This window comes from Streptomyces sp. NPDC029138 (assembly GCF_055564375.1).
Genome location: NZ_JBVHWM010000029.1, coordinates 1 through 102,462, shown reverse-complemented (window position 1 = coordinate 102,462; position 102,462 = coordinate 1). Strand labels below are relative to the sequence as shown.

The 102,462-nt window shown below is 69.6% G+C and carries 85 protein-coding genes and 16 pseudogenes; 54 read left to right on the top strand and 47 right to left on the bottom strand.

The annotated features are described in order from the left end of the window. The first annotated feature begins 139 nt into the window (after nucleotides 1–139). Nucleotides 140–1,015 carry an IS5 family transposase gene (locus ACZ4WH_RS22905; protein ID WP_468183194.1) on the top strand — a complete coding sequence of 292 codons (876 nt, stop codon included), beginning with the start codon at nucleotides 140–142 and terminating at the stop codon, nucleotides 1,013–1,015. Here the strand turns inward: ACZ4WH_RS22905 and ACZ4WH_RS22900 are convergent. Beyond that, nucleotides 970–1,539, bottom strand: a complete 570-nt coding sequence (locus ACZ4WH_RS22900; protein ID WP_468183192.1) for a hypothetical protein — start codon at nucleotides 1,537–1,539, stop codon at nucleotides 970–972. The two genes, ACZ4WH_RS22905 and ACZ4WH_RS22900, sit on opposite strands and share 46 nt — an antisense overlap. A gap of 359 nt (nucleotides 1,540–1,898) precedes the next feature. On the opposite strand from ACZ4WH_RS22900, the pseudogene ACZ4WH_RS22895 reads away from it, so the two are divergent. Beyond that, nucleotides 1,899–3,166 (top strand): annotated as a pseudogene (locus tag ACZ4WH_RS22895) (transposase). Between the two features lie 222 nt (nucleotides 3,167–3,388). Here the strand turns inward: ACZ4WH_RS22895 and ACZ4WH_RS22890 are convergent. Next, the gene (locus ACZ4WH_RS22890) at nucleotides 3,389–4,006 is read right to left on the bottom strand and encodes a CGNR zinc finger domain-containing protein (RefSeq protein WP_468183190.1); all 618 of its coding nucleotides are present in this window, start codon (nucleotides 4,004–4,006) and stop codon (nucleotides 3,389–3,391) included. A 173-nt stretch (nucleotides 4,007–4,179) separates the two neighbouring features. On the opposite strand from ACZ4WH_RS22890, the gene ACZ4WH_RS22885 reads away from it, so the two are divergent. From ACZ4WH_RS22885 to ACZ4WH_RS22875, 3 genes and pseudogenes are all read left to right on the top strand, one after another. After that, nucleotides 4,180–4,920 (top strand): metallophosphoesterase, encoded by a 741-nt coding sequence (locus ACZ4WH_RS22885; RefSeq protein WP_468183188.1) that lies wholly within the window; start codon nucleotides 4,180–4,182, stop codon nucleotides 4,918–4,920. Between the two features lie 28 nt (nucleotides 4,921–4,948). Further along, nucleotides 4,949–5,572: a LysE family translocator gene (locus ACZ4WH_RS22880; protein WP_468183186.1), complete on the top strand. Its 624-nt coding sequence runs from the start codon at nucleotides 4,949–4,951 to the stop codon at nucleotides 5,570–5,572. Between the two features lie 74 nt (nucleotides 5,573–5,646). Then, nucleotides 5,647–5,955, top strand: a pseudogene (locus tag ACZ4WH_RS22875) (recombinase family protein); the annotation flags it as partial. Between the two features lie 222 nt (nucleotides 5,956–6,177). On the opposite strand, the gene ACZ4WH_RS22870 reads toward ACZ4WH_RS22875, so the two are convergent. Then, nucleotides 6,178–10,050, bottom strand: coding sequence for a WD40 repeat domain-containing protein (locus ACZ4WH_RS22870; RefSeq protein ID WP_468183184.1), 3,873 nt, complete (start codon nucleotides 10,048–10,050; stop codon nucleotides 6,178–6,180). Nucleotides 10,051–10,666: 616 nt separating this feature from the next. Between ACZ4WH_RS22870 and ACZ4WH_RS22865 the strand changes: the two genes are divergently transcribed. From ACZ4WH_RS22865 to ACZ4WH_RS22855, 3 genes and pseudogenes are all read left to right on the top strand, one after another. Beyond that, nucleotides 10,667–11,209, top strand: a complete 543-nt coding sequence (locus tag ACZ4WH_RS22865; protein WP_468183182.1) for a hypothetical protein — start codon at nucleotides 10,667–10,669, stop codon at nucleotides 11,207–11,209. A 497-nt stretch (nucleotides 11,210–11,706) separates the two neighbouring features. Further along, nucleotides 11,707–12,128: pseudogene (locus ACZ4WH_RS22860) on the top strand (CobW C-terminal domain-containing protein); the annotation flags it as partial. 457 nt (nucleotides 12,129–12,585) lie between these two features. Continuing rightward, nucleotides 12,586–12,783: a hypothetical protein gene (locus tag ACZ4WH_RS22855; RefSeq protein WP_468183181.1), complete on the top strand. Its 198-nt coding sequence runs from the start codon at nucleotides 12,586–12,588 to the stop codon at nucleotides 12,781–12,783. Nucleotides 12,784–12,999: 216 nt separating this feature from the next. On the opposite strand, the gene ACZ4WH_RS22850 is transcribed toward ACZ4WH_RS22855, so the two are convergent. From ACZ4WH_RS22850 to ACZ4WH_RS22830, 5 genes are all read right to left on the bottom strand, one after another. Beyond that, complete coding sequence (locus ACZ4WH_RS22850; protein ID WP_468183179.1) at nucleotides 13,000–14,253, bottom strand: L,D-transpeptidase; 1,254 nt, start codon at nucleotides 14,251–14,253, stop codon at nucleotides 13,000–13,002. 495 nt (nucleotides 14,254–14,748) lie between these two features. After that, on the bottom strand, nucleotides 14,749–15,648 hold the full coding sequence (locus ACZ4WH_RS22845) for an NADP-dependent oxidoreductase (RefSeq protein WP_468183177.1): 900 nt from the start codon (nucleotides 15,646–15,648) through the stop codon (nucleotides 14,749–14,751). Between the two features lie 665 nt (nucleotides 15,649–16,313). After that, nucleotides 16,314–17,141 carry an ABC transporter ATP-binding protein gene (locus tag ACZ4WH_RS22840; RefSeq protein WP_468183175.1) on the bottom strand — a complete coding sequence of 276 codons (828 nt, stop codon included), beginning with the start codon at nucleotides 17,139–17,141 and terminating at the stop codon, nucleotides 16,314–16,316. A gap of 201 nt (nucleotides 17,142–17,342) precedes the next feature. Beyond that, complete coding sequence (locus tag ACZ4WH_RS22835; protein WP_468183173.1) at nucleotides 17,343–20,264, bottom strand: M48 family metalloprotease; 2,922 nt, start codon at nucleotides 20,262–20,264, stop codon at nucleotides 17,343–17,345. After that, nucleotides 20,261–20,947 (bottom strand): hypothetical protein, encoded by a 687-nt coding sequence (locus tag ACZ4WH_RS22830; RefSeq protein WP_468183172.1) that lies wholly within the window; start codon nucleotides 20,945–20,947, stop codon nucleotides 20,261–20,263. The genes ACZ4WH_RS22835 and ACZ4WH_RS22830 overlap by 4 nt, the downstream gene beginning before the upstream one ends. A 313-nt stretch (nucleotides 20,948–21,260) precedes the next feature. On the opposite strand from ACZ4WH_RS22830, the gene ACZ4WH_RS22825 reads away from it, so the two are divergent. Next, nucleotides 21,261–21,620: a hypothetical protein gene (locus tag ACZ4WH_RS22825; protein WP_468183171.1), complete on the top strand. Its 360-nt coding sequence runs from the start codon at nucleotides 21,261–21,263 to the stop codon at nucleotides 21,618–21,620. Nucleotides 21,621–21,641: 21 nt separating this feature from the next. On the opposite strand, the gene ACZ4WH_RS22820 is transcribed toward ACZ4WH_RS22825, so the two are convergent. Then, the gene (locus ACZ4WH_RS22820; RefSeq protein WP_468183170.1) at nucleotides 21,642–22,097 is read right to left on the bottom strand and encodes a DUF5958 family protein; all 456 of its coding nucleotides are present in this window, start codon (nucleotides 22,095–22,097) and stop codon (nucleotides 21,642–21,644) included. A 354-nt stretch (nucleotides 22,098–22,451) separates the two neighbouring features. On the opposite strand from ACZ4WH_RS22820, the gene ACZ4WH_RS22815 reads away from it, so the two are divergent. Then, the gene (locus ACZ4WH_RS22815; RefSeq protein ID WP_468183168.1) at nucleotides 22,452–22,991 is read left to right on the top strand and encodes a hypothetical protein; all 540 of its coding nucleotides are present in this window, start codon (nucleotides 22,452–22,454) and stop codon (nucleotides 22,989–22,991) included. Nucleotides 22,992–23,224: 233 nt separating this feature from the next. Next, complete coding sequence (locus ACZ4WH_RS22810; RefSeq protein WP_468183166.1) at nucleotides 23,225–23,749, top strand: SCO4402 family protein; 525 nt, start codon at nucleotides 23,225–23,227, stop codon at nucleotides 23,747–23,749. Nucleotides 23,750–23,991: 242 nt separating this feature from the next. Here the strand turns inward: ACZ4WH_RS22810 and ACZ4WH_RS22805 are convergent, their stop codons facing one another. Further along, the gene (locus tag ACZ4WH_RS22805) at nucleotides 23,992–24,285 is read right to left on the bottom strand and encodes a hypothetical protein (protein ID WP_468183164.1); all 294 of its coding nucleotides are present in this window, start codon (nucleotides 24,283–24,285) and stop codon (nucleotides 23,992–23,994) included. Between the two features lie 48 nt (nucleotides 24,286–24,333). On the opposite strand from ACZ4WH_RS22805, the pseudogene ACZ4WH_RS22800 reads away from it, so the two are divergent. After that, nucleotides 24,334–25,104, top strand: a pseudogene (locus tag ACZ4WH_RS22800) (transposase). A gap of 202 nt (nucleotides 25,105–25,306) precedes the next feature. Here the strand turns inward: ACZ4WH_RS22800 and ACZ4WH_RS22795 are convergent. Next, a pseudogene (locus ACZ4WH_RS22795) lies at nucleotides 25,307–25,937 on the bottom strand (zinc-binding dehydrogenase); the annotation flags it as partial. A gap of 634 nt (nucleotides 25,938–26,571) precedes the next feature. Further along, a complete protein-coding gene (locus tag ACZ4WH_RS22790) occupies nucleotides 26,572–27,759 on the bottom strand; it encodes an MFS transporter (RefSeq protein ID WP_468183162.1) in 1,188 nt (395 codons plus the stop codon). An 89-nt stretch (nucleotides 27,760–27,848) separates the two neighbouring features. Between ACZ4WH_RS22790 and ACZ4WH_RS22785 the strand changes: the two genes are divergently transcribed. Beyond that, nucleotides 27,849–28,610 carry a DeoR/GlpR family DNA-binding transcription regulator gene (locus tag ACZ4WH_RS22785; protein WP_468183202.1) on the top strand — a complete coding sequence of 254 codons (762 nt, stop codon included), beginning with the start codon at nucleotides 27,849–27,851 and terminating at the stop codon, nucleotides 28,608–28,610. Between the two features lie 137 nt (nucleotides 28,611–28,747). Here ACZ4WH_RS22785 and ACZ4WH_RS22780 read toward each other — a convergent pair whose 3' ends face one another. Continuing rightward, on the bottom strand, nucleotides 28,748–29,401 hold the full coding sequence (locus tag ACZ4WH_RS22780; RefSeq protein WP_468183160.1) for an NAD(P)H-binding protein: 654 nt from the start codon (nucleotides 29,399–29,401) through the stop codon (nucleotides 28,748–28,750). Nucleotides 29,402–29,622: 221 nt separating this feature from the next. Here ACZ4WH_RS22780 and ACZ4WH_RS22775 point away from each other — a divergent pair. Next, nucleotides 29,623–30,404: pseudogene (locus ACZ4WH_RS22775) on the top strand (IS5 family transposase); the annotation flags it as partial. Here the strand turns inward: ACZ4WH_RS22775 and ACZ4WH_RS22770 are convergent. The 3 genes and pseudogenes from ACZ4WH_RS22770 to ACZ4WH_RS22760 form a co-directional block, all read right to left on the bottom strand. Further along, nucleotides 30,404–31,060 (bottom strand): class I SAM-dependent methyltransferase, encoded by a 657-nt coding sequence (locus tag ACZ4WH_RS22770; RefSeq protein WP_468183158.1) that lies wholly within the window; start codon nucleotides 31,058–31,060, stop codon nucleotides 30,404–30,406. The pseudogene ACZ4WH_RS22775 and the gene ACZ4WH_RS22770 sit on opposite strands and share 1 nt — an antisense overlap. 221 nt (nucleotides 31,061–31,281) lie before the next feature. After that, nucleotides 31,282–31,671, bottom strand: coding sequence for a DNA/RNA non-specific endonuclease (locus ACZ4WH_RS22765; protein WP_468183156.1), 390 nt, complete (start codon nucleotides 31,669–31,671; stop codon nucleotides 31,282–31,284). 74 nt (nucleotides 31,672–31,745) lie between these two features. Next, nucleotides 31,746–32,050: pseudogene (locus ACZ4WH_RS22760) on the bottom strand (RHS repeat-associated core domain-containing protein); the annotation flags it as partial. Between the two features lie 402 nt (nucleotides 32,051–32,452). On the opposite strand from ACZ4WH_RS22760, the gene ACZ4WH_RS22755 reads away from it, so the two are divergent. The 4 genes from ACZ4WH_RS22755 (at nucleotide 32,453) to ACZ4WH_RS22740 (ending at nucleotide 37,270) form a co-directional block, all read left to right on the top strand. Then, nucleotides 32,453–33,160 (top strand): TetR/AcrR family transcriptional regulator, encoded by a 708-nt coding sequence (locus tag ACZ4WH_RS22755; RefSeq protein WP_468183154.1) that lies wholly within the window; start codon nucleotides 32,453–32,455, stop codon nucleotides 33,158–33,160. Continuing rightward, entirely contained in the window at nucleotides 33,157–33,912 is a 756-nt protein-coding gene (locus ACZ4WH_RS22750; protein WP_468183152.1) for an SDR family NAD(P)-dependent oxidoreductase, read from the top strand. The genes ACZ4WH_RS22755 and ACZ4WH_RS22750 overlap by 4 nt, the downstream gene beginning before the upstream one ends. A gap of 150 nt (nucleotides 33,913–34,062) precedes the next feature. Further along, nucleotides 34,063–34,941: an ABC transporter substrate-binding protein gene (locus tag ACZ4WH_RS22745; protein ID WP_468183150.1), complete on the top strand. Its 879-nt coding sequence runs from the start codon at nucleotides 34,063–34,065 to the stop codon at nucleotides 34,939–34,941. Nucleotides 34,942–35,761: 820 nt separating this feature from the next. Further along, nucleotides 35,762–37,270, top strand: a complete 1,509-nt coding sequence (locus tag ACZ4WH_RS22740) for a CoA-acylating methylmalonate-semialdehyde dehydrogenase (RefSeq protein WP_468183148.1) — start codon at nucleotides 35,762–35,764, stop codon at nucleotides 37,268–37,270. Between the two features lie 346 nt (nucleotides 37,271–37,616). On the opposite strand, the gene ACZ4WH_RS22735 is transcribed toward ACZ4WH_RS22740, so the two are convergent. Then, nucleotides 37,617–37,886 (bottom strand): hypothetical protein, encoded by a 270-nt coding sequence (locus ACZ4WH_RS22735; RefSeq protein WP_468183146.1) that lies wholly within the window; start codon nucleotides 37,884–37,886, stop codon nucleotides 37,617–37,619. 263 nt (nucleotides 37,887–38,149) lie between these two features. Beyond that, a complete protein-coding gene (locus tag ACZ4WH_RS22730; RefSeq protein ID WP_468183144.1) occupies nucleotides 38,150–38,254 on the bottom strand; it encodes a DUF397 domain-containing protein in 105 nt (34 codons plus the stop codon). A gap of 353 nt (nucleotides 38,255–38,607) precedes the next feature. Between ACZ4WH_RS22730 and ACZ4WH_RS22725 the strand changes: the two genes are divergently transcribed. Further along, nucleotides 38,608–39,162, top strand: coding sequence for a GNAT family N-acetyltransferase (locus ACZ4WH_RS22725; RefSeq protein ID WP_468183142.1), 555 nt, complete (start codon nucleotides 38,608–38,610; stop codon nucleotides 39,160–39,162). Between the two features lie 26 nt (nucleotides 39,163–39,188). Here ACZ4WH_RS22725 and ACZ4WH_RS22720 read toward each other — a convergent pair whose 3' ends face one another. Then, nucleotides 39,189–40,235, bottom strand: coding sequence for a cytochrome P450 (locus tag ACZ4WH_RS22720; protein ID WP_468183140.1), 1,047 nt, complete (start codon nucleotides 40,233–40,235; stop codon nucleotides 39,189–39,191). Between the two features lie 1,036 nt (nucleotides 40,236–41,271). Next, nucleotides 41,272–41,482, bottom strand: a pseudogene (locus ACZ4WH_RS22715) (telomere-associated protein Tap); the annotation flags it as partial. Between the two features lie 341 nt (nucleotides 41,483–41,823). On the opposite strand from ACZ4WH_RS22715, the gene ACZ4WH_RS22710 reads away from it, so the two are divergent. The 3 genes and pseudogenes from ACZ4WH_RS22710 (at nucleotide 41,824) to ACZ4WH_RS22700 (ending at nucleotide 45,337) form a co-directional block, all read left to right on the top strand. Continuing rightward, nucleotides 41,824–43,059 (top strand): epoxide hydrolase family protein, encoded by a 1,236-nt coding sequence (locus tag ACZ4WH_RS22710; RefSeq protein ID WP_468183138.1) that lies wholly within the window; start codon nucleotides 41,824–41,826, stop codon nucleotides 43,057–43,059. Between the two features lie 519 nt (nucleotides 43,060–43,578). After that, a pseudogene (locus ACZ4WH_RS22705) lies at nucleotides 43,579–43,772 on the top strand (transposase); the annotation flags it as partial. A gap of 146 nt (nucleotides 43,773–43,918) precedes the next feature. Continuing rightward, the gene (locus tag ACZ4WH_RS22700; protein WP_468183136.1) at nucleotides 43,919–45,337 is read left to right on the top strand and encodes an FG-GAP-like repeat-containing protein; all 1,419 of its coding nucleotides are present in this window, start codon (nucleotides 43,919–43,921) and stop codon (nucleotides 45,335–45,337) included. 983 nt (nucleotides 45,338–46,320) lie between these two features. On the opposite strand, the gene ACZ4WH_RS22695 is transcribed toward ACZ4WH_RS22700, so the two are convergent. After that, entirely contained in the window at nucleotides 46,321–46,899 is a 579-nt protein-coding gene (locus tag ACZ4WH_RS22695; RefSeq protein WP_468183134.1) for a TetR/AcrR family transcriptional regulator, read from the bottom strand. 90 nt (nucleotides 46,900–46,989) lie between these two features. Here ACZ4WH_RS22695 and ACZ4WH_RS22690 point away from each other — a divergent pair, with 90 nt between their 5' ends. From ACZ4WH_RS22690 to ACZ4WH_RS22675, 4 genes and pseudogenes are all read left to right on the top strand, one after another. Beyond that, complete coding sequence (locus ACZ4WH_RS22690) at nucleotides 46,990–47,436, top strand: anthrone oxygenase family protein (RefSeq protein ID WP_468183132.1); 447 nt, start codon at nucleotides 46,990–46,992, stop codon at nucleotides 47,434–47,436. Between the two features lie 331 nt (nucleotides 47,437–47,767). Further along, the gene (locus tag ACZ4WH_RS22685) at nucleotides 47,768–48,193 is read left to right on the top strand and encodes a DUF4267 domain-containing protein (protein WP_468183130.1); all 426 of its coding nucleotides are present in this window, start codon (nucleotides 47,768–47,770) and stop codon (nucleotides 48,191–48,193) included. A 72-nt stretch (nucleotides 48,194–48,265) separates the two neighbouring features. Then, nucleotides 48,266–48,705, top strand: a pseudogene (locus ACZ4WH_RS22680) (transposase); the annotation flags it as partial. A gap of 110 nt (nucleotides 48,706–48,815) precedes the next feature. Then, nucleotides 48,816–49,388: an AMIN-like domain-containing (lipo)protein gene (locus tag ACZ4WH_RS22675; protein ID WP_468183128.1), complete on the top strand. Its 573-nt coding sequence runs from the start codon at nucleotides 48,816–48,818 to the stop codon at nucleotides 49,386–49,388. A gap of 288 nt (nucleotides 49,389–49,676) precedes the next feature. Here ACZ4WH_RS22675 and ACZ4WH_RS22670 read toward each other — a convergent pair whose 3' ends face one another. Next, entirely contained in the window at nucleotides 49,677–49,853 is a 177-nt protein-coding gene (locus ACZ4WH_RS22670; RefSeq protein ID WP_468183126.1) for a hypothetical protein, read from the bottom strand. Nucleotides 49,854–50,139: 286 nt separating this feature from the next. Here ACZ4WH_RS22670 and ACZ4WH_RS22665 point away from each other — a divergent pair, with 286 nt between their 5' ends. The 4 genes and pseudogenes from ACZ4WH_RS22665 (at nucleotide 50,140) to ACZ4WH_RS22650 (ending at nucleotide 53,346) form a co-directional block, all read left to right on the top strand. Continuing rightward, nucleotides 50,140–50,694 carry a GNAT family N-acetyltransferase gene (locus ACZ4WH_RS22665; protein WP_468183124.1) on the top strand — a complete coding sequence of 185 codons (555 nt, stop codon included), beginning with the start codon at nucleotides 50,140–50,142 and terminating at the stop codon, nucleotides 50,692–50,694. Nucleotides 50,695–50,971: 277 nt separating this feature from the next. Beyond that, nucleotides 50,972–51,324 (top strand): annotated as a pseudogene (locus ACZ4WH_RS22660) (MMPL family transporter); the annotation flags it as partial. Nucleotides 51,325–51,331: 7 nt separating this feature from the next. Beyond that, nucleotides 51,332–52,657 (top strand): sensor histidine kinase, encoded by a 1,326-nt coding sequence (locus ACZ4WH_RS22655; protein WP_468183122.1) that lies wholly within the window; start codon nucleotides 51,332–51,334, stop codon nucleotides 52,655–52,657. Further along, entirely contained in the window at nucleotides 52,654–53,346 is a 693-nt protein-coding gene (locus ACZ4WH_RS22650; protein WP_468183120.1) for a response regulator transcription factor, read from the top strand. Before ACZ4WH_RS22655 ends, ACZ4WH_RS22650 begins: the two co-directional genes overlap by 4 nt. A gap of 471 nt (nucleotides 53,347–53,817) precedes the next feature. Here ACZ4WH_RS22650 and ACZ4WH_RS22645 read toward each other — a convergent pair whose 3' ends face one another. The 5 genes and pseudogenes from ACZ4WH_RS22645 to ACZ4WH_RS22625 all read right to left on the bottom strand — a co-directional run bounded on the left by ACZ4WH_RS22645 (nucleotide 53,818) and on the right by ACZ4WH_RS22625 (nucleotide 58,991). Next, complete coding sequence (locus tag ACZ4WH_RS22645; protein ID WP_468183118.1) at nucleotides 53,818–55,041, bottom strand: FAD-dependent monooxygenase; 1,224 nt, start codon at nucleotides 55,039–55,041, stop codon at nucleotides 53,818–53,820. Next, nucleotides 55,038–56,435, bottom strand: a complete 1,398-nt coding sequence (locus tag ACZ4WH_RS22640) for an MFS transporter (protein WP_468183200.1) — start codon at nucleotides 56,433–56,435, stop codon at nucleotides 55,038–55,040. The genes ACZ4WH_RS22645 and ACZ4WH_RS22640 overlap by 4 nt, the downstream gene beginning before the upstream one ends. A 17-nt stretch (nucleotides 56,436–56,452) precedes the next feature. Continuing rightward, nucleotides 56,453–56,635 (bottom strand): annotated as a pseudogene (locus ACZ4WH_RS22635) (hypothetical protein); the annotation flags it as partial. A gap of 945 nt (nucleotides 56,636–57,580) precedes the next feature. Further along, a complete protein-coding gene (locus tag ACZ4WH_RS22630) occupies nucleotides 57,581–58,036 on the bottom strand; it encodes a diguanylate cyclase domain-containing protein (protein ID WP_468183116.1) in 456 nt (151 codons plus the stop codon). Nucleotides 58,037–58,244: 208 nt separating this feature from the next. Then, nucleotides 58,245–58,991: a helix-turn-helix transcriptional regulator gene (locus tag ACZ4WH_RS22625; protein ID WP_468183114.1), complete on the bottom strand. Its 747-nt coding sequence runs from the start codon at nucleotides 58,989–58,991 to the stop codon at nucleotides 58,245–58,247. Nucleotides 58,992–59,112: 121 nt separating this feature from the next. On the opposite strand from ACZ4WH_RS22625, the gene ACZ4WH_RS22620 reads away from it, so the two are divergent. The 6 genes from ACZ4WH_RS22620 to ACZ4WH_RS22595 all read left to right on the top strand — a co-directional run bounded on the left by ACZ4WH_RS22620 (nucleotide 59,113) and on the right by ACZ4WH_RS22595 (nucleotide 63,159). Then, the gene (locus tag ACZ4WH_RS22620; RefSeq protein ID WP_468183112.1) at nucleotides 59,113–59,661 is read left to right on the top strand and encodes a DUF2231 domain-containing protein; all 549 of its coding nucleotides are present in this window, start codon (nucleotides 59,113–59,115) and stop codon (nucleotides 59,659–59,661) included. A 78-nt stretch (nucleotides 59,662–59,739) separates the two neighbouring features. Continuing rightward, a complete protein-coding gene (locus ACZ4WH_RS22615) occupies nucleotides 59,740–60,195 on the top strand; it encodes a hypothetical protein (RefSeq protein ID WP_468183110.1) in 456 nt (151 codons plus the stop codon). A gap of 1 nt (nucleotide 60,196) precedes the next feature. Beyond that, entirely contained in the window at nucleotides 60,197–60,853 is a 657-nt protein-coding gene (gene folE / locus ACZ4WH_RS22610) for a GTP cyclohydrolase I FolE (protein WP_468183108.1), read from the top strand. 49 nt (nucleotides 60,854–60,902) lie between these two features. After that, nucleotides 60,903–61,259, top strand: coding sequence for an ArsC/Spx/MgsR family protein (locus tag ACZ4WH_RS22605; protein WP_468183106.1), 357 nt, complete (start codon nucleotides 60,903–60,905; stop codon nucleotides 61,257–61,259). 313 nt (nucleotides 61,260–61,572) lie between these two features. Continuing rightward, nucleotides 61,573–61,893 carry a hypothetical protein gene (locus ACZ4WH_RS22600; protein WP_468183104.1) on the top strand — a complete coding sequence of 107 codons (321 nt, stop codon included), beginning with the start codon at nucleotides 61,573–61,575 and terminating at the stop codon, nucleotides 61,891–61,893. Nucleotides 61,894–62,412: 519 nt separating this feature from the next. After that, nucleotides 62,413–63,159 carry a phosphotransferase family protein gene (locus tag ACZ4WH_RS22595; protein ID WP_468183102.1) on the top strand — a complete coding sequence of 249 codons (747 nt, stop codon included), beginning with the start codon at nucleotides 62,413–62,415 and terminating at the stop codon, nucleotides 63,157–63,159. A gap of 82 nt (nucleotides 63,160–63,241) precedes the next feature. On the opposite strand, the gene ACZ4WH_RS22590 is transcribed toward ACZ4WH_RS22595, so the two are convergent. Both ACZ4WH_RS22590 and ACZ4WH_RS22585 read right to left on the bottom strand, forming a co-directional pair. Next, nucleotides 63,242–64,037 (bottom strand): IS5 family transposase gene (locus tag ACZ4WH_RS22590; protein ID WP_468183198.1). Its coding sequence is split into 2 segments (ribosomal slippage): nucleotides 63,242–63,841 and nucleotides 63,843–64,037, totalling 795 coding nucleotides; the frame shifts between segments, so codons are not numbered across the junction. A 140-nt stretch (nucleotides 64,038–64,177) separates the two neighbouring features. Beyond that, nucleotides 64,178–64,588 (bottom strand): Imm10 family immunity protein, encoded by a 411-nt coding sequence (locus tag ACZ4WH_RS22585; RefSeq protein ID WP_468183100.1) that lies wholly within the window; start codon nucleotides 64,586–64,588, stop codon nucleotides 64,178–64,180. A 134-nt stretch (nucleotides 64,589–64,722) separates the two neighbouring features. On the opposite strand from ACZ4WH_RS22585, the gene ACZ4WH_RS22580 reads away from it, so the two are divergent. Together ACZ4WH_RS22580 and ACZ4WH_RS22575 are read left to right on the top strand one after the other, a co-directional pair. Beyond that, on the top strand, nucleotides 64,723–65,430 hold the full coding sequence (locus ACZ4WH_RS22580) for a hypothetical protein (protein WP_468183098.1): 708 nt from the start codon (nucleotides 64,723–64,725) through the stop codon (nucleotides 65,428–65,430). 595 nt (nucleotides 65,431–66,025) lie between these two features. Continuing rightward, complete coding sequence (locus ACZ4WH_RS22575) at nucleotides 66,026–66,694, top strand: class I SAM-dependent DNA methyltransferase (protein ID WP_468183096.1); 669 nt, start codon at nucleotides 66,026–66,028, stop codon at nucleotides 66,692–66,694. 222 nt (nucleotides 66,695–66,916) lie between these two features. On the opposite strand, the pseudogene ACZ4WH_RS22570 reads toward ACZ4WH_RS22575, so the two are convergent. Continuing rightward, nucleotides 66,917–67,804, bottom strand: a pseudogene (locus ACZ4WH_RS22570) (MFS transporter); the annotation flags it as partial. Nucleotides 67,805–68,044: 240 nt separating this feature from the next. On the opposite strand from ACZ4WH_RS22570, the gene ACZ4WH_RS22565 reads away from it, so the two are divergent. Further along, nucleotides 68,045–69,496 carry an amidase gene (locus tag ACZ4WH_RS22565; protein ID WP_468183196.1) on the top strand — a complete coding sequence of 484 codons (1,452 nt, stop codon included), beginning with the start codon at nucleotides 68,045–68,047 and terminating at the stop codon, nucleotides 69,494–69,496. A gap of 212 nt (nucleotides 69,497–69,708) precedes the next feature. On the opposite strand, the pseudogene ACZ4WH_RS22560 reads toward ACZ4WH_RS22565, so the two are convergent. Continuing rightward, nucleotides 69,709–69,921: pseudogene (locus ACZ4WH_RS22560) on the bottom strand (dienelactone hydrolase family protein); the annotation flags it as partial. 116 nt (nucleotides 69,922–70,037) lie between these two features. After that, on the bottom strand, nucleotides 70,038–70,679 hold the full coding sequence (locus ACZ4WH_RS22555; protein WP_468183094.1) for a carbonic anhydrase: 642 nt from the start codon (nucleotides 70,677–70,679) through the stop codon (nucleotides 70,038–70,040). 1,084 nt (nucleotides 70,680–71,763) lie between these two features. Here ACZ4WH_RS22555 and ACZ4WH_RS22550 point away from each other — a divergent pair. After that, entirely contained in the window at nucleotides 71,764–72,252 is a 489-nt protein-coding gene (locus ACZ4WH_RS22550; RefSeq protein ID WP_468183092.1) for a hypothetical protein, read from the top strand. A 65-nt stretch (nucleotides 72,253–72,317) separates the two neighbouring features. Then, entirely contained in the window at nucleotides 72,318–72,869 is a 552-nt protein-coding gene (locus tag ACZ4WH_RS22545) for a YciI family protein (protein WP_468183090.1), read from the top strand. Between the two features lie 138 nt (nucleotides 72,870–73,007). Here ACZ4WH_RS22545 and ACZ4WH_RS22540 read toward each other — a convergent pair whose 3' ends face one another. The 4 genes from ACZ4WH_RS22540 to ACZ4WH_RS22525 form a co-directional block, all read right to left on the bottom strand. Continuing rightward, a complete protein-coding gene (locus tag ACZ4WH_RS22540; RefSeq protein ID WP_468183088.1) occupies nucleotides 73,008–73,811 on the bottom strand; it encodes a tetratricopeptide repeat protein in 804 nt (267 codons plus the stop codon). 740 nt (nucleotides 73,812–74,551) lie between these two features. Then, nucleotides 74,552–74,674: a hypothetical protein gene (locus ACZ4WH_RS22535; RefSeq protein WP_468183086.1), complete on the bottom strand. Its 123-nt coding sequence runs from the start codon at nucleotides 74,672–74,674 to the stop codon at nucleotides 74,552–74,554. A gap of 98 nt (nucleotides 74,675–74,772) precedes the next feature. Beyond that, the gene (locus ACZ4WH_RS22530) at nucleotides 74,773–76,077 is read right to left on the bottom strand and encodes an MFS transporter (protein WP_468183084.1); all 1,305 of its coding nucleotides are present in this window, start codon (nucleotides 76,075–76,077) and stop codon (nucleotides 74,773–74,775) included. 25 nt (nucleotides 76,078–76,102) lie between these two features. Further along, nucleotides 76,103–76,348: a hypothetical protein gene (locus ACZ4WH_RS22525; RefSeq protein WP_468183082.1), complete on the bottom strand. Its 246-nt coding sequence runs from the start codon at nucleotides 76,346–76,348 to the stop codon at nucleotides 76,103–76,105. A 135-nt stretch (nucleotides 76,349–76,483) separates the two neighbouring features. On the opposite strand from ACZ4WH_RS22525, the gene ACZ4WH_RS22520 reads away from it, so the two are divergent. Beyond that, nucleotides 76,484–77,458 carry a GlxA family transcriptional regulator gene (locus ACZ4WH_RS22520; protein WP_468183080.1) on the top strand — a complete coding sequence of 325 codons (975 nt, stop codon included), beginning with the start codon at nucleotides 76,484–76,486 and terminating at the stop codon, nucleotides 77,456–77,458. Nucleotides 77,459–77,600: 142 nt separating this feature from the next. Here the strand turns inward: ACZ4WH_RS22520 and ACZ4WH_RS22515 are convergent, their stop codons facing one another. From ACZ4WH_RS22515 to ACZ4WH_RS22475, 9 genes are all read right to left on the bottom strand, one after another. Beyond that, entirely contained in the window at nucleotides 77,601–78,767 is a 1,167-nt protein-coding gene (locus tag ACZ4WH_RS22515) for an epoxide hydrolase family protein (RefSeq protein WP_468183077.1), read from the bottom strand. 373 nt (nucleotides 78,768–79,140) lie between these two features. Continuing rightward, the gene (locus ACZ4WH_RS22510; RefSeq protein WP_468183075.1) at nucleotides 79,141–79,755 is read right to left on the bottom strand and encodes a TetR/AcrR family transcriptional regulator; all 615 of its coding nucleotides are present in this window, start codon (nucleotides 79,753–79,755) and stop codon (nucleotides 79,141–79,143) included. 98 nt (nucleotides 79,756–79,853) lie between these two features. Then, nucleotides 79,854–80,747: an SAM-dependent methyltransferase gene (locus ACZ4WH_RS22505; protein ID WP_468183073.1), complete on the bottom strand. Its 894-nt coding sequence runs from the start codon at nucleotides 80,745–80,747 to the stop codon at nucleotides 79,854–79,856. After that, complete coding sequence (locus ACZ4WH_RS22500; RefSeq protein WP_468183071.1) at nucleotides 80,726–81,379, bottom strand: cysteine hydrolase family protein; 654 nt, start codon at nucleotides 81,377–81,379, stop codon at nucleotides 80,726–80,728. Before ACZ4WH_RS22500 ends, ACZ4WH_RS22505 begins: the two co-directional genes overlap by 22 nt. Next, on the bottom strand, nucleotides 81,376–82,509 hold the full coding sequence (locus ACZ4WH_RS22495) for an isocitrate/isopropylmalate family dehydrogenase (protein ID WP_468183069.1): 1,134 nt from the start codon (nucleotides 82,507–82,509) through the stop codon (nucleotides 81,376–81,378). Before ACZ4WH_RS22495 ends, ACZ4WH_RS22500 begins: the two co-directional genes overlap by 4 nt. Further along, the gene (locus ACZ4WH_RS22490) at nucleotides 82,506–83,042 is read right to left on the bottom strand and encodes an EF-hand domain-containing protein (RefSeq protein ID WP_468183067.1); all 537 of its coding nucleotides are present in this window, start codon (nucleotides 83,040–83,042) and stop codon (nucleotides 82,506–82,508) included. Before ACZ4WH_RS22490 ends, ACZ4WH_RS22495 begins: the two co-directional genes overlap by 4 nt. Nucleotides 83,043–83,282: 240 nt before the next feature. Then, a complete protein-coding gene (locus ACZ4WH_RS22485) occupies nucleotides 83,283–83,906 on the bottom strand; it encodes a histidine phosphatase family protein (RefSeq protein ID WP_468183065.1) in 624 nt (207 codons plus the stop codon). 185 nt (nucleotides 83,907–84,091) lie between these two features. Then, nucleotides 84,092–84,619 carry a GNAT family N-acetyltransferase gene (locus tag ACZ4WH_RS22480; protein WP_468183063.1) on the bottom strand — a complete coding sequence of 176 codons (528 nt, stop codon included), beginning with the start codon at nucleotides 84,617–84,619 and terminating at the stop codon, nucleotides 84,092–84,094. A gap of 178 nt (nucleotides 84,620–84,797) precedes the next feature. After that, on the bottom strand, nucleotides 84,798–84,965 hold the full coding sequence (locus ACZ4WH_RS22475; protein WP_468183061.1) for a hypothetical protein: 168 nt from the start codon (nucleotides 84,963–84,965) through the stop codon (nucleotides 84,798–84,800). Nucleotides 84,966–85,018: 53 nt separating this feature from the next. Between ACZ4WH_RS22475 and ACZ4WH_RS22470 the strand changes: the two genes are divergently transcribed. After that, entirely contained in the window at nucleotides 85,019–85,339 is a 321-nt protein-coding gene (locus ACZ4WH_RS22470; protein WP_468183059.1) for a LysR substrate-binding domain-containing protein, read from the top strand. Nucleotides 85,340–85,372: 33 nt separating this feature from the next. Here ACZ4WH_RS22470 and ACZ4WH_RS22465 read toward each other — a convergent pair whose 3' ends face one another. Beyond that, nucleotides 85,373–86,371 (bottom strand): LacI family DNA-binding transcriptional regulator, encoded by a 999-nt coding sequence (locus ACZ4WH_RS22465; RefSeq protein ID WP_468183057.1) that lies wholly within the window; start codon nucleotides 86,369–86,371, stop codon nucleotides 85,373–85,375. 264 nt (nucleotides 86,372–86,635) lie between these two features. Here ACZ4WH_RS22465 and ACZ4WH_RS22460 point away from each other — a divergent pair, with 264 nt between their 5' ends. The 9 genes from ACZ4WH_RS22460 (at nucleotide 86,636) to ACZ4WH_RS22420 (ending at nucleotide 100,595) form a co-directional block, all read left to right on the top strand. Continuing rightward, entirely contained in the window at nucleotides 86,636–87,970 is a 1,335-nt protein-coding gene (locus ACZ4WH_RS22460; protein ID WP_468183055.1) for an ABC transporter substrate-binding protein, read from the top strand. Between the two features lie 7 nt (nucleotides 87,971–87,977). Continuing rightward, the gene (locus ACZ4WH_RS22455; protein WP_468183053.1) at nucleotides 87,978–88,925 is read left to right on the top strand and encodes a carbohydrate ABC transporter permease; all 948 of its coding nucleotides are present in this window, start codon (nucleotides 87,978–87,980) and stop codon (nucleotides 88,923–88,925) included. Next, a complete protein-coding gene (locus ACZ4WH_RS22450; protein ID WP_468183051.1) occupies nucleotides 88,922–89,779 on the top strand; it encodes a carbohydrate ABC transporter permease in 858 nt (285 codons plus the stop codon). The genes ACZ4WH_RS22455 and ACZ4WH_RS22450 overlap by 4 nt, the downstream gene beginning before the upstream one ends. Nucleotides 89,780–89,813: 34 nt before the next feature. Next, the gene (locus ACZ4WH_RS22445) at nucleotides 89,814–92,540 is read left to right on the top strand and encodes a glycoside hydrolase family 38 N-terminal domain-containing protein (RefSeq protein ID WP_468183049.1); all 2,727 of its coding nucleotides are present in this window, start codon (nucleotides 89,814–89,816) and stop codon (nucleotides 92,538–92,540) included. 65 nt (nucleotides 92,541–92,605) lie between these two features. Further along, nucleotides 92,606–95,605 carry a glycoside hydrolase family 2 TIM barrel-domain containing protein gene (locus ACZ4WH_RS22440; RefSeq protein ID WP_468183047.1) on the top strand — a complete coding sequence of 1,000 codons (3,000 nt, stop codon included), beginning with the start codon at nucleotides 92,606–92,608 and terminating at the stop codon, nucleotides 95,603–95,605. A 536-nt stretch (nucleotides 95,606–96,141) separates the two neighbouring features. After that, complete coding sequence (locus tag ACZ4WH_RS22435) at nucleotides 96,142–97,242, top strand: PP2C family protein-serine/threonine phosphatase (protein WP_468183045.1); 1,101 nt, start codon at nucleotides 96,142–96,144, stop codon at nucleotides 97,240–97,242. A 67-nt stretch (nucleotides 97,243–97,309) separates the two neighbouring features. Continuing rightward, on the top strand, nucleotides 97,310–98,887 hold the full coding sequence (locus ACZ4WH_RS22430) for a SpoIIE family protein phosphatase (RefSeq protein ID WP_468183043.1): 1,578 nt from the start codon (nucleotides 97,310–97,312) through the stop codon (nucleotides 98,885–98,887). Beyond that, nucleotides 98,826–99,803 (top strand): AraC family transcriptional regulator, encoded by a 978-nt coding sequence (locus ACZ4WH_RS22425; protein ID WP_468183041.1) that lies wholly within the window; start codon nucleotides 98,826–98,828, stop codon nucleotides 99,801–99,803. The genes ACZ4WH_RS22430 and ACZ4WH_RS22425 overlap by 62 nt, the downstream gene beginning before the upstream one ends. A 96-nt stretch (nucleotides 99,804–99,899) precedes the next feature. Continuing rightward, nucleotides 99,900–100,595, top strand: a complete 696-nt coding sequence (locus ACZ4WH_RS22420) for a hemerythrin domain-containing protein (RefSeq protein ID WP_468183039.1) — start codon at nucleotides 99,900–99,902, stop codon at nucleotides 100,593–100,595. A gap of 52 nt (nucleotides 100,596–100,647) precedes the next feature. Here the strand turns inward: ACZ4WH_RS22420 and ACZ4WH_RS22415 are convergent, their stop codons facing one another. After that, entirely contained in the window at nucleotides 100,648–101,082 is a 435-nt protein-coding gene (locus ACZ4WH_RS22415; RefSeq protein WP_468183037.1) for a hypothetical protein, read from the bottom strand. A gap of 236 nt (nucleotides 101,083–101,318) precedes the next feature. Here ACZ4WH_RS22415 and ACZ4WH_RS22410 point away from each other — a divergent pair. Both ACZ4WH_RS22410 and ACZ4WH_RS22405 read left to right on the top strand, forming a co-directional pair. Further along, nucleotides 101,319–101,547: pseudogene (locus ACZ4WH_RS22410) on the top strand (VOC family protein); the annotation flags it as partial. Nucleotides 101,548–101,827: 280 nt separating this feature from the next. Further along, nucleotides 101,828–102,364, top strand: a pseudogene (locus ACZ4WH_RS22405) (LLM class flavin-dependent oxidoreductase); the annotation flags it as partial. Nucleotides 102,365–102,462: the final 98 nt, after the last annotated feature.

The window sequence follows — 102,462 nt, the reverse complement described above, 5'->3', positions numbered from 1 at the left end:
TGCAGACTTCGCAATCCACACCGAACCCGGAAGGCCCTCACCCGTTCAAGCACCCAGCGCGTGTGTCACCAACGTCCCGAGACAGCACACCTAGGCCGTGTATCGAAAGTGGATCTTGAGCCGTGAATGATCACGGTTCATGGGTCGGGGAGATCTCACGGATGAACAGTGGGCGGTGTTGGAGCCCTTGTTGCCAAAGGGAGCGAAGGCGGGGCGGCCGCCCGTCTGGTCCCGGCGGCAGCTGATCGACGGCATACGATTTCGGATCCGGACCGGTGTGCCGTGGCCGGACGTGCCCGTCGAGTACGGGCCGTGGGGCCGGATCTACGACCTGTTCCGCCGATGGCAGCGGGACGGCAGCTGGCAGCGGATCCTTACCAGGCTCCAGTCCCTGGCCGACGCGGAGGGTGCGATCACGTGGGACCTTAGCGTCGACTCCACCGTGTGCCGCGCCCATCAGCATGCGGCCGGTGCCCGCAAGCAGGGTGACCGGCAGAAGGAACCACCGGGCGGTGTCTTCACCGAGCCCGGAGATCACGGACTGGGACGCTCGCGCGGCGGGTTCACCACCAAGCTGCACCTGGCCGTGGAGCAAGGCCAGAAGCCCATGTCGATCGTGATCACGGCCGGGCAGCGCGGGGACTCGCCGCAGTTCGAACCGGTACTGGAGAAAGTCCGCGTGCCTCGCACCGGACCGGGCCGGCCACGCGTCCGCCCCGATCGGGTCCGCGCGGACAAGGCGTACGCCTCCCGCAAGAACCGCGCCTACCTGCGCCACCGCAGAATCCGCTGCACCATCCCGGACAAGGCTGACCAGGCGCGCAACCGCCAGAAGCTCGGCTCCCGCGGCGGCCGGCCGCCACATTTCGGCCCTGTCGACTACCGCGAGCGCCACGCGGTCGAGTGCGGGATCAACCGCCTCAAGAGGCACCGCGCCGTCGCCTCGCGATACGACAAGCTCGCGGTCCGCTACGAGGCGACCGTCCTCGTCGCTGCCATCAACGAGTGGCTGTGACCCTCGGCGGTGCGATCCACGTTCCACGTCTCCGGCAGATCACTGCCGCAGAAGACGCAGACGAAGTCGTCCTCGCGCACGATGTTGTGCTCCTGGCAGTCGGGGCACCGCCGGAACACCACCTCGTGGGTGAAGCCGGAGGGCCGCCCGAGCCCTACATGGTCCAGAGCACGAGCGACTGCCGACCAGGAGGTGACGTCCGGGCAGTACCCGGTGGACTGGTTGCTGACCTCGCTCACCGCCCACCGGTCCGCCTCACGCACGAAGCCGATCTCGCCGGCACTCAGAACCATGGCTCCGCCGGCACAGACCACGTGCTCGCTTCGCCGCGGCGCCAGCCGAAGCGCACCGTCCGTACCGACCACGAAGGTGAACGGTTCGGCCAGTTCCGCCGCCGATCGCTCAGCGATCCAGTCGCCGAACTCAGCTGCCGAGCTGATCCGGCACCCGCCGCTGCCAGGCCGGACCGCAGTCTTCAGCTCGACCGGTCCGCCATATCGGTAACTCCGCCCCCGCGCACTCACGTGAGCCAACCTAGAGCACTTCCGACACACGCTCTAGGAGGGCACCAACAATCACGTGAACTGATATCATAAGGTTCGATTGTCAGCGCCATCAACATCACCGCGCAGTCCATGGCTGATGTGGCGGCCGAGATGAAGAATGCGCAGCCCAACTCCTCCCGCCGCAGCCTGCGCGCCGAAGCCGATCAGATCCAGCAACTGAACTGGGAGCGCACTGGCTGGATCAGGTGTGCCGACTGCGCGCCTTGGTCCGGACGCAGATGCTGGAGTCGCGGCCGTAGTTCCATTCCACGTGGATCACGCCGGCGTTCGTCTCGTGCGCGAGCAGACACGCGGTGCGGGACCACTCGGCCGACGCGATGGGGAGTCCTCGACCTGCTGGACGCGCTGAAGAGGACGCCGACTTCCTCTCCGGCTTCTCCGTCGCCCCGTACGAGCGCATCGACCGGGCCACACTCCAGCGCCGCCTGCTGCTCGCGCTGTTCGCCCTGGGCACCAACATGGGCATCCGCTCGATCGTCGCGACCGGCGAGCATGGCGAGAGTGGAGCCGCTCTGCGCCATATCCGGCAGCACTTCATCACCGTCGACAACCTCCGCGCCGCCGTCACCCGACTGGTCAACGCAACCTTCTCCGCCCGCGACACCGCGTGGTGGGGCCGGGGCAACGCGTGTGCCTCGGACTCGAAGAAGTTCGGGTCCTGGTCCAGCAACTTCATGACCGAGTACCACGCACGCTACGGCGGCAGCGGCGTGGTGATCCACTGGCACGTGGAGCGGAAGAACGTCTGCATCTACTCGCAACTGAAGTCCTGTTCGTCGTCCGAGGTCGCGGCGATGATCGAGGGACTGCTGCGGCATTGCACGGACGCGAGATCGAGTCGAACTACGTCGACACATACGGCGCGAGCGTGGTCGGGTTCGCCTTCGCCGAGCTGCTCAACTTCCGCCTGCTGCCCCGGTTGAAGAACATCGGCAGCATCCTCCTGTACCGCCCGGACGACGACCCGCCCGGCTGGCCGGCGCTCGGCGCCTCCCTGACCCGGGCCATCAAGTGGGATCTGATCGAGCAGCAGTACGACCAGATGCTCGAGTACGCCACCGCCCTGCGCCTGGGCACCGCGGAGGCCGAGCAGGTACTACGGCGCTTCACCCGCGGTGGCCCCAAGCACCCCACCTACGCCGCGCTCGAAGAACTCGGCCGCGCCGTACGCACGATCTTCGCGTGTGACTACCTCGCCAGCCCGGACCTGCGCCGCGAGATCCACGGCGGGCTCCAGGTCGTGGAGAACTGGAACAGCGCCAACACCGTGCTGCACTACGGTAACGACGGCGCGCCGACCGGCTCGGACAAGGAGCACGCCGAGACCTCGATGCTCGCCCTGCACCTGCTCCAGTCGAGTCTCGTCCACATCAACACCCTGCTGCTTCAGCAGGTCCTCACCGAACCGGCCTGGACGAAGAAGCTCTCGGATGAGGACCGGCGCGGGCTGACCGCCTTGTTCTGGTCGAACATCAACCCGTACGGAACGTTCAGTCTGGAGATGGACAAGCGCCTCGACCTTGGACTGACGACCGCAGTCCCTCGCCCCCGTTCTGCCGGATCCTTCACAGCACCTCGAAACTGAATGGGTCAGTACCGCGGAGCAACGTTCCCCGGTCATGGCGTCGCCAGGTCAGTGGCTGAGGGCCGGGCCGTGAGATGTCGTTGACTGGGTGGCTGACGGACAGGACAGCGGCGAACTCGGCGCGGATGCGGTCGACGGCCGTGGGGAACGCCTTGTCCCCCACGGCGGGAGGGATCCATGGCGCGGCCGCGTCGGCACGGCCCTGGGGTTTCCCCCCAGCGATCAGGGCGGGGCAGAACCGCCATCAACTGCTGTGCGCTGACGCCTGTAGTGGCGAGCTGCCCGGGCGCGGTTTCCGCATGACGGCTTGCACCACTCCTGCCGCCCGTGGCTCTTGACGAAGTAGCGCACGCACCGGGGCGCGGTGCAGGATCGCAACCGCGTGCACTGCGGGCCGCTGAGAAAGTCGATGGCGGCTCGGGCCAGGGCCGCGACAAGCCGAACGTCCGGATCGCTTTCCGCAGACAGCAGTCGGGCGGTAGGGACTCCTTCGACGGGCCAGTCGATCTGCGGGGCGACCAGTTCCCGCGCGGCAGCCGTGTTGAGGTGGGCCATTGCCTGGTCGGCAGTCATCAGGCGATGGGCGTCCGCCGGACTGGGGGGAGCGGGACTGACCACTCGGGCGAACAAGGCCCGGACTGCCTGCCGAAGCTCGACGATCGCGAGCCTGAGGTTTTCATCCGCCGCGAGTTCTCCAGCCGGAATGTGGTCGGCCAGCAGATCCCCCTGCTCTTGGATCCAGTGCGTTGTTCCCTGGACCGTGGCGAGGTCATCGGCGACGCCGCCATCTCCGTCGTGGCGAATCGTGCTCGCCAGTTCCAATGCCAGCCAGCGCTCCACAAGGCATCCCCTTCCATCTCGGTGCCCGGTCGTCAGCCACTTGATCACGTCCCTACGCACACCCTAAGGTCTCTAACGGAAAACAGAGAACTTCCGTTAGAGACTGGAGCGGGTGGAGACACCTGCCCTGGCACAGGACGGCGGCTGAGCCCGCCATTGGAGGCGGCTGCGGAATGACGCTGCTTGCACAAATCAGCGACCTGCACCTGGACGGCAGCGAGAGGGCAACCCGACGCGCCACCCGCGTCATGGACTACTTGCGAGCCCTGCCTCACCCGGTTGACGCGCTCCTGGTCACCGGGGACATCGCCGATCACGGCGAGGAGGCCGAGTACGAGGAAGCAGCTCAGATCCTGACCGCCCCTTTCCCCGTGCTCACTTGCCCCGGAAACCACGACGCGCGACCGGCCTACCGCAAGGCCCTGCTCGGAGAGGCACCCGACCACGGCCCCATCAATCAGGCCCACCACATCGCCGGCACCACCATCCTGATGTGCGACTCCACCATCCCGGGCCGCGACGAGGGACGCCTCGACGCCCAAACACTCGCCTGGATCGACACCACCCTCACCGCGCTGCCGCAGGACACCGCGGCACTGATCGCCTTCCACCAGCCGCCGGTCGAACTCCATCACCCCCTGCCCGACTCCGGCATGCTGGAAGAGCCCGGACAGCTGGCCGACTTGCTCGACGCGCACCCGCAGGTCGCCGCCGTCCTCACGGGCCACGCCCACACCGCGGCCGCCTCGACCTTCGCCGGGCGTCCGCTGATCGTCGGACCGGCCATCACCTGGACCCTGCGCATGCCCTGGGAGGGTGCCACGGCCGCAGACCGCGACCAGCCGCCCGGCCTTGCGTTCCACATCCTGTCCGACGACCGGCGCCTGACCACCCACTACCGCGTCGTGCTCTGATCCCCCGCTCGCACGATCCGGAGGCATCGTGGTCCATCCCTACGCTGTCGCGGGGTTCCTGGTGGCGGTCCTTCCCCTGATCGCCACCCCCGGAGCCAGCCTGGCCCTGCTGATCCAACACGTCACCGACAGCGGCCGGCGTCAGGCTCTTCCTGTCATCCTCGGCACAGTCACCGGCCTGTACACCCACGCCACCCTCGCCATAGCCGGCCTGTCAGCCCTGGTCATGCACTCCAGCCTGGCCTTTACCGCCGTCAAGCTCATCGGTGCCGTCTACCTCATCGGCCTAGGCATATGGACATGGCGTTCCGCCGCACCGAACGCGGCACCCGTCCCCTACCGCCAACGCCTGCCGAAGGGGTCGGACTCTGTCTACGCCCAAGCGTTGCTCGCCAACGTCCTCAACCCGAAGGCGGCAGCTATCTACTTGACTCTGGTCCCCCAGTTCATCGCACCCCACCAGCCCTTCGGCGGCCAGATCCTCACCTTGGCCACCGCCCACGCGCTGCTGATCGCACTCTGGCTCGCCGCCTGGACCTTCCTCATCCTGCGTGCCTCACACGCCCTTCACAAACCCCGCTTCAAGCAAACTGCCGCCAAGGCCACGTCAGCGGTCCTCATCACCCTCGGCATCCGGAGCGCCGTGACGTAGGCCGAGAGCCACCTCCTGAGTGTCGGCAAACGACCGTATGCCGACACTCGACCCCGTGATCACGATTCCGACACCTGCTCATCGGCTACGCGCGGGTCTCGACCGCCGACCAGAACCCCGACCACCAGGTCGACGCACTGCTGCGAGCCGGCGTCGACCGCGACCACATCCACGTCGACACCGCGAGCGGCGCGAAGGCCTCCCGCCCAAAGCTCGACCTCGTCATGCAGCCGCTACGCGAGGGCGACACGCTGAAGGTCACCCGGCTCGACCGGCTCTAACGCTCCGTGCTGCACCTGGTGACCCTCGGCGCCGAGCTGCGCGAGCGCAGCATCGGGCTGCACGTCATCGAGCAGGGCATCGACACCGCCACCATGGAGGGGAGGGCAATGTTCGGGATGCTGTCCGTACTCGCCGAGCTCCAGCGCGAGCTGATCGTGGCTGCACGTGATCGACCCGCGCGTCAGTGGCCTGGCCGCTCGGCCGGTGGAGCGGCTCAGCCGAGACACTCACCCGGCCTGTCGGCGAAGCAACAATGCACCAGTCCAGCGGCCGCCCCTTCCACCAACAAGCCCCACTCCGAACGTCCACGCTTCCTGCTGTGCTCAGCAGCTGTGCTGGTATGCGACGCCGTTGACGTAGGCCGCCCACTCCGCTCGGGTCAGTCCGGCTCCCACCTGCCCGCACAGATGGGTGACCGTTCGACCGGGTGTCAGCTCGTAGGCCAGCAAGGGGACGTGTTCACTCGCCGCGTGCAGGTTCCCACCGTCCGCGGAGAAGGTGAGGGCCTTGATGGCCCCAGCGTTCACGTGCAGGGTTCCCCCGACGGGTTTGCGGGAGGTCACGTCCCATAGCCGGACGGTTCCGTCCTCCGCGCCCACGGCCAGGACCGTACCGTCGTGTGAGAAGACGAGAGCGGACACCCCCGCTGTCGATCCATTTCCGTTCGCGTCGGCGGGCTCGGTCGGATCGGGGGCGGCGGTGAGGTCACCCAGGCGGTGGGCCGCGGTTCCGTCCCACAGCGTGACTCCTCCCGCCTCGTCACCGGCCGCGAGGTGGCCCCCGGTCGGATCCTGGGCCACGACGGTGGTTCGATCCGACGTGAGCGTGTGGTTGGTACGGCGTTTGGACGGCAAGCGCACCACATTGCCCTCGGAGGTGGCCAGCAGTCGGCCGTCGGGACTGAGGGACAGGCTTCCCGCGACGCCTGGAAGCCTGGCGATCCTGGCCGCGCGGCGCCAATCCCACAACTCCGTGTGATCGTAGGACAGGGAGGCGAACACTGTGTGCCCGTCCGGTGTTACCGCGAGGCCGTCGACTGTGTCCGCGTCCTCGCCGGTGCCAGGGAGGCGGAGTACTGGGTGCCGGGTCATGTCGCGGCTGTCCAGTACGGCTAGCGTCGTGGCCGCCTCCTCGTCCCCACCTCCGCCCGAATACGCGAAAGTCCGGTTGTCCGGACCGAAGGCGAGAACGTCCCCGCAGTTTGCCCCGCTGTCGTTGACCTGGGAGAAATCGGGGTCCAGGAGGCAGGGGGCGGTCGACAGTGGGACGGCCGTGCTGTGGCCCGTGGGTACGTCCAGCAGTGTCAGGCGGTGCGTGCCGCCGGCCTGTCGCGCTGTGGCCAGCCGTGTGCCGTCAGGGCTGAAGGCAGCGGCCGTTGTGGAGTCGGCGTGCCAGCTTCTGTCGTCGGCGTGGCCCAGGGACACCGACCAGACCGTGGTGTCGGAGGAACCGCTGGTGTAGCGAAGGACTCCGTCGGCCCGGTCGAACCGCACCATACCCGGTGACGACTGGTGCGGCAGCGTGGAACCCAGCACTGGCGCCGTGGGGTGATCCGCCCGCCACAGCAGGACATCACGGTCGTCGGTGGTGGCGAAGAGCCGGCCGTCGGTGCTGAAGTCGATCTCCCGCACCCCCTCGTGGGCGAAGGTGCCCATTGCCCGGCCGGAGGCTACGTTCCACATCGCCAGTCCGTCATCGGTGGTGAGCAGCAGGGCACGGCCGCCCGGGGCGAAGGCGGCTGTGGGACACCCATGGTCCGAGGACGTCGTCTCCCATCGTCCGGGCAGCCGCCGTCGCCGACCGGCGACCTGCCACACCTGAACTCCGCCGTCCGGGCGGCACACCGCCACCAAGCGGTCGTCGGGGCTGATCGCGAGGATGCTGCGGGAGTTGACCTTGACGAAGGCGTGCGAGTCACCGGTCCCTTGGAAGACTTCCGCGAGACCCGGGTCGTCGGTCCATGCGGCGCCCGGGCACGTGTCGAAGAGCACCGTCCGTCGGTGCGTGTCCCACAGTTGAGCCGGGCGGAGCGGCGTGTGACCGAATTCCAGTGAACCGGTCTCCTTGCACTCCGACCTGGCGGTCGCCAACAGCGTCCTGCCGCTCTCACCGAAGGCGACCTCCTGCGGCGGTCCAGGTGTGCGCAGCACCGGGCTGTCCGGCAGTCCCGTCGCGGTGCTGTACAGCTGGATGCCCGATTTGGTCGATACTGCCAGCCTTTTTCCGTCCGGCGACAGGGCGAACGCCGGATTGTCCTGGGCACGGACCGTGAACCGGCTCAGCCGGTGGTGGCTGCGCACATCCCACCGTTCGGCCCGACCGTCCCGCAGCGTCACCAGCGTGCGCCCGTCCTCGCTGAGGTCGGCTAGTGCCGAGGCGGAGTCGGGAACGCGGAAGGCGTCCCGCGGAAGCTGGGCTGCGGCTGCCAGCAATGCCGAGCGGGTCTCCGGGAGATCCGCGATCTTCCAGGCGGCCACACTGAGTTTCATCGCCGTGGCCGGGTCGGACAGCCGCAACGTGTCGGCCACCGCGGCAAGACGCCGAGCTTCGGTCCGTACCCGTTCGGCGTCTGCCGCCCTGCTCTGCTGCCAGCCGAGCAGCCCGGCCAGCACGGCCAGGACGGCCAGGACCGAGACGGAAGCCAGCAGCCAGCGCAGCCGCCGAGCCGAACGGAGCGTGGCACGCTGCTCACGTTCGCGGGCTTCCAGCCCGGCGGCCAGAAAGGACCTCTCCAAGGCGGTGAAGTCGGCTCGTCCGCCGGGCTCGGCGAAGGCTTCCTCCGCGGCGGCCAGTCGCGTACCCCGGTACAACGCTCCCGGGTCGCGGCCCAGGTCGTTCCATACCTGTGCGTCTTCGGTCAGGCGGCGGTGCAGGCGGAGCCTGGACCGTTCGCTGTCGATCCAGGCGTGCAGCCTCGGCCAGGCCGTGATGAGCGCCTCATGAGCGAGGTCGACGGTGTCATCGTCCAGAGTCAGCAGACGCGCGCGGGTCAGGCTGTCGAGAACGGCGGCCATCTCTGCCGCAGAGGTGAAGTCCAGCTCCTCGCGACGAACGGGGCGGCGAGTGTCCGGCGTCCCGTCACCGGGTGTGACCAGGCGAAGCAGCACGGCCCGGGTGAGTTCGGCCTGGGCAGGGCTCATGCCGGCGTAGACGCCCTCGGCCGTACGGGCGATCGCACCCCGCAGGCCGCCGGCTGCCTCGTACGCGGCCTCCGTGAGCGCGCGGCCCTTACGGCGGTGCCAGGTCTCCAGGAGGGCGTGCGACATCAGCGGCAGGGCGCCGGGCTCCCCCTCGACCTCATCGAGAATCCGGGCGGTCAGAGACCGCTCCACGATCAGCCCACCGGCCTGGGCAGGTCTGATTACTGCCTCACGCAGCTCGTCGCGGCTCATGGGGCCCACCAGGACGCTGCCGTCCTGCAGCATGGCGGTCAGCTCGGCGTGTTCGGCGCAGCGGCCCAGGAAGTCGGCACGCACGGCGATGACGACACGCAGCCGGCTGGCGGGATCAGCAGCGGCAAGCAGGCGGCCGACGAACTGATCGCGTTCCACAGGGTCACGGCAAAGGGTGTAGAGCTCTTCGAACTGGTCGACGATCAGCCACGTGTCCCCGTCGCCGTCCGCGGGTGTCAGACGCTGCGCGTGGCTGCGCAGCGGGTGCTCGCCGGGAGTGAGGACCCGCAGCGCCGCCGGTAACGCACGGGCTGGTCCCGGGGTTCGCAGGCGGGGAATGAGGCCGGCCCGCAGCAGGGAGGACTTACCGCTTCCCGACGGCCCGAACACCGCGGTGAACCGGCGGGCGGCGGCGAGTTCGAGCAGGCGGTCTGTGAGCTGGTCACGGCCGAAGAACAAGTCGGCGTCGCCGGGTTCGAAGCGGGCCAGTCCCCGGTAGGGCGCCTCGGTGTCCTCATCGGCGCGCGGCTCGGCAGCGGCTTCGGCGGCCGTATCACGCCACCGCGTCTCCCACTGCTCCGGATCACCGCCGCACGCTCGGACATAGGCCAGCACCACGGGCAGCGTCGGCAGCCGGTCCCCCGCAGCCGCCTGCGACAGGGTGCTCGCCCCCTGCTCCGTGCGCTGCGCCATCACACGGTAGGTGGGACTTCCGGCCTCCGACCGCAACTTGCGCAACTCGGCGGCGAATCGCGCCACCGGCCCCGCGGTCGGGTCGACCGGGTTCTCCCGACGCCCCGCCATCGACAGCTCCCCTCCCCCGGTCCCGCCTCCCCCGTGGACGCGGCGCTGTGGCCCGAGAAGCTACGCGCACCTCCGGCACAAGGGCAAACCACAGACACCGTCTTCGGTCAGCGCCCCGCTCCCTGCCCAGAGCGCGCAGCGGCCATTGATCAGACCGGCGTGACCGGCTGCCCAATCAATCCCATGGGCGGAAACGTCGAGGTCACACGGCACGGACGGGCTGTCCGGCCGACAGAGTGGAAGGGAATCGGGAGAAGAACGTGTACAAGCGGATCGGGCTTGCCGGCGCCGCACTGTCCACGGCGCAGGTCATACCGCCGGCATCCCGTCTCAGGCCGGCGTCGAGTCAGCAGCGTCCTCAGTCCTTCACCGGACTCGGCTGCACAGGTCGGCGTCTGCGCGAGCGGACACGTCGACGTCGAACACACGCACTTCGGACAAGGTCTCCGCACGCATCTGCCTGCACCGCGGGGGCGTGCCCATCCGCCTGAAGGGTCTCCCACCGCAACCCGTGGTGGGGATGAAGCCCTTCATCTGTCCGTGATTGTTCTCCAGATCGAAGAAAGGCCAGAAGACAATGAGAAAGCAGCAACCACACTTGAGCACAAGGCCGTTGTTGGTCTTGCTCTCGCTCGTCACCGCGATCCTGACGTTCCTCTCGGTGCCGACGGGCGCCCAGGCACTCACTGCGGGCGGCTCCGCGACGCGGCCCACCCTCGCAGGACGCTTGGCATCGGACGCCATCACGCACGAGCAGGCATCGGCCACAGCGAAGGCCGGCGCAACCTCCGCGCGCTACTACGTCGGGTGCTACGCCCACGCCACCAAGCCGTTCACCGTGACCCATAGCAGCAGGAACATCTACGCGGAGGGCAAGCTGACCTCCTGCTTCGGATCACCGGACAGCTGTCACCTGGGAGTGGACCTGGAACAGTACAACGGGCGTACCCACCGTTGGCGCGTCGTGGCCCACAACGGAGGGTCCTGGAAACGCTGCAAGATCGGTAAGCCCGTCCAGGCGGTCTACCGGAACTGCCACCACGACAATTCCACCCGGTGGTACTACCGGTCGTCCATCTACCTCGTCGTGGAGAAGAACGGACGGTACGGGAACATGGGGCACACCTACAGCAAGGGGAACCTGTTCTGGTGCTCCTGACGAAATCGACGTGACCGGGCACCGCGGCAGGCCCCGTTGAACCGGTCAACCAACCAAGTGCGCTGGACTGCTCGAGGCAGTCCAGCGCACTTCATGTAGGCCAGGGGGTTGGTGGGCAGGGCGCAGGACCGCCAGTATTTCGACGTACGGCGAGGGCGGCGCCCCAGCAGGTGTCCAGTATGTAGGCGTTGTGGCGGTCAGAGGTGGTCCGAAGTGCGGCGAACCGCCGTCGCAGGCGCGGCCCGACGACTTGGTGCACATCTTCGAGACGTTCCGCCTCGTACGCCGCACCGGGCGCATTCTTGACGTGCTCGACGCCCCTGCACCGCAACCGCCTCGCCCTGCGCATCCACGACGGCGCGTCTGCGCGAGGGAACTCACCACCCGCCAGCCGCGCACCGGAGAGCTGCTGTCCGTCGCGCAGTTCCTGGTGCAGGCCCTCGCCGCCGCTGAACTCCGGCGGCGCCCTGGCCGGCCAGTACGGCCACCGCTGTGCCGTTCGCACGGCCGTCGCCGACCTCATGCCCGAGCGCGAGGAGGAGTACGGGATCTCCTCGACCGTCCTCCGCTCCGAGGTGCCCTTCCATCCCGGCCGGCTGTGGACGTTTGTGACCGAGGAACTCGACAGCGGCGCGTACGGGCAGATCCTGTGCTCCAAGGGGTTCTTCACCCTCGCCAGCCGCCCGCGGGTGACGGCCTGTGGTCGCAGGCCGGATCGGTCGCACGCTTCGAGGCTTCCGGCGCCCACGACACCGATAATCCCGACGGTCAGGAACTGGTCTTCGTCGGCACACACCTGCACTCGGAACTCCTCCACGCGGCACTGACCGACTGCGTCATGGCCGACGGCGAGCCTCTGCCGCCCGTCACCCCGTTCCCCGCCTTGGACTACGGCATCGACGACACCTGCGAGGACTAGCCCGCGGAATTCGCTGCGGGCGTCTGAGACTCCGGGTCGGGCGGCGGACGCAGCCACGGCGCCGGCCGGCCCGGTAGACCGTCATGGGCGAGGATCGACGCGCCGGGAACCCCGAATACCGGCACGGCTGTCACGCTGACAGGTTCCTCCGGGCCGAGGCCCTGCCGACGCACAGCGTGCTGCGCGTCCGTGGTGCCGCATGGCGCAGCGAGTGACGTGAGTGATCAGGAGCCGCGGAGGGCCGGGGCGGGGCTCGACGACGTCGTACGCCTCTCGGCCTCTGCACCCACCCCCGTCGCCGCCTGGAGCCGCACGACTGGTGGGTGGGCGGACTGCTGAGGCCCTGACGCTCTGGCCGGCGCGTGGCTGGCCCCGTTTGCTCTTCTGCAGGGAAGTTCCCAGCCCGGCCTTGGCCCATCCTGCCTTCTGCCGCGCATCGCATGCACAACTCGGCCACTTGGTCGAAGAGTTGGTCGTTCTACGGCCCGCCCAGCGCGACTCGGAGCTTCGTGAGCGGCGTGGTGCCGAGCAGCAGCGGAAGGCCGGTGCCGGCCCGAAGCACGACCTGGTCTTCAGCGACCGCCTGCTCGTCACCCTGGTCCATCTACGCACCAGGCTCCCGCACGCCGCGCTCGCCGCGCTCGCGGCACTGTAGCGGCACCGCCACTCCACGATTTCAGCCGATCTGATCAGCCGGTCCGTTGCTCCATGCCGCTCACCGAACCCGGCGTACCCGTCTCCGCACACCAGGTGCGGGTCCCCGGCCGAGGGCTGTTCGAGCGTCCTGACGCCGCAGGCGGTGGCCGATATGGTGCCCGGCCACCGCCTGGCGGAAGGGATGCGGTTCGGCTGACTGGAGAGTGGCGTAGTGTCAGGTGGTCGGGCTGCCCGCGACCCACTCCCTCCACGGCATGTTCCAGTCACTGAGGCCGTTGTCCGGGGCCAACCTGGTCTTGTCCTCGGAGTTCTTGACGACCACGACGTCGCCGATCATCGACTGGTCGAAGAACCACGCGGCGGGCTGTCTGCCGTCGCCGCTGCCCCTGCCGTCCTCCAGGCCCACGCAACCGTGGCTGGTGTTCACCTTGCCGAAGACCGAGTCGGCAGCCCAGTAGTTGCCGTGGATGAACGTGCCCGAGTCGGTCAGGCGCATGGCGTGCGGTACGGCCTTGATGTCGTACGAGGGCTTGCCGTCCTTCTCTGTGAGGCCGACGCTCGCACCGTTCATATGAACATGCCCGAACTTCTCGGAGATCACCATCTGACCGTTGTACGTCGGGTGCTCGTGGCTGCCGGACGAGATCGGGATGGTCTTGATGATCTTGCCATCCCGTACGACGGTCATCTGCCTGGTCTTGGCATCGACGGTACTGATCTGGCTCCGGCCGATCTTGAACGTGACCGTCTTCCGGATGCCGTGGCGGTTGAGCGCGACGGCGACGGTGGAGCCGGGCTTCCAGTAGTGCTCGGGGCGGAAGTCCAAGCGGTGGGCGTTGAGCCAGTGGCCGACGACCTGCTGGCCACTGCTGGAGCTGACCTGGATCTGCGACTCCACGGCGGCCTTGTCGCTGATCGCCTTGTCGAAGTTGACCGCCACTGGCATGCCCACGCCGACGGTCGAGCCGTCCTCGGGGGAGACGTGCCCGATGAAGTCATTGGCCGGGGAGACCGTGGTGATCGTGGCGTTACCGGTGGCGGAGCGGCCCTTGGCGTCCTCGGCCTCTGCCGCGATCTGATACTTGGTGGCACGCTCCAGCCGGCCGTCCGGCTTCCAGGAAGTGCCGTCCGCGGACAGAGTGCCCGGGACCTCGGCACCGGTCGCGACGGCGGTCATGGTCACCTTGGTGAGCTTGCCCTTGCTGACGATCACACTGATCGGGCCGTTGATCCCGACGTTGTAGGCGCCCTGCCCGTCCGTGATCTCTATTCGGGCGTCGGAAGCTTCCTGGGTACCTGCCTGATTTGCCCGCGCCTGCGGTTTCGGGTGGTTCCCGGCGTCGTTGCCGCTGGGGGCAGCGTTGCTTGTACCGCCGAGGGCCGTGACTGCGAGTACGCCGCCGAGTACGCCGGTCGTAGCCAACAGCCCGGTGCGACTTGTGAACAGCGTGATCAAGCGCTTCTCCATGTCACTGGTCTTTGCATCCCTACGCTGATCACCGAAGGAGTGCAACCAGCCATGGCACCATTTATAGGCATCCCTTTGTTCAAAAATGGGCAAATTGTGGTGAAGGCCACGCATTGTTCAGCGCGTCGCCGAGATCGCGGACCTGGAGCTGGGCCCGGATCCCATGGAGGGTCCCCCTTCTCGTACAAGCGGGTCAAGATCGTCGATCGCGGCGGTCGGCGCCAGGCCTTAGGTGAGTTCCCCTGTAACGCGGCGGCTGGTCCCGATCAGGACACTTACGTCGTCACGCTCGAGGTGGCGACGACGCGCTTGCCCGCCGCCCGTGCGTCGGTCAGGACGTCGTGCACCAGCCGGGGCGCCAGGCCCTGGCCGGTGCATTACTCGGCGACCTCGGTGCGGGACGCACCTCCCGATCCAGGACCCCCGCCGAGGCCTTCTCAATCGCGCCTGGGGGGCACCGTGGCCAGCATCGGGATCGGGCGGTGCCCGGTCGGGTCATGCTCGGGTGAGCACGATCTTCTTACCACCGGCCCGTCCGGTAACCACCCGGGCGAACGCAGCCGGTCCCTCGCTCAGCGGCAGGGGTTGTGGTGCGAGTTTCAAGGCTCCCGCGGCGGCCTGCTCCGCCAGCTGGACAAGCTGCGCGGCGTTGGGTTCGACATACAGATCCCAACTCGTGATGCCTCGCTCCTCCGGAGGCGCGTCCGAGGTCAGGGAGCACAGTCGGCCGCCATCCCGCACCAAAGGCAGGGCGGCGTCCGCCGTGCCGGTGGCGATGGTGAGAGCGGCGTCGAACCCACCGCGTACCTTGGCCGACCAGTTCGGGTCGTGGTAGTCGACGACCTCCATCGCTCCCAGACCGAGCAGGCGCTCTGCGGCGGCAGCAGACGCGGTCGCAGTCACCTCGATGCCCTTGGCCGCGGCGAGCTGGATGGCCAGGGCTCCGGTGGCCCCGCCTCCGTTGGTGATCAGGAGCCGCTGTCCTCGGCTGAGGTCCAGCTTCTCCAGGGCCTGCAACGCGGTGAGCCCGTTGACCGGCAGCGCCGCCGCGTGCACGGCGTCCAGCCCGGGTGGGCAGGCTGCCGTGTGATCCGCGTTGATCAGAACGCGTTCGGCCCAGAAGCCGCTTCCCCCGGGCAGCGGGGCCTCGTGTGCGACCACCCGGTCGCCTACGGCAAACCCGGTAACACCCGCGCCGACGGCCAGCACCTTGCCCGCGCCCTCCACTCCCAGCGCCGCCGGGGGGCGCAGCCCCACGTCCCAGCCAGCGCCGTTGAGCAGTTCGTCCCACGGGCCGACCCCGGCCGCCTCAACCGCCACCAGGATCTGACCGGGCCCGGGAGATGGCGGTTCGGGCACCTCCAGCAGGGCGACTTCCTTCTCGGCCCCGGACACTCCGCACGCCTTCACAGCAGATCTTTGTCCTCTCACTCAGTCCGGCCGACCGGGAGGTAAGGGCCGGAAACCCAAAGCAGGCACCAGTGTTGACCTCGGGACCCCTGCCAGAGGTCGCTCGTGGTCTCAGCCGCATTGGTGTCGAGCCTATGCAGCGAGCAGCCCGGACATATGGTCCATCTGAAGCGTGTCTGACTGGGCCAATCGTGAAACAGATCTGCACCGGGCCTTGGCCGCGGCGTACGTCATCGCGGATTTGGGAGCGGGCCGCCGCCAGAGCGCTGTACGGCGGCCCGCCGGATACGTTTCGAGCAGCTCTGGAATTCGACCGGCTCAGAACCGGAACTCTGTTTGCGATACGTGCGTGAAATCCGCGCGCAGGCCAGCGGCGCGGGTTCCGCACGGGCGACGCTTCCGAGACGAGCTGACCCGGGAACGGACCGAACACGAGCAGAAGCCCGCACGTTCTGGCTCCCCGACCGCCCCCACTCCCATCGCAGAAGCAGGCGGGGGTGGACGGGGCTGGCGGCCGTCCTCCCGCCGGCGTCCGTCACGCTGCTGGACCTCGAACCGGTGTGCGGGCGGGCACCGTGCATCGGGGGGACCTACCGGCCCGCTGCACAGGAGAGCACCCTTGGCCACGGTCCGGTCGTACGCGAGGCCGCTCAGCCCCGTGGTGCGGAGTAGGCCCACCAGCGGCCCTCGTGGTGGTTCACCGCGATGGGCCGTCCGAAGCAGGCGGTCAGCCGGGGCCCGGTCAGCACCTCCGTCACCGGCCCCCGGGCCAGGATCCGCCCCTCGTGCAGCAGCAGGGCGTGGCTGACGGCGGGGAACAGCTCCTCCAGATGATGGGTGACCGTGACGGTCGCCAGCCGCGGCCGCCCCTCGGCCAGCCCGTGCATCGTCTCGACGAGATCCTCGCGGGAGGGCAGGTCCAGCGCGTTGAACGGCTCGTCGAGCAGCAGCAGGGCCGGCTCGGCCATCAGCGCCCGGGCGATCAGGATGCGCGCCCGCTGTCCGCCCGAGCAGACCCCGTACGGCCGGTCCGCCAGTTCCTTGATGTCCAGTTCGGCCAGGAGTTCGTGGGCCCGCTGCCGCACCTCGTCGTCGTACGTCTTCCACAGCGGCTGCACCGTGCCCGTGTGGCCGGTGAGCACCACCGTGTGCGCGGTCAGGTCCTGCGGGACTCGCTGGGCCGACGTGACGTGCCCGATACGGGCGCGCAGCTCGCGCACGTCGATCCGGCCGAGCCGGCCGCCCAGCACCTCCACGGTGCCGGTGGTCGGGTGCATGAGCGCGCCGAGCAGCCGCAGCAGGGTGGTCTTGCCCGCGCCGTTGGCGCCGAGGAGCGCCCAGTGCTCGCCGGGCCGGACCGTCCAGTCGACGCCGTCGAGGATCACCTGGTCGGTGGTGAACCGGCGTACGCTCACGTCCTGGAGTGCCACGACGGCCCCGAGCTGCTCGGGCTCCCGTTCCGTCGTCCTCTCGGCCATGTCCCGGACTCCCTTCGACGCGCACCGGTCCCTCGTCCCGGCCGGGGTCTCAGACGTTAGATGCATCCGCCACCTTGTCGTCGGAGTGTCCGGTTGGTGGACGGGGAAGCGGAGGCGCGTGGCCTGGGCGGCGCGGGGTGGAACTGCGCGAGGTCGGCGTCCGGTGCCGCCTGCGACCGCCTCGACGGCCGCCGGGGCCGGTCACCGGCCCGGATGGCGGTCGGCCTCCGCGGTCACTTCGCGAAGGAAGCCGCTCAGCCGCTCGGAGAGAGTGAGGACGTCGTTCATGCTGCTGATGAAGAGGTCACGCTTGCCCTCGTCGATGGCCTGTCGGCAGTTCGTGCCGATCAGCCGGCCCTGTGCCGGCAGCGTCGGCCGCTGCCGGGCCACGTCAGGATCGGGCACGGGGAAGTACGCACCGAGCCGCTGGGCGGCCGTCCGCAGGCCCAGGCAGTGCGGGCGTATGACGCGGGCCGCATAGCCGCGGTCGGTGAAGGCCCTGTCGTCCTGGAGGGCCGTCATGATGTGCAGGACTTCACCGGTCATCTTGACCAGCAGCTCTCTCCCCCCGAGACGCATCCAGGCGTCCGTCTGGAGGGCGAGCACCTCCTCGGAGGGCCTGGTGTTCTGTGCCGGGACCAGGTTCTGGCGGGTCAGTGAAGTACGCGCGCCGGAGTGTCCGCCGGTGCCCACGGGGAGGCTCGCCGCGGTGATCAGGGTGAGCGCCGTCAGGCAGACGGCCGCCACAGCCGCCTTGCGGGCCAGGGGGCGGGTGCGGCCTCCGGCCCGCGCGGGACGAAGGCGCGTGCGCCGGCCGCGGTCACCGGCGTCCGGGCGCGGCCCGCGCGGTAACCGCCGTACCGCCGTGGCGACCACGGCCGTGAAGACGGAAACGAACAGCGCCAGTCCCAGCACGAGCGGCAGCAGCAGCTCGGTCAACGGCCAGGCGCCGCCCGGCAACCAGGCGCAGGTGGTGCCCAGTGTGGCCAGGGCGCTCACGCAGCCGTCGGCCGACAGCAGCAGGAAGGCGGCGGTGACACCGGCGAGTCCCGCCGTCCCGGCGGCGACGGCCGCGGCCGGCACCGGGAGCCGGGGTGTCACTGAGCCGGTCACCGCCGCCGTGGCCACAACCACTCCGGCAAGCACCACGAACAGCCAGGCCACCACCAGCAGGGCCTGCTGTCCCAGCGGCTGCCCGGCCGGTGGCCGCACGGCGTGGATCCGGGCCAGCACCACCACGACCCCCAGCCAGGCGCCGCCGGCCCCGAGGACCGCGGCCACGGCGAGGCGCCGGAACGACGGCAGCCGCCCGGCCCGCCAGACGTCGCCCTCCACCGGCGGCAGCGCACGGACCGCCCACGCCGGTGCGTTGTTCGCCGCCCCGCTCCCCCACGCCAGCAGGGGCAGCACCCACAGGGCCGTCACCGCCCACAGCAAGGGGTCCTGCTTCCACGGCAGGACCATCGACAGCACCACCGCGATCACCGTGAGCGTGCTCGCGCCGAGCGCGGGGCCGGGCAGGTCGTGCTGGAGTGCCGCGCGGACCGCGGACTCCGAGAACGGCCAGCCGGCCGCGAAGAGCCTGCCGCTGCTCTGCCACCAGTCGTAGGTCAGGGCGAAGGCGACCAGGGTGGCCGTGAGACCCGCCGCGAACGCCGGCCGCAGGCGGCTTCCCCGCCAGCAGCGCAGTGCGAGGTCGGCGAACTGCGCCGTCCAGCAGGTGACGACGACGCTGATCACGACGAGCAGTGCGAACACCTCCGGGTGTCTGGGCAGCACCCGCCACCCGGAGACACCGCCGGTCAGCACCTCCCCGAGGACGAGTCCCGCCCCCAGCCACCACCCGGCGCGCAGTCCCGAGGGCGCTCGAACGCCCGTCAGCACGGCCCGGGCCGCCGCACGCCACAGGTTCACGGCGACCGTCGTCGCGATCAGACCGGCGACCGTGGCAGCCGCCAGACGCACCACCCACCCGGCTCCGAAGCCGTAGAGCTGTCCGGCGCAGATCGAAGCGGTCGCGCCCGTGAGGAACAGGGTGAGCGCGGAGGAGTGGAACAGTTCCTCCGCGTCGGCGAGCGCCCGTCTGCGCCGATCCCAGCCGGGATGACTCCGCCACGCGACGGCCAGAGCCCGCGCGGCACGGCCGAGCCTGCCACGGTCCGGGACCGCGGACTCGGTCACGCCGCCCCAGCCCGCCGGGTCGGCCCCCCACCTGATGGCGTCGGCGTCGGCGTACAGCTCGCGGGTGCGCAGGATGTCGGCGCGCGTCAGGAAGACGAGGGCGATGAGCACCGCCGTGGACACCACGTCGCGCGAGGTGGCCACCAGCGACGGAGGACCGAAGACCGCCGAGGACAGGGCGTCGCGCAGGGCCAGCACCGCCCAGACCAGGTAACCCGGGAGGACGGCGAGCAGGAAGACACGCCACAGGGCTACCGTCGCGTAGGTGATGTCGACGTCCCGGTTGTGGATGTGCGCCAGCTCGTGCAGGACCACGGCGCGGAACCGCCGCGCGTCGCTGTCACGGATGGCGACGAGGCCGCCGTGCAGGCAGACGACGTGGCGGCGCCACCGTCCGAAGACCACGGCGCTCGCCGTACGTGCCGCGGGCGACACGACGAAGCGCGGCCGCCGCGAGAGGCCGGCGACGCCGACGAATTCGTCGAGAACGGCGCCCAACTCGCCGTGCGGGTCGATCACTTCGACCGGCACGAGCCTGCGGCTGCGCTGCTTCCACCTGGGCAGCGTCCAGTAGAGGACGCCGGCGGCCAGCACGAGTGCCATGACGGCGGCCGGCACCGGCCAGGGGGAGGCGTGCGGGACGAAGCGGTCCACACATGCGCGGAACGCCTTGTCGGACCGCAGCGTGGCCAGGCTCGCACCCAGGAAATCGGCCCGCGGATCGGATCCGGAGGCCAGGGCGCAGCCCGCGGCCATGTTGCGGGGATCGGTCAGCGAATGGAAGACGGCCGACGCCACGGTGGCGCTGCTCGTCACGAAGAGGGAGATGAGCAGGAGGAACCGCGGTCCGGTACCGGCGCCGAGGAGGCGTTCGTCCATGCGCCCGGGAAGGGGTGACGGTGCCGTGTCCGTGTCCTTCTCCGTGTCGGGGTCGGGGCTCATGCGCGGCCGCCCCGATCAGCCCGGCCCCTTGCGCGGCCGGCCGAGGGACCGTCGTTCGCGGGGGTGGCCCGGTGTGGGGCGCCATAGTCCGGTGCCGGCTCGGCGCCGTCGTCGGGTTCCGGTTCGGTGTCGTCGTTCAGTTCCGGCTCGACGTCGTCGTCCGGTTGCGGCTCGGCGCCGTCGTCGGGTTCCGGCTCGGCTTCGTCGTCCGGTTCCGATTCGGTGCCGTCGTCCGGCCGAGGCTCGGCGGGTAGTACGAGCCGGGCCACGACCCGTTCGGCGAGTGCCTCGGCCGCCTCGCGCTCCAGCCCGCTCTCCACGGCGAGCTGGGCCACCCGCGACCGTACGACTTCCAGTTGCTCGGGTGTCAGTGGCGGGCGCAGGCGGGACTGTGCAGGGTGTGCCGGGCGGCGCCTGATCCGGCGCAGCCACGGACGTGCCCGCCGGCCGGCGGAGGCGACGGTGGCGGACACCACCTGCCGTGCCGCTTCGTCCAGCGCCATCCACACCACGGGAGTCAGTAGGGTCGCGGCCTCGCCCAGCCCGAATCCCAGCGGGTCTCGGTGCCGATCCCGCGCGAGCCGCCGCAACGCGGTGTCGTCGTCCACCAGGAGCAGGGCGTCGAGCAGGATCAGCTCATGCGGCGCCAGCTCGCCGACGACGTCCCGGACGACGTCTCGCACCGGTGTGCCCGCAGGCGTTTCCGGTCGCCCGTTCATCACATCCCCCGTTGTCACGTCCGTGCACCAGGTCCAAGGTAACGCAGGAGCACGTCCGACTTGCCGAAATCGCTTGCAGTCAGGCCCGGTTGACGTGAATCGACCCGGCGTTGAGCGCCTCCTGGACGAGCGGACGGACTGTCGGCAGTGGATCGGACTCCGACCAGAGCCCGGTGTCTGAGCCTGCCGATAGCGTGCCGGCGACCAGACCCGACTCCTCTCCGGAAGAACGACCGTGGCGGTTGAGGAGGCCGAATCGGCCCGGCACACTCGCCCGATGAGCCACAGCACAACGCCGGGGAGCTGGGACGGACCCTGGTACCGCGTCCACACAGAGCAGTTCGAGGCCGCGTTCCTGCCGAATGCCGGCGAGGACTTGGAGTCCGTCGACAGCGTCGATGTCTTCGTGGACCTCAAGGACGGCTCCCGGTGGAGCGCGACCATCATCACCCTCGCCCAGGTCGAGATCCTCATGAAGCGATGGGCCGCCACCGGGGAAGCCCTCGCAGGCCGCTACTTCTGGTGCTCGGACGGGCTCATCGTCCGCGATGCCGGCATCAGCAACATGACCAAGGTCCTCACCGGTCTGATCAAGAACGGCGAGTTCACACAGATCCTTCAACGCCTCGACGACTGACAGCCGCCCGGCGTGCACGTCTCATTCTGAAACGATCAGCAAGGCATGCTGCCCCGGCCACGGCAACCCAGGGCAAGAAGACATCTCAGGTTGCGTCGCGTGGCGGATCCGGCAGGTTGTGCCACGCGTGACCACATCCGCCGCACAGTGCAGCGTCCGCCTGCGGGTGTCGGCAATGCTGAAGAGGGCGACGAGCAGGCGGAAGGACTTGGTCAGTTCGTAGACCGGAAGTGCTTCCATTCCGAAGCGCCACTTCGTGAGCATCACCGCCGGCGTGTGAGTAGGGCGGATGCCGGAACGCGCGATGCTCTCCGGCACATCCTCTTCGCGGGCGCGGGCCTGCCCGCAGAACAGCACCAGTGCGTGCAGGACTTTGCGTTGGTCGCCCTCTGAGAGACTTCCGAACCACTCGACGCCCTCGTCCACAGGTCTGAGCCCCTGTGCGAGTTCGTTCAGGATGACCTCGTGTGCGTACAACACAGACTTCCACCCCCCATGGTTCAGACCGACGGTACGCGCACGGCCGCCCGTAGGCAGCATGATTTGCCGCGCCCTGATGGCACAGCGATCTGACGCAAGCAGCAAGCCTCCCGTCGAGGCCGCGCAACGCCTTCCGGGTAGTCCGCGTCCCGAGTGAGTGTCCAACTGCGTGACGACACAGACGAACAGCGGCGGACGACCGTGGACGCGTGTGGACCGTTGTACCAGGTGAGGGCCAGATCAGCCCATGGCCACGCACCCACCCAAGCTGCCTCGGGACGAAGCCTTCCCCGTGTCCAGCCCGATAGCATCCGCCTTCGATCGGATCAGCAAGGCATGAAGGGGCGGGCGATGCGACATGCAGGTGTAGTACTGGACGACGCGGAACGCTTGCAGTGGGACTTCATGCCGTTCGTAAGCGTTGGGCCGCTGCGGTTCGGGATGAGCCATGACGAGGTCGTTGCTGCGTTGGGCGTGGAGTACGCCAGCGGGCTGGTTCCGGGGCACTTGGCAGAGTTCCATCTGCCGAACTCCGGCGGACAGGCACTGACGACCTACTACGCAGACGCCGGCCGACTGCACGGAGTCGCGATCGACGCCCTCCACGGGCCACAGGTCGCAATTGGCGAACTCCGGCTGGTTGGCCGTGTGCCGTCCGAGTTGGCGGACCAGTTCCGCGACTACGTGCTGTCACAGGGCCTGCGGAACAACATCTACTTCTCCCAGGAAGGCGACCCCGGAGCCGAGGAACTCGGCCTTCAGCTACGTGCACAGCGCGCCGGAGACATCCTCCTCTCGCGCCCGGTCTTCGTCGCTCGCGCATGGGCTGAGCGCGTTGGAGACACGTCGGAGGGCCACATCCCCCAGGAGGAGTGGCAGGTGCACGCCTAATCACCAGCGGCAACCGCACTCGCGGAAGAGCCGGATCCCAGCCCTGATGCAGCGCGGCCTGCTGACATCCATCGCTGACATCAACGTCGGCGAACAGCCCTGGAGTCCAGCGGGCAGGCGTACACTGGGCAGCCCAGGCGGAAGTGGGTCAGAGCATCCGCGGATCGAACTCCTAAAGGGGTGCTCCGAGAACGCCGACACCTCCACCAGCTGCGGTCGCTACGCTCGGACTTGTGAGCGAAGCCGCCCGACTCGTTGCGAACCACCGAGTCCACGTCGTACCCGTTGTGTTGGCTCTGGCCAATCCACCGTGGCAGCGGGACGTGTGGCTTGACCCGTCGGCGTTCGAAGACCTGGACTATGTCTTCCACACACTCTTCGACGACTTCTGCGACGCCGACGAGCCAGAGCGGTACCTCGGCGTCAGCCTCCGAAGTGCCGAAGAGGTCACCCTGATGAGAGAGCTCGGTGTCGTACTTAACGTAGCGGCGGCCGAGGCGCCCGACGGCACCACCGCGGAGTATCTTCAGGCATCTGTCTGGCCCAAAGTCGTTGCTGTCGCCGGGCGCCTCGCTCAGGTCATGGTCGCGAACGATCTGAGGGAACTTGCCGTCCTACTCGACGAAGAGGCCGTGCCAGACCCGTGCCAGGTCATGCGGGGCGCCACGGAGAACACTGGGGATCACGGCGAAGAACATCCACGATCCGACACTGCCTCGCCGCAGGTCAGCCCGACATTTCCCCCTGAACGCCCCTAGCTTCTCAAGCTGAGAGCGCCCTCGCCGGCATCCCACGCATTTCGTACGCTGCGGGCCTGATGAGCCCCTTGGAGACATGAGCCGTGACTGGCAGGCTGTTGAACACCCTCGCCACCGCCATGGCTTACTTGATCACCGCCATCGACATGACGAGCGATGAAGAGGTCGATCCCGATCTTGCCACCACGTGCTTCGACCTGGCGCCTACAGGAAGGTACGTGGCACGGCGGTATGGGAGGCACTCAGTCCAGAGCAGCGATCACTGTCTGCGACACCATCAGCCCGGCCTCCTGGATCCGCTGACGCATGTCCCCTTCGTACAGCCAGGCGCAAGCCTCGATCGCTGGGGAGAGTTCTGCGAGGATCAACGCGGCGCGCTTCGGTACGTGGGTTGCTCCCCTCCACGCCGTCGCGCACCGGTCGATCTCCTCCTGCAGCTGAAGGATTGCCTGCTCATCGAACCCCTCGTTCATGCGCAGGGGGATCACGAAGCGATCTGCCGCCTCCTCCAGACGACTGACCAAGTCTGTCTCCATGTGCGCCTCCGTCTCGGGCAGTTCGCAGCGCGGTGGGATGATCTTCTCGTGGCTGGTGTGATCACGGCGTCACAGCCGTCCTGGATAGGCCCGTTCACCGGGCTGAGCCCGCGCTGCTTCGGCAAGCTGGTGACCACCCTGCGCCGCGAGGGGGCGGACATGGTCCGCCGAGACCGGCCGTGGAGCCTGCCCCCTGGAGGATCGCGTCCTGCTGGTTGCAGCTACTGGCGCACCGACTTGACGCTGCGGCAGCTCGCGCCCCTGTTCGGAATCTGGAAGTCCGCAGCCGGCCGCGTCATCAACCGCCTCGCGGCACTGCTCGCGCTGCGGCCGCGCCGACGGTTTCGCAAGGAGACCGTGCTCATCGTGGACGGCACCCTGGTCCCCAGACGTGACCACGCGGTGGCAGAGCCGTCGAAGAACTACCGGTACTCCGCCAATCACCAGGTCGTCATCGGCGCCGGCACAGGGCTGGTCGTCGCAACCGGCCGGCCTTTGCCCGGCAACCGCAACGACTGCAAGGCGTGGGAGTTGTCCGGAGCGAAGGCAGCCGTCGGCAGTACCACGGTGATCGCTGACGGCGGCTACCCCGGCGCTGGCCTAGTGATCCCGCATCGCGGTGAACCAGGCCAGGGCGAACTCCCGGCCTGGAAAGAGGAGCACAACCGCTCACACCGCAAGGTCCGTGCCCGCGCCGAGCACACCTTCGCCCGCATGAAGAGCTGGAAGATCCTCCGCGACTGTCGGCTGAAAGGCGACGGCATCCACCACGCCATGCTTGGCATCGCCCCCCTGCACACCCTCGCGCTCACCAGATAGAGCCGCCCAAGGTGGGCATCCCCGATACCGACCGCACGCAGTCAGCGGTCCGCCAGGCGTCGGCGCGCTCCGCGCGCGGGTACAGAATGACGGTGACATGACATCACGGCCAAGGGGGCTTCCGGTTTGAGAGGTGAACCCTCAGGGCGTAGGCGGGAGTCGATCAGGACCGGTACGCCGGCGGGCGGCGTCCCTGACGCCGTCAAGTGCGGCAGCTTCGACGTGCCTTGTCGACAAACGACCGTGGCACCAGGCCCCGGTCAGCCGCCGTCAGGACGACCTTACCGGTGACGGTCCCCGGACTCCGCCAGACGTAGCACCTGGGCGGCCCGGGCGAGTGGGTACTCCGCGGCGACGCGGGCGACGATGTCGCCCCGTTCGACGGCGGCGCCCCGTTCGACGACGGCGAAGACCTCGGAGAGGTCGCAGCGCGGCCGGGCCCCGAAGCGGCCCTTGCTCAGCGCACGACCGGCCCAGATGTCGTGGAAGAAGGCGCGGCGGCCGCTGGGCAGGGTGTTCCACAGTAAGGTGCGGGCCAGGATCTTCAGCATGGACAGCTGCCTTGGATCCGGTGTAATCGCAGGTCGAGGCGCTGCCGTACGCGACGAGCGTCCCGCCGGGAGCGAGGAGGCGCCAGGAGTCGACCACGCCGGGACCGCCTCGTGTCGAAGACGGCGTCAACGCCTCCCGGCGCCAGTTCCCGGACCCGGGCGGGGACGTCTGCGGCCCGGTAGTCGACGGGGAGGACATCGAGCTCCCTCAGGCTGTCGTGGTGCCGGTGCGGATGCCGTAGCGATCACCGGGACTCCGGCCGCGCGGGCCAACTGGATCACCGGCCTCTACGCGCGCTGGCCTCGGCTCTCACTCGCGCCCTGGTGCACTCGACCTCCGTCATGTGGGGCGGGTTGCCGCTGTTCGTGCTCGACGCCTTCGCGGGCCTGGCCGTCGTGGTGCTGCGGGACCGCGACCCGCAACGTCATGCTGCTCGGCGCCGGTGCCCTCTTCGTGGGTGCGCATCGCTGCGGGCACCGGCGGCGCACTCTCCGCCACCGGGTTCTTCGTGGGCGGCGCGATCTCGGCTCCGGCTTCGGCAGCGGCGCACATCGCCCGCGCCACCACCCACCAGGATCCGCGACGTTGCCCCAGACCGTCAGCGACCCGCTCGCCCAATCAAGTTCAGCTGGCCCCTGCCGGCGCGCTCACCGACAACAGGCCCGCGTGCACAGGCGTGCTACGCACATATCTCGCCGCGCCGGGAACATGGACACGCTCCACCGCCGACGGGCACCACCGGGCGAGATGGCCGATTGATTGATCGGCCGCCCGTGCGGCCAGGACCGCTGATCTGTGCCGAGCGCGTGTTCTCGGCATCTCGCTTTCCTGGTGGAGAAGGCGTCGGGAAGGCGACTGTGCACCCGGAGGGATGAAGCCTGCGCGGCGCGTGGTCAGGCCGCGCCGCGCAGGCGGTCAGGATGTCAGCTCGACTACCCGCGACCGCTCGGGCGAGGGGCGCAGGACGCCGGCCGCTGCGGCAGCCGTCGCGCAGAACAGGGCGAGGAGCAGGAAGGTGTGGTTGAGGGCCATGAGATGGGTCATCCAGCCGATGACAGCGGGGCCGGCGAGCATGCCGATGTAGCCGAGTCCGGCGACCCTGGACACGTTGGTGCCGGCAGCCGCGGGGTCCGCATGTCCCGCGGCGCTGAACAGTTGTGGGATACAGCCGGACAGGCCCAGGCCGAACAGCGCCCAGCCGGTCAGTGCCGCCCAGACCCATGGCGAGAGGGCCACGCCCGTGATGCCGACGGCGGCCAGGGCCGAGCCGTACCGCAGGACGGCGACCGGCCCGAACCGCGCGGATATCCGGTCTGCCAGGAGCCTGCCGATGGTCATCGTCGCCGCGTACGTCCCATAAGCGAAGGCAGCGGTACTCTCCGGCGCGCCCAGAACAGTCTTGAGATGCAGGACGCTCCAGTCGTTGGCGGCTCCCTCACACAGCATGATCAGCAGAGCCAGAACGGCCAGGAGCCAGATCCGGGCAGGAACAGAGCGGCTCCTCCCCTCGGGCTCCCCCTCCGTATCAGTCACGGGGGCGGTTGCCTCGGCGGGCAGTAGACCACGAGCCGATACCAGGGCGATGATGACGCCGATGCCTGCGGCGACGCCCAGCGTCGTGGTCGGGTTCCATCCGATGTCGATGGCCACGGCACCGGCGAGCGCGGCCAGGACGCCGCCGACGGAGAACGTGGCGTGGAAGGCCGACATGACGGGCCGCTCGTACGCCTTCTCCACCTGCACGGCGTGCGCGTTCATGCTCACATCGAGGGTGCCGTTCCCGAAACCGAAGACCAGCAGGGCTGCTCCGAGGGCCCACGGCTCCTGGGCGAGACCGGGCAGCACCAGGGTCACGCTGCACAGCACTCCGGCCGCCGGAACGACGGTGCGCGTGCCGAGCCGGTCGGACAGGCGCCCGCCGACCTGCATGCCGACAAAGGCCCCGGCACCCAGCAACACAAGGAACCCGCCCAGAGCCGCGTGACTGATGCCCACGCGTTCCTCGACGGCCGGGATCTGCACCACCCACATGCCCAGCAACATGCCATTGAGGACGAAATAGACAAACGTCACGACGCGAGAGACGCGCAGCGAACTTTTCATATGGACACCCTAACGAACATGATGGCTGTTTGGAACAGCGGCATTCGAACACCCAACATGTTCGGCAGGGGGTGGTGTTGAATCACGGTATGAGCACCGTGGAACGTCACCGACTGATCGCCCAAGCCGTCCAGGAAGCGGGAACGGCCACGGTCGCCGAACTGGCGGACCTGACGGGCGCCTCGGAAATGACCGTCCGTCGCGACCTGGACCACTTGGCCGCGCAAGGTGTCCTGGAACGGTTCCGCGGCGGGGCTCGCACCCTCCTCCTGCGAGGGGACGAACCGCCTTTCGCGCTGCGCACCCATGAAGCCGTCGACGCCAAACGTCGGATCGCGGCAGAGGTGGCCTCGCTCATCACCGACGGCGAGACCGTCCTGCTGGACAGCGGCACGACCTGTCTGGAAGTCGCGCGCCTGCTGCGCGGACGGCAGATCACCGTGATGCCCCTGTCGCTGCAGGCGATCGATGTCCTCAGTGGCGCCCCCGAACCGACTGCACTCCTCGTGCCCGGGGGCCGGCCCCGCGCCGGGGAAGGAGCCCTCATCGGGCCCCTTACCCTCGCCTCCCTATCGGCGTTGCGGTTCGACACCGCCGTCCTGGGCTGCTGCGGCCTGACCGCCGGTGACGGCATGACCGCCTACGACCTCGATGAAGCAGCGGTGAAGAAGGCGGTCATCACATCGGCACGTCGCATCATCGCCGCCGCCGACGGCAGCAAACTCGGCCGCACCACACACGCCTACGTCGGACCCTCCACCTTGGTCGACATCCTCGTCACCGACACCACCGCGCCCGCCGACGAGGCCACCGCTCTCGAGAACAGCGGCACCACTCTCAAGATCGTCTGAACCGGGCCACCGCATCCCGGCCCCCAGGGGGACACGCCCGTCGCGCCCGGCCGTGGTGTCCGCTGGTTCTGCGGTGAAGGAGGGCATGTCCGCGGCTTGCGGCCTCATCCCATGGCCTGGGCGAGCCAACCGGGTGGTCAGGAGCGGACGTTCACCCGGACGGCCTCTTCGATGGGTGTCGATCCCGTGTTGAGTTCGAGGATCTGCCGGCCGATCCGGGGCTCGTGAAGCAGTTCAGCGAGTGTGGCGGCCACGTCCTCGCGAGCGATCTGGCCGTGGAACTCCGCCGGCCCGAGGGATACGGTGCCGATTCCCGGGTCGTCGACAAGGAGGGACGGACGGAGGATCAGCCAGTTCAGGTCGCTGCGGCTGAGAGCGACATCTGCGCCCTTCTTCACGGCGAAGTAGTACTCGACCTCGTCGCCGAGGTTGCGTTCCCGCCATGATTCCGGAAGCACCGACACCAGCACGAAGCGCTCCACGCCGGCGTGGCGTGCCGCGTGGATCGCCTTGACGACCCCGTCGCCGTCGATGGCCTTCGTGACCTCCTTGCTGCCGCCATTCGAGCCGGCGCTGAAGACGATCACGTCAACGTCGCCGAATGCTGCCGCCAGTTCCTCCACGGTCATGCCGGCAAGGTCGCCGACGGTTGCCCGCACGCCTTGTGCGGCGAGGCCGGCCTGCTGGTCGTCCCGGCGAACGAGCCCGTGGACGGTGTCTCCCCGAGAGCGCAGTTTCCGCGCCAGCAAATCACCGACGCCGCCGGTGATTCCGATGATGAAGACGTCCACGTCGGATGCTCCGTTCTCTCGATGCGACTCTTCGGCTCCGTCACGAGACCGATCCCAGACGATCAACGGCGCCAGTCCGCACGGGTATTCCGACCATGCACAGGCCGTCGGTCCCGTGCGCTCGATGACACACGAGCTAACAGGCGCTGACACACTGAGGTGAGGTGGTGCCGGACCGTGGATGCAGTGGGCATACCTTCAAACGCCTATGCGCCGACCGTGTGCCGGTCCCGGCCTGCCAGACCAAGACCGGCGGACATCCGGAGAAGCGGCCACGGCGGAATCATCGACGGCATCCGCTACATCGTCGACAACGGCGCGAAGTGGCGGGCTCTGCCTGCGGATTTCCCCCAGTGGGAGACGGGTTACGGGTTTTTCTGGAGGTGGAACCGGGCCGGGGTCATCACCTACATCCGCGACCAGCTTCGCCGTCGGATCCGCACCGGCAAGGGCCGCCCGCACCCGGTGACGCTGATCGTGGGCTCACAGTCGGTCATGGAAGCCTCCACCGTCGGCCGCAACAGCCGGGGCTACGACGCCGCGAAGAAAATCAACGGCCGAAAACGACATGTCACGGTGGACACGTTGGGCCTGCCGGTGATGATCACGGTGACGCCCGCCGACATCCAGGACCGCGACGCCGCCCGCGACGTGTTCTGGCGCCTGCGCCTCACCCAGCCGTAGATCACCCAGGTCTGGGCCGACCGCGGCTACGCCGGCGACCTCGTGGACTGGGTCCGCGAACGTCTGGCTCACCCTGCGCGTCGTCTCCCGGCGCAAGGGCACCAAGGGCACCAAGGGCTTCGTCGTCTTGCCCCGCCGTTGGAAGGTCGAGCGCACGATCGGCTGGTGCATGAACGCCCGCCGCAACGCACGCGACTACGAGCGACTGCCCCAGCACTCCGAAGCCCACCTGAACTGGGCACTCATCACCAAGATGACCCGGCGCCTGACTCGCAAGAGCCCCCGCACCGACACTTGGTCGAAGAAGTCACGGGCCACTCAGGGCCGATTCCATACAAGTGTATAGCGCCAGAACAACCGCCGCCGGAGCCGCGCGCCGGGCAGGACGCCTCTGGCTTCACGGACGATGTCGCTAAAGGTCATGTCCGCTGAGCGAGTAGGGGCCGTCATGGAAACGGGCCGCGGCAGGGAGCGCCCCTTGTTCTTCAGCCAGCCCATGGCGGCGTTGGCTGGGATGGCAACGGCACCGAGCAGGTGGTCTACCGGGGTCTGGGCGCGGGACAGGCGGACGATCACCAGGGTCCCTCCTGGCGCCAGATGGCTGCGGAAACGGGTGAGAGCTTGGGCGAACGGCAGGTGGTGGATCGTGGCGACGCACGTGATGACGTCGTAGAGGCCGGCAGGAAATTCGGCTACTGCATCCGCGACGGTGAAGGTGACGGGGAGCGTAGTGGGAGTCAGCTTCTGGGCCTGGGCGGTAATCACCGGATCGGAATCGACGGCCTTCACAGCGTCGGCTCGTTCGACCAAGAGCCTCGCAAGATCACCGCTGCCGGAACCGACGTCCAGGGCGCGGTGGAAGCGCCTCGGCAACTGCCGCAGGACCCAGCGATGGTAGTGGGCGTTGTGATCCCAGGGATAATTGGCGTTGAACCGTTCAAGAGCCCGCAGGACACGAGGCGACAGGATCTTCATCGCCCCAGTCCATCAAGTCCATGCGGCATGCACACCCCATTCCGGAACGCGGTGCGGCGCAGTGCGGTCAGTTCGGGGACGGCTGCTTCCACGTCGACGGGGCGGGGCGGGGTGGAACGGGGCATCAGCCGGGGCTTCCTGAAGGAGGTCGAGCGGGTCAGGGCGCGTCAGGGCCGGAGCCGCAGGGACTCTAGCGAGCCGACGTGTCCCCGGGCCCCCGGTCAGGGTCTCCATCCTGGTATGGCGGTGCGTACCCCGGCGGCGGGGTTGTCGAGCCAGCCGGTCAGTTCGAATCCGCGGTTGCCGTACGCGGCGTACTCGAGGCGGATGGGGATCGGGTTGATCTCCTCGTAGATCGGGGTGATGTCGTACTGGACGATCTCGCCCAGCTTCACCGCCTCGTAGATCGGCGCCTCGGCCAGGTCGCGCGGGTAGGGCGAGTTGGTGGGGTTGTTGGTCTGCGTCACCAGGTTGTGCCGGGCGTTGTGGTGGGTGCCCGCGCCGCCGAGGCGGTTGGCGAGGAGGTGGCCGCGGGCCTCGTTGAACGCGTTGCCGTTGCCGCGCCAGCCGGGCGGCCGGGTGCCGCCCGCCTCGGCACCCGTGTCCAGCATCTCGGGGCGGATGCAGGAGAGACGCCGGTCGGGCGGCCGAGGTGGTCGTGCGGCTTGTAGCGGATGCTGCCGCCGCGTCCGCCCGCGCCGTCAGTCCAGGAGTAGTGCTCCTTGCGGCACGGGCCCAGGCCGATCGCGTCGTACAGGTCCAGCGGGTTGTCGACGTAGGCGACCGGGTTCGGCGCGGACAGCAGGCCCAGTGGATCGGGGCTGACGTACCGGGCGGTCTCGGGGTCGTAGTGCGGAAGAAGTTGTAGAACAGGCCGGTCTCGGGGTCGACGTACTGGCCCGGGTGGCGCAGCGGGGTGTGGGCGGTGGCGTCCGGGTTGACGGCTGTGGTGCCCCAGACGGTGGCGCGGCTGCGGCAGGCGATCGTGCCGTAAACCGACGGACTCGTCGAGACTCACGGGGTCCACCTGGACGACGCCATGACCGGGCTCGCCGCCCAGATCGCCCGGGCCCGGTCCCGGCCCATGGACCAGCTCCAAGCCTGATCGACCCTGCACGGCAAACCGCCCCCCGGGCAGACGACATCGTCTCGCTGCTCCTCGGGCCCGCCACCGCCGCGTAGGGCACCCGGGGGTTCCACAGCACCGGCCGACGGGCTGACGAGTCGCGTGCCTGGCGCGCCCCTCGGTCAGGCCCTGCCGGCGGTCACCGCGCACGCGTGGAGGAACCACGTGTCCCTGGCGTGCAGGTGCTCCTCACCGCCGGTCCAAGTCGCGGCATGTGGCCATGCAGCTCGGCACGCCCGGACGGCGCATGTCTTGACACCACGGAGGTGGGCGCCCACGATGAGGAAATGGTGGAAACTAAATCAGTTTCAGAAGTTTCCAAGCGTGACAGGCAGCGTGCCGATGTGATCGCGGAGGCAGCCGGCCGGTTGTTCTTCGCGCCGGGCTTCGCGCGGGTGAGCATGGACGATCTCGCTCGTGAGCTGGGGATGAGCAAGAAGACGATCTACCGTCACTTCCCGGACAAGCGCAGCCTGCTGACCGCGGTCCTGGACCGGCAGTTCGCGGCGGTGGAACGCACGCTGGTGGCGGCGGCCGAGGACGCGGAAGGGCAGCCGTTCGATGTGCGGGTCCAGCGGTTCCTGATCGCGGCAGGCACGGAGCTCGGGCGGATGGGCGCGGCTCAGCTCGCCACGGGGCGCGGCGGCGACGCGATGCTGCGCCGGTACGTGGAACAGCGTGTGGAGGAGGTGATCTACCGGCGCGTCGACGAGGTGTTCCGGGACGGGCACCGGCGGGGACTGCTGCCGGCACCGCCCGAGTTGCTCAGTGAGATCACCCGCGGCGCGTTGGAGCGGCTGTTCGTCTCGCAGTTGCCGCACGAACTCGACTGGACCGCGGCGGATCTGCTGCGGGCGACCGTCGACACCGTGCTCTACGGGGCGATCCGCTCGGCACGCCCCGGCATCGACGGTGCACAACCCGGGGCGGTCATTCCGATGGCCCACGATGACGAAGAGGAGGTGAGCCCATGACCGGGACAACCGGCAGAGTGGCACTGGTGACAGGGGCCAGCAGCGGAATCGGTGCGGCCACCGCGCGTCTTCTGGCCGCGCGAGGGATGCGCGTGGTGGTCAACTACCTCAGCAGCAGCAAGGCAGCCGAGGAAGTCGTGGCCGACATCGAGGCCGCCGGCGGCCAGGCCATGGCCGTACAGGCCGACGTGCGCGACGTGGCCGCCATCGAGAGCCTGGTCGAGCAGGTCCGGGCGGCATGGGGCGGCATCGACGTGCTCGTGCACAACGCGCTCATCCCGTATGCGGTCAAGTCCTTCCAGGACATCACGTGGGAAGAACTGGGCGGCAAGATCGACGCCGAGATGCACGCGGCGTTCGCGGTCACCAAAGCCGTCCTGCCCGCCATGACCGAACAGGGCTGGGGACGCATCATCTATCTCGGTACCGGCCTCAGCCGCCTGCCCCGGGAGGGCATGATCGCACTGGGCACGTCCAAGGCCGCACTGGAGCAGTTCGCCCGGTACCTCGCCCAGGAACTGGGCCCGCAGGGCATCACCGTCAACATCGTCGCGCCCGGCCCGGTGGAGTCCCGCATCGCCAATGACGTGCTCGACGGTGCCAAAAAGCAGCGGCAGGTGGCCGCCACCCCCCTGGGCCGCCTCGCACACCCGGCCGACGTGGCTCAAGCGGTCGCCTTCTACGCCAGCGAGGACAACGCCTTCATGACCGGCACCACGGCCGCGGTCAACGGCGGAATGACCATGTACTGACGCCTCGCCGTCCCCCGCACACGGGGCCCGACCGTCCCGGTCCGGCCGACAACCGATCCGCATCCGGCACACCGTCGCCTCAAGCACCACGCGCCGCAGCGCCTGTGACAGGCACGCACGCATGACGGTGACACGATCAAGGAAGTATCCATGTACACGATCGATCTTGCCTACGTCGGGCGGGGCCTGCACGAGGAACTGGCCGCCTACGTCGCCGACCAAGAGGACTACTACGCCGACGAGGGTGTCCACGTCGCGCTGCGCGACGGCTGCACCTGGGACGAGGAGCGGCTGCGCCGCGGCGCCACCATCGGGCTCGGCCGGGCACTGCTGTCCCGACTGGCCGACGGCACTCCCTGGGTCGGGCTCAATGTCAACACCCACCGCCCGCTGTTCTGGTTCCTCGCCCGCCCCGGCCTGACCTCCCTGGCCGACCTGGCCGGCCGACGGCTGGCGGTGCACGCCCCCCACACCGCACCCGGATGCTTCACCCGGATCGTGCTGCGCCGGGCCGGCCTCGACCCGGACCGCGACATCCAGACCATCGTCCGCCCGCCCGGCGACTACGGCATGGACCTGCGCCGGCTGCGCGACGGCGAGATCGACGCCGCCCTGGTCGGCAGCACCATGGCGCCGGAGGCGGTCGCCGCCGAGCACGGCTGGCAGGTGCTGGCCTGGATCGGCGACCACTTCCAGATCCCCACCGTGGGCCTGGCCGTCGACCCCACCTACACCGACCCGGACGACCCCGCCGTCCAGGCCGTCGTACGAGCGCACCGGCGCGCCCTGCACGTGATCCGCAACGACCCCGACACCACGGTGCGGTACATCCAGACGTTCCTCGGCGGACACACCGCGGACGAAGCCCGGGCCCACTACAAGACGTTCATCGCACCGCACTTCACCACCGACGGCCAAGCCGACCTCGCCATCGGCGACAGCGCGATCACCGCGGTCGCCGCCGAACTCGGCGTCCCCGTCAACGTCACCGCGGCCGAGTTCTACCGCACCGCCATCACCGCACCCTAGCGCCCCGACAGGCCACGTTCGCCCCGCCACGACGCCCGGCACGCTCCCCCAAGCTCGTCGAGCAGAAGAGACCCCCTCGCCGCACCGACCGAAAGCCCACGTAGGTCCAGCACAAGGACTTCCGGCCGGCACTCCCCCAAGCTCTTGGAGCAGGGGCTACGTCCAGAGCACGCACCGGACGCCGCTCCTTCACAGGCAGACGTTGCCTGTCGCGGCACTGGACAAGCAGGGCGGACATCGCGGCGGGGGCGCGTACCAGGCACGGTAGGTCTCCGGCACCTCGGTCACCGCGACCCGCTCGCCGCCGACCGGTTCAAGACGCCGTCGTAGACCCCCGGGCGGCGGCCCGCGCCATCGCACAGCCGGAGGACGCGGCCGAGGGCATCGCTGTCTTCGCCGGATGGCATCCTCAACCTGCCGGCGTCCGGGGGGGACCTGCCACGCGGGCTGACGATCACGTCCGTCGCCGGCCGGCGCCGAAGGCTGCGGGACCGCCCGCCGCTTCCGGGCCGCCGGCGGGATCCTGTGCCGAGGAGCCGCCACCGTCGATCCCGCGGGAAGCGCGGCGGTGCCCGGGAGGCGAGTGACCCGCGCCACCACAGTACGGGACCTGCTGGAGGCACTACGGGCCCCGAGCCCGCCATCTGCCTCTGTGCGGAAGGCGGAGCAGTACGTTCGACGTCAGCAGGCCACCCGTGCAGGCGTGGTGGCACGTGCCCATGGCTGCGGACACGGCCCCGTCCGGCCGCAGTCGACGCCCATGAGGCGTAACGACGGGAACTTCGCAGCCCGCCGCCGTCATCTTCGAAGGAGTCTTGCGATGAAGACCGTCACCCACTGGATCGATGGCAAACCCTTCGGAGACGTCGCAGGCGCCTCCGGCACCTGGGGCCCCGTGACCGACCCCGCGACCGGAGAGGTCACCGCCCGGGTGGCGCTGGCCGGCGCCGACGAGGCCGACGCCGCGGTCGCCGCCGCGAAGAAGGCATACGCCACCTGGCGCACGTCCCCGCTCGCTCAGCGGATCGCTATCCTCTTCCGCTACCGCGCCCTGCTGGACGCGCGCCGCGACGACATCGCCACACTGATCACCGCTGAGCAGGGAAAGGTCCACGCGGATGCGCTGGCCGAGGTGGCCCGGGGCCTGGAGATCGTCGAACTGGCCTGCGGGCTCGGCATGGCGCTCAAGGGCGACACCTCCACGGAGGTGTCGAGCCGCGTCGACGTGGCGTCGATCCGCCAGCCACTCGGTGTGGTCGTCGGCATCTCACCGTTCAACTTCCCCGCGATGATCAGCATGTGGATGTTCCCCATGGCGATCGCCTGCGGTAACACGTTCGTCCACAAGCCGAGCAGCAAGGCCCCGTCCGCGTCCATACTCCTCGCGGAACTCGCGGCCGAGGCGGGCGTGCCCGACGGTGTGCTCAACATCCTGCACGGCGACGAGGTCGCGGTGGACGCACTGCTCGACCACCCGGACGTGGCGGCCGTGTCGTTCGTGGGCTCCACTCCGGTCGCCCGCCACGTCTACAGCAGGGCTTCCGCCCGCGGCAAGCGCGTCCAGGCCCTCGGCGGCGCTAAGAACCACATGCTGGTCCTGCCCGACGCCGACCTCGACGCGGCCGCCGACGCCGCCGTGTCCGCCGCCTACGGCTCCGCCGGCCAGCGCTGCATGGCGGTCTCCGTGGTGGTCGCGGTCGGCTCGGCGGGCGACGCGCTGGTGTCCCGGATCGCCGAGCGCGCCGCGAAGGTCAAGATAGGACCGGGCAACGACCCGGCGTCCGAGATGGGTCCGCTCGTCACCAAGGAGCACCGCGACACGGTCGCGGACTATGTCGCGGGCGCGGCCGCCCAGGGAGCCGATGTGGTGCTCGACGGCAGGGGCCTCACTGTCGAGGGCCTGGAGAACGGTCACTGGATGGGCATCTCGCTCCTGGACAAGGTCAGCACGGACTCGGACGCCTACCAGAACGAGATCTTCGGTCCCGTCCTGTGCGTGGTGCGCGCGGAGACCTACGAGGACGCCATGGACATCATCAACGGCTCCCCGTACGGCAACGCCGGCGCGATCTTCACCCGCGACGGCGGCGCGGCCCGACGGTTCCAGCTGGAGGTCGAGGTCGGCATGGTCGGTGTGAACGTGCCGATGCCGGTGCCGGTGGGCTACCACTCCTTCGGCGGCTGGAAGGACTCGGCCTTCGGCGACCACCGCATGTACGGCAGCGAAGCCGTGCACTTCTACACGCGCGGCAAGGTCATCACGAACCGCTGGCCGGACCCGGCTGAGACAGCGACCGGTCCGGACCTGGGCTTCCCCGCCTCCCGCTGACCCCCGCGAGCCGCACGGTGGGCCGCCTTCCGCTGACCCCCGCAAGCCGCACGGCTGGGCCGCCTTCCCCTGGGGCGCCGGTCCAGCCGCGAGCGTGCCACTGGCCGGCCTCGTGGCCGGGGCGATCGGATTCCCGGTGACTGCCAGATGGCCTCCGAGTCGGGCGTTCAGCCCCTCCAAGCCGCGCTCGCCAGGCCCCACACGCGTTGCGCTGGTAGAGCCAGCCGGCTGGCATGTCGGCGAGCCGGGCCCCGTCGATGGCCGGATCGTGCAGCACATCGGCGGCCAGTTCGCCGGGAGTGTGCTCGCGCAGGCCACCGGGCGGGGCGGTGACGACGGCCAGGTGTCAGTGGTACGGCAGCCCGACCTGGTGCAGCCGGCGGCCGTGCACGGTCAGCGCCGTCATCCAGCTGGAGCCAGCGACGCAGCGTCTCGGCCCGGCCATGGGTGACCTCCTGGACCGCGATGCCCGTGAGGTCAGCACCGGTGCGGGCGATCCTGCCCTCACGTGCCGGGCCGTGTCGGCCAGCGGGGTGTGGTTCGCCTGCGCGTGGCGGATCTGGGTGCGCACCATGGCCAGTTGGGCGGCGAACTCGCCGCGGGTCAGGACGCCCATCGCCCGCTCGTGCCAGGCGGGGTGGGTGTGGGCGGCGCGGGTGGTGACGGGTTCGGGCAGGTGGGGAAGGCGGCGTCGGCGGCCTTGAGCGCCTCACGGGCGGTGGCCCGGTGGGCGGCGGCGAGCCGGGTCAGGGTGCGCCAGTGTCCTTTGACCGCCGGCGTAGCCCCTGATGTCCGCGTGCGAACACATACTCACTGAGAATCGCTAACAGTCGGCGTGTGATGCCGGGCCCGGCTACGCATTGGTGAACGCGCGATGTTCTAGTCAAACTCGCCCTCGCGCACGCCACTTCGGAAGGTCGCCCATTCTTCTGCGGTGAACCGCAGAGGTGGCAGACCTCGGCATTTCGAGTCGCGGACGGCCACAGCCCCACCACCAACGTCCGCACCCTCGACGCACGTACCTGATAGGCGGTCTTGCTGCCCTTGACCCAGCGTGCTTGCGTCAGGTCAAGTGCGTACAGTTCAGCTTTTCTCGCTTGCATGAGAAGACAGGCCCTGCTCGGACACCCCTCCTGCTCGCATGCTGCCGACACGGACACCTCGGTGCCGCCGCAGTTCGAGGGGGCTCGGCCCGAGGGCCCGGCTTGCTCTGGTTCCGCGTCGGTCCCCCGCGTGGCTCGTCGGCTTCGGTCAGCTGTGAGACCGGGAAGAGTGGGCGGCGCCTGTCTCGGCGTGCCTCTCGGCGCCGCGCGCACTGCGGCGTGTTCCAATCGGGCATGGCATCGTCCTGGACTGGTGAACGGGTACGCCTGCGGGCTGTCGAGCCCGACGACTGGTCAGCATTCGCGCGCTTCGCCGACGACGGGCGGCGAGGGAGCCCGCTGGACCTACCTCGGTCCGCCGAGAGCTACCGCGCTTGGGCGAGGGAGCAATCTGTCGCCCAGTGCGATGGCGACCGCTTCCGGTTGGCAGTCGAGACGACAGCCGGGAAAGAGCTGGTCGGCACGGTCGGTTCGCATCACACCGGCCCTCGTTCGGGCTGGTTCGAATTCGATGTCACGATCGGCGCCGAGCACCGGCGCAGGGGGTATGCGACGGAAGCCTTGGTGCTGCTGCTGCGCTTCATGTTCGCCGAGCGGCGCTATCACAAGTGCCTGGGAGTGATCTTCGCCCACAACCAGGCATCGCTGGCACTCACACGTCGGCTCGGCTTCACCGAGGAGGGGCGCTTGCGAGAACACGTCTTCTTCGCCGGCCGGCACCACGACCTGGTCATGATGGGCCTGCTCGCCGACGAGTTCGACCAGCGACAGACGATGAGCGAGCCATGATGAGCGAACCATGATGAGCGAGCGAGTCACTGGAAGTGAGACCGGCCTGGGCCGCGCGAGGTGGCACGCAGGCGCAAGCCCGCGGTCGCGAGACCTTCGAAGGTGGTGACCTGGTAGCCGGGTTCCGGTCCGGGTGGCTCGCTCAAGCGGTGACAGCGGGCCGTGTGCGCGGTCAGGAGCGTCAGCATCGCCATGGCCAGGGCGGCTCCCTCGCAGCCATGCGGTCCGGTGCCGAAGGAGAGGAAGGCCCCGGGGTTCACCGCCGAGCCCGAACCGTCGAGCCAGCGCTCGGGCCGGAACTGGTCCGGCTCGGAGTATTCGCGTGCGTCTCGGTGTGCGGTGTAGGGGCAGACGAGAACGGTGGACCCGGCGTCGATGCTGTAGTCGGCGAGCTGAGTCTGCCGCCTGGTCCGCCGGGTCAGTAGCCAGCTCGGGGGGTACAGCCGGAGCACCTCGCGTACCAGTGCCTGGGTGTATCGCAGGGTGTCGAGGTGGGCGCTGGTCGTCGCGGCCGGGTCCGCGGGCAGCGAGGCGGCTTCGGCCGCGACGCGGTCTGCTGCCTGGGGATGCCGGGCCAGGTGGAGCAGGATCCATCCGGCCGCCCGGGTAGGTGCCTCGAAGGTGGCAACGGTGATTCCGGGGAGGGTGTCGAGAACGGCCTCTTCCGGCAGTGGGCCGTAGCGGGAGGAAGGCTGGAGCATCTGCCCGAGCACGTCGTCGCCGAGCCGGCCCGATGAACGGCGCCGGCGGACGATGGGCCTCAAAGCCTCGGTGAAGGCGGCCTGCTGCCGTGTGCGGAACCGCCGTGCCGGCGTGGGGATCCACCGCGGCCATTCCCAGCGCGAGGGGCGTACGAGCACTTCCCGGGCGAGAAAGAGCTGTGAGGCGAAGGGCAGCAGGGCCGGAGCGTCCTCGGAGAAGAGGTAGCGGACACCGATCTCTGCCAGGGCGTGCCGGGCCGCGGGCAGGACCTCGACGTCCTGGCCCGTGGGCCACTGGTCAGCGAAGAGAGCCGCTCCGGACGCGATCTCACCGACCCGGGCTGCGACCGCCTGCGCGCGCAGTCCGCGCATGCGGGCGGTGTGAGCGTGCGCACGCTCCTCAGCCGTGGGTGCTCCGTGGGACCCCTTCAACGGCGGGAAGAGAGGCGAGGGTGCCTTGGGGAAGTCCTGCGCGCGGCGCAGCACTGCTTCGCACGGTCCGGCCGTGGCAGCTACGTAGACACCCGGCTCCAGCTGCCAGACGTCCCCGCACTCCTCAGCGCCACGGCGTGCCACCTCCAGCCGGTCACGGCTCCAGGCCCCGAAGCTGCCTCCGGGCAACTGCGGCGGCTCATTCATCCGGCCCATGAGATCGTCCCCGGCCTTCGTACCTGTCCAGGCCGATGTCGTCGGCAGCGCGGCTGGGAGCCGACGGGCGCCCGGGGGCGCCCGCTGGGAGTGCCACCAGACTCAGTCGCCGGCGTACGCGTCCCATTCGTGGGCCCCGTACGCGCCGTAGTGGCGGGTGAAGGACAGCTTGCCGAGCAGCTTGGCGATCATGATGAGCTCCTCTCGCCTGTCTGAGCCCTTCCAGCCGAGGGTTCCGATGAAACCCGCCAGCCCCTAATGCCATCTGCACTATTTTCTCACACATACCATATATGTCATATCTGGGGCATTAGCCGCATGATCGGGCTCTCCGGCCGCGGGCTGACCGGGACGCTCCGCCTGGCGCGCGCCCAACCGCCGGCCGCCGTTCCATGGCGGCCGCCATCGGGATCGACGCCTACTGCAATCGGCCTTGAATGGCGCGAGAAACCGTCACGCCGAACCACGGCGATGGCCGTCTCCTCCCGCGCATGGCATGCAACATCGCGGGCAGGAGGCCATTCGGGAAGCACACTCTCGCCAAATCACCCGCACCGCCCGTATTGGCCCGGGATGCCGCGGTCCCCAGGTCGTCCGGCGCCCGGGGTGCCGGTCAGGTCTGCCAGGAGCCGATGCAGATGATGTCCATGACGTACGGGCGTCCGGCCGGGTGGTTGATCCAGTAGACGGCGATGAGCTGTCCGACCGAAGCGGATCGGACGTCCTCGCCTTCGGAATCACGGGCGTTGAAGTGCGGAAACGACCACAGTGTCGACTGAACACCCTCCAGCTTCGCCAGGCCCGGCGTCGGCCCGAGACGGAGCGCACCCGGCTGGGGGCTTGCCGGACGCCGCGTACGGCAGGAAAGTCCAGCGGCGCATCTCCCAGCGAGGGATGGACCACGCAGTCGAACAGCATGGCAAACAGGAACAGCCCGTAATCCGGGACATGTTCAGCAGCTTGCCGTGCACGGTGGAGTGGTCGAGGCCGACGCTGTCCAGCACTTCGGACGGCTCTGGCCGTGCGGTCGAAGAGCTGCATCAGCAGCAGCGATGCAACACCGCCCCGAGGCGGATGGGAAACGTTCTATCGTCAGAGCCGTTGAGTGTCCGCGCCGGCGCCAAGGTGGTCGAGCCGCGGCGAACGGAGCGCATCGGTCGCCTGGCCGCCTTGGCCGGCCGGCTCGACTCGCACCATCGGCGGGCACTCGCCGCATCGCTGCCCACGCTCCTTGAAATGACCAGGCTCGGACACCCCACCACCCCACAAGGCGGACGACACCGCTCCCCCTTATCCGGTAAGGAATCACGGCATGACCATCCCGCACGCCTTCCCCCTGGAGCCCACCTCGATCCATGTGCCCGACGAGGTTCTCGACGACCTGCGCGCCCGTCTCACGCTGACCCGTCCGCCGTTGGACGAGGGGAATGGGGACTGGTCGTACGGCGTCCCGGACAGCTATCTCCGTGAGCTGGTCGCCTACTGGCGGGACGGCTACGACTGGCGCAAGGCCGAGGCCGCCATCAACGTCTACGAGCACTACCAGGTGAGCGTCGCCGGTGTCCCGGTGCACTTCATGCGTAAGCCCGGCCGCGGCCCCCGACCGATCCCGTTGATCCTCACCCACGGCTGGCCGTGGACGTTCTGGCACTGGTCGAAGGTGATCGACCCGCTCGCCGACCCGGCCGCTTTCGGCGGTGCCCCCGCCGACGCGTTCGACGTCATCGTGCCGTCCCTGCCCGGCTTCGGTTTCCCCGGCCCGCTCACCGGCTTTCCGGACGTCAACTTCTGGAAGGTCGCCGACCTCTGGCACACCCTGATGACCGAGACCCTGGGATACGAGAAGTACGCCGCCGGGGGCTGCGACATCGGCGGGATCGTCTCCAGCCAGCTCGGCCACAAGTACGCCGACGAGCTGTACGGCATCCACATCGGCTCCGGGCTGCCGCTCGACTTCTTCACCGGCCCCCGCGCCTGGGACTTCGCCCGGAACCGGCCCCTCACCGACGACCAGCCCGCCGACGTCCGGGCCCGCATCATCGAGCTGGACCACCACTTCGCGTCCCACCTCGCGGTGCACATGCTCGACGGCGCCACCCTGGCCCACGGGCTGAGCGACTCACCCGCCGGACTGCTCGCCTGGCTGCTGGAACGCTGGAACGCCTGGAGCGACAACGGCGGCGACCTCGAATCCGTCTTCACCAAGGACGACCTGCTCACCCACGCCACGATCTACTGGGCGAACAACTCCATCGCCACGTCGATGCGTTACTACGCCAACGCCAACCGCTATCCCTGGGCCCCCGCCCACGACCGCACCCCGGTCGTGCAGGCCCCGGTCGGCCTCACCCTCATGACGTACGAGAACCCGCCCGGCATCCACACCGCGGACGAGCGTGTCCGGGCGTTCAAGACCGGACCGCAGGCCGATTGGTTCCACCACGCCAATGTCAACGCCCACGACCACGGCGGCCACTTCATCCCCTGGGAGAATCCCGAGGCCTGGGTGAGCGACCTGCGCCGCACCTTTCATGGCCGCAGGCCCTGAGCGACCCTGCGGGCTCGTCCGGCAACGGGCCAGGCGAACCTTGCCTGACGGGAGCGTGCGCGTCTGCCGACCGGCTCGCACCGCCCGCCACGCCGTCTGCCTGAGCCGGCCCTCCCTACGGGATTCCCCTCATCGCCGCCCTCCCGGGAGCCCTGGCAGGTCTTGCCGGTCTCGACGACGACGGCGGTGCGGAGGTCACCCGGCGCGTGACCGCGCCGGGGTCGGCGAGTTGTAGCGGGTGCGGCGGCCCTCGGGACGGTCACCTTGACGTGCTAGGACGACACGGTCGGCTACGGAGCCTGCGAGGTCGGCAAGCCCGCGTTCGTCGTCGTGACGAGCTCGCCGCACTGCTGCCGTTCGCGTCGAGGTGATGAGCGAACAGAGCGGTAGACCGACGATCTTGCCGTGGCTACCCGCCCGATCGCAGGTGATGTCCGAGGGCCTGATGGGCCGGGTCGCGGCAGCGATTCCGACCGGGTCGAACCCCGGTATCGGGCATGGCAGTTGGTGCTCGGACCGGTGGACAAGACCGACGACCTGAAGAAGGGCACGCACACGGTGGGCCAGCAGCGCCAGTACACCGGAACCGCCGGCCGGATCGAGAACTCGCAGGTCGCCGCCTACCTCCCCTACGCTTCCCGGACCGAGCGCTCCACCTGCCCAAGTCCTGGGCCCCCGGCCCGGAACGCTGCCTCCACGCCGCCGTCCCCGACCCCGGTACAACCATCGGTGGCGGTGGGGCGTCTGTTCTTCGTTACGCATCGTGTGATCGAGCGGGAGCCCGCTGGATCACGGGGGTGCGGGCCACCATTCCGGTTCGCGGACGCTGTCGGTGTCTGCGGTGAAACAGGAGGTTTTCGTGCGTCACTCAGTCCGTCTTGCCGTGGCAGCGGCCCTGGCGGCTTGTCTCACCGGCAGTTTGGTGGCCGTCTCGGCCGGCCAGGCTGTCGCCGCCGGGTCCAAGCTGGCCGATGACTTCAACGGCGACGGATACAGCGATCTGGCCATCGGCATGCCGAGCAAGACGATCAGCGGGAAGCAGAACGCCGGTGCCGTTCTCCTCACCTTCGGCTCCGCCCACGGCCTGACCGGCAAGCACGTCTACATCACGCAGAACTCCGCCAACGTCCCCGGCACGCCCGGGTACCAGGACTACTTCGGCAGCAGCCTCGCCAGCGGCGACATGAACAGCGACGGGTACGCCGACCTGCTGGTCGGCAGCGAAGGAGACGCGTCGGGGAACGGCTCGGTGACCGTGCTGTGGGGCGGCACCGCACCGTTCAGCAGTGCCCTCGCGCTGCCCTCGGGACCGACGTACCCCGGGCGCCTGTTCGGCTCCGACATCGCCGTGGGCGACTTCACCGGCGACTCCCGCCCGGACATCGCCGTCAGCGGGCAGACGTCCCTGCGGCTGTACTCCGGCACGTTCACCCGCAGCAAAGCCCCCGCCGGCTACGACGTCTACGGCCCCGATTCCACCAGCGGCGGCCACCTCGCGGCCGGTGACTTCACCGGCGACGGCAAGGACGAACTGGCCGTCGTCCAGCAGAAGACCACCCTCGTCTACGGCCAGGACCCCGGCACCACCGACGCCGACTCCTTCACCGCCCAGGCCCGGCTCGCCGGCGGAGACCGCGTGGAGGCCGGAGACCTCAACGGCGACGGCCGCGACGACCTCGCCATCGCCCTGTCCAACCCCCGCCTCAACCCCAACGGACTGGCCGATCCCAGCAACGGCTCCGGCTACGTCACCGTCCGCTACGGCGATGCCCACATCAACGGCGGTCTCGCCCCCTCGGGCCGCGTCTACCACCAGAACACCGCCGGCATCCCCGGCGCCAACGAGAAGGAGGACGAGTTCGGTGCGGCGATGTCCATCGCCGACATCAACGGCGACCACCGCGCGGACCTCGCCATCGGCATCCCCTACGAGGCCCTCGGGCGAGCCTCCAGGGGAGGCGACGTACTCGTGCTGCGCGGAAGCGCCGGCGGGCTCACCACCACCGGCGCGGCACGCTACTCACAGGACACCACCGGCATCCCCGGCAGCGCCGAGTTCAACGACGTCTTCGGCTCCCAGGTCCGCCTCGCCGACTACAACCGCGATGGTAAGGCAGACCTCGCCGTCTCCGCCCCCGGCGAAAACGAGGACACCGGTGCCGTCTGGCAACTGCGCGGCACCAGCGGCGGCCTGAGCACCAGCGGCGTCAGCGTCTACGGTCCCAAGGAATACGGCGTCTCCTCCGGCTCCGGCATCGGCGAAACCCTCCTCGGCTGAAGCTGGATCACGAGGAGGCCGACTGAGCCCTCGGCCAGTCCGATCCGGTGGAACCGGCTCGGTGCGTAAGGGGGCAGGACCGTGGGCGGGCGGCACGCGTGGCCGCCAGGGGCCCGGCATCGCCGGCCGGGCTCCGCAGCGCCACGTGCGACCTGATGCCGGCCGTGGGCGGAGCCAGCGACCTGCCGCGCTCCCTGGCGGAGACGTTCGGTGAGTAGTCCTTCACCGAACCGCCCGAACGTCTGTCTCAACGCGCCTGGGCCTGGCACTGCGTCATGCTGTCGCTGTGGCAGGGCCTGCACGTGCTGGACGCGGGCGAGGTAGGCGTTGATGTGGCCGCAGCGGTAGGTGACCAGCGCCAGCAGTTCGGGCGGCACACCGTCGCCGGCCGGGCGCGGGGGCGGGGCGGAGCGGCCGGCGACGGTGCCGGGTGGCGCGGGCGGCAAGGCATACCGGACGGTCTTCAGGAAACCGATCCTCCGGAAGGCACGGCCGCTGTCCTCGCTCTCGGCGCAGCCGGGCGTTCCTGGCCGCCCAGTACAGCGACGGTGTCAACCGGGCGCGGCCGGCAGAACGCCGCCACCTGCCTGGATCACGGTTACGCGTGACGTCCGGCTCCAGGTAGGCACCACCGTGCCGGCCGCGACCGAGCGCGAGGTGCCCGCCGCGCTGGGTGCGCTGGCGGCCGCAGCCGCTGGCCGGCTCGCGCGCGGCTGGCCCGGGCTGCGCCTGGATGTGCGCCGCGCGTCCGGCAGGGCGTCGGTGACCGGCGGCCGGAGGGACCGAAGCGGACCGGGCACCTGGGGCGCGTATCGGGTCGTGATCAATGAGCATCGCAGCCTCCGGGGCGGGTGCCCCGTCTGGGCTGCGGGGCCCGGCGATCTGCGGCTGCGCCGTGTGGACGCGAATGACCGGAAGCGTTGCCGCGGGCAGGCAGCGGCGGGACCCGAGGGCCCCGGCTGCGTGCCCGCCGGGACGGTGTGTCAGACCATGGCGAGCCGGTCCACCAGCAGCTCCACCCTCGGCTCGGCGTCCTCGGGCAGCAGGCGGCCCGCGCGGGTCAGGGTCGCAAGGCCGTGCAGGGCCGCCCAGAACACCTCGGTGAACAGCCCCGGGTGGACGCCGTCGCCGGTGACCTCGCCGAGAGTCTCCAGCAGGGCGGCGAAGGCGTCCTTCAGAGGCTCGGGGGTGTCCTCCTGCGCGTACGCCAGGCCGCCGTCGAGCTGGAACAAGGCGTCGTAGACGGCCGGGTTGCGTGCGGCGAAGTCGAGGTAGGCGCGGGCCAGGGCGGCGACCCTGGCGCGCGGGCCGTCCGCGGCGGAGGTCGCGGATCGCACCGCCGTGGCCAGTTCGGCGGCCCCCTGAAGGGCGACGGCGCCGATGATCTCGCGCTTGCCGCGGAAGTGGCTGTAGAGGACGGGCTGACTGTATTCGATGCGCTCGGCGAGCCGGCGGGTGGTGACTGCGTCCCAGCCCTGCTGCTCGGCGAGTTCGCGGGCTGTCGCGACGATGAGGCGCTCGCGCTCCGCCCGTTCGCGCTGCTTGCGTTCCTGTACCGACATGAATCGATCCTAGCATCGCTAGACAACCGAGCGGCAGCAGCACTAGCGTTGCCTCATCAGCTAGCAACGCTAGTTCACGGAGGGATCGTCATGCTCAACGCACTCGAGGTCGTCACCACCGTCGTCGTCGGCGTGATGGTGGGGGTGGAGTTCTCCGTCGCCTTCATCATGAACCGGATCCTGGACGCGCTCCCCGAGGACAGCGGCCAGCTCGGCCACGCCCACGGCGGCCGGATGCTCGGCGCCCTGATGCCGTTCTGGTATATCGGCTCGCTCGTCCTCAGCGCGCTCTGGGCCGTCGCCGGATGGCACCACCACGGCGCCGGACTCGTCGTCACCGCCGCCGGACTGCTGATCGTCAGCGTGGTCATGTCGATGCTGCTGCTCGTCCCGATCAACAACCGAAACAAGACCTGGACCCCCGAGAACCGGCCCGCGGACTGGAAGGAGCAGCTGAACCGCTGGGAGCGCTGGCACTACATCCGCGTCGCCGTCATCATCGCCGCCTTCGCCCTGCTCGTCTCCGCCCTGGTCTGATACCACCGCTGCCCCGACATGCGCTGGTTCGCCCCTGCATATCGACGGCTTTCGCCCCGTCGGGATGAGCCCGAGAGGGCTTCGGATTTCTGACCGCGCGGGCCGACGCCGCGCCGGTGGCACACAACCCCCACTCCTCGGGGCGGCTGACCACCGAAATCCCGACCTTCGGAGATGCGGCTGCCGCTCGTATCCCACAACTGCGATCCCGGCAAGCTACGCCCCTCGATCAGCCGCGTCCACGCGGCCTGATCAGGCCCCGTACGACTCAGCACGCTCCACGAAGCTCACCAGCTCACCAAGCCGGCGAAGATTCGCGAGGAGAAGAACAATGCCGCTGAAGAAGATCAACACCGTACTGGCCGCCGCCTTCATCCTCTTCATCCCCTGGTTCGGGGTGGAGTTCATCCTGAGCCCGGAGACGACGGCGCCGGGCTTCCGCCTGCCGAGCTGGCCGTCCGGCGGCGGCGACGGCTTCCTGATCATCAAGGGAATCCGCGACGTCGTGTGGGCCCTGGTCCTGGGCATCCTGCTGGTGTCGGGCCACCGCCGGGCGCTGGGCTGGGTGCTGCTGGTGGAGGCCCTCGCCGCGTACGGCGACATGGCCACCGTGCTGGCCCACCACGGCTCCCTGGCCACCGCGCTCGGCGTCCACTGCCTGACCGCGACACTGATGGTGGTCAACGGCCTGCTGATAATGCGCGAGACCCGCAAGGTCGCGATCGCTCCGGCAACACCCGCCCCGCACCCCGCCTAGGGCGCGGATCGGGTCGTGATCAAACCGGGGGTCTCGCCCCGTTCCAGGCCCTGGCCCGGCAGACCGTCGTGCGTGACGGGCGCAGAACTGATGGACGAGGAGTGGGAGTTCATCGGGCCGCACGTGCCGATCGGCGAGTACGGCCCGACCCCAAGACCCTGCGGCAGCAGTTCGAGGGCGTGATCTGGCGGTTCCGGACCGGCGGACAGTGGCGGGAGATGCCGAGCGAGTTCGGTGCCTGGCCAACCGTCTCCAACCGCTTCCGCCAGTGGCGTGGCGCCTGCGTGTCCGATGCCCTGCTGGAGGACCTGATCGCGGAGGCGGCGAAGCGGGGCGAGGTGGACCTGTCCCTGGTCAGCATCGACTCCACCACCGCACGCGCCCACCACGACGCCGCCGGGATGCGCCTGGGCCACAAGGTCACAGCCCCGGAGAAGGCCGCCGCCGAAGAGGAGAAGGCCCGGCCCAAGGGGGGCAGCCCCGAAGAACCGGGCTTGTTCGAGGGAAACTCGCGGACGGCACGATTCCCTATTTGCCCCCATCTGGCGTACAACCTTCCGGTGCGGCGGGCCGTCTCACCGGCATCAGAGTCACGCGAACAAGCTCGACCAAGGGGGACAGGATGCGACGTGTCAAAGCGGCAGTGGCGGTGCTCGTGCTCGCGGGCGCCACGCTGTGGACGGCGGCGGGCACCGCGGGCGCGGCCCCGGCGGAGGGACCGCGCGCGGCGGCGGTCTGCCCGACGGGCTGGGGCAGCGGAGCCAAGGGTGGTGCCGCAACGGGGGCCGAGCACCTGGAGGACATCAGGACCGGACAGCACGAGTGCTACGACCGCATCGTGTTCGACGTGCCCGGGGGCGACCAGATCGGCTACCACGTCCAGTACGTGGACCGGTTCTACGCGGACCCCACGGGCGAGTACATACCCGTTGCCGGCGGGGCGATCCTCGACATCCGCGTCGGCGCGTGGAGCTACGACCTGGAGGCCGGCGTGCCGACCTACCCGGGCGAGGTGGGCGAGGCCCTGCCCGGCGTGAACATCAGCGGGTACAGCACCTTCCGGGACACCCGGTTCGGTGGCACGTTCGAGGGGCAGACGCAGGTCGGTCTCGGTGTACGCGCCCGACTGCCGTTCCGTGTGATCCAGTTGGACGACCGGGTCGTGGTCGACGTGGCCCACAGCTGGACGAGTTAGCCCACGCCCGGCCCGGCATGGACGCACAGTCCTTGTGTCCCCTACCGCCCGGATCAACCAGCTAGGTCCAGCAAGCCCACGCGAAGGTGTACGCGCATCGTATGGTGTCGAGGCCGCTGCCTGAAGGCAGCGGCCTCCACCTGAAGCGCTCAGTCGCCGACTCAGACGCCCAGTCAGGTCGATGCCGCCCGGTCACTCCCGAACCGGTCGTACGCCCATGTCGACCAGCTTGCCGCACCGAGAAACCCGACATACGTCGGCACGGCTGTCAGCACCACATCACGTGAGTCACGGCGCAGGGCGCGCAGCTAGTTGCTCGACGTCGTAGAAGCCTTCGTATGGTTGCCCGGCCGTGAAGCAGATGGCATCCGGGTAACGGCCGGCGATGTCGTTGAGCAGCGTCATGGAGGTCAGCGCCGGGTCCATGACGGAGGAGTGGAGTTCGGCCACGTCCAGTCCTGCCATGAATGACGGTGCGTCGAGCAGGCCCCAGGGTGCCGAGCCGCGCGCCGATGCATCGTCGGTCGCCGGCCGCCCTCCGGCACTGGCGCTGCGGCGTTCCGCCCCCCCCGACTGATCTCTTGGATCTCACGGACCAGGGGGCTCATGGTGTCCACATATCTGGTTTCTTCCAACATAACGCCCCTCTTCGGAAGGTCAGTCAACTCGTCTTCGCGAGGTTCTGCGGGGACGGCTGATGTCACCGCGTCCTCATCGCCACCCCTGGCAGTGGGATGAGAAGATCGAATCCATGGGTCAATCACTCGCAGTTCCGCACCTGGCCGCCGGTCACTCCTTCGCACTTCGTCCGTGGCAGATCGATGATCTCGACCTGGTCCGCGAGGCCTCCGACGACGCGTACATCCCGCTGATCACGACCGTGCCGTCTTCGTACAGCGACGCGGAGGGCATGGCGTTCGTCCATCGGCAGTGGGATCGCGCCGTGAGCGGCAGCGGTTACCCCTTTGTCATCGTCCGCAGCGAAGACGGCAAGCGGATGGGCACCATCGGTCTTTGGCTGCGTGACCGCGGCCAGGGCCGCGCGTCACTGGGCTACTGGATCGTGCGGTCGGCACGTGGCCAGGGAGCTGCCTCCGCCGCTTTGCGGGCGGTCGCGACGTGGGCTCTTCGTGATTTGCTCATTCCTCGTCTGGAATTGCACATCGAGCCGTGGAACACGGCTTCCCTGCGGACCGCGGAGCACGTCGGGTTCAATCGTGAAGGGCTGCTGCGGAGTTGGCAGCAGGTGGGGACCGAACGCCGGGACATGTACATGTACTCATTGCTGAGTGCTGATCTCGACTGATGGCCCCCGCCTGCTTCGACGGGTGCCCGCAGGCGACGCCGCACGAATCGCCTCCGGCCTCTCCTGGCCTCGGGATTCGCGACCGAGCCTGGCGGATTACCGAGACATCGCGAGGCAAGCGTCGGCAACATGCACGGGCCAGAACCTGAACGATCAGCAGTCAGGGATATGTCCACTCCGATGCGGCACACGTTTGCGCTCGACCGGCGTCGGGGAAGGACAGCCGGAGTGTCCGACCACGTGGCGCGGTGGGGGTCCTAACGGCGGATCATCGGGCGGCGCGTCGCCCGGCGAAGCAGTCGTCAACGGTTTCCGGCACAGCGGACGTGTGGTGGCCGCGGCGGCGATCATCATGATCAGCGTGTTCGCCGGATTCATCGGGGTGAGCAGCCCGACCATCCGGACGATGGGCGTCGGCCTGACCGCCGCCGTCGCGCTAGACGCCTCCGGATGGCGAGCGCACCCGCAGTCCTGGCGCTCTTCGGCCACCGGTCCTGGTGGCTGCCTCGTATCCTGAATCGTGTGCTGCCGAATGTCGATATCGAGGGTGAGGCACTGAGCAGGCGTGTCCCGGCCTCCGCGACCGGGCCCGACGCAGCGGTGCGGCGGCTCACCGTCGGCCGGGACTGAGTCGGCCATGACGCACACAGGAGTCCGTGGCCCGCGACCACGCGGCGCGTGGTGGCGGGAGGTGGCGATCACTGCGACGGCGTTCGCATTCTGTCTGCTCGGCGGGGTGATGCAGGTCGACGACACGCTGTCGGCGCCGCCTGTCGCCGCCTACATCATCGCCGTGGTGTCCTGTGCCGTGTTGCCCACGCGGCACCGGGCGCCCCTGGCCGCCCTGGCGGCCACGACCGCGGTCGGAGTGCTGGTGCCGCCCCTGGGCCTCCTCCTCACCCCGCTCATCGTGGCCCCCGCCGTGATCACCGCCTACTCCTACGCGCTCGCCGCGCGCACCGAACGGCACGCGGCGAGCGCGGTGCTGCTCACTTCCGCGGCGCTGGTCGCCTCAATCCCTTTGTTCGGGGACTTCTCGTGGAAGGACGCGAGCAGGATGGGAGTGGTGGCGGTGTTCCCGCTGGTGGCCGGCGTACTCGGTCACTCGGTGCGCAACCGACGGGCCTACCTGGCAGCCGTGGAGGAGCGGGCCCGGCGGGCCGAGGAGAGCCGGGACAGCGAGGCGCGCCGGAGAGTGTCCGAGGAACGAGTGCGCATCGCCCGGGAACTGCACGACCTGGTGGCCCATCAGATCACCCTGGCCAACGCACAGGCCACGGTCGCCGCCCACCTCTTCGACGCCCGCCCGGAGCAGACCCGCAAGAGCCTCGAGGAGCTGGTCGAAACCACCGCCGACGCGCTCGACGAACTACGGGCCACGGTCGGTCTGCTGCGTCAGTCCGGAGACGCCGCTACGCCCGCCGAACCGGCGCCCGGGCTGGCCCGGCTTCCCGCGCTCCTCGAGTCCTTCCGCCGCGCGGGTCTGGAGGTGTCGGTACACCAGGAGGGCACGGCGAGGCCGCTGCCGCCGGGAGTGGACCTCACCGCCTACCGCATCGTCCAGGAGGCCTTGACCAACGTGACCAAACACGCCGGCACCGGTAACGCTCAGGTGCGCCTCGCCTGGAACCGCGATCGCGTGACCATCACCGTCACCGACGACGGGAAGGGCTCTCGTACGGCGCCGACCGCCTCCCCGGGACCGGGTGCGTCGACAGTGCCGGACCGTCCGTCCGGTTACGGTCTGATCGGGATGCGTGAACGTGCCACCGCGGTCGGGGGACACCTCTCCGCGGGCAGGCGCCCGGAGGGCGGTTTCCTCGTCTCCACGCAGCTGCCCCTGCCACCCGCCAAGGACACGACGCGGAGGCCTGACGGAGCAACCGCCGTCGAGGGACGAATACCAGACGCGCTGACAGGCGACGAACGGACAGGCCACGGAAAGGCCGGGGACGCGCCGTGACGCTCAGGGTGCTGCTCGCGGACGATCAGGCCCTGCTGCGCGGTGCCTTCCGCATGCTTCTCGACAGCGCCGACGACATCACCGTGGTCGGCGAGGCCGCCGACGGCAGGGAGGCGGTGAGACTCACCAGGGAGCTGCGTCCGGACGTGGTGGTCATGGACATCCGCATGCCCGAGGTGGACGGGCTCACCGCCACGTCGGAGATCTGCGCGGACCCCGAACTGCGGGCCACCCGCATCCTGATCCTCACCACGTACGAGACCGACGAGTACGTCGCTCAGGCGCTGCGCGCGGGGGCCGGCGGCTTCATCGGCAAAGGCATCGGGGCCGCGGACCTGGCGGACGCCGTGCGTACGATCGCCGACGGCGACACCCTTCTGTCCCCCGCCGCCACCCGCTCCCTGGTCGCCCGTTTCCTGGCCACACCGGAGGCAGTCCCGCCGCAGCACACCGAACAGCTCGCCGCGCTCACCCCGCGCGAACGCGAGATGGTGGCTCTTGTCGCGACCGGCCTGTCCAACCAGGAGATCGCCGAGCAAATGTTCCTCAGCCCCTTCACCGTCCGCGCCCACGTACAGCGCGCCATGACGAAACTGGGGGCCCGCGACCGGGCGCAACTCGTCGTCATCGCCTACCGGACGGGCCTGGCCCACGCCGCCCCCGACGGCGGCACGGACCGCCTGTCGTAGTCGTACTCCGGTACTTCGCGCGGCGCCGACGCCCTGGTCGCCGAGGCGCTCGGTACCTCCCGCCGCTGCGGCGCGACCGGCCCACCGCGAGGCCACCCGGCAGCGCTTGGCTTGCCGGTCATGCGTGGTGACTCGGCGATCCATGCGGCCGAGGCGGTCGCGGCGTGCCGTCGCACCGAGCGTGTTTCCCGGTGGCGGCGATGAGGCACCCCGTGACCAAGGTGGCGATCGATGTCGGCGCATGGACAGCGATGGTGGGCTTCGGTGGTCTGACGGGCGATCGCCAAGCTGAGTCGGTGCCGCTCGGGTCGGCGCAGCGGTAGAAGCGGCGAAAGAGCGCTTGGCGTTGGTCGGCGGGATACCGAGGCCGTCGTTGATCTGCGCGACCGCGTGATCGTGTTCGGTGGTGACCGATACCTCGATCCTGGAGCTGGCCTGCGTTCGGCGTCGGCCAGCGGGCCATCGCTGAGGTCACGTCATCGGGGAGAATTCGGGCAGGGCAAGGGCTGAGTGGGCCGGTCGTGCTGTCGCGGAGGGCATGGTGACGAGGTCACGCAGCATGGTGTTGCGTTGCTCCAGGGCCCGCGCTGTGGTGGGGAAGAGCGTGGCCGCACCGTTGTCGACCAGTGCCTGATTCATGGTTACGAACTTGCGAACGCCGCGTTCGTATGCGGCGAAGGCCGCAGTGTGGTCCCGATTCGTGGCCAGGGCGCCGGCGAGCATGTAGGCACCGACCAGCGCAAGGCTTGAGCCTTGCCCGGTGAGGAACGAGGGTGCGTACGCGGCGTCACCGACGAGCGCGACGCGGCCGCTGGACCAGTGGGGCATGCGGATCTGACCGGCCGTGTCGAAGAACAGGTCGTCCGCGTCGCGCATGGCGTCGACCATGCCGGGGACCTCCCATCCCGCGCCTGCGAAGACCGTGGCGACCAGGTCCCGCTGTGCGTCGGGGTCCCGGAGGACATCGACCGGCGGTCCCGGTCGGTGGAAGGCCAGGAAGGCGTGCAGCTCGTCATTGTCCCCGACGGCGTAAAGAGCCGCGGCTCTCCCCGGGGTGTTCCACACCGTGACCTCGCGCGAGAGTCCGAAGGTGTTCGGCATGGTGAATACGGCGAAGCAGTACCCGAGGTAGCGGTGGAACTGTTCTTCCGGGCCGAACAGGGACTCCCGGGTATGTGAGTGCATACCGTCGGCGCCGACCACCAGGTCGAACGTGCGCCGTTGCCCACTGTGGAAAGTGACGTCGACCCCTTGTGCGGACTGGTGGAGGGTGTCGATGGAGTCGTCGAACCGGAATTCCACGTCGTCGCGGACCATCGCGTAGAGGATCGCGGCCAGGTCCCCCCGACGCACCTCGAGGTCCTGTCCCTCGACGCCGCCCGCGACGGCACGCGGGGTGAGCGAGGCGACTTCGCTGCCATCGGCGTTGAGGAAAGTGCAGCGACGCGTGTCGATGTGCGCGTCCCGCAGTTGCGGCAGTATTCCCATTCGCCGGACCACCTCTGTCGCGGTACCGCGGACGTCGATCGGGTAACCACCGTCGCGCAGTGCGCCCGCCTTCTCCACCACCGTGACCGCGCATCCGGACCGGTGCAGCCAGTACGCCAGTGCGGGTCCGGAGATACTGGCCCCGGAGATGAGAACTTTGCGCTTCGCGGTGGTACGTGCCTTCATCGACAGACCGGTAGGTGTCATGCCTGGACTCCTTTTCCCGTGACACGGACAACGAGCAGTGACAACGCGGCGACGAGGCCGGCAACGGCGAACCCTGTGACGAAGGCCGATTCAGCCGGCTGACCCGTCATCGGCTCGGCCCCGGCGTCGAGGATCGCGCCGGCGGCCTGGGCGCCCAGGGCGACACCGATCACGCGAGTGACCACGAGCAGGCTGGTGGCGATGCCGATGTCCTTGGTGTCGATGGCGGTGGCGGTCCCGGCAAGCAACGCCGTGGTACCGACGCCCGCGGCGAACGCGGTCAGCACCTTCGCGAGGATCAGCTGCCATTCCGCAGTGTGCAGCGACGCCAGGGCGATCATCGTGGCCGCCGTGACGACGGTGCCCACGATGACCACGGCACGCGGACCGAAACGGCGTGCGGCGATCCCGCCGACCGAATCGCTTACCGCCCCGGCGATGGCGCCGGGCAGAAGGAACAGCCCGATGTCGGTGGTGCCGGCTCCGAAGCCGTAGCCGTCGGCCGATACCGCGAACAGCTGAGGGAGGAGAAAGAGCACCATGCCCGAACTGGTGGTGATGACGAAGGTGAGCACACACGCGTTCCACATCGCGGGCTTTGCCAGCATGCGCAGATCGACCATCGGCGAGGCTGCCCGGCGCTCGACGACGACCCACCCGGTCGCGAGGGCGGCCACGACCACGGCGATGGCGCCGACCGCGAGTGGCGGCACGCCGCCGTCCCTCGTCACCGTCACGAGCCCGAGCATGAACGCGAGCAACGTGCCACTCAGCAGAACCGTGCCAGGCCAGTCGATCCCGTTGTCCGACTGGATCGGCGGATCAGGTGGCATCAGGCGAGTCACGACCAACGTCGTCACGATGATCGCGATCGTCGGCAGCGCGAACATCCACTGCCAGGACAGTCCTTCCGCGACCGGCCCGGCAAACAGCGTTCCCACCATGCTGCCGCCCGTGAACAGCGCGACGACCAGCCCGATCGCCGCCTGGGACTCTCCTGTCGCGAGGTGTTTGCGCACCAGGATGAACGAGAGGGGCAGCGCACCCACCATGACGCCCTGCAATACCTGGCCGAGCAACAACACCGGCAGGTTCGGCGCCAGGCCGGCCATCAGACCACCCACCGAGACCACGGCCATCAGCCGGACCAGCACCCGCTTTCCGCCGTAGCGGTCGCCTAGTTTGCCCGCGACGGGGGTGATGACCGCGCCGGTGATGAGTAATACGTTGCCGATCAAAGCCCCTTCGGCAGGACTGACCCCCAACTCACGTTGCAGCAGCGGGAGCGCGGGCTCCACCACTGACTGAAGGGTGCCGAGGGCGAGTGCCAGGATGCCGAGGGCACCGATCGACAGCCACCCGAGGCGGACCGGGGAGACGACGGCTTCGGATATGGGCGTCCTTTTCACCGGCGCTCATCCCGCGGGTCGTACGCCTTCTGCGACTCGGCGCCGCACATGGAGAGGTCCTCTTCGTCCCCGGCCGGCGCCATGGCGGCGGCAACGGCCAGCACCAGGGCACCCAGCCACAGACCGCCCACGAGCCGGCGCCTCCGGAAGGGCCACCGTCCGATCCGGTAAAGGAAAGTCGTCACCTGCTGATCACTCCAGACACCAATGGAGAAGAGAGATGCGCGAGATCTCGCGCGCCTCCCACACTTCCCTGCGGCGCCCCGACGGGCATCGTCCTCCGCAGCCGTCTTGGCCTGGTGCACCCGGACCAGACACTCACCGGTCCTGGTGCCTACGCACTACAGGCCGACCCCGGGCCGGGGCGGGGCTTGACCGCGAGTGTGGTGACCTGAGCAGCGGCCGGGCTGTCCCGCCGTCGGTGGACGAGCGGCGGACTGCCTGCGGACCGAGAGTCCGGCAATGACCGCGGACCAGGTGGCTGAGGCGCTTCTCTTCTGCGCGTCGTCCCTCAGTCCGGTCAACACCTCGGTGCCGGCCGCCCGCACAGCCGATGGCGATGCGGCGGGGGCCGGAGGGTAGGTCAGCGTAGTCGACGAGGTTGGCGAGCAGTTCGCGGGCGCCGGGGGTGTTCAGGACGTCTTCCTAGACGCGCGGGTTGAGGCCGTGGAGGTCGAGGATGTCGCTGGCGGCGGCCGGGTCGCGGAGCCGGTCGCGGACGTCCTCTCACCGGTCGGCGGCGGGCGGGACGGGGGAGCCGTCCGGCCTGGTGGGCAGATGCAGGTAGTTGAAGGAGATCAGGCGGATCGGGGGCAAGGGTCTTCCTGCTTGGTGGCGAGGGAACGGGATAACGCGTGGAGCGACGCGCCGGACCGGGGAGGGCGGGGCGCGGCGCTCCAGGGGTGGGGTTACTGGGTGGTGGTGTCGGTGACCACGAGGAACTGGTCGCTGCGCCGCGGATCATGTCGCCCACGGTCAGGGTGAGGGTCATGCGGCTCGCCCCCACACGACCGTGCCCGGCCGTCCGGCCCGGCGGCCGTCGATGGACGGGACCGTGGTGTGGGCGCGGCGGTGGCGAGGTGGGGGCGACCGGAGTGCTTGCCGTCATACAGCGCGGCGTCGGCGCGCCTCTACGGGTCGGTCAGGTCGCGGGTGCCGATACGGGTACCGATCACGTCCGGCGTTGTGGCGCCGACCGACGCGGCGACGTCGACGGTGCGCCCGTCGTCCAGGACGACGGGCATGTGCGGCATGCGGACCAGCTGCGCGAGGCGCTGCTCCAGGTGCGCGGCGGGCAGCTGGAGGGCGACGGCGAATTCATCACCTGCGAGTCGGCCGACGGATGCGCGCGGGCCCGCCCACGCGGTGAGCCGGGCGGTGGTCGCGGTCAGGACGGCGTCCCCGGCCGCGTGGCCCATCGTGTCGTCCACCGTCTTGAAGTGGTTCTGGTCCTTCGCGGGATCGCGGAGCCGCACCGCCTGGTCATGGTTCCCGGCCGGGTTCAGCGGCAACGTCGCCGTGCAGTTGGCGGCCGCGGCGTCGGCCTGACCAGCGGCCAGGGCCGGGCCACGCGGTCTTCCAGGCATCGGTGAGCGAGCCGTTGCGGGCGTCCGGAATGTGAGTCGTTCCCGGCGTCCGGTCGGCCCTGGGGCCGCCGTGAAAGATGTCGGAAACCGAGTGACCGGTGATGTGAGCCCCGCGCGGCGTCGCGGAGCGGCACCCTCCGCAGGGCAGCGCCGTGCTGGACGGTGGTCCGCGCGGGCAGGCGGCCGGCGTCGTCTTAGCGGTCCATGGTCATCTGGTTACCTGATCATCACGATCGGTGTCGCTCGTGCCCAGCCGTACGCAGCACTCCCCGGGCTCGGGAGCCAGGACCGCGTTCACGCCGTTGACCTCGAGGCCGTCGACGTAGCCGGAGAGGAAGGCCTGGTTCATTCCGCACACCAGTTCCGGGGCCCTGGCGGCCAGCGGGTGGAAGGGGCAGTTGCGCAGCCGGAGCCGGGTAGGGGTCTCCCGCACGGGTTCGTAGCCGTACTCATCGAGCAGGCGCTCGCAGGCGGTCAGCCCGCGCTCGGGGCCCAGGCGGCCGGGGCGGGTCTCCTCGCGGGCGGCCTCGCCCAGCTGCCGGCCGCGCTGTTCCGCGGTCCGCATGGCCGCCTGTGCGGCGCTTTCGTCGGCGCCCTCGGTCAGGACGGCGTCCAGGAGCAGGTCCGCGAGGAGTTCATGGCGCCGGTCGGGGATGCTCACGGTGATCTGAGCGTCGGTGGGCTCGTACACCTTGGGCCGCCTGCCGACCTTGCGGATCCCGCCGGGCGTCTCGTAGCGGGCGCGGAGCAGGCCGGCGTCGACGAGCTTGTCGAGGTGGAAGGCGGCGAGCTTGCGGGAGATGCCGACACTGGCGGCGGCCTCGTCCCGGGTGACGGCATGGCCGGCGCGGCGGATGAAGGTGAACATGCGCCGCCGCGACTCCTCGCTCAGGACGCTGATGGAGTCGATGGCGCTGTCAGCCGCGTCGGCCTGCACTGTCGGTTCATAAGCCACCGGACCACCGTAACTCCCATTCCTGTGGGCACAAGTGTTCTTCCGACCTTTCGGGCTGCTCGTCTTGACGCCCTCCCGCAATAAGACCAAGACTTGTTGGTGAAACTAGTGGGAGGTTGCGATGGCCAGTGAGTCACAGATGCAGGCGAAGCGACCGGTCAGCGCCTCGCTCGCCGGCCCGTACGCGCACCCGTTCCACCCGATCCTCGTGACAGTGCCGATCGGCGCCTGGGTGACCAGCCTGGTGTTCGACATCGCTTCCCATGTCGTGCACCGTCCCGGATTTCTGACCCACTCCTCCGAGTGGCTGATCGCGGTGGGGGTGATCGGTGCGCTGCTGGCCGCCATGGTCGGGTTCCTCGACCTGTTCGCGATTCCGGCCGGCACCCCCGCCTTCCGGACCGCCCTGGTCCACATGACGCTGAACCTGCTGGTGACCGCCGCCTACGTCGTCAACTTCCTGTGGCGGCACAGCGGCCAGACCAGTGGCGGGAGCGTCGGGATCGGACAGTTGGTGCTGTCCGCGATCAGCGTGGCGGTGCTGGGCGTCTCGGGGTTCCTGGGCGGCAAGCTCGCCTACCGCTACGGCGTCCGCGTCGCCGACGAGAGCACCCAGGCGGAGGGATACACACCCGACGCCGGCCGAAGGAGTGCCGGATCCGCTGTGTGACCGGCCCTGAGCGCCTCCCCTACGACGGCACCGGGTCCTCCGGCTGCCAGTCACCACCGTTCCCTTTTGGAGTTCCCCATGGACATCGCCGCACTGATCACGTGGGTGGTCACCGCTCTCGGCGGTTTCTACATGCTCGGCACCTGGATCCAACGCGGCGGCATCCGCCAGCAGCAGACCGGCACCAGCCGCCTGCCCGCGCCCGCCGTCTTCGGCCACTTCGCCCTGGCCGCGATCGGACTGGTGGTGTGGATCATCTACATCGTGGCCGACAAGAGCGCGCTCGCCTGGACGTCGTTCATCCTGCTGCTGCCGGTCGCCGTCCTGGGATTCGTGATGCTGGCCCGCTGGATCCCCGTCTATCGCGACCGCGCCGCGGCCGGTACGGCCTCGGCCGCCGCGGGCCCGGGAGCCGAAGGTGCCGTGCCTGCCGAACGGCACTTCCCGGTCGCGGTCGTGGTGGCACACGGTCTGCTCGCGGTGGTCACCCTGGTCCTCGTCCTGCTGACCGCCCTGGGTGTCGGAGGCAGCTGACATGAGCGAGCATCCCCACCGCGCCACCGCCCGAACAGAGGCACACGGCGAAGAAGAGAAAGCGCCCGCACGGCCCGCCCTGCGGGTCGTCCACGAGCCCGGGGCGATCGACCTGGCCGCGGCGGAAGCCGCGGCCGGGCAGTTCCTGACCGCCCTCGGCATATCCACCGCCTCGGAAAGCCTTCGCGGCACGCCGGGCCGGATGGCCCGCGCGTATGCCGAGCTGTTCAGCCCCCGTCCCTTCGACCTGACCACCTTCCCCAACGACGAGGGCTACGACGAACTCGTCCTGGCCCGCCGTATCCCCGTCCGGACCGTCTGCGAGCACCATCTGCTGCCGGTCGTCGGCACCGCACATGTCGGCTACCTGCCCGGGGCCCGGATCCTGGGCCTGTCCAAGCTCGCCCGCGTCGTCGAGCACTTCGCCTGCCGGCCCCAGGTGCAGGAGCGCCTGACCAAACAGGTCGCCGACTGGCTCCAGACCCACCTGCAACCCAAGGGCGTCGGCGTGGTCATCGAGGCCGAACACGCCTGCATGACCCTGCGCGGCGTCCAGGCCGGCGGCTCCAGCACCATGACCTCCGCCCTCCTCGGCCTGCTGCGCTCCGACGCCCGCTCCCGCAGCGAATTCCTCGCCCTGACCGGCGTGACCTCCTGACCCATCGCGCCACACCCGGACCGGCCCGACAACGGAAGATCAGCAACGCATGGAAATCTGGATCAACCCGGCCTGCTCCAAGTGCAGCTCCGCCCTGTCCCTGCTGGATGCCGAAGGCGCTCAGTACACCGTGCGGCGCTACCTCGAACAGCCACCGACCACGCAGGAACTCGAGGAGGTCCTGGACCGGCTGAAGTTGGAGCCGTGGGACATCACCCGGCTCACAGAACCAGCCGCGGACGAACTGGGCATGGAAACGTGGCCGCGGAACGCCGCGCACCGCGATCGCTGGATCAAGGCCCTGGCCACCCAGCCCGTTCTCATCCAGCGCCCGATCATCACCGCGGACGACGGGACGGCTGCTGTGGGCCGATCACCGGAGGCCGTACGGTCGGTCCTGCGCTGAGAGAGCCTCCTGTCGCTGTCGATGCCGGCCTCATGTGATCCACCGGCGGGCTGCCGACCGGACGCCGACCGTCGCGCATGTCGAGCACGGCCCTGCCGGCTGTGGTCACGCCGGCACCGCGGTTGGACGCTCGCATCCGCATGCTGGTGAAAGGGCTACGGCGTCGGCGGGACCGTGCCCCGTACCCACCGCTGGGTCCTGACCGACCCCCACCATCGCCCCCCTCTCAGCGGGCCCGGGTGATGGGGAACCCCGGCGAGGCTCGTGGGACGTACTGGACGTAACGGAATGGCCGCCGCCTCGTTCATCCGGCATGATCAGTACGCGATCCCTGCCGGCCCTGGCCGTGCTCGCAGCCCTCCTCGGCCCTGTCCCCGGCGCCTACGCCGCGAGCCTGGCACCAACCAGCGGTCCCCCGGTGCCCGCAACCGGCTCACAGCAGTTCCCCGCACTCGGCCCACACCCCGTCGTCGTGGACGAGGCACTGGTGCAGCGCATCCGTAACGCCATCGCCCACGGGCAGAACGTCATCGACATCGACGGCAGGCGGTACCGGATCGAGCTTGTCGCTGTGCCCGGTCCCGACACGGTGTTCGTCGACGGCCAGTACTTCCGGCTGATCCCGGCCGCCTAGGACTTGCCGGGCCGATCATCACAGGCAAGGCTTCTGGAGCAGGGTGTCGACAGCACCCTGCGCCACCACTCCACAGAAGTTGAGCCGGAACCAGGGCCCCACGGTCGTGCGTCGGCTTGGTCTGATGTCCCCGACCTGAGAGGTGGCGGGCGCTCCATTCCCATCGCTGTTGCCATGAGCCGCACGCTGGGGCCCAACGGACGTTGTAATGCCTGGCGTTGGTGGTGTACCGCCGTAGTAGAGCCTGACGACCCTGCCGCACGAGGAGTACCGCGCCCCTGTGTAGGGAGTGAAGTCCGCACTTGTGCTTCGGCGGAATCCCACCGATGTTTTTGCCGCCATCGGGTGGGTAGCGGTCGCGCTCTTAGCACGACTGCGCGGCCAAAAAGTGGTGGGCTTGGCCTGGTCAGAGGTCGGTGTCGTGCACGAGGCCGCCTGGTAGCGGGACGCGGTCAGCCGCGTCATCGCATGCGATAAACCCGGCGACGTCGGTGGTCATCCCCGGGATACTGGTCGGCCATGGATGAGGTCGAAGTCGTCGTCGCCCATTCCGAGCGCGCGACCCTGCGCGTCGGCGACGTGTTCCTGAAGGTGGACGCCGATCAGGGGCGCATCGACGTCGAGGTCGAGGCGATGGCCCTGGCGCCGGTCCCGACCCCGGAGATCCTGTGGTGTAAGCCTCCGGTGCTCGCGATGGCTGCACTCCCGGGGACGACGCTTGGGCGCCTCGGCGGGCCGTCGACCGGGTCGCCGGCGGCGTGGGCCGCGGCGGGCGCCGCCATCCGAAAGCTGCATGACGCGCCGTTGCCGGCCCGGCCCGGCCGGGCCGGCCGGAGCAGCGTCGCGCTGGCGGCGGAACTCGACGACGAGTGCGAGTTGCTCGTGACGAACGGCGTCCTGCCCGCCGACCTGGTCACCCGCAACCGCCAGGTCGCCGAGGCCGCGCTCCGACCTTGGACTCCGGCGTTCACGCACGGCGACCTGCAGATCGACCACGTCTTCGTCGACGGCGACGAGGTCACCGGCATCATCGACTGGTCCGAGGCGGGCCAGGGTGATGCCCTGTACGACCTCGCCACCTTCACGCTCGGACACGAGGAGCACCTCGAGGACGTCATCGCCGGCTATGGCATCGACATCGACCTCGACGTGATCCACGCGTGGTGGTCGTTGCGAAGCCTGCTGATAGTTCGCTGGCTGATCGAGCACGGCTTCGACCCCTTCGCGCCGGGCTGTGAGGTCGACGTGCTGAGATCCCGGATGTGAGGCCGGGCGGGCCCGACTGCCACGTATGCGTTCTGACGCATCGAGCAGGCCGTCCCCCGGGGCGCAAAGCCTGCCCTTACTCTCAACAAAATGCGGTCAACAGTCGTCGCCAGCAGATGACGGCGCAGCCAAGGCTGACGAACGCGTGATGAATGTCGTCGCGGATCTCCCAGCGGATGCGCAGGCGGCGGAACCAGTGCAGCAGCGCGATCGCTTCTTCCGTGACCCAGGGGTACACGCCCAGGCCGGAGCCGTGCCCGGTGCCGCGCCGGGCGAGGTGCGGGGTGATCTGGAACCGGCGGACCTTGTCCCGGTAGACCTCGTGGTCATGGCCGCGGTCGGCGTGCAGGTGCTTGGGGCGGCGCAGTGGCTGTCCGCGCTTGCCGCGGATCGGCGAGACGTCCTGGATCAGCGGGATCAGTTGGGTGACGTCGTTGCGGTTGCCGCCGGTGGTGATTGCCGCGAGCGGGATGCCGTGCGCCTCCACGATCAGATGGTTCTTGCTGCCGGCCTTGCCCCGGTCCACCGGGGACGGACCGGTGGCCGACCGGCCCTTCATCGCGCGGACGTGGCTGGAGTCGACCGCTGCGCGGGAGAAGTCCAGCAGGTCTGCGGCCCGCGGCTCGGACAGCAGCAGCTCGTGCAGGCGCTGCCGGACTCCGGCCTCGTCCCAGTCCCTCAGCCCGTCGCCATCGGGTCATCCCCGAGCCGAAGCCCAGCTCCTGGCTCAGATACTCCCAGCGGATCCCGGTGTACAGCACGAACAGGATCCCGCACAGCACCTTGCGACCATCCAGACGCTTACGACCTGGACGCCGCGGATTACGCGGGACAGCCGGCAGCAGCGGCTCGATGCGCGCCCACAACTCGTCTTCGATCTTCCACGGTCTGGCAGCGGTCTTCCTCGTCTCGACTGGCTCGCACCCCCTCGGCCAGCATCACCGAGAACTGACACCCCGTCATTCCTGGAGGCCCAGATGCCTCATCTTTTAGGAGTCGTTACCGTCAGCGCAGACAGTCAGACCTCGACGCGTTCTGGACGTGCATCCTCCCGTCCGTAAGCCAGCACCTGCGGCAGGACCTCGCGGAACCTGGCGATGTCCTCGGTCGGTGCTTCGAGGACTGCTTCGATCTCCGTGTCCTCCAGGCCCAACGCCGCCAGTGCCGACGCGTCCAGGGAGACGCGCAGAACGTGGCCGCTCAGCACCGCCGTTCGCACGCATCCGTATGCCGTGCCCTGATTAGCCGTGACCAGGCAATGTGTGTCCATTGCGAGTGACATCTCCTGGTCGTCCGGCTCCGTACCGTCGCACATGAACAGCATGACGAAACCGCTGCCGTCCTCCCCTTCTGCGACACCGGCCTCCATGAAGTCACCGTCGGGGTCTGTCTCCGCGCCAGCCGCACGTGCCACGAACCGATAGGTCATGAACGAGTTCTATCAGTGCCTCGACCGGCCTGTGACGACCGGCCACGGCCATAAGAAGCGGCGTCCTGGAAGTCGTGACGGGGTGACGTCGGTTCCCGGGGCGGTGGGTAGCAACCGGGTGCGAGGATGCTGTCGTGCTGGATGCGATCGACGCGGTGGACTGGGGTGCCATACCGGGCCATCCCGACTGGTATGAACCGGCTCGTGCCGAGCGAGGTCTGCGGACCCTGGCCGATGCGGCGAATCTGGTGGAGGCGGCGGAGGCCGGCTCGCTGCTCGGCGGCGGCGGAATCGTCCACGGTCACAGTGCCGCGGTGTTTCCGGCGGCCGCGGTCGCCACACCTCTCCTCCTGGACATCGCTCAGCAGGGTCACCCGGCGGCCCGGGACACTGCGTTGGGGCTGGTCGATGAGGCGCTGTCGTCCTATCCCCACGCCGAGTACACGCGGGTTACGACGGCCTACGGCACAGCGGTCCCGATCTGCTGTGCCATCGCCCACCACCTGCGAGCCCGCACACCTCTCCTCGCCGGACTGGGCAAGCGAGGCAGGGCGCTGCTCGCTGATGCGGCCGAGCACTGGCGCTTCGAGATCCGAGAGTGCGTCGCCGACGGCCATGACACGGCAGCCTTCGGGGCCCTGGTCGGCCGTTTCCCGGGCGGTGTGCACGCGGCGGAACTGCACCTCGGCGGTGAGATCGCCGTGCTGGACGAGGTTGCCCTCGAATACCCCACTGTGGAGGGCTCTCTCGAGGCGTGCCTGCGGGTGAGGGGACGGCGTCCGGGCGAACTGCCGCCCGGCGCCGTCCTGATTCCGGCGGTGTGCGGTGACCGCGTGCACTGACCGGGTTTCTTTGCTTCATAGGCCCTGCGGTGCAGGGGCCACCGTCTGCCGTCGTGGCATGGCGAGACGCCTCCGCAAGGGACCGAGGCATCCAAGGGTGAATAAGGCTTCGTGGATGTTGTCAGGTATCGCCCAGCGGATCCGCAGGCGGCGGAGTCAGGGCAGATGGGCGAAGGCTCGCTCCGCGGCCCACCGTGGGACGGGGATCCGGTCACTGAACGGAAGTACGAGCTCCATGGGGAGCAGGGATCTACGCGGTCGGACATGACTCACATCGTTCCTTGAGCAGCCTCGCCGGTGATGCTCGGCACGATGGACATGGTCCGTACGGTGCGGAGCGAGGCAGCGAACGTTGGCTCAGGTGTCCATCGCGCGGCGGACCGATTCCTCGATGCCGTGCAGCGCATCGCTACCGAGGACCATGCGGCGTAGCGGCCTCGCCGGCCACGTTGGCCGGGCAGCTCGCCGGTCACGTCAGCGCGCTCGCAGTGCTGGGCCCCCCAGAGCACCCGACACAGCCGAGCCATGATCGACGGCTTGGGGCGTTGACCGCTGTACCAGTCCCAACACCGCCGCGCTGTCCTATCGTTGGGTGATGCGCGCACATCCTATTGACCGCCCAGCCGATCTCGACGTGGTACGTGAGTCCTACGACCGGGTGGCCGACAACTACGCCCACATGGTGCTGACGACGGGAGTCGGTGACATCCGTAGCCATCCATGGCTCAAGGCATCAATCGACGCCTTCGCTGACACCGTGAGCGAGCTTGGTCCTGTCCTCGACGTCGGCTGCGGGCCCGGAACGGTGACCGCCTACCTTGCCGAACGCGGACTCGACGTGTCCGGGGTGGATCTCTCTCCTCGGATGATCGAGAACGCGCGCCGTCTTCATCCGCAATGCCGCTTCAGCGTCGCCTCTGCCACCGACCTCGACCTTGATGAAGCGTCTCTTGGCGGCGTGCTCGGGTGGTGGTCACTGTTCAACCTCCCCCGTGACGTCCTTCCTCAGGTTCTCGCCCTGTTCGCACGCGCGTTGAAGCCTGGCGGACACTTCATCACCGCAACACACGTCGGCGACGGGGACTTTGTGCGCACCGAGGCCTACGGAGGTGTACCCGTTCGTTGGACGACACACAAATGGCGGCCGGAACAACTCGTGGACCTGATCGAGCAGGCTGGACTGCGCCCGGTCGCCGAACTTCGGCTCCCTGCGGATGAGCAGAGCGGGCCGGGTCTGGTCGTCATGGCCAAGCGACCCGGCTGAGGATCAGGCATCGAAAGACGCCACAGGGTCTCGTGCCGGGCAAGGCTCCTCCGGACGGTTGCGGCGCCGGTTGAAGGTAGTGCTCCGGCGGGCGGCAGTCGGTGCGGCGACCGCGCCGGAGCGGGTACCCGTCACGATCATGGCCGAGGATCAGGAAGTGGATGAGTTCTGTGCCGGAACCCCGTTTTCGGTGAACGGGGGCATCCCCTACCTGATCCCTTCCTAGTCCGTGGCGGCGGGTTCGGGCAGGCCGTCCAGGCGGGTACCGGGGACGGCCGGCTGTCGTTCCTCGTGCCTGCCCAGCGCCGCGAGGGTCAGGGTCACGGTGACCGAGGCGGCGGCCATCAGCGTCATCGCCGTGGCCGGGGAGGTCAGTTGGGCCAGCGTGCCCGCGAGTGCCGCGCCGACGCCCTGGAGGGCGGACATGCCGGTGGCGTGCAGGCCGAGGGCCCGGCCCGCGAGGTCGCTGGGGGGTGAGGGACATCAGACGTTCTCGCAGGACCAGGCTCGCGGCGAAGCCGACGGAAGCGACGGTGACGGCTACGGCCGACAGCGCCGCTCCCGGCCGTAGCACGAAGAGCAGGTAGGGAACCGCCAGCAGCCGGCGCAGCGGGGTCGCGAGACGGGGGCGCATCCCGGGCGGCACCAGGCGGCCCACCGCCATGTCGCCCAGGAACATGCCCAGCGCCCCGAACGCGTACAGCGTGCCGGCGACTCCGGGGGCGTAGGAGGCGTAGGAGGCGTAGAGCGAATCGCTCCCGACCATCGGGCCGTTGGGGACCCACAGGCCCAGGTAGGTCAGGCGGCGGGGGCGCGAGGACCACAGGAGGGCGTTGGTGCGCCAGGTCGCCGAGACTGACGGGCGGCCCAAGGAGCGCGGCGGGCGGCGGGCCGTGAGACCCAGGCGGGTGACGAGGGCCGACATCAGGTACAGCGCCGCCGCGAGGAGCAGACAGTCCGGGGGGGGACAGTAGCGCCGGCAGTGCGCCGCCCGTCGCGAACCCGGCCACCTGGACCAGGCCCAGAGCATGTTGAACACCGAACGCCCAGGACGTAGCCGTCGTTGGACAGGATCTGGTTCAGCAGTCCCCCGCGTACTCCCCCGGCATCGGGGGCCAGTACCGGTGACAGGAGCCGTAATCGGGGGATCCACTAGCCGGCCCGGCCCTGCGGCTCCCGCGCTCCCGCGCTCCCGCGCTCCCGCGCTCCCGCGCTCCCGCGCTCCCGGCAGAGGGTGGCCCGGGAACGGCCACGTTCGTGAGGTCGGACAGCTGGCCGCGTATACCGGGCTAACCCATTGTGTGAAGCGGCATTTTATGGCCTCTTCCAGTGGCCGATACGGTCGGATTCATGGAGTGGAATTGTGCGACGGCCGAAAAACTGGCGGCTGCATTGCGTGCCGGTGAAGTGACCTCGGCGGAACTGACTGACGACGCGATCACCCGTATTGAGCGGGACGACAAGGCGATCAACGCGATATGTGTGCCGGACTTCGAGCGTGCGCGGGCCGCCGCGCGCGGCGCCGACCAGGCGCGCGCCCGCGGTGAGGACCGGCCGCTGCTCGGCATTCCGGTGACGGTCAAAGAGTCCTACAACATCGCCGGGCTGCCCACGACCTGGGGCATGCCGCTGCACCGGAACTACCTGCCGGCCGAGGACGCGGTGCAGGTCTCGCGGCTCAAGGCCGCGGGCGCGGTGGTGCTCGGTAAGACCAATGTGCCCTTTGGGCTGCAAGATGTGCAGAGCTTCAACGAGATCTACGGCACCACCAACAACCCGTGGGACCACCGCCGTACGTCGGGCGGATCCTCCGGCGGCTCGGCGGCGGCCCTGGCGTCCGGATTCGGCGCGCTGTCCATCGGCTCCGACCTCGCCGGTTCGTTGCGCACCCCCGCGCATTTCTGCGGCGTTTACGCGCACAAGCCGACACTCGGGCTGGCGGCGAGCCGCGGCATGGTCCCGCCGGCGGGGCCGACCCTGCCGGTCGAGCACGACCTCGCCGTCGTCGGTCCGATGGCGCGCACCGCTCGCGACCTCACGCTCCTGCTCGACGTCATGGCCGGACCGGACCCGCTGACGCTCGGTCTGGCGTACCACCTGACGCTGCCGCCCGCGCGCCACGAACGGCTCCGCGACTTCCGGGTCCTGGTCCTCGACGAGCATCCGCTCATTCCGACCGGGTCCGCCGTGCGGGCGGGCGTGAACCGGGTCGCCGAGGCGCTTGTCGACGGCGGTGCCCGCGTCGAGCGGGACAGTCCGCTGCTGCCCGATCTGACCGAAGCCGCGGTGCTCTACACGCAGTTCCTGTTTTCGGGCTCCGTTGCACGTTTTCCCGTCGAATCGTACGAGCAGTTGCAGGCCCGCGCCGCCGGACTGAGCGCAGACGACCGGAGTCTCGATGCGGCGCGGCTGCGCGGCATGGTGTTCAGCCACCGCGACTGGATCCAGTCGAACAGCTTTCGCGAGCTCCACCGCCATGGCTGGCGGCAGTTCTTCGCCGAGTTCGACGCCGTGGTGTGTCCCATCACGCCCACTCCCGCGTTCCCGCACGACCACAACCCCGACCTGATGAAACGTCGGATCGACATCGACGGCGTCGCGTACCCGTACTTCGACCAGCTCGTCTGGGCCGGTCTGGCCACCATGCCCGGTCTACCCGCCACCGCCATACCAGCGGGCCTGTCCCCCGAGGGTCTGCCGGTGGGAGTGCAGCTCATCGGCCCGATGTTCGAGGACCGCACGCCGCTGCGGCTGGCCGAACTGCTCGAGCAGAAGATCGGCGGCTTTCAGGCACCGAAGTAGGGCGGGCTACCTGGGTGCCCGCCGAGGGCGAGGTGAAGGTCGTCGCGGCAGGTCAACGGCGTGCACTTCATCGTTGGCCCTACGAACCACGGGGTAGCGCAGCGCAGTTGAGACGGCCCGCCGACGGAGTGGTCCGAGAACCAGCGGGGAAGGCGCAGGTCACAGAGCCGCCGCGTGAGGCCGCCTGCGGGACCGCACACACCTTGCAGGGCTCATTCCGTCTCGGGCAGGCACTCTGCGAGCTGGTCGACGATGTCACGACAGGCTCGCTGCGCGTCCTGCGGGTGGTAGCCGACGCCGGGGAGCAGGGTCTGGTCGATCGGCCGGTCGTGGAAGGCGTGCAGGGCTTCGCGTAGGCCATGAGGCGCCAGTCGACGCCCGCGGCCCTGCGTCTCGGCGGCGAGGGCGTCCCGTTGCTCAGCGGGATGCCCCTCCAGGCAGCCGCAGGGTGGAACGGACGCCGAGCAGGAAGCCGACGCCGACCAGGAGGCTGGCGGCGTCCGCGACGTAACCTCGCACTGAGTAGCCGCGGGTGGGGCGGTCAGGATGCGGTGGGGACCGCCGCATCGAGACCGCGGGACGCGACGAGCTGTGCGCTGCCGTCGGCCAGGCGGTAGCACAGGCCGACCACGGCGGCCTGACCAGCGGCAACCTTCTCAGCAAGTACCCGGGAACGGTCCAGCAGCAGGTCGACGGTGTGCCTTACGTGCTCGGCGAGAATCTCCTGCGGCTCCACCCGCCCGGCGGCCCGCGCTGCCAGCACGCTGGGAGTCACCCGCTCGACGACGTCCCGGACGTATCCGGTCGGCGCCATGCCGTCCTCCAGCGCCGCGCACGCTGCGCCGACCGCGCCGCACGAGTCGTGACCGAGCACCACGACCAGCGGGCAGCCCAGCACGTCCACGCCGTACTCGATGCTGCCCAGCACTTCCGCGCCCATGACGTGGCCCGCGGTGCGTACCACGAACAGATCTCCCAGGCCGCGGTCGAAGATGATCTCGGCTGCCAGCCGGGAGTCGGAACACCCGAACAGCACAGCGAAGGGTTGCTGGGCCGGTGCGATCTCGGTGCGGCGGGTGGCGTCCTGGTTCGGGTGCTCGGGGATGCCGGCGACGAAGCGCTGGTTACCGGCCAGCAGCAGCTCGAAGGCGTCGCGGGGCGTCGGGGTCTGGATCTCGGTCATGGCCGCAGCCTACGAGCTGGCATCAGCCGACGCATCGCCTGGTCCGCCGGAGCTCGCCGAGTCGGGCGACGCTGAGGGCCTGGGCAGCACTCCAAGGCGCCAGGCCAGAGCGGCCTCGATACGGAACCTCAGGGCGCGGCGCAGCTGCCCCGCCCCGTACGCCCGGGCCACTACGGGCTCCGGAAACGCCGCCTGACCACCACCGTCCACAACCGTGTGCTCGTTCTCCACGCCCGCACAACGAGCGAGGCGCTGCTCGCGCTGTCCGCCGAACGAGGGCCCGGCCTGCGGTCCTGGCCCGGAGAGACAACGGCACGCTGATCTTTCTGCCGAGCGGGGCGGGGCCGTCGGCCCGCAGCGCCGGCGGCTTCCTGGAGAGCTTGCCTTGCCGGAGCTGGTCAAGGCCGGTTGCGCCGGCCGGGCCCGTGGGGGTTCGGCAGAGCCGGCCGACGAGCGACGGGGTGGTGCCAGGCTCGGGGAACGGGTCGCCGCTGTCGATGAGGACCGTCGGGGAGCCGGTGAATCCGGACCGCTCGGCCGTGGCCCGGTCAGCGACCACCCGGGGGGCGCAGTCTGTGGTGTCCAGCCCGGTGTCCGTAAACGCCTGCCGCAGCCGTTCGTCGGCCTGGTGCTTCCGGGTCCGGGCGGTCGGCGACCGGGGACCGTCCGACTGGACACCGGTAGGACCCCAAGTCGAGTGCACCTGACGGGACGGCTGCACGCCCCCGAGTCCGGCCTGAGGGCTGCTGCGCCATGATCTTGGCGGGTGACGGAGCACGCCTTGTTCACCCAGCACGCGCGATGCCGAGTACGGCGTGATGGACACCTCGCCGGCTCGATGCGGGCGCGGACCTTGCGGTGCCGGGCGATCGATGATGCGGTCGGCGGCCGGCTTGGACACGCCGAACAGCGGCGGAGCTGTCGCGGGAGCAGGTTGCCCCGAGATCAGCTTGCTGGACTGGCGCGTGACGCAGTGGTCTCCGCGCGCGGGCGCTGATTATGATCCGCGGACGCACAGACACAAGGAGGGCACGTGCCACACGAGGCAGTGGACGTCCGGCACATTCAGATCGCGTCCAGGTGTATGGGCAAGACGATCTGCTGGGCGATCGGACTGCTTGTGTGGCTGGCGTTCTGCGCCGAGTTGCTGCGGGAAGCCTGGCACCTGGAACCCTGGCGCCGTGTTCCGTTCTGCACGCTCGCGGCGACTGGGGCATACGTCGCTTGGAGACTGGGCCTGTGCGCACGCATCGAGGCAGACGAAACGACACTGACTCTGCGAAACCGCTTCTCCCGGTGGCACATCCCCTTCAGCGATATCGCTGACATGACGTGGCTGCCCGGACAGGGACCTCTGCTCCGGCTCAACAGCGGTCCCAGCGTCCGCCTCGACGCCTACGCCGGCTGGCCGGCCGGACCCACCGATCGGCAGCAGGTGCTGGCACAGATCATCACTGCGCGTCACAACGAGCTGGCCGGCACTGCGACGGCGAGCCGCCGAACCCCGGCCGGCGGTGTCGCCGAGCTGCTCCTCGCGGCCGTATGGGTGTGGTGCTCCGTCGTTCTCTGGTGAGACCCACGTCGACTCCCAGGGAAATCCGATCGACCTGGTTACCTCCTCGCAGAGATCCTTCGGGCATGGAGTTCATCTGCTACCACCGCGACCGGCCCGGCTCTATGCCGCTGCGCTACGCGCTGTCGGAAGCGCATTGGTCCTACATGGACCGGTACGCGAAGGAGATGATCGCCCGGGGTCCGACCCTCGCCGACGACGGCGACACACCCACCGGCAGCGTGCACATCGTCGACCTGCCCGATCCCGCCGCTGCCCGCGCGTTCGCCTTTGACGAGCCCAACTACCAGGCCGGCGTCTACCGGGACGTGCTGCTGCGACGGTGGCGCAACACGCTGGGGCGCACCATGTGGGACTTCCCCGGCGGCCGGACCGGTGGCAATCGGTACCTGGTGCTCGGACTCGGCACGGGGCAGGCCGCAGACCTTGCGGTTCCGTCCGACCAGGACGAGCTGATCGCTTACGGGCCGCTGCTGTCCGACGACGGCGCCACCTGGCTGGGCACGGCGGCGTTGGTCCGCGCGCCGGCCCCGGACACGGCACGTACCATCCTGACCCCGGACCGGTACGCCGACATCGAGGTGCACAACTGGCAGTTCGGTGGGCGCCCGTCGTAGTCGGGGATGTCCGCGATCCAACCGCCGAAGCTTTTCGGAGCGCTCAGCATGCTCGTGTTCCGAACGGCCTCACGGCTGCAATCGGTGCCGTGGGGCCGAGTGGTTGTACCACCAGCAGACCAGGACCTGCTGAACGCTTCAGGTTCGGCTGCCGCCCAGGACCGTGCCGATCAGCGCCTCCGCCGACCCGGGGTCTCCGGCGAGTCGCCCCGCTTCGCGGATCTGCTCCTCGTCCAGGGCCCCGGCCTTCGCCAGCTGGATCGCCTCGTGGATGCCGTTTCCGTCGCCGTGCGCGAGCATGACGAAGAACCAGCGCACTGCCTGCACCGGGTCCGGCGTGGTACCGAAGCCGTCGCGATACCAGCACGCTGCGGCGTTCATCGCCCCCGTGTGCCCACGCTCGGCAGCCCAGACGTACCAGCGCAGCGCTTCCTCGTCCCGGTCCAGCGCCGACAGCCGGTCGGCGAGGACCGCGCCTGCGGGCACGATCCCCTCGCGTGCGGCGGTCTCGAACAGTCGCAGGGACTCGTCGGTGTCGTCGGTCAGCTGGGCGAGGTTGAACATGCCGTAGGCGTCCCCGCCCTCGGCGGCCGCCCGGAACAACTCAGCGGCACGCGCGCGGTCCTCCTCGACGCCGAGACCCGTCGCGAGCATGTGCCCGTAGGTGCGCTGTCCGGCCGGGAGCCCGGCCTCGGCCGCCGCACGGGCATAACGCACGGCCATGGGCAGGGCCGACTCGTCGAAGTACTCCAGGTAGATCCCGGCGAGCAGTGCGGCGGCCTCCGCCGACCCGCCGTCCGCCAGTGGTACAAGCTCGACGGTCACCCGGGTCGCCAGTTCGGCACCCTCCGCGCTGCCCTCCATGGCAGCCCGGACGAAGGCGTGTCCCGCGCCCACCCAGTCCCCGGCCTCGGCTGCCCTGCGCCCCTCGTCCAACTGCATGCGGGAACCCTATGTCATCGTCCGGTGGGTCATGCTCGGAGCCATAACCCGACTGGAGCGGTGGTGACGGTGCCGTGGAAAACGTAAGCACTCCTGGGGGCGTGCGAGGTCAGGGGGTGACGACGTGACGTGAAAGGATTCGTCCGTGGCGGTCACGTTGGGACTCGGTCGCACGTTGAAGGTGCGGTCGACGTTGGCGCCTTCGCGAACGCGGGTGCGCAGCATCGCGCGCCGACCTCATGAGGAGAACCCATCGCGCGTCGCCTCGCCTGGTGGCTCGTTCACTTGAGCCGGACCCGCGTTCTCAGTGCGGGGTGCGGGTGCGGGATGCCTCGCGCTTCGGGCATTTGTTCGCAGCGACCGCACGCTGGGAGACAGGAGTGCGGCAAGGGTGGCGCTGGTGATCAGGCCCGCGCACACCAGCAGCATCCGGTCGGTGCCGAACGTGTCGGCGGCGGGTCCTGCCAGGACGGGGCCGAGCGGGGCGAGAGCGAGAGAGCCGAGCCAGTCGTAGGAACTGACCCGCGACAGGGTCTCCTCGGGGACTTCACGCTGGATGGTGGTGGCCCACAGCACGCCCAAGAAGTCCAGGCGGACACCGGCAGCGCAGGTGCCCGCGGGGACAACCCACAGGGCACCAACTGCGGAGTCAACCCGTCCATCGCGGGAGAGAAGAGGGCGTGCGTTGTCGAACAGGCAGGCCGACGACGCGCTGGCCGACGCCTGAGGCGGGTCGTTCCTCAGCCCAATTCCGTCACCACTCCCGAGACCTCACGGCCGGCGCGGTCGGTACAGGTTGCGGGCGGCCAGTCGAGGTTTCCTCGGGTGAAGCCCGCGGCGTGCGGATGGAGCAGGTCTTCCATGGCCAGTCCTGTGACCCCGGCTTCGCGGTCCCGGACAGGATGGCTCGCACGAGTACTCCTTTTCTGGTGTGCGGTGAGAGAGGTGGGACGTGGATACGTCAGTGGGTCTTCGAGGGGGAATCGTCGCCGCTCGTGGGTGAGCGAGGTGTGACAGCCGGCCCCGCCTCCCGCGGGGACGCGGTGTCGCGGGCCGTGGGCCCGTCGGTATGTGACCGGGCCGCGTGGACCAGTGCGAGCAGCGACAGAGAGCCGACGAACGCGACGTAGAGAAAGCTGGTGGTCCTCAGACCCCATGCCGGTGCCAGGAGGCCGGCCGCGAGGGCGGGAAGACTGAGCGCCGCGTAGCTGACGACGTACACGGCGGAGAACACCTCCGATCGTGACCGCGCGGCGGTGACCTCGCCGATGGCGCGGAGGTTGCCGTTGTAGGTCAGTCCGACCCCCAGCCCCGCGACGACGGCCCCGCACGCGTAGACGGCCGGGGACGGCACGGCGATGGCCACCGCCAGTCCGGCCGATCCCAGGGTCAGAAGGAGGGCGCCCAGCAGGGTGGCCCGCCGCACCGTGTGCCGGGCGGACCAGATGCCGCCCGTACCGCCGGCGAGGAACAGCGCGGCGATGTCGAGCCCGCCCGCGGCTCCCCAGGTGACGTGGAGGACGCCGGCGACCACGGAGGGGGTCAGAGCGAGGAACAGCCCTGTGACGGACCAGCCCGCCACGAGAGCGGGTACGGCGGCCCGGAACCGGGGCCGGGAACCGTGCGGAATCCGCACCCTCGCGCGGAGCCGGGGCGGCGCGCCGGCCGGCGGTGCGACTGTCTCGGGGATGTACCACACCGCCGCCGCGAGGAGCAGGAATACGCAGGTGAGTACGGCGAAGACGTAGGTGTCCGGGTGGGTGAGCGACTGGACCAGCAGCCCCACCACCGCGGCGCCGGCGGCCAGGCCGACGCTCGTCCCGACCGCCGTCACCGTGGTCCCCGCATGCGGGCGTCTCGCCGGGGAGAAGTCGACCAGCCCGGCGGCCAGCCCTCCGATGGCGGTTCCGGTGGCGACGCCCTGCACCGTCCGTGCGATCACCAGGGACAGGACACCGCCGGCCGTCCAGAAGATCGCCGTACTGACCGCCGCCAGCAGGAGCGCGGCGAGCAGCACGGGGCGGCGGCCCAGGCGGTCGCTCACCGGGCCCAGGGTCAGCAGGGCTCCGAGCAGCCCCACGACGTACATGGCGAAGACGACCGTCACCATGGTGACCGAGAAGTCCCAGCGCTCCCGGTACAGGGGATAGATCGGGGAGGGTGCGCTCGCGGTCGCCATCAGTACGACGGTGGTGACCGTCAGCACGCCGAACGCGGCGCGTCGGCTCAGACGACGAGGGGTGCGGCGAGAACGTGGCGGTTGCATCGACTCGATCCTGGCTGCTGCCGGGTCACCGCGGCCGGGGAGCATTGACGATGCGCTCATTGACGGTGCCGTAAGTGGTGTCCGGGCGGTCTTTGAGGCCGTCGACGAATGCCTTGAGGAATTCCTTCGTGAAATCCCCGCGCGGATGAGCGGCGACGACCTCGTCCAGCTGGTCGCTGTCGTGAAACATCGCCCTCTCCGAGAGAAACTCCGTGGCCTCCGCGACAGCCGAGGTATCGGGTATTTCCACCCCTGCGATGATGTCGCTCATGATGTCCATGCTTTCCGGCGCGATGTGCTACGAGTGGACCGTGCGTCCGTTCTCCACGGTGCCGACCACGCGGCCCCCGGCGCCGCCTCGGTCCGGCCATGAACCACTCGGATCCAGCCACCCCGGGATGGCCCTGTGAGCGCCGACACGCATCGAGTAGCGATCCTCGTCTACGACGGGGTCAAACTGCTGGACGTCGTCGGCCCCGCCGAAGTCTTCGGGGAAGCGAATCTTCTCGGTGCCGACTACCGGATCGACCTGGTGTCGACGACGGGTGCCGACGTCGCCTCCTCGATCGGCATGCGGATCGCCGTCGACGGCAGCGCCGCCACGGAGCCGGACCCCGACACCTTCCTGGTACCGGGCGGAGACGTCTACCCCAGGACCCCCGTCACGCGCGATCTGGTCGAAGCCGCCAGGGATCTCTCGGCCCGTTCCGGCCGGGTCGCCTCCGTGTGCTCCGGTGCCTTCGTCCTGGGCGCGTCCGGCCTTCTGGACGGCAAGCGGGCGACCACCCACTGGAAGATCACGAGCGAACTCGCCGCCCGGCACCCGAAGACCCGCGTCGAACCCGACGCCATCTACGTGCGCGACGGGACCACGTACACCTCGGCGGGAGTCACCGCCGGCATCGACCTGGCGCTCGCTCTCGTCGAGGAGGACCACGGTCCCGACGTGAGCCGGGAGGTGGCCCGCTCCCTGGTGGTCTACCTGCAACGGGCGGGCGGTCAGTCACAGTTCTCCGCTCCCCTCCAGGGTCCGCCGCCCCGGTCGCCCGCCCTGCGCAGGGTCGTCGACCTGGTGACGGCGGATCCCGCCGGCAACTATTCCCTCGCCGAACTCGCCGGACGTCTCAACGTCAGTACGCGCCACCTCACGAGGTTGTTCCGGGAGGAACTGCACACCACGCCGGCCCGGTACGTCGAGTCGATCCGGTTCGACATCGCGAAGTCGCTGCTCGACCAGGGGTACACCGCGACGCAGGCGGCGTCCCTGGCCGGCTTCCCGAGTTACGAGAGCCTCCGCCGCGTCTTCGCGCGGGAGTTGTCGATCTCTCCCGCCGCCTACCAGCGCCGGTTCGCCACCGCCCGCCGCGCCCATGCCGAGTAGCGTCCGACCGGCGGGGCCGGTGGGGGTGCGTCGCGGTCACCACGCCTGGTCGTTCGGGGTGGCCCCCGGTCCCCGGCGTGGAGCTGCCTGCGAGCTGACGCGCTGCGCGCGGCTCAGCTGTGGATGCTCGACGCTCGGTGCGTCACGCGCCGGGGCGCGGAACCGGAGGCGAGGGGGAACGGTGGTCACGGAAGAATTCGGTGATGTCGTGGGCCAGCAGGGCGGGTTCCTCGTGGGCGGCGAAGTGTCCGCCACGGGGCATGCGGGTGTAGCGCGTGAGGTTGTAGGTGCGCTCGGCCCAGCTCCGTGGCGGCTGGCTCAGGTCGGCGGGGAACAGGGCGAGAGCCGTGGGGACGTCCACCCGCCGCACCCGCCGGGTGAGGTTGTGCGCGTACTCGTAGTAGGGCCGGAACGAGGTGGAGATCGTGCCCGTGAACCAGTAGAGGGACGCCTGGGTGAGCAGGAAGTCGTCGCTGAAGCGTGAGGACAGGTCTCCCCCGCAGTCGCTCCACGCGCGGTACTTCTCCATGATCCAGGCCAGCAGGCCGGCAGGTGAGTCGGTCAGGGCGGGGGCGAGGGTGAGGGGGCGGGTGTTCTGCTGGTGCATGTAGCCGCCTTCCTGTGCCTGCCAGGCCGCGACGGAGGCGAGGTAGGTCTCTTCCTCGGGGGTGAGTCCGGCCGGGTCCTGGTCGGCCGGGGCCGCGGCGGCGAGCAGGTGGATGCCGACGACTACCTCGGGGTGGGCCTCGGCGAGCCGTGAGGTGATGCCTGCGCCCAGGTCTCCGCCGTGCGCGGCGTAGTACCGGAAGCCGAGTTCGTCGTGCATCAGCCGGTGCCAGAGGTCGTGGGTCTGTTCGGCTCCGGTGAGCGTGGGCCGCTGTGGTGAGAAGGTGAAGCCGGGCAGCGAGGGGACGATCACGGTGAAGGCGTCCTCGGTCCTCCCTCCGTACCGGGAGGGAGTGGCCAACCGCTCGGCGAGGGCGGTGAGTTCCAGGAAGGAGCTGGGCCAGCCGTGGGTGAGCACGATGGGCAGCGCGTCCGGGTGTTCGCCGTCGTAGCGGAGGTAGTGCACGGGCGTGCCGTCGACGTCGACGAGGTGGGAGGGCAGGGCGTTGACGGCGGCCTCGTGTGTCCGCCAGTCGTAGCCGGAGGCCCAGTGGGTGACGAGGCGACGGAGTTCCGCGATGTCGGTGCCGGCCTCCCAGCCGCTGACCGGCCAGGGCTCGGGCCACCTTGTGGCGCGCAGCCGGGCGCGGAGGTCGTCCAGTTCGGCGTCACTGACCTTGATCAGGGGTGTAGCGGTCGGCACGGTGTTCTCCTCGGTGTGCTGCGTGTGCGGGCCCGGCGGAGGCGGTGTCGGCCGCTTCTTCGCGCGCGGCCGGCGGTACGGCGCGGGCGGCGCCCGCCAAAGTGATGGATACGGGCATGAGGGCGGCGACGACCAGGAGGGCCGGTGCCAGGGCGGGCCGCTCGGCGAGGAATCCGATCAGCGGCGGGCCGCAGACGGAGCCGCGGTATCCGATCGGTTCGCTCGCCGATCTGCGACAGCCGGGACACCCGCGTCGCTGCGGCCAGGGCCAGGGCGGGGAATACCAGGTACGTCGACCGTGGGGCCGTCGTGGTCTCACGCGAGCACATGCCGCCGGCGGAAACGTTCACGTCCCTGCCGGCGGCCGGGGCTTTCACGTCCCCGGTCCGATGACCGGGCCGAGGGTCTGCACGATGGCCGCCCGCGTCGCCTCGCGCGGCTCCCGATCCGTCGACAGCAGCGCATGCATGATCATCCCTTCCAGCAGGGCGTCCAGGCGTGCGGCGGTCTCCGGTCCGGTGAAGCGGGCCAGTACGGCGCGGCTGGCCTTCGTCCACTCGTGCGTCAGCGCGCGCAGAGCGGGGTCGCGCAGCGCGGCCAGGTGCAACTCGAAGCCGAGGACGGCACTGCGGTGCCGGGACGGTCCCCCCTGGACGATGTCCACCAGGACGTCGATCAGGTCCTCGCGCGTTTCCACCTCGGTGAAGGGGGCTTCGTACTCGGCGGTCCGTTGTTCGACGTACCAGGAGAACGCCTGAGTCCGCAGGTCGGTCAAGCTCGCGAAGTGGTAGGTGACCGAGCCCAACGGTACGTCCGCGCGGGAGGCCACCTTGCGGTGCGTGATACCGGCCACCCCGTCCGCGACGAGTACGTCCAGCGCGGCGTCCAGGATCCGCCTTCTGCGCTGCGGATCGTGCCGCCGCGCCCGTCGTCCCGCGCGGGCTGCCGTCTCTTGGCCGTCGGGGGTTCCCGTTCCCGTCCCATCCATAAGAACAAAGTACGCTACGTAAGGAACAAGCGTTCTTATCGAGCTTCCACCCCGGGGACGCCTCCCGTCGACCAAGCCGGCCGGCCAGGCCCCCGGTGCTAGTCGGGGGCCGCGGCGAAGATCCAGCGGTTGGCCGCCAGGGCGTCGTTCGGCTCCGGGCGGGGGCCGCGGCCGTGTAGGGCGGTGAAGTCGTACGGGGTGTGGGCAGTCACCGTCCAGCCCTGTTCGGCGAGTTCGCCCGCCGAGTCGGGGCGCGGCTCGCCGTCGAACAGGGCGAGCAGGTCGATGCCGAGCCGCTGCCTCGCCGCGGTGTAGACCGGGCTGGCCCGCACCCGCGATGACTCGGTGATCTGTTTGATCTCGTAGGCCAGGGTGCTGCCGGGCGCACTCAGTCGGTCGATCGTGGTGACGAGGTGGCGCTCGGCCGCCGCGGGGAGGTAGAGCAGCAGCCCCTCGGCGAGCCATGCGGTGGGCGCGGCCGGGTCGAAGCCCGCGCCGAGCAGTGCCTCGGCCGAGTCGAGCTGGAGGTCGGCCGCGAGCGTCCGGCGCCGGGCCGTGGTGGTGGCGCCGGTCTGGTCGAGCACCGCCTGCTTGAACGCCAGCACCCCGGCGGTGTCCACCTCGTGGACCTGGCAGCCCGGCGGCCAGTCGAGGCGGAACGCCCGGCAGTCCAGGCCCGCCCCCAGCAGCACCACCTGCCGGACACCCCGGTGCGCCGAGTGGAGCAGGTGGTCGTCCAGGACGCGGGTGCGCAGGCCGAAGTAGCGGCCGAGGCGGCCCCACAGCGGGTCGGCCTCGCCGGCGGGCACCTGCTCCGGCCGGACCGGCCAGCCCGCCGAGGCCGGTGCCGCGCGCACGAAGTGCTCCGCGAAGGCGTCGCGGGCCAGGGCGTCGGGGCGATGGCTCTCGATGGCACGGGCCGCGGCCACCAGCAGGGCGGTACGGCCCACGCCCTCGGCCACACCGGCGTTCAGCCCGGTGGCAGGGCGCACGGCTCCTCCTCGGGTCGGGACACGGGTGCGGTCCAGGCCCGCGGGTCGTGCGCGGTGGTGGTCCGGGCGCCGTACACGACCCGCATGAACCGCAGTACGGCGTCGTACGGCAGGTGCAGCGCGGCGGTGCAGTCCGTCAGGACGGTCACGTGGAAGCCCTTCTGGAACGCCGTGCGGGCGGTGGAGTCCACGCACACGTCCGCGTACAGCCCGGCGAGGACCAGGTGTTCCACGCTCCGCGCGGCGAGGTGCTCCCCGAAACCGTCGGACAGGAAGGCGTCGAAGCAGGCCCGTTTGGTGAAGACCCGCTCGCCCGGGGCGGGGGCGAGCGCGTGGAACTCCGCGCCCCACGAGCCTTCCAGGCACTTGGGCCGCTTGCCGAGGGTGCGGTCCCTCAGCCGCCAGGCGGCGCCCTGGTACCGGGGATCGCCGACGAACCGTACGAAGACCACCTCCACGCCGCGCTCGCGGGCCTGGACCACCGCCCGGACACAACCGGCCACGGCCGCCTCCAGCACCGCCGGGTCCTTGTCCTTGCCGAACCGGGCCCGGGCCGTCGGGCCGGTGCAGAAGTCGTTCTGAAGGTCCACGACGACCAGGGCCGTCGTCCCGTCCGGTTCCCCGGCGGTCATGACCCGCCGACCAGGGCGGCGTCCTTCGGTGTCCCGTCGGCTCCGGGCACGTCGAGGCAGTCGAGCAGGGCGTCGACCACGGCGGTGGTGGAGTGCCGCCCGCCGAGGTCCGGGGTGCGTACGCCCCGCTCGTCCAGCAGTCGCAGGGCCTGCTCGGTGGCCCGTACCGCTCCGGGGCATCCGGCGTGGCGTTCCGCGACGAGCGCCGCCGCGCGGATCGTCGCCACCGGGTTGACGAGGTCGCGCCCGGCGAGGTCGTCGGCGGACCCGTGCACCGTCTGGTACTCGACCAGGCCGGACAGTCCGGGTGCGAGGCAGACGTTCTCGGTGCAGCGGTTCTCCTGCCGGTCCGAGCCGAACCGGTCGAGCAGCATGACGTGCATGATGTCGGCCCACTCGTTCCCGGCGACGATCAGCGTACGGTCGGGCAGGCCGTGGGTGATCAGGTTGCGGTTGACCGTGTCCGGCTGGAACAGGTCGACGCGTATGCCGAGCCGGTCCGCGAGGTCGGCCACCCAGGCGTCGAGGGCGCCGTCCAGCAGATGGAACTTGTACGCCATGACGATGCGGTCGGGGTGCCCGTCCGGCCATTCGTGCCGGGCTCGCCGCAGGGCGTAGGTGACCACGGCCTCGGTGATCTCCCGGCTGAAGGTCATGGTGCGGGTGACCTCGCCGGGCGTGTGCCGGTTGTCCCCGGTGTAGAACCCCTGGGCCTGGTCCCGCACCAGGAGCAGGGAGCGCCCGGCGTCGGCGAGGAGGTCGACCTTGACGGTGCGCAGCCGCTGCCTCACGAGGTAGAGGGACTGGGCGTTGATGGCGGTGCGGAAGACGGCCTCGGTGCCCTGCTCGGCGCGGGTGCGGCAGAACCGTTCGTAGTGGTCCGCGTCCTCGGCCGTCAGCGCACGGATCGTTGCCACGTCCCGTTCGGCGCGGAGTGAGACATAGGAGTGGTAGAGGCGGGGGGAGCGATCGATCGTCACGCCGTGCGGATGACCCGCGGTCAGCGCGCCGAGCACCTGCTCGAAGACGTCCGCGACCTCGGGTCCGGTCCCCCGGCCCACCGCGAGGCCGATGACGGGCTTGGTGGTCGGTAATTCCCCTGCCGGCGCGGGAACGTGGGGGCGGATCACCGGGCCGTGCCCCCGGTGAGGTGGTCGCCGGGGATGCCGGCCTTCTCCGGGCGGTAGTAGTCCCGGATGCCGTCCGCCCAGGTGATCACGGGGATGCGGTCGTCGTCGGTCGGCTCGAAGGCGTCGAACAGGGCGTCGATGTTGGGGCGTTGGAATCCGATGGCCGTCATCAGGGCGGTGAAGTGGGGACGCTCGACGAAGCCGTCGCCGTCCGGGTCACCCATGGCGGCCAGGGCGTCCGCGAACGCGTCGACCGTGGCGTCGAACCGCTCCGGGTTGAGCACCACGGAGGTGAACTCCTCGGCGCTGATCCGCCCGTCGCCGTTGGCGTCCAGCTCGTGAAGGAGCGTCTGCCAGTAGCGGCGGAACGCGTCGAGCATCTTGTGCTTGGCGTTGTCGCCGGCCTCGGGCACCGCCGCGATGACCCGCTTGCCCATCAGCTCGAAGTCGTCCACTTCCAGAACGCCGTTGCCGTCGGCGTCGAACAGGGAGAAGACAAGCTGGACGCGGTCGTTCGCCTCGGTGGTGGGCATGGTGTGTCACCTCTGCTGTCAGCGCTGTTGGGTGGGAACGCCGTCTGCTCCCTTGGCGGGCACCGGCGGCCCCTCCACTATCGGTGCGCCGCCGGGGGGCTGGGGGAGAAAGGGGGGTGCGTGCACACGAAAGAAGGGAATCGGATGGTCGGCGCATGAAGCGGCACCGTCTTGGAAAGCGGCGCCGTGCAGGGAGTGGCGCGGGGGTTCTGGGGGGTCGCGAGGGCCTGGCGGGCGTCTTCAGATGTGCAGCTCGGGGGGAAAGCCCGTCCAGCGCAGGTCGGCGGGCAGATGCCGCATGTCGTTGGAGACGAGGACGGAGGGGGCTCGACCGGGGGCGTAGCGGATGACCGTGAGTGCCGCGTTGCCGTGGTTGAGGCCCAGCCAACGCCACTTCGGTGCGTACAGGGCGTCCCGGACGAGCCAGGCGACAAGGAAGTTGTGGGTGACGACCAGTTCGTGCCGGTCCTCCTCGCCGTCCACCGGCCCGGTGAACAGGTCCAGCGCCCGGCGGGCCAGCGCGGGCCCCTGCTCCCGCTCCTCGTCCGTGGCCTCCGCGAGGAAACGGAGGTAGAAGTCCGCCGATTCTGCCGGGAGTTCGTCCCTCTCCGGTAGGCAGGGCACGTAGTCACCGGCGACTTCCGAGACGTGCAGAGGGACGTTGTTCAGGTGGTCGCCGATCAGGCGCGCGGTCTGCTCCGCTCGCGGCAGCGGACCGTGGTGCACAGCGGCAAAGGGGATGTCCCGGAGGCGTTGGCCGAGCAGTGCGGCTTGCCGCCGACCGGCCTGTGTCAGCCCGCTCTCGTCAGACGATGCCTCGCCGTGCCGGACGAGATACAGGTAACGCGTGGCCGTGCCGGTCAACTCAAGCTCCTCTGCACCCACTGGCGATCTTGTGCATCAATGGACGCTGGCTCCGGGTGTGCCAGTTCCCTGACCATCCACCAGCTCTTCATGCGGGCGGAGGTGCGCTCACCGTGGGAACGACCTGCGGTGGGAGGTGCTCCAGAGCCCACACTCGGAGCTCCGGTGAGGCCCCAACAGGCCGGTCAGCGCGGAGTTCCATCCGTCCAAGCGTTTCCGTGGTCTTCAGAGACCAGGCTCAGGTGGAGCCGCTCGCGCATCTGGGTGTGATCGCGGGGGCGCGGTGAACGCTCCCCAGTGGGGTGGAACCCCATGCGTTGGTAGAGGCCTCGTGCTGGCCTATTGCTATCCGCCACCGTCAACGAAACTGATCTGGCTCCGTGTCCCGCAGCGTGGTCGACCGCAGCGCTGATCAGTGCTTCTCCCACACCACGCCCACGCCAGGCCGGCGCCACCCAGATCGCGTCGAGCTGGCGTTCTTCGGTATGTGGGCCCAGTGGTGCCACCAACGCGGCGACGCCCACCGCCTGCTCTGCGGCCCAGGCCAGGAACCAGGCGCTGATCAAGATCCGCTGACGCCAGAACGCTTCGGGTCTTGCTGCCTCATCGGCCAAGGTGGAACCGAACGCGTCGGCGTCCATTGCCAGCGCGCGCAGACGAAGCGCCTTGAGCGTGATCCAGTCCCCGTCGGCAACCCGTTCGACCCTCAGCATACATACATGCTCGTGGCACCCTCAGGAGGACTTCTACGGAATTTCCCGCTGGGACTGACGACCGTGTCCAATTCTGCTGCTTCACCTAAGCCAACAGTTGGTCCTTGTTCCGAATGCATGGGAAGCCCCCGCTCATCCTCCGGTTCTCCGGCCAGTGCCCTGGCCCTCGCGCGCTTCTTCAGCGCCGTCGAAGCCGGTGCGGGCGAGTTCGCCGCCGAGGGGTGAGGCCGTCGCTGTCGATGTGCGAGCCGGTCAGCATCGGGGCCGTGGTGGGGTCGGTGCCCTCGCGACGGCCGTAGATGTTCCCTATCCGGTCGACGCGGACGGCAAGTCCGGCCTGTTCCATCCACGCGATGACTGGGGCGGCGGCCGGCCGCGTCCGCGTCCGCGTCTGTGAGGGTGAAACCCGGCAACCCCAACCCGCGGCCCACCGAGCTCGAACAACAGGCCCTGCTCGACGACCCCCTGCACCTCGCCCTGCCGCAACCGGCCGACGCGGGGGACGCCGACGGCCCGACGGCGGCGCTGCGTTCACTCGCCGGCCACCCCTGGGTGATGGAGCCCGAGGGCACGGCCGCCTGGCACCGGGCCATGACCCTGTGCCGCAACGCCGGCTTCGAACCGGGCGTACGGTTCGGGACCACTGACCGGGATCAGCCCCTGCCGTACCGCCCGCCGATGACGAGGCACAGGCGGCCGAGTTGCCCGGATTCGGCGTGAGAGGGGCGTCAGCGCCACCTGGCTGCGTCGGACCTACGTCGACTCGCGCAGCCTGAGTTCCGCGTGTACCACGAGGTCGTCGGGGTCGAGTGGGCCGTCGCCGGTCAGGAGACGGGCGGCCTGTTCGACGGCGAGGGCCCCGAGCCGGCGTGTGTCGAGAGCCACGCTGGACAGTGGGGGCTCCACCAGCGTGCCGAGTGCCACTCCGTCGAAGCCGATCACGGCCAGGTCGCGCGGAACCTGGCGTCCCATGCGGCGGGCAGCACGGAGCGCGCCGATGGCGATGACGTCGTTGAAGGCGAAGACAGCGGTCACTTCGGGATGTTGGGCGAGCAGGTCCTCCAGCGCCCTCTCGCCGCCCTCCACGCTCTGTTCCGCGCGGCACACCGGTGCTTCACCGATTCCGCAGGCGGCCAGCGCGTCGGCGAACCACGCGTGCCGGACGCTCGGTTCGGCCCGAGCGGCGTGGTCGAGCATGCCGATACGCCGGTGCCCTGCCTGGACGAAGTGGGAAATGGCCGCCCTGACCCCGGCCCTTCCGTCGATCCGGATGGAGCTGAAGCGTTCGGCATCCTCGCCACGGTCGATGAGTACCACCGGCAGTCCCCGGGTCAGCTGCTCGATCTCGCTCTCGGACCGGCTGAAGTAGCCGACGACCGCGTCCACTTGGGAGGCGATCACCTGGAGCGTGCCCAGCTCCTCCTGTGCGCTGTCCGCGGTGTCGTAGACCAGGACATGCCATCCGCGGGCACGTGCCGCCTCCAGGGCCGCCGCGGCGACCTCGGTGAAGAACGGGTTGAGCAGGTCGGGGATGACGAGACCGACGCTGATCGTGTCCTGCCGTACCAGCCCCCTGGCGAACCGGCTCGGACGGTATCCCAGGGCCCGCGCGGCGTCGAGCACACGCTGCTTGGTGGAGTCGTCGATCTCCCCCTTGTCGTTCAGCGCGCGTGACACGGTCTGCCGGGACACCCCGGCGGCACGGGCGACATCATGGATCGTCACCCTGCGGGACTCGGTCCCGGACGGCACTGTCGCTCACCTCCCCATCCTGATCCAAGAGTCTTGACACTCAACCGCACCCGAGCGCACACTTCCGAACGTTTCGCACCGCCCGTGAACGTTCCCGTGAACGCTCACGGACGGAAAATACAGGAGCTTGCCCCTTCCCGCCATGGTGCTCGGGAACCGAACCGGCACCGTCGCGTCCGTCCATGTCAACCGCGGCACCCCGCCTGAGCGAGTCAACGTCGACCCGTCTAGCGCCCTCGCTAGTCGTTCTCGGGAACGGAAAACATGAGCAGCACAGTCATGCGCACACGCCTCGCCACCGTCGCCGCGGCAGCCGGTGTCGCCGTACTCGCCGGATGCTCCTCGCCCGCTCCGTCGGGCGAGGCAACGGCAGCACCCTGCACGCCCTCGAAGGGCAAGGTCACCCTCCAGTACTGGAACACCGTTCCGGGCATGGACAAGGTCGTGGACCTGTGGAACCAGCGGCATCCGGACATCCAGGTGGAGACGAAGAACATCTCCAACGACCAGTACGGCGCCATAGGAAACGCTCTCAAGGCGGGGAAGGCGCCGGACCTGGCTCAGGTCGGCTACGACGAACTCCCCAACCTGCGCACCCAGAACGCCTTCGTGGACGCCTCGGCCTGCAAGACGGCCACCGCGGCCAAGTCGAAGTTCGTCCCGTGGACCTGGTCGCAGACCAGCTTCGGCGGCACCGGTGTGTACGCCATACCGCAGGACACCGGCCCGATGGCCCTCTTCGTGCGCCGCGACCTCTTCGAGAAGTACGACGTCGCCATCCCCACGACCTGGGACGAGTACGCGTCCGCGGCCGAGAAGCTGCACAAGGCGGACCCCGGCCTCACCATCACGTTCTTCGATCCGAACAACGCCGAGTGGTTCAACGGGCTCCTCTGGCAGAACGACGCGAAGATGTACGGCTACTCCGACGACAAGTGGCAGGTCACCGTCGAGTCGGACCGGAGCAGACAGGTCGCGGCGTACTGGCAGAAGCTGATCTCCGGCAAGCTCGTGCGGACCGACCTCGCCAACGGTTCGACACAGATGTACGCCGCGTACCAGAAGGACCGGATCGCCAGCTACGTCGGTGCCGCCTGGGGCTACAGCATGTTCCGCGACAACCTGCCCAAGCAGGCCGGCAAGTGGTCGGTCGTCCCGATGCCGGCCTGGGGCACGAACGGCGCGTCCGGTGACTGGGGCGGATCGACCGTCGCGTTCATGAAAGGCAGCAAGCACCTGTACGAATCGGTGGAGTTCAACACCTGGCTGAACACCGATCCGCAGGCGCTCGCGATGGAGAACGAGCTGGGCGGCCTCTACCCGGCCGCCACCGCCGGGCTCCAACTGCCCGCGCTGAAGAAGGGCGTTCCGTACTACGACAACGAGAAGATCTTCGACGTCTTCGCCGACTCGTCCAAGAAGATCGACACCAGCTTCACCTGGGGTCCCACCCAGAAGACGGTGAACCTGGCGTTGCAGGACGCGATGGCCAAGGCGGCGGCCGGCAACGGCACGCTCACCGACGCGCTCGCGGCCGCCCAGAACGCCGCGCTGAAATCGATGAAGGACCAGGCGATCCCGGTCACGGCGGGCAAGTGACCGAAGCATGACCGACACCACAGCCCGCGCGACACCCGTGGTGGCGCCGACCCGGGTCCGCCGCCGTCTCCGCGGCGGAGGACCCCGGGCGGGCACCGTCGCCGCGTTCGTGACCCCCTTCTTCCTGCCGTTCCTGCTGTTCTACCTGCTGCCCGTCGGCTACGCGCTCTGGCAGAGCGTCCGGGTGGTGCGCCGCACCGGCGGGCAGTACGGGACCTCGTACACGGCCTTCGGTGGTTTCGAGCAGTACGCACAGGTGCTGCGGAACACCGAGTTCTGGTCCAGCATCGGCCGCATCGGGCTGTTCGGCGTCGTCCAGGTGCCGGTCATGCTGTTCGTCGCTCTGATCATCGCGCTGCTGCTGGACACTCCGCTGCTGAAGCTCAAGGCGTTCTTCCGCATCACCGCGTTCATGCCGTATGCCGTGCCCGGAGTCATCGCCGCGATCATGTGGTCGTACCTGTACTCGCCGCAACTCAGCCCCGTCGTCGATCTGCTGAACGGCATCGGCCTCCAGCCCGACTTCCTCGGCCCCGAAGCCGTACTGTGGTCGACCGCCAACGTCTCCACCTGGCTGTGGACCGGCTACAACATGCTGATCATGTTCTCGGCGCTACAGTCGATCCCGCAGGAACTCTACGAGGCCGCGAAGATCGACGGCGCGAGCAACTGGACGATCGCGTGGCGGGTCAAGGTCCCGATCATCGCTCCGTCGATCGTCCTGACCTCGGTGTTCTCGATCATCGGCACGCTCCAGCTGTACGCCGAGCCGGCCGTGCTGCGCCAGATCTCCTCGAACATCTCCAGCACGTTCACTCCGAACATGCTCGCGTACACGGTGGCTTCCGGGAACAACTACCAGCAGGCCGCGGCGATTTCCGTGGTCATCGCCGTCATCACCTTCGTGTTGAGCTTCGGGTTCATGCGACTGACCGCGAAGAGGGCCGGACTGTGAGCAACCCGTCCGTGATCCGTGAGAGCCGCGTCAGCCGTACGGCCGCCATGGCCCTGATGCTCCTTCTGGCCGTCTACTTCCTGCTGCCGATCTACTTCCTCGTCGTCGCGGCGACGAAGCCGCAGGGCGACCTGGCCTCCACCAACGGGCTGGTGTTCTCGCACCTCGACCTGTTCGAGAATCTCCGCGTCCTGTTCACCCGCAGCGACGGCGTCTTCGGCCGCTGGGCTCTCAACACCGTCGTCTACGCGGTGCTGGGCGCGGCCGTGGGCACCCTGATCTCCGCTCTGTGCGGCTACGCCCTGGCCGTGTTCCGGTTCCGCGGCCGGGAGTTGCTGTTCTCCGTCATCCTCGGCGGCGTCCTGGTACCCACCACCGCGCTCGCCCTGCCACTGTTCCTGCTGTTCTCGGCGACCGGGCTCGTCAACACGTATCTCGCGGTCTTCCTGCCCAGCATCGTCAGCCCGTTCGGCGTCTACCTCGCGCGCGTCTTTGCGAACGCGGCCGTCCCGCAGGAGCTGATCGAGTCGGCGCGGCTGGACGGCGCGGGTGAGTTCCGCACGTTCTTCTCGGTGGCGTTCCGGTTGATGACGCCGGCCCTGGTGACCATTTTCCTGTTCCAGTTCGTGGCCATCTGGAACAACTTCTTCCTGCCGATGGTGATGTTGCAGAAGGAGTCGCTGTTCCCGATCACACTCGGCCTGTACGAGTGGAACGGCCAGACCGCCCGCGCCCCGCTGCTCCAGCAGTCCGTGATCACCGGCTCGCTGGTGTCGATCGTGCCCGTGATCATCGTGTTCGCACTTCTCCAGCGGTTCTGGCGCACCGGGCTCGCCGCCGGGTCCCTCAAGTGACGTCCGCCCCCACGCACAGAAGGTGTCAGTCGCCATGCCCAAAGCGGCCGTGTTCGTGCCCCACTTCCACTGGGACCGCGAGTGGTACGAGCCCTTCCAGGTGTTCCGGCACCGGCTCGTCACCGCCTTCGACACCGTGCTGGAGACGGCCGAGGCGGACCCGGAATTCCGGTTCACCGTCGACGGCCAGATGGCCGCGATCGAGGACTACCTGGAGATGCGCCCGGAGAACCGCGATCGTCTCGCGGCCCTGGTCGGCGAGGGCCGCCTCGCCATCGGGCCGTGGCTGATCCTGCTGGACGAGTTCCTCTGCTCCGGCGAGACCATCGTCCGGAATCTGCAACTGGGGTGGGCGGTCGCGGAGAGCCTGGGCGGGGCGATGCCCATCGGCTATCTGCCGGACATGTTCGGCCACATCGCGCAGATGCCGCAGATCCTGGCCCGTGCCGGCATCGAGCACGCGGCGCTGTGGCGCGGTGTGCCCGGGGCCGTCGAAGGTCACGCCTTTCGCTGGCGCGCGCCCGACGGCTCCGAAGTACGCACCGAGTTCCTCTTCGACGGCTATGACAACGGCCTCGACCTCCTGCTGGTACCCGACCGGATCGGCCGCGCGCTCGGCGAGTACGCGGAGACGACGGCCCAGCGGTGGGGCGACGACCCGGTGCTGGCGATGGCCGGCACCGACCACACCGCGCCCGACCCGCGGCTCGCGGCCTGGCTGCGGCGCGCGGCCGGCCGGGAGCGCGCCATCACCATCGCCACGCTCGACGAGTACGTCCGCGAGCACGTGCGCGACGAGGCGGCCACCGTCGTCACCGGTGAGCTGCGCAGTCATGTGCGCGGCAACATCCTCCCGGGTGTTCTGTCCGTCCGACTCGGGCTCAAGCAGCGGATGGCCGTGGCCGAGCGCACCATCGACCACGCCGAGCGGGTGAACGCGCTGTGGTCCCGGCGGGACGACTCGCCGTTCCTCTCGCTCGCCTGGCACAAGATCGTCGAGTCGACGGCACACGACTCGGTGGTCGGCTCCGGCACCGACGAGACCTGCGCCCAGGTCGAAGCACGGCTCGCCGAAGCCGCGCAGATCGCGCGCGCCGTCCGGGACACGGCTCTCGCCGAGCCCGCCGCCCTGGTGCCGAGCGACGGCCATCTGGTGGCCAATCCGCTGCCGTTCCCCCGCGAGGCGTTGGTCGAGGTGGAGGTCACGGCCCCGCCCGAGGGAACCACACTGGTCGCCACCACCGCGGACGGCACCGAACATCCCGTGCAACTCGTCTCCGAGGCCCCGACCGTGCTCAGCGACGAGCGCTTGGACGCCACGCAGCTCGAACGCGTGCTGCGGCGGATCCATCGCCGCGAACTCTTCGGCCGGCTGATCGACCACTACGAACTCACCCCGGGTTCGCTCGTCTTCCACCTGGCCGAGGTGCCGACCAGCGGACCGTTCGATCTGCTCGTCCTGCGCCGCGATGTCGCCGCCGCGGCCGCCGCGCATCCGGGTGAGTGGCGAGTGCTGACGCTGGCGGAGGCCCGCGCCACCGCGCTGGTGCCCGTGCACGTGCCCGCCTCCGGGCTGGCGAGCTTCCGGGTCGCGCCGAGCGACCGGCCTGCCGTCCCCGCGACGACACCCGCTGCGGCGACGGCGGCCCGGGCGCTGTCGAACGGGCTGGTCGAGGTCGTGGTCGCCGATGACGGCACCTTGAAGGTGACCGGAGCCGACGGCACCGTGCTGGAGGGGGTCGGCCGGCTCGTCGACGGCGGTGACCGCGGCGACAGCTACAACTACGCTCCTCCGGCCCGGGATGTGCTCGTGTCGGAGCCGGCGGAGACCCGCGTCGAGGTCCTCGAAACCGGCCCGCTGCGTTCGAGACTGTGTGTCACCCGCGTCTACGAGTGGCCCACGGCGCTCTCCTCGGACCGCGATCTGCGCAGCGACCGGACCGTGTCGACGCCGGTCGAGACGCTCGTGGAAGTACGCGCGGGTGAGCCGTTCGTCCGCGTCTCCACGTCGTTCCTGAACCAGTCCGCCGACCATCGGCTGCGCTTCCACGTGCCGTTGCCCGAGCCCGTGGAGAAGTCGGCCTCGGCCGGGCAGTTCGCCGTCACCGAACGGGGGCTCAGTGCCGAAGGCGGCTGGGGCGAGTACCCGATCCCCACCTTCCCCGCGAGTTCCTTCGTGTCGGCCGGCGCCGCCACCGTCCTGCTCGCCCACTCCGGTGAGTACGAACTCGTCGACGACGGCTGCGAACTCGCCATCACCCTGCTGCGTGCCATCGGCTCGATCAGCGTCAACATCCATCCCTTCCGTGACGAGCCCGCGGCGAGCGAGATCCCCGCGCCGGGTGCGCAGGACCTGGGCATGCGCGTCGAGAACCGTTTCGCGGTCCTGCCCTCGGCGACCGGCTGGGAGGGAGCGGACGCGGTCGCTCGTGCCGAGGAGTTCCGCAACGACGTACTGGTCACCCGCGGGACCGCCCCCGCCGGGGGTCACCTGCCCCCGGACGCGACCGGCATACAGGTCGACGGCACGAACGTCCTCGTGTCGACCGTTCGCCGGGTCACCGACGCCGATCGTGGAGCCGGTACCGAGATCCGGCTGACGGCGATGAGCGACAGGGGGGCGCACGTCCGCGTGACCGGCGCGTTCACCGAAGCCACCACGGTCGACCTGCTGGGCAGGCCCCTGTCCGAGGCAGCGGCGCGGGACGGGCTCCGACTGGACCTCGCTCCGTGGGAGATCCGCACCGTCAGGGTGCGCTGACCGGTCGCCGCAGGCGCTCGACGTGCCCGCTCGCACACTCGCACCCGAGAGAGAGTCGTGAACCCTTGTCCTCCAGACTTTCCGCCCATGTCTCGGACCTCGCACCAGGACGTGGGGCATTGCGTCCCGCGCGGTCGTGGCTGCACTCCGACGCTCCCTCCCAGTCACTGAACGGGCCATGGCGGTTCCGTCTGTCGCCCACGGCGTCGGAGGCGGAGGACTTCGCGGCGGAGGGCTTCGACGACGGCAGCTGGGACAGCATTCCGGTTCCCTCCCACTGGGTGCTCCAGGGCGACGGCGCCTACGGCCGGCCCCTCTACACGAACATCCGGTATCCCTTCCCCCTCGACCCGCCCCACGTGCCGGACGAGAACCCCACCGGTGACTACCGGCGACACTTCGAGCTACCCGCCGACTGGTCGGACGCCGAGCGCATCGTGCTGCGGTTCGACGGAGTGGAGTCGCTCTTCCGGGTGTGGGTGAACGGCGTGGAGACCGGCAGCGCCAGTGGCAGCCGGCTCGCCCACGAGTTCGACGTCACCTCGTCGGTGCGCCCCGGCGACAACGTCGTCGCCGTGCGCGTGCACCAGTGGTCGGCGGCGAGTTACGTCGAGGACCAGGACCAGTGGTGGCTGCCGGGGATCTTCCGGGACGTCACCGTGATCGCCCGGCCGGCCGGAGGCATCGAGGACGTCTGGTTGCGCACCGGATTCGACGACGGGCGCGGACGCGTCGACCCCGAGATCACGGCCGAGGCGGCGGCGTTCCCGGTCACCCTGCGCATCCCCGAACTCGGCATCGAGCAGGTCTGGGCCACGCCCGCCGACGTGGCTCCCCTCGACGTCGGCGGTGTGGAGCCCTGGTCGGCCGAACAGCCCCGCCTCTATGACGCCAGCGTGTCGACGGCCGCCGAGAACATCACCCTGCGGGTGGGGTTCCGCACGGTCGTCATCAGCGGCGACCGGTTCCTGGTCAACGGCCGTCGCGTCGTGTTCCACGGGATGAACCGCCATGAGGCACATCCCGAGCGCGGGCGCGTCTTCGACGAGGAGCACGCCCGCGAAGACCTGGCCCGCATGAAGCGGTTCAACGTGAACGCCATCCGCACCAGCCACTACCCGCCGCATCCACGGCTGCTCGACCTCGCCGACGAACTGGGATTCTGGGTCGTCCTCGAGTGCGATCTGGAGACGCACGGCTTCGAAACGGCCGACTGGGCCGGCAATCCCTGTGACGACCCGGCCTGGCGCGGGGCACTCCTCGACCGCGTCCAGCGCACCGTCGAACGGGACAAGAACCATCCCAGCATCGTGATCTGGTCCCTCGGCAACGAAGCGGGAACGGGAAGCAACCTCGCCGCGATGTCGGCGTGGGTCCACGCCCGCGACACCGAACGCCCCGTGCACTACGAAGGTGACCACACCGGCGAGTACACCGACATCTACTCGCGCATGTACGCATCGGTGCCGGAGGTCGAGCAGATCGGCGCCGACGGGGCCCGCTCGGCGCTGCCGCACTGCACTCCGGCACAGAGTGCCCGCCAGCGGGCCAAGCCGTTTCTGCTGTGCGAGTACGCGCACGCGATGGGCAACGGGCCGGGAGGGCTCGACCAGTACGAGGCTCTGGTGCACGTGTACCCGCGTCTGCACGGCGGTTTCGTCTGGGAGTGGCGCGACCACGGCATCCTGGCCGGCGCCCCGGACGGGACGCCGTACTACGCCTACGGCGGCGACTTCGGAGAGGTGGTGCACGACGGCAACTTCGTGATGGACGGGATGCTGCTGAGCGACGACGTGCCGACGCCCGGCCTCCACGAGTTCAAGGCGGTCGTACAGCCGATCCGCTTCGACTTCGGCGGCGGTGACGGTGACTTCGGCGGCGACGGCGTCACGATCACGAATGTGCGGCACTCGGCCGACACCTCCGATCTGCGCTTCCGTTGGCGGGTCGAACACGACGGGATGCCCGTGGACCACGGTGACCTGGAGGTCCCCGTCGTCGGACCGGGCGACTCGGAGCGGGTGCCGCTGCCACGGATCCCGGTGTCGCCGGACGCCGAGACATGGCTCACGATCGACGCGGTGCTGGCGGCCGGAACGGCCTGGGCGCCGGAGGGACATGTGATCGCAACGGCCCAACTGGACGCGTCGACACCTCGTACGACTCCGGCTGCCCGGCCCCGGACCGACTGGCGGCCGGGAGACGGAACCCTGACGCTGGGAATCGCCGAGTTCATCGACGGATCCCTCGTACGACTCGCCGGCCGCGCCGTGACGGGCCCACGGCTGGAACTGTTCCGGGCACCGACCGACAACGACGAAAGCGCGTCCGACCAGGTCGAGGACAGCGACGCGAGCGTCGCGGGAGTGTCCAACGCCGACCTGTGGCGCCGTGACGGTCTCGACCGGCTGACCACGCGACGCGTGTGCGTGGAGCGGGCCGCGCGGTCCCTGCGCACGGTCGACAGAGTCGCCGCGGCGGGCTCCGCCTCGTCGGTGATGGTGGAGTCCGTCTGGTCCCTCAAGGACGATGAGCTGGAACTGCTCGTGGAGATCGAGCCGTCGAGCGGCTGGCGGACGGTGTGGCCGCGGATCGGGATAGGTTTCGGTCTTCCCGACGGCGCGGCTCCCGTCGACGGCGCCGAGTGGTTCGGTCTCGGTCCCTTCGAGTCCTACCCCGACAGTCTGCGTGCGGCGCGCACGGGTCGCTTCACCGCCGGCGTCCGCGACCTCTCGGTCGACTACGCGCGCCCCCAGGAGACCGGGCACCGCTCGCGACTGCGCTGGTTGACGTTGCTGAGCGGCGGCACCGAGGTGCTGCGCGTCGTGGCGGTCCCGGACACGTTCGGACGTCGTCCCGGCTTCACGCTCAGCCGCCACACCCCCCAGCAGACAGCCCGTGCCGGGCACCCGTTCGAGCTTCCCGAGTCGAGGACGAGTCACCTGATCATCGATGCCGCCCAGCACGGACTCGGCTCGCGGGCCTGTGGACCGGATGTGCGGCCCGAGTTCGCGCTTCGCCCTGAAGCCCGCACGATCAGACTGCGCATCGCGGCGAGCCGCTGACTCGGCCTTGGTGGTGCCGGGCCCACCACCCGCCTGGTGCTCGGCGGCCCCGGTACTGACGGCGTCGATGCCAGAGCACCGCGCAGGCCATCGGCTTGGAACCTTGTCGCCCGCTACGTGAGACAGCTCCGCCAGGACCTGGCAGGCACTTGACTGCCACCTCCCCGTGTCGCACATTTGAGTCCGCATAGCGGAAATCATTTCTCGCATTATGGCAAGAAAGCGCCAAGGAAACGGTAAGGACGGTGGGTCCATGATCCACTTCCGCGTAGTCGGACCCAGTCGGCGGAGCCCGTCGCACACGGGCACTGAGCGCCCGAGCGCCTCAGCCGCGTCGTCGGGCAACCCCAGGCGCTCATGAGGTTCGACCCTTCCCAGGACCCCCCATGAAATCTCCTTCCCATGGTGTCTCGGCGCCTGGTCCGGAGGGCCGCGCGGTCCGTCCGTCGCGGGGACTTCGACGCCTGCGGGGAAGTCGCTACCGGCTCGGCCCCACAGGTGCCGACAGCCCCCCTCTCCACGGCGCCCGAGCACAGGTGGCACTTCCTCTCCTGCTCATCGCGGCGATCACTCTGGCGGCGTCCTTCGCCCCCCTCGCCATTCACCTCTCACCACTCCTCGTGGCCGCCCCCACCTTCACCGCGGCAGTCGCGCGAACCCGGTACACGGCCGCCATAGCCCTGGCCGCCAGTGCGGCGGTGGTTCTCGCCGACCGGCACGACGGGCTGATGCGTTCGCCACTGCTGCCCATCCACATCGGCGCCCTGCTGGCCGTCTCCGCGTCGGTGATCATCGCTCGCGCTCTGCACGATCGTGATCTGAGAGAACTCACGCAGGTGCGGGCCGTGTCCGAGGCGGCCCAGCGGGTTCTGCTGCGGCCCCTCCCCCGCAGACTGGGCTCTCTGCGCATCGCGTCGGTGTACCGGGCGGCCACCGCGCACGCTCTGGTGGGCGGTGACGTGTACGCCGCCGCCCGCACCGGCCGCGCGACCCGCATCCTCATAGGCGACGTCCGCGGCAAGGGTCTCCCGGCCCTGGAGGACGCCTCCGCCCTGCTCGGTGCCTTCCGCGAGGCGGCTCATCAACACGAAACCCTCCCGGAGTTGGCGGCCGCTCTGGAGCGCAGCGTCCGCAGGCACCTGGAGGAGATGACCGAGTTGGCGCCTGACAGCGCCGAGCGCTTCATCACGGCTCTGCTGGTCGAACTACCCGACGCAGAAGAGACCGTCAGGGTCGTCAGCTGCGGACATCCCCCGCCCCTGGTGAACCGGCGCGGCCCAGTGACCACCCTGTGTGTGACTCGACCCGCTCCGCCACTTGGCCTGGCCGGAAGCACGGCCGAGGAATTTCCCCTCGCCACCTTCGCGTTCACTCCGGGCGACACCTTGTTGCTCTACACGGACGGGCTCGTCGAGGCCCGCGATGCCACCGGGAGCTTCTATCCCGTTCTCGAACGCGCCGCCGCCTGGGCGTGGCAGTGTCCGCGTGACCTCCTCCAGGACATCAGCCAGGACCTGAGGAGTTATGCGGGCCGGCACCTGGACGACGACCTCGCCATGGTGGCCGTACACTCCCCCGCCCGCTCCGGCCCCTCCCCGGCGGCCATCGCGGGACCAGCACCGGAGGCAACGGCATGACCGGCGACGACGACCGCCCGCATTGTGCCCCGTGCACATGGCCGACCACGAAGGGACATTGACAAGGATGGCCACTGTACGACGCCTGCTGTGGCAGCCGGGCTCGCTGCTCGTCGTCTATCTGTGCGCGGTCTGCGCGGTGCAACTGGGCGCGTCCGCGGGTGACCTGGTCCGCTGGTCCGATTACTCGGTGCCGGCGCCCCTGGTGGCCGCCGCGCTGCTTCCCCTTCGGCGTACCCTCGCGATCGGGGTGGCGACGCTGGTGGCCAGCGTGGCCGTCTACGGCTTCGCGATCCGTGGCGTCTCGGAAGGCGGCCGGACGGTCGTGATCGCCGCGGCTGTGCTGTCCTTCGCTCTGAGCCTCGTCATCTGCCAGGCACGCCAGCGTCCGCAACGCCGGGCCCCTGCCCTCGCGGAGGGGCCTGTGGAATCCGCCGACACCGCGTCCCGTGGCGCGTCTCCGACCTCGGTGACCGATCTGCCACTGAGTCCCCTGCCACAGCCCGCTGCGGTGGAACTCGCCGGTCGCCACACGGCCGCCGACGGCACGACAGGCGCCCAGGCCTACTGGCTCGACGCGATGCCGCTGCCGGGCGCCCGTGTGGCGCTCGTCGCCGGCTCCGTCACCAAGGACGGGACCGCCATGCCTGCCGTCGCCGCGGAACTGCGCGCCGCGGTACACACGCTGGCCGACATGGACCTGCAACCGGAGGAACTCCTCACCCACCTGGAGCATGTGCTCGCCCGCCTGTGGCCCGCCAACGACGCGAGCCGGCACCGCGCGGGCGCGTCCGAGATCACCGCGGCTTGCCTGTACGCGGTCTACGACCCCGTCTCCGGCCGCTGCGCCCTCGCCGGCGCCGGGTATCCCGCGCCGACCGTCGTCGGGCCCGACGGCGCGGTCACCACGGTCGAGCTTACGATCGGCCCGCCGCTCGGACAGCCGCGACCGCCCACGGAGGCCACAGAGGTCCAACTCCCCGAAGGCAGTGTGCTGCTGCTGCACGGACACACCCCTGGGACACACGACCCAGCGGCCGAGGCCGGCGGAACCGTGCTGCCCGTGTCGGACCTCGGATCTCCGCCCTGCCCGAACGCCCTCTGCCGGTCTGCCCTCGACAGACTGCTGTCGAGCGGGCGTTACGCCCACGCCGGCGTGCTCGCCGCCCGCACCCGCGTGCTCGGCAGCGGCAACGTCGCTTCCTGGGACCTCACAGGCGACCTTGCCGCCGTCTCCGAGGCCCGTAAGCACGTTGCGGGAAAGCTGGCCGCGTGGGGCCTTGAGGAGGTCGCCTACACCACGGAACTCATCGTCAGCGAACTCGTCACGAATGCCGTCCGCCATGCCGGCCCTCCCGTGCGGTTGCGCCTGATCCTCCACGGCACAGGGTTGATCTGCGAGGTCTCCGACAGCAGCAGCACCTCCCCGCATCCACGGCGGGCCCGCACCTTCGACGAAAGCGGACGCGGACTCCTCATCGTCGCCCAGCTCACCCAGCGCTGGGGCACGCGCCACCATGCCCACGGCAAGACCGTGTGGGCGGAAGAACGACTCGAAACGCACCCGCACGCGGAGCTCGGGAATGGAACCTCTACAGGAACTGCTCACTCTGATCCTCGAACACGTGGGGGACGGTGGCCGTAAGGCCACGGTTGCGGACGGTGTGACCGTTGCGGTCGTGGGCGAGACGACGCCCCCGGTCGTCGCCGCGAGGCCCGGTCCCACCCTGGCGATCGTGGCCCAGGGCACCATGCGCACGGTCAGCAGCGGGGAAGCGCACGAGTACGGCGCCGGCAAGTACGTGGTCGCCCCGCTGAACCTGCCCTCGACCAGCCAGGTCGTCCAGGCGGATCCTGACGAGCCCCTTGCCGTCTTCATCATGGACCTCAGGCCGCAGGCCATCGCCTCACTGCTGCTGGAGACGACCGACACCGCCACGACGCCGGTCTACCCGGAGCTTTTTGTCAGTGACGCGACGCCTAAGCTGCTCGACCCTGTTGTGCGACTGCTGCGCGTCGCCCGCTGCCCGGACGACTTGCGTGTCCTCGGTCCGTCCTATCAACGGGAGATCCTCTGGCGGCTGCTCACCGGGGACCAAGGCGCGCTCACGCGGATGATCGGCCAGGCCGACGGCGGGCTCACCCATATCGCCCGGGCGATCGGCTGGATCCGCGAGCACTACGACGAGCGGCTCAGCGTCGCCGATCTCGCCCGGTTGTGCGGCATGAGCACTTCCTCCTTCCACCGGCACTTCCGGGCAGCGATGTCCGTGACACCGCTCCAGTTTCAGAAGACCCTGCGTCTACAGACCGCCCGAACACTTCTGTGGAGCCGTTCGGGGAGCGTCGCGGATATCGCTCACCGCGTCGGCTACGAAAGCCCGTCGCAGTTCCATCGGGAATACCGGAAATTGTTCGGAACCTCTCCGGGGCGCGACTCACGCGACAACGGCGTTGCGTCGAACGAGCCGGAAGATGCCGATGAGCAGGCTCAAGGGTACCGACGACAAGTTGACAGTATCGTGCAAGCGGGTAGCAGGATCGATCTCACTGATCCGTGAGACTGCCTGATGGAATGGGGCGCAGGCCTCTTCCCCTCCCTCCCGACACCCGGAAATGTTCTTTGCGTGCCGGGAGGTTCCCCATCGATCCGAGGAATGGCAGTGACTCCGACCGTCAACGAACCCATGGCCGATGTACGAGACATGTATATGGCCCATGCCGCATTGCGCCGTGAATTTCGGCTGCTGCCGCAGCTGATCCGGGACGTCGTCCCCGGCGACACCGCGCGTGCCGCCGTCGTAGGCGCGCATGCGGATCTCGTGTGCCGCGTTCTGCACACGCATCATGAGGGTGAGGACGTACTGCTGTGGCCGAAGCTCCTGGAACGGGGCGGCGAAGAGGCCGCGTCCATCGTGCCCGTGATGGAGACGCAGCATCGGTCCATCGACCGGGCCCAGGCCGAGGCGACCGAACTTCTGCGCGAGTGGCGTTCCACCGGGCGGCGCGGCGAGGAACTCGCCGACGCCTTCGAACTTCTGCTGTCCGTGCTCCTGGCGCACATGGCGACGGAGGAGAGACTCGTACTGCCGCTCGCCGAGAGACATGTCACCGCCGCGGAGTGGAAAGAGCTGGGCGAGCACGGTATGGCCGCGATCCCGAAGAGAGAACTGCCGCTGACGTTCGGCATGGCCATGTACGAGGGTGACCCTGACGTCATCAAGGCGGTCCTCGCCCACGCGCCACTGCCGGTCCGCCTGCTCGTACCCGTCATCGGGCGCCGCCGCTACGCCGCCCACGCAAGGCACGTTCACGGCACGTCAAGGCCGGCACGACTCGGCACCCTCGTCTGAGCTGCCCTGGTCGACACCGGATGCGCGCGGCCGCCTGGTCGGCATCAAGTGGCTAGCAGCGGCTGCCACTTGATGCCGTTGTCGACCGGGGAGTGGATCGCGTCCAGCATCGCCGTTCGGACGTGCGGAGGACCCGGGGGGCCCGCGCTTGCGAAGCAGTTGGAACCCGACGCGGCCGGTGTTCAGGGCGTGTGCAGTCCGCTGCTGGTTCGCCGAAGTCGACGCGGCCCTTGTCGTTGGTCCAGACGGGTTGGTTCACCCGCTGGAAGCTCCATGTGCCGTTGCTGCACTGGGAAAGGAGGATCTGGCAGTCGGTGAACTGGACCTTCCACGACGCCTCGAAGCCCTCGTAGATCACCGTGCAGCGGTGGGTCGCTCCCTCGCCCTTGTCGATGACGGCCTTCTCGCACGTACCGGGCCGAACCTTGCCGATGACTCCCGCCATGGTCATCGTGTCCACCATCAGCCGGCGCCGCACCTGGTCCATCAGGGAGGGATGCGCCTCCTGGGGAGGCAGGGCCGCCTCGGCCTCCCTGCTGCTGATCCCAAGCGACTGTGACTGCGACTGCGGGTGGAGCGGCCATCACGACCGACCGCACAGCACGCCACATGGCGGTTGCATACCCCGTTCCTCCTGGGGAGTGCCCGAAGGGGGCGCACGGGATCGGCATTGTCATCAGTCAGTGTCGACAGTGCCCTCCGCCTCGGAGCACGCCCGTTCGTGTCGGCCCGTATCTCGAGTTCCTCCGCACGCCCCACCTGAAGGACATGCGGCACCGCGTCCATCTCGACCTGGCACCCCGGCCCCTTGACCGTCAAGCGGCGATGGCGGCGGTGGCCCGGCTCGAGGCCCTCGGCGCGACGTCCGCCGACGCAGGCCGGGGGCGACCTCCCGCGGACAGTTCTGGCCGACCCGGAGGGCAACGAGTCCTGCGTCCTCGGCCCGGCCTGACGCGGAGCCTCCCGCCTGCTCCGCCACCCCCGCGCCACCGAACCCGTCAATGACGGCGTTCCCAGCGAAGTCGTCCGCCGCCGCCTCGCCCTCGCCCTCGCCCTCGCGTCCGCCGATACCGCCCCGCTGGGCGACAGAGTCGCCGAGGGCCGCCCGCCCATGGCGTAACGTCTACCGACTGGGCGGGGGAGAGTGTGTGTCCGGCAACCTGCTCTGAGGCCGCCTCCGCCTGGAGCCGAATCCGATTGCCCCTTTGTGGGCGGCCGCCCATCCTGCTGGGATGCGCTTCTCCGTCAACATCCCGAACTTCGGCGACTTCGCCGACCCCCGTAACGTCGCGACCGTGGCGACCGCCGCCGAACAAGCCGGCTGGGACGGGCTCTTCGTCTGGGACCACGTCCTGCACCGCCGGCACCAGGGGCGTCCCTTCGGAGACCCCTGGATGCTGCTGACCGCGGCCGCGCTGGCGACCTCCCGGATACGACTGGGCACCCTTTTGACGCCGGTCCCCCGTTACCGTCCGCAGCAACTGGCCCGGCAGGTGGCCACCTTGGACCACCTCAGCGGCGGCCGGGTGATCTTCGCCGCCGGGCTGGGCGGTCCGATCGAGGACGAATACCACAGCTTCGGCGACGCCGCCGAACCCCGCCTCCTCGCCGAGCGGCTGGACGAGGGACTGGAGCTGTTGAGCCGCTTCTGGTCCGGCGAGGCGGTGAACCACCACGGTCGGCACTACGAGGTCCGGGACGTGACGCTGCTGCCCGCCAGCGTGCAGCGGCCCCGTCCGCCGGTGTGGATCGGCGGGTTCTGGCCGCGGGGGGGGGGGAGGGGGGGGGGGGGGGGGGGGGGGGGGGGGGGGGGGGGGGGGGGGGGGGGGAGGGAGGGGGGGGGGGTACACTAGGCTGGAAGGAGGGG

Bases quoted from the DNA above. Each gene is read 5' to 3' on its own strand.
- ACZ4WH_RS22785 (WP_468183202.1), top strand. From the start codon at position 27,849: ATGAGCACCGTGGAACGTCACCGACTGATCGCCCAAGCCGTCCAGGAA.
- ACZ4WH_RS22720 (WP_468183140.1), bottom strand. From the start codon at position 40,235: ATGCGCGGACTGCGCGCGCAGGCGGTCGCAGCCCGGGTCGGTGAGATC.
- ACZ4WH_RS22905 (WP_468183194.1), top strand. From the start codon at position 140: ATGGGTCGGGGAGATCTCACGGATGAACAGTGGGCGGTGTTGGAGCCC.
- ACZ4WH_RS22645 (WP_468183118.1), bottom strand. From the start codon at position 55,041: ATGACACCTACCGGTCTGTCGATGAAGGCACGTACCACCGCGAAGCGC.
- ACZ4WH_RS22835 (WP_468183173.1), bottom strand. From the start codon at position 20,264: ATGAGCCCCGACCCCGACACGGAGAAGGACACGGACACGGCACCGTCA.
- ACZ4WH_RS22665 (WP_468183124.1), top strand. From the start codon at position 50,140: ATGGGTCAATCACTCGCAGTTCCGCACCTGGCCGCCGGTCACTCCTTC.
- ACZ4WH_RS22790 (WP_468183162.1), bottom strand. From the start codon at position 27,759: ATGAAAAGTTCGCTGCGCGTCTCTCGCGTCGTGACGTTTGTCTATTTC.
- ACZ4WH_RS22885 (WP_468183188.1), top strand. From the start codon at position 4,180: ATGACGCTGCTTGCACAAATCAGCGACCTGCACCTGGACGGCAGCGAG.
- ACZ4WH_RS22825 (WP_468183171.1), top strand. From the start codon at position 21,261: ATGAGCCACAGCACAACGCCGGGGAGCTGGGACGGACCCTGGTACCGC.
- ACZ4WH_RS22740 (WP_468183148.1), top strand. From the start codon at position 35,762: ATGAAGACCGTCACCCACTGGATCGATGGCAAACCCTTCGGAGACGTC.
- ACZ4WH_RS22555 (WP_468183094.1), bottom strand. From the start codon at position 70,679: ATGACCGAGATCCAGACCCCGACGCCCCGCGACGCCTTCGAGCTGCTG.
- ACZ4WH_RS22575 (WP_468183096.1), top strand. From the start codon at position 66,026: ATGCGCGCACATCCTATTGACCGCCCAGCCGATCTCGACGTGGTACGT.
- ACZ4WH_RS22415 (WP_468183037.1), bottom strand. From the start codon at position 101,082: ATGGACCAGGTGCGGCGCCGGCTGATGGTGGACACGATGACCATGGCG.
- ACZ4WH_RS22745 (WP_468183150.1), top strand. From the start codon at position 34,063: ATGTACACGATCGATCTTGCCTACGTCGGGCGGGGCCTGCACGAGGAA.
- ACZ4WH_RS22815 (WP_468183168.1), top strand. From the start codon at position 22,452: ATGCGACATGCAGGTGTAGTACTGGACGACGCGGAACGCTTGCAGTGG.
- ACZ4WH_RS22725 (WP_468183142.1), top strand. From the start codon at position 38,608: ATGGCATCGTCCTGGACTGGTGAACGGGTACGCCTGCGGGCTGTCGAG.
- folE (WP_468183108.1), top strand. From the start codon at position 60,197: ATGAGCGAGCATCCCCACCGCGCCACCGCCCGAACAGAGGCACACGGC.
- ACZ4WH_RS22600 (WP_468183104.1), top strand. From the start codon at position 61,573: ATGATCAGTACGCGATCCCTGCCGGCCCTGGCCGTGCTCGCAGCCCTC.
- ACZ4WH_RS22805 (WP_468183164.1), bottom strand. From the start codon at position 24,285: ATGGAGACAGACTTGGTCAGTCGTCTGGAGGAGGCGGCAGATCGCTTC.
- ACZ4WH_RS22870 (WP_468183184.1), bottom strand. From the start codon at position 10,050: ATGGCGGGGCGTCGGGAGAACCCGGTCGACCCGACCGCGGGGCCGGTG.
- ACZ4WH_RS22550 (WP_468183092.1), top strand. From the start codon at position 71,764: ATGGGCAAGACGATCTGCTGGGCGATCGGACTGCTTGTGTGGCTGGCG.
- ACZ4WH_RS22605 (WP_468183106.1), top strand. From the start codon at position 60,903: ATGGAAATCTGGATCAACCCGGCCTGCTCCAAGTGCAGCTCCGCCCTG.
- ACZ4WH_RS22480 (WP_468183063.1), bottom strand. From the start codon at position 84,619: ATGCTGAGGGTCGAACGGGTTGCCGACGGGGACTGGATCACGCTCAAG.
- ACZ4WH_RS22535 (WP_468183086.1), bottom strand. From the start codon at position 74,674: ATGGAAGACCTGCTCCATCCGCACGCCGCGGGCTTCACCCGAGGAAAC.
- ACZ4WH_RS22525 (WP_468183082.1), bottom strand. From the start codon at position 76,348: ATGAGCGACATCATCGCAGGGGTGGAAATACCCGATACCTCGGCTGTC.
- ACZ4WH_RS22770 (WP_468183158.1), bottom strand. From the start codon at position 31,060: ATGAAGATCCTGTCGCCTCGTGTCCTGCGGGCTCTTGAACGGTTCAAC.
- ACZ4WH_RS22420 (WP_468183039.1), top strand. From the start codon at position 99,900: ATGGCAGTGACTCCGACCGTCAACGAACCCATGGCCGATGTACGAGAC.
- ACZ4WH_RS22445 (WP_468183049.1), top strand. From the start codon at position 89,814: ATGCCCAAAGCGGCCGTGTTCGTGCCCCACTTCCACTGGGACCGCGAG.
- ACZ4WH_RS22595 (WP_468183102.1), top strand. From the start codon at position 62,413: ATGGATGAGGTCGAAGTCGTCGTCGCCCATTCCGAGCGCGCGACCCTG.
- ACZ4WH_RS22695 (WP_468183134.1), bottom strand. From the start codon at position 46,899: ATGTCGGTACAGGAACGCAAGCAGCGCGAACGGGCGGAGCGCGAGCGC.
- ACZ4WH_RS22490 (WP_468183067.1), bottom strand. From the start codon at position 83,042: ATGCCCACCACCGAGGCGAACGACCGCGTCCAGCTTGTCTTCTCCCTG.
- ACZ4WH_RS22545 (WP_468183090.1), top strand. From the start codon at position 72,318: ATGGAGTTCATCTGCTACCACCGCGACCGGCCCGGCTCTATGCCGCTG.
- ACZ4WH_RS22475 (WP_468183061.1), bottom strand. From the start codon at position 84,965: ATGGAACAGGCCGGACTTGCCGTCCGCGTCGACCGGATAGGGAACATC.
- ACZ4WH_RS22425 (WP_468183041.1), top strand. From the start codon at position 98,826: ATGGAACCTCTACAGGAACTGCTCACTCTGATCCTCGAACACGTGGGG.
- ACZ4WH_RS22620 (WP_468183112.1), top strand. From the start codon at position 59,113: ATGGCCAGTGAGTCACAGATGCAGGCGAAGCGACCGGTCAGCGCCTCG.
- ACZ4WH_RS22675 (WP_468183128.1), top strand. From the start codon at position 48,816: ATGCGACGTGTCAAAGCGGCAGTGGCGGTGCTCGTGCTCGCGGGCGCC.
- ACZ4WH_RS22500 (WP_468183071.1), bottom strand. From the start codon at position 81,379: ATGACCGCCGGGGAACCGGACGGGACGACGGCCCTGGTCGTCGTGGAC.
- ACZ4WH_RS22690 (WP_468183132.1), top strand. From the start codon at position 46,990: ATGCTCAACGCACTCGAGGTCGTCACCACCGTCGTCGTCGGCGTGATG.
- ACZ4WH_RS22670 (WP_468183126.1), bottom strand. From the start codon at position 49,853: ATGGCAGGACTGGACGTGGCCGAACTCCACTCCTCCGTCATGGACCCG.
- ACZ4WH_RS22685 (WP_468183130.1), top strand. From the start codon at position 47,768: ATGCCGCTGAAGAAGATCAACACCGTACTGGCCGCCGCCTTCATCCTC.
- ACZ4WH_RS22565 (WP_468183196.1), top strand. From the start codon at position 68,045: ATGGAGTGGAATTGTGCGACGGCCGAAAAACTGGCGGCTGCATTGCGT.
- ACZ4WH_RS22530 (WP_468183084.1), bottom strand. From the start codon at position 76,077: ATGCAACCGCCACGTTCTCGCCGCACCCCTCGTCGTCTGAGCCGACGC.
- ACZ4WH_RS22460 (WP_468183055.1), top strand. From the start codon at position 86,636: ATGAGCAGCACAGTCATGCGCACACGCCTCGCCACCGTCGCCGCGGCA.
- ACZ4WH_RS22585 (WP_468183100.1), bottom strand. From the start codon at position 64,588: ATGACCTATCGGTTCGTGGCACGTGCGGCTGGCGCGGAGACAGACCCC.
- ACZ4WH_RS22615 (WP_468183110.1), top strand. From the start codon at position 59,740: ATGGACATCGCCGCACTGATCACGTGGGTGGTCACCGCTCTCGGCGGT.
- ACZ4WH_RS22840 (WP_468183175.1), bottom strand. From the start codon at position 17,141: ATGGCCGAGAGGACGACGGAACGGGAGCCCGAGCAGCTCGGGGCCGTC.
- ACZ4WH_RS22710 (WP_468183138.1), top strand. From the start codon at position 41,824: ATGACCATCCCGCACGCCTTCCCCCTGGAGCCCACCTCGATCCATGTG.
- ACZ4WH_RS22630 (WP_468183116.1), bottom strand. From the start codon at position 58,036: ATGCCTGGAAGACCGCGTGGCCCGGCCCTGGCCGCTGGTCAGGCCGAC.
- ACZ4WH_RS22655 (WP_468183122.1), top strand. From the start codon at position 51,332: ATGACGCACACAGGAGTCCGTGGCCCGCGACCACGCGGCGCGTGGTGG.
- ACZ4WH_RS22765 (WP_468183156.1), bottom strand. From the start codon at position 31,671: ATGCTGGACACGGGTGCCGAGGCGGGCGGCACCCGGCCGCCCGGCTGG.
- ACZ4WH_RS22750 (WP_468183152.1), top strand. From the start codon at position 33,157: ATGACCGGGACAACCGGCAGAGTGGCACTGGTGACAGGGGCCAGCAGC.
- ACZ4WH_RS22430 (WP_468183043.1), top strand. From the start codon at position 97,310: ATGGCCACTGTACGACGCCTGCTGTGGCAGCCGGGCTCGCTGCTCGTC.
- ACZ4WH_RS22455 (WP_468183053.1), top strand. From the start codon at position 87,978: ATGACCGACACCACAGCCCGCGCGACACCCGTGGTGGCGCCGACCCGG.
- ACZ4WH_RS22850 (WP_468183179.1), bottom strand. From the start codon at position 14,253: ATGGAGAAGCGCTTGATCACGCTGTTCACAAGTCGCACCGGGCTGTTG.
- ACZ4WH_RS22540 (WP_468183088.1), bottom strand. From the start codon at position 73,811: ATGCAGTTGGACGAGGGGCGCAGGGCAGCCGAGGCCGGGGACTGGGTG.
- ACZ4WH_RS22735 (WP_468183146.1), bottom strand. From the start codon at position 37,886: ATGGGCGTCCTGACCCGCGGCGAGTTCGCCGCCCAACTGGCCATGGTG.
- ACZ4WH_RS22510 (WP_468183075.1), bottom strand. From the start codon at position 79,755: ATGGATGGGACGGGAACGGGAACCCCCGACGGCCAAGAGACGGCAGCC.